Annotated in this window: 115 protein-coding genes and 1 pseudogene (1 of these 116 only partly in view); 70 read left to right on the forward strand and 46 right to left on the reverse strand. The window is 69.6% G+C overall.

Translation table 11 applies throughout. From position 1 onward, the window contains the following. Positions 1–798 carry the 5' portion of an MFS transporter gene (locus ACWDSJ_RS14465; RefSeq protein WP_450032184.1) on the reverse strand. 702 nt of this gene lie to the left of the window's left edge, so the window shows 798 of its 1500 coding nt (coding positions 1–798); it begins with the start codon at positions 796–798; its stop codon lies off the left edge, out of view. A 75-nt stretch (positions 799–873) separates the two neighbouring features. Here ACWDSJ_RS14465 and ACWDSJ_RS14470 point away from each other — a divergent pair, with 75 nt between their 5' ends. Both ACWDSJ_RS14470 and ACWDSJ_RS14475 read left to right on the forward strand, forming a co-directional pair. Further along, the gene (locus ACWDSJ_RS14470) at positions 874–1317 is read left to right on the forward strand and encodes a MarR family winged helix-turn-helix transcriptional regulator (RefSeq protein ID WP_387367093.1); all 444 of its coding nucleotides are present in this window, start codon (positions 874–876) and stop codon (positions 1315–1317) included. Between the two features lie 68 nt (positions 1318–1385). Continuing rightward, complete coding sequence (locus ACWDSJ_RS14475; protein ID WP_450032187.1) at positions 1386–2180, forward strand: VOC family protein; 795 nt, start codon at positions 1386–1388, stop codon at positions 2178–2180. A gap of 7 nt (positions 2181–2187) precedes the next feature. Here the strand turns inward: ACWDSJ_RS14475 and ACWDSJ_RS14480 are convergent, their stop codons facing one another. The 3 genes from ACWDSJ_RS14480 to ACWDSJ_RS14490 form a co-directional block, all read right to left on the reverse strand. After that, positions 2188–2739: a DinB family protein gene (locus tag ACWDSJ_RS14480; RefSeq protein WP_450032189.1), complete on the reverse strand. Its 552-nt coding sequence runs from the start codon at positions 2737–2739 to the stop codon at positions 2188–2190. A gap of 97 nt (positions 2740–2836) precedes the next feature. Next, positions 2837–4363, reverse strand: coding sequence for a glycerol-3-phosphate dehydrogenase/oxidase (locus ACWDSJ_RS14485; RefSeq protein ID WP_450032191.1), 1527 nt, complete (start codon positions 4361–4363; stop codon positions 2837–2839). A 130-nt stretch (positions 4364–4493) separates the two neighbouring features. Further along, complete coding sequence (locus ACWDSJ_RS14490; RefSeq protein ID WP_387367081.1) at positions 4494–5084, reverse strand: TetR/AcrR family transcriptional regulator; 591 nt, start codon at positions 5082–5084, stop codon at positions 4494–4496. 113 nt (positions 5085–5197) lie between these two features. On the opposite strand from ACWDSJ_RS14490, the gene ACWDSJ_RS14495 reads away from it, so the two are divergent. From ACWDSJ_RS14495 to proB, 11 genes are all read left to right on the forward strand, one after another. Beyond that, the gene (locus ACWDSJ_RS14495) at positions 5198–6775 is read left to right on the forward strand and encodes an FAD-binding oxidoreductase (RefSeq protein ID WP_450032499.1); all 1578 of its coding nucleotides are present in this window, start codon (positions 5198–5200) and stop codon (positions 6773–6775) included. After that, entirely contained in the window at positions 6772–7761 is a 990-nt protein-coding gene (locus ACWDSJ_RS14500) for a diacylglycerol kinase family protein (protein WP_450032194.1), read from the forward strand. Before ACWDSJ_RS14495 ends, ACWDSJ_RS14500 begins: the two co-directional genes overlap by 4 nt. 205 nt (positions 7762–7966) lie before the next feature. After that, positions 7967–10660, forward strand: a complete 2694-nt coding sequence (locus ACWDSJ_RS14505; protein ID WP_450032195.1) for a valine--tRNA ligase — start codon at positions 7967–7969, stop codon at positions 10658–10660. Positions 10661–10728: 68 nt separating this feature from the next. Then, positions 10729–12102: a bifunctional tetrahydrofolate synthase/dihydrofolate synthase gene (gene folC / locus ACWDSJ_RS14510; protein WP_450032501.1), complete on the forward strand. Its 1374-nt coding sequence runs from the start codon at positions 10729–10731 to the stop codon at positions 12100–12102. Further along, on the forward strand, positions 12099–12500 hold the full coding sequence (locus ACWDSJ_RS14515) for a DUF4233 domain-containing protein (protein WP_450032197.1): 402 nt from the start codon (positions 12099–12101) through the stop codon (positions 12498–12500). The genes folC and ACWDSJ_RS14515 overlap by 4 nt, the downstream gene beginning before the upstream one ends. Positions 12501–12547: 47 nt before the next feature. Continuing rightward, a complete protein-coding gene (gene ndk / locus ACWDSJ_RS14520) occupies positions 12548–12964 on the forward strand; it encodes a nucleoside-diphosphate kinase (protein WP_387367069.1) in 417 nt (138 codons plus the stop codon). 480 nt (positions 12965–13444) lie between these two features. Continuing rightward, positions 13445–17236 (forward strand): translation initiation factor IF-2 N-terminal domain-containing protein, encoded by a 3792-nt coding sequence (locus ACWDSJ_RS14525; protein WP_450032198.1) that lies wholly within the window; start codon positions 13445–13447, stop codon positions 17234–17236. Between the two features lie 261 nt (positions 17237–17497). Next, a complete protein-coding gene (gene rplU, locus ACWDSJ_RS14530; protein WP_067593338.1) occupies positions 17498–17809 on the forward strand; it encodes a 50S ribosomal protein L21 in 312 nt (103 codons plus the stop codon). 47 nt (positions 17810–17856) lie between these two features. Beyond that, positions 17857–18123: a 50S ribosomal protein L27 gene (gene rpmA, locus ACWDSJ_RS14535; RefSeq protein ID WP_387367061.1), complete on the forward strand. Its 267-nt coding sequence runs from the start codon at positions 17857–17859 to the stop codon at positions 18121–18123. Positions 18124–18381: 258 nt separating this feature from the next. Continuing rightward, on the forward strand, positions 18382–19842 hold the full coding sequence (gene obgE / locus ACWDSJ_RS14540) for a GTPase ObgE (protein ID WP_450032201.1): 1461 nt from the start codon (positions 18382–18384) through the stop codon (positions 19840–19842). A gap of 35 nt (positions 19843–19877) precedes the next feature. Then, entirely contained in the window at positions 19878–20978 is a 1101-nt protein-coding gene (gene proB / locus ACWDSJ_RS14545) for a glutamate 5-kinase (protein ID WP_450032503.1), read from the forward strand. Here proB and ACWDSJ_RS14550 read toward each other — a convergent pair whose 3' ends face one another. The 5 genes from ACWDSJ_RS14550 to ACWDSJ_RS14570 all read right to left on the reverse strand — a co-directional run bounded on the left by ACWDSJ_RS14550 (position 20979) and on the right by ACWDSJ_RS14570 (position 24333). Continuing rightward, positions 20979–21533 carry an SRPBCC family protein gene (locus tag ACWDSJ_RS14550; RefSeq protein ID WP_450032203.1) on the reverse strand — a complete coding sequence of 185 codons (555 nt, stop codon included), beginning with the start codon at positions 21531–21533 and terminating at the stop codon, positions 20979–20981. Then, the gene (locus ACWDSJ_RS14555) at positions 21530–21847 is read right to left on the reverse strand and encodes an ArsR/SmtB family transcription factor (RefSeq protein ID WP_387367049.1); all 318 of its coding nucleotides are present in this window, start codon (positions 21845–21847) and stop codon (positions 21530–21532) included. The genes ACWDSJ_RS14550 and ACWDSJ_RS14555 overlap by 4 nt, the downstream gene beginning before the upstream one ends. Positions 21848–21898: 51 nt before the next feature. Beyond that, on the reverse strand, positions 21899–23161 hold the full coding sequence (locus tag ACWDSJ_RS14560; RefSeq protein WP_450032206.1) for a hypothetical protein: 1263 nt from the start codon (positions 23159–23161) through the stop codon (positions 21899–21901). Continuing rightward, positions 23158–23532 (reverse strand): hypothetical protein, encoded by a 375-nt coding sequence (locus ACWDSJ_RS14565; RefSeq protein WP_387367043.1) that lies wholly within the window; start codon positions 23530–23532, stop codon positions 23158–23160. The genes ACWDSJ_RS14560 and ACWDSJ_RS14565 overlap by 4 nt, the downstream gene beginning before the upstream one ends. 96 nt (positions 23533–23628) lie before the next feature. Next, positions 23629–24333: an ESX secretion-associated protein EspG gene (locus tag ACWDSJ_RS14570; RefSeq protein ID WP_450032208.1), complete on the reverse strand. Its 705-nt coding sequence runs from the start codon at positions 24331–24333 to the stop codon at positions 23629–23631. 298 nt (positions 24334–24631) lie between these two features. On the opposite strand from ACWDSJ_RS14570, the gene ACWDSJ_RS14575 reads away from it, so the two are divergent. After that, positions 24632–25063 carry a DUF4254 domain-containing protein gene (locus ACWDSJ_RS14575; protein ID WP_450032210.1) on the forward strand — a complete coding sequence of 144 codons (432 nt, stop codon included), beginning with the start codon at positions 24632–24634 and terminating at the stop codon, positions 25061–25063. 14 nt (positions 25064–25077) lie between these two features. Here the strand turns inward: ACWDSJ_RS14575 and ACWDSJ_RS14580 are convergent, their stop codons facing one another. Both ACWDSJ_RS14580 and ACWDSJ_RS14585 read right to left on the reverse strand, forming a co-directional pair. Further along, positions 25078–25437: a hypothetical protein gene (locus ACWDSJ_RS14580; protein WP_387367034.1), complete on the reverse strand. Its 360-nt coding sequence runs from the start codon at positions 25435–25437 to the stop codon at positions 25078–25080. A 107-nt stretch (positions 25438–25544) separates the two neighbouring features. After that, positions 25545–26237, reverse strand: coding sequence for a GAF and ANTAR domain-containing protein (locus ACWDSJ_RS14585; RefSeq protein ID WP_450032212.1), 693 nt, complete (start codon positions 26235–26237; stop codon positions 25545–25547). A gap of 182 nt (positions 26238–26419) precedes the next feature. Here ACWDSJ_RS14585 and ACWDSJ_RS14590 point away from each other — a divergent pair, with 182 nt between their 5' ends. After that, positions 26420–26872: a pyridoxamine 5'-phosphate oxidase family protein gene (locus ACWDSJ_RS14590; protein ID WP_450032214.1), complete on the forward strand. Its 453-nt coding sequence runs from the start codon at positions 26420–26422 to the stop codon at positions 26870–26872. 8 nt (positions 26873–26880) lie between these two features. Here ACWDSJ_RS14590 and ACWDSJ_RS14595 read toward each other — a convergent pair whose 3' ends face one another. Continuing rightward, the gene (locus ACWDSJ_RS14595; protein WP_450032216.1) at positions 26881–27816 is read right to left on the reverse strand and encodes a D-isomer specific 2-hydroxyacid dehydrogenase family protein; all 936 of its coding nucleotides are present in this window, start codon (positions 27814–27816) and stop codon (positions 26881–26883) included. After that, positions 27813–28784: a non-homologous end-joining DNA ligase gene (ligD, locus tag ACWDSJ_RS14600; RefSeq protein ID WP_450032218.1), complete on the reverse strand. Its 972-nt coding sequence runs from the start codon at positions 28782–28784 to the stop codon at positions 27813–27815. The genes ACWDSJ_RS14595 and ligD overlap by 4 nt, the downstream gene beginning before the upstream one ends. A gap of 101 nt (positions 28785–28885) precedes the next feature. On the opposite strand from ligD, the gene ACWDSJ_RS14605 reads away from it, so the two are divergent. After that, positions 28886–29569, forward strand: coding sequence for an alpha/beta hydrolase (locus ACWDSJ_RS14605; protein ID WP_450032220.1), 684 nt, complete (start codon positions 28886–28888; stop codon positions 29567–29569). Between the two features lie 146 nt (positions 29570–29715). After that, positions 29716–31173: a metallophosphoesterase gene (locus ACWDSJ_RS14610; protein WP_450032222.1), complete on the forward strand. Its 1458-nt coding sequence runs from the start codon at positions 29716–29718 to the stop codon at positions 31171–31173. On the opposite strand, the gene ACWDSJ_RS14615 is transcribed toward ACWDSJ_RS14610, so the two are convergent. Further along, complete coding sequence (locus tag ACWDSJ_RS14615) at positions 31170–32237, reverse strand: FAD-dependent monooxygenase (protein ID WP_450032224.1); 1068 nt, start codon at positions 32235–32237, stop codon at positions 31170–31172. The genes ACWDSJ_RS14610 and ACWDSJ_RS14615 overlap by 4 nt on opposite strands. An 83-nt stretch (positions 32238–32320) precedes the next feature. On the opposite strand from ACWDSJ_RS14615, the gene ACWDSJ_RS14620 reads away from it, so the two are divergent. From ACWDSJ_RS14620 to ACWDSJ_RS14630, 3 genes are read left to right on the forward strand one after another with little or no spacing between them, the layout of a single operon-like run. Next, the gene (locus ACWDSJ_RS14620; RefSeq protein ID WP_387367010.1) at positions 32321–32812 is read left to right on the forward strand and encodes a TetR/AcrR family transcriptional regulator; all 492 of its coding nucleotides are present in this window, start codon (positions 32321–32323) and stop codon (positions 32810–32812) included. Between the two features lie 38 nt (positions 32813–32850). Further along, positions 32851–33117, forward strand: coding sequence for a PaaI family thioesterase (locus ACWDSJ_RS14625; RefSeq protein WP_450032226.1), 267 nt, complete (start codon positions 32851–32853; stop codon positions 33115–33117). Next, positions 33114–33887, forward strand: coding sequence for an SDR family oxidoreductase (locus ACWDSJ_RS14630; protein ID WP_450032228.1), 774 nt, complete (start codon positions 33114–33116; stop codon positions 33885–33887). The genes ACWDSJ_RS14625 and ACWDSJ_RS14630 overlap by 4 nt, the downstream gene beginning before the upstream one ends. Before the next feature lie 13 nt (positions 33888–33900). Here ACWDSJ_RS14630 and ACWDSJ_RS14635 read toward each other — a convergent pair whose 3' ends face one another. Beyond that, a complete protein-coding gene (locus ACWDSJ_RS14635) occupies positions 33901–34530 on the reverse strand; it encodes a TetR/AcrR family transcriptional regulator (protein ID WP_450032230.1) in 630 nt (209 codons plus the stop codon). Positions 34531–34615: 85 nt separating this feature from the next. Between ACWDSJ_RS14635 and ACWDSJ_RS14640 the strand changes: the two genes are divergently transcribed. Continuing rightward, on the forward strand, positions 34616–35608 hold the full coding sequence (locus ACWDSJ_RS14640) for an NAD-dependent epimerase/dehydratase family protein (protein ID WP_450032232.1): 993 nt from the start codon (positions 34616–34618) through the stop codon (positions 35606–35608). Between the two features lie 20 nt (positions 35609–35628). Here the strand turns inward: ACWDSJ_RS14640 and ACWDSJ_RS14645 are convergent, their stop codons facing one another. Then, positions 35629–36273, reverse strand: coding sequence for a class I SAM-dependent methyltransferase (locus ACWDSJ_RS14645; RefSeq protein ID WP_387366995.1), 645 nt, complete (start codon positions 36271–36273; stop codon positions 35629–35631). 26 nt (positions 36274–36299) lie between these two features. Between ACWDSJ_RS14645 and ACWDSJ_RS14650 the strand changes: the two genes are divergently transcribed. Then, the gene (locus ACWDSJ_RS14650) at positions 36300–36683 is read left to right on the forward strand and encodes an HIT family protein (protein ID WP_450032234.1); all 384 of its coding nucleotides are present in this window, start codon (positions 36300–36302) and stop codon (positions 36681–36683) included. Positions 36684–36797: 114 nt separating this feature from the next. On the opposite strand, the gene ACWDSJ_RS14655 is transcribed toward ACWDSJ_RS14650, so the two are convergent. Further along, positions 36798–37253, reverse strand: a complete 456-nt coding sequence (locus ACWDSJ_RS14655; protein ID WP_387366986.1) for an Lrp/AsnC family transcriptional regulator — start codon at positions 37251–37253, stop codon at positions 36798–36800. Between the two features lie 111 nt (positions 37254–37364). Here ACWDSJ_RS14655 and ACWDSJ_RS14660 point away from each other — a divergent pair, with 111 nt between their 5' ends. Further along, positions 37365–37841, forward strand: coding sequence for a DUF2000 domain-containing protein (locus ACWDSJ_RS14660; RefSeq protein ID WP_387366983.1), 477 nt, complete (start codon positions 37365–37367; stop codon positions 37839–37841). 8 nt (positions 37842–37849) lie between these two features. On the opposite strand, the gene ACWDSJ_RS14665 is transcribed toward ACWDSJ_RS14660, so the two are convergent. Then, positions 37850–38296: a pyridoxamine 5'-phosphate oxidase family protein gene (locus ACWDSJ_RS14665; RefSeq protein WP_450032235.1), complete on the reverse strand. Its 447-nt coding sequence runs from the start codon at positions 38294–38296 to the stop codon at positions 37850–37852. Between the two features lie 65 nt (positions 38297–38361). Between ACWDSJ_RS14665 and ACWDSJ_RS14670 the strand changes: the two genes are divergently transcribed. The 8 genes from ACWDSJ_RS14670 (at position 38362) to ACWDSJ_RS14705 (ending at position 42672) form a co-directional block, all read left to right on the forward strand. Further along, on the forward strand, positions 38362–38691 hold the full coding sequence (locus tag ACWDSJ_RS14670; protein ID WP_450032237.1) for a WXG100 family type VII secretion target: 330 nt from the start codon (positions 38362–38364) through the stop codon (positions 38689–38691). Continuing rightward, the gene (locus tag ACWDSJ_RS14675; protein WP_450032239.1) at positions 38688–38993 is read left to right on the forward strand and encodes a WXG100 family type VII secretion target; all 306 of its coding nucleotides are present in this window, start codon (positions 38688–38690) and stop codon (positions 38991–38993) included. Before ACWDSJ_RS14670 ends, ACWDSJ_RS14675 begins: the two co-directional genes overlap by 4 nt. After that, positions 38990–40330, forward strand: a complete 1341-nt coding sequence (locus ACWDSJ_RS14680) for a hypothetical protein (RefSeq protein ID WP_450032240.1) — start codon at positions 38990–38992, stop codon at positions 40328–40330. Before ACWDSJ_RS14675 ends, ACWDSJ_RS14680 begins: the two co-directional genes overlap by 4 nt. Then, on the forward strand, positions 40327–40635 hold the full coding sequence (locus tag ACWDSJ_RS14685; RefSeq protein WP_450032242.1) for a hypothetical protein: 309 nt from the start codon (positions 40327–40329) through the stop codon (positions 40633–40635). Before ACWDSJ_RS14680 ends, ACWDSJ_RS14685 begins: the two co-directional genes overlap by 4 nt. 62 nt (positions 40636–40697) lie before the next feature. Next, positions 40698–41114 carry a contact-dependent growth inhibition system immunity protein gene (locus ACWDSJ_RS14690; protein WP_450032244.1) on the forward strand — a complete coding sequence of 139 codons (417 nt, stop codon included), beginning with the start codon at positions 40698–40700 and terminating at the stop codon, positions 41112–41114. Then, a complete protein-coding gene (locus ACWDSJ_RS14695; RefSeq protein WP_450032246.1) occupies positions 41114–41485 on the forward strand; it encodes a hypothetical protein in 372 nt (123 codons plus the stop codon). The genes ACWDSJ_RS14690 and ACWDSJ_RS14695 overlap by 1 nt, the downstream gene beginning before the upstream one ends. Next, entirely contained in the window at positions 41472–41933 is a 462-nt protein-coding gene (locus tag ACWDSJ_RS14700; protein ID WP_450032248.1) for a hypothetical protein, read from the forward strand. Before ACWDSJ_RS14695 ends, ACWDSJ_RS14700 begins: the two co-directional genes overlap by 14 nt. 232 nt (positions 41934–42165) lie before the next feature. Beyond that, positions 42166–42672, forward strand: coding sequence for a pentapeptide repeat-containing protein (locus ACWDSJ_RS14705; protein WP_450032250.1), 507 nt, complete (start codon positions 42166–42168; stop codon positions 42670–42672). A 45-nt stretch (positions 42673–42717) separates the two neighbouring features. Here ACWDSJ_RS14705 and ACWDSJ_RS14710 read toward each other — a convergent pair whose 3' ends face one another. After that, on the reverse strand, positions 42718–43086 hold the full coding sequence (locus ACWDSJ_RS14710) for a VOC family protein (protein ID WP_450032252.1): 369 nt from the start codon (positions 43084–43086) through the stop codon (positions 42718–42720). Positions 43087–43148: 62 nt separating this feature from the next. Between ACWDSJ_RS14710 and ACWDSJ_RS14715 the strand changes: the two genes are divergently transcribed. Beyond that, positions 43149–43601 carry a MarR family winged helix-turn-helix transcriptional regulator gene (locus tag ACWDSJ_RS14715; RefSeq protein WP_450032254.1) on the forward strand — a complete coding sequence of 151 codons (453 nt, stop codon included), beginning with the start codon at positions 43149–43151 and terminating at the stop codon, positions 43599–43601. A gap of 78 nt (positions 43602–43679) precedes the next feature. Here ACWDSJ_RS14715 and ACWDSJ_RS14720 read toward each other — a convergent pair whose 3' ends face one another. After that, positions 43680–45770, reverse strand: coding sequence for a RecQ family ATP-dependent DNA helicase (locus tag ACWDSJ_RS14720; RefSeq protein ID WP_450032256.1), 2091 nt, complete (start codon positions 45768–45770; stop codon positions 43680–43682). A gap of 410 nt (positions 45771–46180) precedes the next feature. After that, the gene (locus tag ACWDSJ_RS14725; protein WP_450032258.1) at positions 46181–47047 is read right to left on the reverse strand and encodes an alpha/beta fold hydrolase; all 867 of its coding nucleotides are present in this window, start codon (positions 47045–47047) and stop codon (positions 46181–46183) included. A 120-nt stretch (positions 47048–47167) separates the two neighbouring features. Here ACWDSJ_RS14725 and ACWDSJ_RS14730 point away from each other — a divergent pair, with 120 nt between their 5' ends. After that, positions 47168–47650 (forward strand): hypothetical protein, encoded by a 483-nt coding sequence (locus ACWDSJ_RS14730; protein ID WP_387366942.1) that lies wholly within the window; start codon positions 47168–47170, stop codon positions 47648–47650. On the opposite strand, the gene ACWDSJ_RS14735 is transcribed toward ACWDSJ_RS14730, so the two are convergent. Further along, positions 47604–48830 carry an FAD-dependent monooxygenase gene (locus ACWDSJ_RS14735; RefSeq protein ID WP_450032260.1) on the reverse strand — a complete coding sequence of 409 codons (1227 nt, stop codon included), beginning with the start codon at positions 48828–48830 and terminating at the stop codon, positions 47604–47606. The two genes, ACWDSJ_RS14730 and ACWDSJ_RS14735, sit on opposite strands and share 47 nt — an antisense overlap. A gap of 109 nt (positions 48831–48939) precedes the next feature. Here ACWDSJ_RS14735 and ACWDSJ_RS14740 point away from each other — a divergent pair, with 109 nt between their 5' ends. Further along, positions 48940–49416, forward strand: coding sequence for a MarR family transcriptional regulator (locus ACWDSJ_RS14740; RefSeq protein WP_450032262.1), 477 nt, complete (start codon positions 48940–48942; stop codon positions 49414–49416). Positions 49417–49611: 195 nt separating this feature from the next. Here ACWDSJ_RS14740 and ACWDSJ_RS14745 read toward each other — a convergent pair whose 3' ends face one another. Next, complete coding sequence (locus ACWDSJ_RS14745) at positions 49612–50442, reverse strand: endo alpha-1,4 polygalactosaminidase (protein ID WP_450032264.1); 831 nt, start codon at positions 50440–50442, stop codon at positions 49612–49614. Between the two features lie 74 nt (positions 50443–50516). Between ACWDSJ_RS14745 and ACWDSJ_RS14750 the strand changes: the two genes are divergently transcribed. Then, the gene (locus tag ACWDSJ_RS14750; RefSeq protein ID WP_450032266.1) at positions 50517–52076 is read left to right on the forward strand and encodes an esterase-like activity of phytase family protein; all 1560 of its coding nucleotides are present in this window, start codon (positions 50517–50519) and stop codon (positions 52074–52076) included. Here the strand turns inward: ACWDSJ_RS14750 and ACWDSJ_RS14755 are convergent, their stop codons facing one another. Continuing rightward, entirely contained in the window at positions 52077–52265 is a 189-nt protein-coding gene (locus ACWDSJ_RS14755; RefSeq protein ID WP_450032268.1) for a hypothetical protein, read from the reverse strand. Positions 52266–52295: 30 nt separating this feature from the next. Here ACWDSJ_RS14755 and ACWDSJ_RS14760 point away from each other — a divergent pair. Next, positions 52296–52649 (forward strand): annotated as a pseudogene (locus tag ACWDSJ_RS14760) (thioredoxin domain-containing protein); the annotation flags it as partial. Positions 52650–52726: 77 nt separating this feature from the next. Here ACWDSJ_RS14760 and ACWDSJ_RS14765 read toward each other — a convergent pair. Next, entirely contained in the window at positions 52727–54121 is a 1395-nt protein-coding gene (locus tag ACWDSJ_RS14765; RefSeq protein ID WP_387366924.1) for an MFS transporter, read from the reverse strand. A 71-nt stretch (positions 54122–54192) separates the two neighbouring features. Between ACWDSJ_RS14765 and ACWDSJ_RS14770 the strand changes: the two genes are divergently transcribed. Then, positions 54193–55185 carry a GlxA family transcriptional regulator gene (locus tag ACWDSJ_RS14770; RefSeq protein ID WP_450032270.1) on the forward strand — a complete coding sequence of 331 codons (993 nt, stop codon included), beginning with the start codon at positions 54193–54195 and terminating at the stop codon, positions 55183–55185. 13 nt (positions 55186–55198) lie between these two features. Here ACWDSJ_RS14770 and ACWDSJ_RS14775 read toward each other — a convergent pair whose 3' ends face one another. After that, positions 55199–55957: a maleylpyruvate isomerase family mycothiol-dependent enzyme gene (locus ACWDSJ_RS14775; protein ID WP_450032272.1), complete on the reverse strand. Its 759-nt coding sequence runs from the start codon at positions 55955–55957 to the stop codon at positions 55199–55201. Positions 55958–56125: 168 nt separating this feature from the next. On the opposite strand from ACWDSJ_RS14775, the gene ACWDSJ_RS14780 reads away from it, so the two are divergent. After that, positions 56126–57133 carry a glycoside hydrolase family 172 protein gene (locus ACWDSJ_RS14780; RefSeq protein WP_450032274.1) on the forward strand — a complete coding sequence of 336 codons (1008 nt, stop codon included), beginning with the start codon at positions 56126–56128 and terminating at the stop codon, positions 57131–57133. Here ACWDSJ_RS14780 and ACWDSJ_RS14785 read toward each other — a convergent pair. Further along, entirely contained in the window at positions 57109–59496 is a 2388-nt protein-coding gene (locus ACWDSJ_RS14785; protein WP_450032276.1) for a LuxR C-terminal-related transcriptional regulator, read from the reverse strand. The genes ACWDSJ_RS14780 and ACWDSJ_RS14785 overlap by 25 nt on opposite strands. An 86-nt stretch (positions 59497–59582) precedes the next feature. Between ACWDSJ_RS14785 and ACWDSJ_RS14790 the strand changes: the two genes are divergently transcribed. From ACWDSJ_RS14790 to ACWDSJ_RS14805, 4 genes are all read left to right on the forward strand, one after another. After that, the gene (locus ACWDSJ_RS14790; protein ID WP_450032278.1) at positions 59583–60494 is read left to right on the forward strand and encodes an LLM class F420-dependent oxidoreductase; all 912 of its coding nucleotides are present in this window, start codon (positions 59583–59585) and stop codon (positions 60492–60494) included. A gap of 5 nt (positions 60495–60499) precedes the next feature. Beyond that, the gene (locus ACWDSJ_RS14795; RefSeq protein WP_450032280.1) at positions 60500–60931 is read left to right on the forward strand and encodes an MmcQ/YjbR family DNA-binding protein; all 432 of its coding nucleotides are present in this window, start codon (positions 60500–60502) and stop codon (positions 60929–60931) included. A gap of 356 nt (positions 60932–61287) precedes the next feature. Continuing rightward, a complete protein-coding gene (locus ACWDSJ_RS14800; protein ID WP_450032282.1) occupies positions 61288–61950 on the forward strand; it encodes a class I SAM-dependent methyltransferase in 663 nt (220 codons plus the stop codon). 128 nt (positions 61951–62078) lie between these two features. Then, positions 62079–63530: an ArnT family glycosyltransferase gene (locus ACWDSJ_RS14805; protein ID WP_450032284.1), complete on the forward strand. Its 1452-nt coding sequence runs from the start codon at positions 62079–62081 to the stop codon at positions 63528–63530. 110 nt (positions 63531–63640) lie between these two features. On the opposite strand, the gene ACWDSJ_RS14810 is transcribed toward ACWDSJ_RS14805, so the two are convergent. Together ACWDSJ_RS14810 and ACWDSJ_RS14815 are read right to left on the reverse strand one after the other, a co-directional pair. Then, positions 63641–64414 carry an IclR family transcriptional regulator gene (locus tag ACWDSJ_RS14810; protein ID WP_450032285.1) on the reverse strand — a complete coding sequence of 258 codons (774 nt, stop codon included), beginning with the start codon at positions 64412–64414 and terminating at the stop codon, positions 63641–63643. A 75-nt stretch (positions 64415–64489) separates the two neighbouring features. Next, a complete protein-coding gene (locus ACWDSJ_RS14815; protein WP_450032287.1) occupies positions 64490–66160 on the reverse strand; it encodes a nitroreductase family deazaflavin-dependent oxidoreductase in 1671 nt (556 codons plus the stop codon). Between the two features lie 121 nt (positions 66161–66281). Here ACWDSJ_RS14815 and ACWDSJ_RS14820 point away from each other — a divergent pair, with 121 nt between their 5' ends. Further along, on the forward strand, positions 66282–66848 hold the full coding sequence (locus ACWDSJ_RS14820; protein ID WP_387368717.1) for a TetR/AcrR family transcriptional regulator: 567 nt from the start codon (positions 66282–66284) through the stop codon (positions 66846–66848). A 238-nt stretch (positions 66849–67086) separates the two neighbouring features. Beyond that, positions 67087–67884, forward strand: a complete 798-nt coding sequence (locus ACWDSJ_RS14825; RefSeq protein ID WP_450032289.1) for an NAD(P)H-binding protein — start codon at positions 67087–67089, stop codon at positions 67882–67884. Here ACWDSJ_RS14825 and ACWDSJ_RS14830 read toward each other — a convergent pair. Continuing rightward, on the reverse strand, positions 67872–68732 hold the full coding sequence (locus ACWDSJ_RS14830) for a ribokinase (protein ID WP_450032291.1): 861 nt from the start codon (positions 68730–68732) through the stop codon (positions 67872–67874). The genes ACWDSJ_RS14825 and ACWDSJ_RS14830 overlap by 13 nt on opposite strands. Positions 68733–68765: 33 nt before the next feature. Here ACWDSJ_RS14830 and ACWDSJ_RS14835 point away from each other — a divergent pair, with 33 nt between their 5' ends. The 10 genes from ACWDSJ_RS14835 (at position 68766) to ACWDSJ_RS14880 (ending at position 76795) form a co-directional block, all read left to right on the forward strand. Then, on the forward strand, positions 68766–69104 hold the full coding sequence (locus ACWDSJ_RS14835; RefSeq protein WP_450032293.1) for a hypothetical protein: 339 nt from the start codon (positions 68766–68768) through the stop codon (positions 69102–69104). 190 nt (positions 69105–69294) lie between these two features. Continuing rightward, entirely contained in the window at positions 69295–70563 is a 1269-nt protein-coding gene (locus ACWDSJ_RS14840) for a glutamate-5-semialdehyde dehydrogenase (RefSeq protein ID WP_450032295.1), read from the forward strand. Positions 70564–70817: 254 nt separating this feature from the next. After that, positions 70818–71693 (forward strand): AAA family ATPase, encoded by an 876-nt coding sequence (locus tag ACWDSJ_RS14845; RefSeq protein ID WP_387368727.1) that lies wholly within the window; start codon positions 70818–70820, stop codon positions 71691–71693. A gap of 31 nt (positions 71694–71724) precedes the next feature. Beyond that, on the forward strand, positions 71725–73170 hold the full coding sequence (locus ACWDSJ_RS14850) for a vWA domain-containing protein (RefSeq protein ID WP_450032505.1): 1446 nt from the start codon (positions 71725–71727) through the stop codon (positions 73168–73170). Between the two features lie 9 nt (positions 73171–73179). Beyond that, positions 73180–73512 carry an MmcQ/YjbR family DNA-binding protein gene (locus ACWDSJ_RS14855; protein ID WP_387368729.1) on the forward strand — a complete coding sequence of 111 codons (333 nt, stop codon included), beginning with the start codon at positions 73180–73182 and terminating at the stop codon, positions 73510–73512. 32 nt (positions 73513–73544) lie between these two features. Then, entirely contained in the window at positions 73545–74192 is a 648-nt protein-coding gene (gene nadD / locus ACWDSJ_RS14860) for a nicotinate-nucleotide adenylyltransferase (protein ID WP_387368731.1), read from the forward strand. After that, a complete protein-coding gene (gene rsfS / locus ACWDSJ_RS14865) occupies positions 74189–74575 on the forward strand; it encodes a ribosome silencing factor (protein ID WP_450032298.1) in 387 nt (128 codons plus the stop codon). Before nadD ends, rsfS begins: the two co-directional genes overlap by 4 nt. 29 nt (positions 74576–74604) lie before the next feature. Further along, positions 74605–75231 carry a histidine phosphatase family protein gene (locus ACWDSJ_RS14870; protein ID WP_387369016.1) on the forward strand — a complete coding sequence of 209 codons (627 nt, stop codon included), beginning with the start codon at positions 74605–74607 and terminating at the stop codon, positions 75229–75231. Further along, positions 75221–75949 (forward strand): diglucosylglycerate octanoyltransferase, encoded by a 729-nt coding sequence (gene octT, locus ACWDSJ_RS14875; RefSeq protein ID WP_450032300.1) that lies wholly within the window; start codon positions 75221–75223, stop codon positions 75947–75949. Before ACWDSJ_RS14870 ends, octT begins: the two co-directional genes overlap by 11 nt. A gap of 3 nt (positions 75950–75952) precedes the next feature. Beyond that, a complete protein-coding gene (locus ACWDSJ_RS14880; protein ID WP_450032302.1) occupies positions 75953–76795 on the forward strand; it encodes a DegV family protein in 843 nt (280 codons plus the stop codon). Here ACWDSJ_RS14880 and ACWDSJ_RS14885 read toward each other — a convergent pair whose 3' ends face one another. Further along, complete coding sequence (locus ACWDSJ_RS14885) at positions 76796–78007, reverse strand: pyridoxal phosphate-dependent aminotransferase (RefSeq protein WP_450032304.1); 1212 nt, start codon at positions 78005–78007, stop codon at positions 76796–76798. 92 nt (positions 78008–78099) lie between these two features. On the opposite strand from ACWDSJ_RS14885, the gene ACWDSJ_RS14890 reads away from it, so the two are divergent. The 6 genes from ACWDSJ_RS14890 to holA all read left to right on the forward strand — a co-directional run bounded on the left by ACWDSJ_RS14890 (position 78100) and on the right by holA (position 83825). Continuing rightward, positions 78100–78702 carry a winged helix-turn-helix transcriptional regulator gene (locus ACWDSJ_RS14890; RefSeq protein WP_450032306.1) on the forward strand — a complete coding sequence of 201 codons (603 nt, stop codon included), beginning with the start codon at positions 78100–78102 and terminating at the stop codon, positions 78700–78702. A gap of 102 nt (positions 78703–78804) precedes the next feature. Further along, positions 78805–79725 (forward strand): helix-hairpin-helix domain-containing protein, encoded by a 921-nt coding sequence (locus ACWDSJ_RS14895; RefSeq protein ID WP_450032308.1) that lies wholly within the window; start codon positions 78805–78807, stop codon positions 79723–79725. After that, positions 79722–81251, forward strand: coding sequence for a ComEC/Rec2 family competence protein (locus ACWDSJ_RS14900; protein ID WP_450032310.1), 1530 nt, complete (start codon positions 79722–79724; stop codon positions 81249–81251). Before ACWDSJ_RS14895 ends, ACWDSJ_RS14900 begins: the two co-directional genes overlap by 4 nt. A 35-nt stretch (positions 81252–81286) precedes the next feature. Further along, a complete protein-coding gene (locus ACWDSJ_RS14905) occupies positions 81287–82072 on the forward strand; it encodes an alpha/beta fold hydrolase (RefSeq protein WP_450032312.1) in 786 nt (261 codons plus the stop codon). Continuing rightward, a complete protein-coding gene (locus ACWDSJ_RS14910; RefSeq protein ID WP_450032314.1) occupies positions 82069–82854 on the forward strand; it encodes a MerR family transcriptional regulator in 786 nt (261 codons plus the stop codon). The genes ACWDSJ_RS14905 and ACWDSJ_RS14910 overlap by 4 nt, the downstream gene beginning before the upstream one ends. Further along, complete coding sequence (gene holA / locus ACWDSJ_RS14915; RefSeq protein ID WP_387368751.1) at positions 82851–83825, forward strand: DNA polymerase III subunit delta; 975 nt, start codon at positions 82851–82853, stop codon at positions 83823–83825. The genes ACWDSJ_RS14910 and holA overlap by 4 nt, the downstream gene beginning before the upstream one ends. A 9-nt stretch (positions 83826–83834) precedes the next feature. Here holA and ACWDSJ_RS14920 read toward each other — a convergent pair whose 3' ends face one another. The 3 genes from ACWDSJ_RS14920 to ACWDSJ_RS14930 all read right to left on the reverse strand — a co-directional run bounded on the left by ACWDSJ_RS14920 (position 83835) and on the right by ACWDSJ_RS14930 (position 85464). Further along, entirely contained in the window at positions 83835–84257 is a 423-nt protein-coding gene (locus ACWDSJ_RS14920; RefSeq protein WP_450032316.1) for a hypothetical protein, read from the reverse strand. Between the two features lie 218 nt (positions 84258–84475). Beyond that, positions 84476–84793, reverse strand: coding sequence for a DUF222 domain-containing protein (locus ACWDSJ_RS14925; protein ID WP_450032318.1), 318 nt, complete (start codon positions 84791–84793; stop codon positions 84476–84478). A 314-nt stretch (positions 84794–85107) separates the two neighbouring features. After that, positions 85108–85464 carry a bleomycin resistance protein gene (locus tag ACWDSJ_RS14930; RefSeq protein WP_450032320.1) on the reverse strand — a complete coding sequence of 119 codons (357 nt, stop codon included), beginning with the start codon at positions 85462–85464 and terminating at the stop codon, positions 85108–85110. A gap of 453 nt (positions 85465–85917) precedes the next feature. On the opposite strand from ACWDSJ_RS14930, the gene ACWDSJ_RS14935 reads away from it, so the two are divergent. Next, on the forward strand, positions 85918–88107 hold the full coding sequence (locus ACWDSJ_RS14935; RefSeq protein ID WP_450032322.1) for a DUF4328 domain-containing protein: 2190 nt from the start codon (positions 85918–85920) through the stop codon (positions 88105–88107). Positions 88108–88480: 373 nt separating this feature from the next. Here ACWDSJ_RS14935 and ACWDSJ_RS14940 read toward each other — a convergent pair whose 3' ends face one another. From ACWDSJ_RS14940 to ACWDSJ_RS14950, 3 genes are all read right to left on the reverse strand, one after another. Next, entirely contained in the window at positions 88481–88903 is a 423-nt protein-coding gene (locus ACWDSJ_RS14940) for an Hsp20/alpha crystallin family protein (RefSeq protein WP_387368763.1), read from the reverse strand. Between the two features lie 109 nt (positions 88904–89012). Next, complete coding sequence (locus tag ACWDSJ_RS14945; protein ID WP_450032325.1) at positions 89013–89363, reverse strand: STAS domain-containing protein; 351 nt, start codon at positions 89361–89363, stop codon at positions 89013–89015. Between the two features lie 241 nt (positions 89364–89604). After that, positions 89605–90084, reverse strand: coding sequence for a MarR family winged helix-turn-helix transcriptional regulator (locus ACWDSJ_RS14950; RefSeq protein WP_450032327.1), 480 nt, complete (start codon positions 90082–90084; stop codon positions 89605–89607). Between the two features lie 138 nt (positions 90085–90222). On the opposite strand from ACWDSJ_RS14950, the gene ACWDSJ_RS14955 reads away from it, so the two are divergent. Continuing rightward, a complete protein-coding gene (locus ACWDSJ_RS14955) occupies positions 90223–91404 on the forward strand; it encodes a PP2C family protein-serine/threonine phosphatase (RefSeq protein ID WP_450032328.1) in 1182 nt (393 codons plus the stop codon). An 11-nt stretch (positions 91405–91415) separates the two neighbouring features. Here ACWDSJ_RS14955 and ACWDSJ_RS14960 read toward each other — a convergent pair whose 3' ends face one another. After that, positions 91416–91991, reverse strand: a complete 576-nt coding sequence (locus tag ACWDSJ_RS14960) for a CGNR zinc finger domain-containing protein (RefSeq protein ID WP_450032330.1) — start codon at positions 91989–91991, stop codon at positions 91416–91418. Positions 91992–92085: 94 nt separating this feature from the next. Between ACWDSJ_RS14960 and ACWDSJ_RS14965 the strand changes: the two genes are divergently transcribed. Further along, positions 92086–93267, forward strand: coding sequence for an epoxide hydrolase family protein (locus ACWDSJ_RS14965; RefSeq protein ID WP_450032332.1), 1182 nt, complete (start codon positions 92086–92088; stop codon positions 93265–93267). Between the two features lie 51 nt (positions 93268–93318). Here the strand turns inward: ACWDSJ_RS14965 and ACWDSJ_RS14970 are convergent, their stop codons facing one another. From ACWDSJ_RS14970 to ACWDSJ_RS14990, 5 genes are all read right to left on the reverse strand, one after another. After that, entirely contained in the window at positions 93319–94731 is a 1413-nt protein-coding gene (locus ACWDSJ_RS14970) for an FAD-binding oxidoreductase (protein WP_450032334.1), read from the reverse strand. Between the two features lie 302 nt (positions 94732–95033). Continuing rightward, entirely contained in the window at positions 95034–95339 is a 306-nt protein-coding gene (locus tag ACWDSJ_RS14975; protein WP_450032336.1) for a putative quinol monooxygenase, read from the reverse strand. Positions 95340–95389: 50 nt separating this feature from the next. Then, positions 95390–96073 (reverse strand): LmeA family phospholipid-binding protein, encoded by a 684-nt coding sequence (locus ACWDSJ_RS14980; protein ID WP_450032338.1) that lies wholly within the window; start codon positions 96071–96073, stop codon positions 95390–95392. A 293-nt stretch (positions 96074–96366) separates the two neighbouring features. Beyond that, a complete protein-coding gene (locus ACWDSJ_RS14985) occupies positions 96367–97347 on the reverse strand; it encodes an alpha/beta fold hydrolase (protein WP_450032340.1) in 981 nt (326 codons plus the stop codon). A 288-nt stretch (positions 97348–97635) separates the two neighbouring features. Continuing rightward, positions 97636–98784 (reverse strand): Cmx/CmrA family chloramphenicol efflux MFS transporter, encoded by a 1149-nt coding sequence (locus ACWDSJ_RS14990; protein WP_450032342.1) that lies wholly within the window; start codon positions 98782–98784, stop codon positions 97636–97638. A 277-nt stretch (positions 98785–99061) separates the two neighbouring features. Here ACWDSJ_RS14990 and ACWDSJ_RS14995 point away from each other — a divergent pair, with 277 nt between their 5' ends. Continuing rightward, positions 99062–99523 (forward strand): hypothetical protein, encoded by a 462-nt coding sequence (locus ACWDSJ_RS14995; RefSeq protein WP_387368787.1) that lies wholly within the window; start codon positions 99062–99064, stop codon positions 99521–99523. Between the two features lie 82 nt (positions 99524–99605). Here the strand turns inward: ACWDSJ_RS14995 and rpsT are convergent, their stop codons facing one another. After that, positions 99606–99869, reverse strand: coding sequence for a 30S ribosomal protein S20 (gene rpsT / locus ACWDSJ_RS15000; RefSeq protein ID WP_450032344.1), 264 nt, complete (start codon positions 99867–99869; stop codon positions 99606–99608). 137 nt (positions 99870–100006) lie between these two features. Continuing rightward, positions 100007–100546, reverse strand: coding sequence for a type II toxin-antitoxin system PemK/MazF family toxin (locus ACWDSJ_RS15005; RefSeq protein WP_387368791.1), 540 nt, complete (start codon positions 100544–100546; stop codon positions 100007–100009). Positions 100547–100692: 146 nt separating this feature from the next. Here ACWDSJ_RS15005 and lepA point away from each other — a divergent pair, with 146 nt between their 5' ends. The 4 genes from lepA to ACWDSJ_RS15025 all read left to right on the forward strand — a co-directional run bounded on the left by lepA (position 100693) and on the right by ACWDSJ_RS15025 (position 106988). Further along, positions 100693–102540, forward strand: coding sequence for a translation elongation factor 4 (gene lepA / locus ACWDSJ_RS15010; protein ID WP_450032347.1), 1848 nt, complete (start codon positions 100693–100695; stop codon positions 102538–102540). Between the two features lie 212 nt (positions 102541–102752). Continuing rightward, the gene (locus ACWDSJ_RS15015) at positions 102753–104882 is read left to right on the forward strand and encodes a hypothetical protein (protein WP_450032349.1); all 2130 of its coding nucleotides are present in this window, start codon (positions 102753–102755) and stop codon (positions 104880–104882) included. Continuing rightward, positions 104879–106672, forward strand: a complete 1794-nt coding sequence (locus ACWDSJ_RS15020) for a P-loop NTPase family protein (RefSeq protein WP_387368797.1) — start codon at positions 104879–104881, stop codon at positions 106670–106672. The genes ACWDSJ_RS15015 and ACWDSJ_RS15020 overlap by 4 nt, the downstream gene beginning before the upstream one ends. A gap of 61 nt (positions 106673–106733) precedes the next feature. Continuing rightward, on the forward strand, positions 106734–106988 hold the full coding sequence (locus ACWDSJ_RS15025) for a hypothetical protein (protein ID WP_450032351.1): 255 nt from the start codon (positions 106734–106736) through the stop codon (positions 106986–106988). 61 nt (positions 106989–107049) lie between these two features. Here the strand turns inward: ACWDSJ_RS15025 and ACWDSJ_RS15030 are convergent, their stop codons facing one another. Next, positions 107050–109092, reverse strand: a complete 2043-nt coding sequence (locus ACWDSJ_RS15030; RefSeq protein WP_450032353.1) for a glycoside hydrolase family 15 protein — start codon at positions 109090–109092, stop codon at positions 107050–107052. Between the two features lie 84 nt (positions 109093–109176). Here ACWDSJ_RS15030 and ACWDSJ_RS15035 point away from each other — a divergent pair, with 84 nt between their 5' ends. Next, positions 109177–109413, forward strand: a complete 237-nt coding sequence (locus ACWDSJ_RS15035; RefSeq protein WP_387368803.1) for a hypothetical protein — start codon at positions 109177–109179, stop codon at positions 109411–109413. 146 nt (positions 109414–109559) lie between these two features. Continuing rightward, a complete protein-coding gene (locus ACWDSJ_RS15040; protein WP_387368805.1) occupies positions 109560–109823 on the forward strand; it encodes a hypothetical protein in 264 nt (87 codons plus the stop codon). The last annotated feature ends 112 nt before the right edge of the window (positions 109824–109935 follow it).

Genomic DNA, 109935 nt, shown 5'->3' on the forward strand with positions numbered 1-109935 from the left:
GAACATGGCGAGGTCCACCAGCGGCGCGGCCACCCGGCGTTCGATGAGCACCCACGCCACCGCGAACACCACCGCCGCGGCGAAGCAGCCCAGCGTCGCCGCCGAGGTCCAGCCCCACTCGTGACCCTGCGAGATCGGCAGCAACAGCAGGACGAGGAATCCGCCCAGCGCCGCCGCGCCCGGCAGGTCCACGCTGCCCGGATGCCGGGTCCCCGTCGCCGGGACGGCCACCGCGGCCGCGACGAGCGCCAGCACCGACAGCCCGGCCGTGAACCAGAACACCACGTGATAGTCCGGATGCGCGCCCTTGGTCAGCAGGCCGGTGGTCACCAGGCCGAGCCCGCCGCCGAAGCCGAGCGTGCCGCTCACGATCGCCATCGCGTGATGCAGCCGGGCGGCCGGGACCTGTTCGCGCAGCATGGCCAGCGCGAGCGGGAAGATCGCGGTCGCCACGCCCTGCAACGTGCGGCCCACCAGCAGCGTCCCCAGCGAATTCGCCAGCGCCGACACGACCGAACCGATCGCCGCCACCACCAGCACGACCAGCAGCGTGGGCTTCTTGCCGTACAGATCCCCGACGCGCCCGAGCAGCGGCGTGCACACCGCCGCGGACAGCAGCGTCGCCGTGGTCACCCAGCTCACCGAGGTGGTCGAGACGCCCAGATCGGTGGCGATGAGCCCGAGGATCGGCACGGCCTGGGTCTGCATGACCGTCACGATCATCGCCGCGAAGGCCAGGACGCCGGTCAGCAGCGAACCCTTCGATTCGGCCACGAGCACCTCCAGATGCTTGAACATAGATAAGTTTGAAGTCCTCAAGCATCTAAGGCTTCAAAGATCGTCGATGTCAATCGTGGAGGTAGGATCGCGACTATGAGCCCGGCCACAAGCCGAAGCGCGCTGTCATTGCTGATCGCGCGCTTCGTCACCGCGTACATGCACGACTTCCTCACCGCGGCCGAGGAACACGGGCTCACGCTGACGCAGGCCAAGCTGTTGCTGGCGTTGAACGAGCCGCCGGGGGAGCTGCCCATGCGGGCGCTGGCCGCGCAGCTGGCGTGCGACCCGTCGAATCTGACCGGGGTGGCCGACCGCATGGAGACGCGGGGGCTGGTGCGCCGCACGGTGAATCCGTCGGATCGGCGGGTGAAGTATCTGGCCCCCACCGACGAGGGCCGCGAGCTGGCCGACCGGATCCGGGCCGCGCAGGTGCGGACCTACAAGGCGCTGGCCGAACTCACCGGGGACGAGGAGGCGCTGCTGGAGGGGATGCTCGACCGGCTGGTGCCGAAACTCGAGGCGCGCGACGACCACTGAGGCGATGAATTCCGGGCGCGCGGGCCGTCGGAGTAGGTGAGCAACATCCCCTCCCGAGAGGAGTCGTCATGACCTACACCTTCAGGCCCGGAGATCCGTGCTGGGTCGAGCTTTTCACCCCCGACGCCGAGCGGGCCGTCGAGTTCTACGGTGAGCTGTTCGGCTGGACGGCCGATATCGCCGAAGAGTTCGGCGGGTACATCACCTTCCGCAAGGACGGCAACGCCGTGGCCGGGGGGATGCGCAACGACGGCTCCGACGGCGCGCCGAACCAGTGGACGGTCTACCTGGCCGCGCCCGACGCCAAGGCCATCGCCGACGCCGCGCCCGACCACGGCGGTCGGGTTCTGTACGAGCCCATGCCCGTCGGTGACCTGGGCACCATGGCCGTGCTGGCCGATCCGAGCGGTGCGAGCGTCGGCGTGTGGCAGGGCGGGGTGCACCCCGGGTTCGGCAGCTTCGGCGTGGCCACGGGCGGCGTGTGGAGCGACCACGTCGACTACCCGACCTGGTTCGAGCTGCACACCCACGACTACGACCGGGCGCTGAGCTTCTACCGCGAGACGTTCGGCTGGCAGGACCCGTTCACCGTCTCGGACTCGCCCGAATTCCGTTACACCACAATCCATTCCGAGTCGCCCATGCTCGGCGGCGTGATGGACGCGACGCCCTACGAACCCGCGGGCTCGCCCAGCGGCTGGAAGATCTACTTCGGCGCCGAGGATGTCGACGCGGCGGCGAAGAGGGTGGTGGAACTCGGTGGCTCGATCGAGATGGAGCCGCAGAACTCCCCGTACGGGCGGCTGGCCGCGGTGGTCGATCCGTCCGGCGTCCGCTTCAGCCTCGGCGGTAACCCCCGCTGAGTCGATCTCAGAGCCCGACGGCCCCGTCGATCCGTTCCCGCAGCAGGTCGGCGTGGCCGTTGTGGCGCGCGTACTCCTCGATCATGTGCGCCAGCACCCAGCGCAAGGAGACCGGGCCCAGCCACGAATCCTCGCCTGTCACATCGAGATTCGCGGCTCGATCGGTGAACTCCTCGGCGAAGGCGACCTCCGCGCGCCAGGCTCGCCAGGCGGCGTCGGCGGTGTCCGGGGTGGCGTCGTCGAAGTCGGCGTCGGGCCGGTCGGGGGTCGAGAAGTGCGGCGGGGCCGGTTCACCGGCGAGCACCCGCCGGAACCAGCGGCGTTCGATATCGGCGAGGTGCCGGACGAGGCCGAGCAGCGACAGCGCCGAGGGCGGTACCGAGCGGAGTGCCGAATTCTCGTGCAGCCCTTCACATTTCAGCACCAGCGTCTGTCGTTGACCGGCGAGGATCTCGGTGAGCACCTGCCGCTCGTCACCGGTGGTGTGGCGCCGGGTGCGGGGGTCGGCCGCCTCGGGCACGAACATCTCGACGCGGCGCGCGGGTGCCGGATCGGTCACGGGGCCGCTCCTTTCTCGGGGCCTCCCGAGCCTACGGGCCTTCCGGTCTCGCCGCGAAGTCGACCATCGGCCACCCAGCGCCGCTTTCGGACGCGGGTCAGCGGGCCTCGGCGAGCGCGGCTTCCGCGGCGGGGAGGGCGGCGGCTCGGTCCTCGGCGACGAGGCCCAGGCGGGTGCGGCGGTCGAGGAGGTCGGCGGGGTCGAGGGCGAGTTCGTGTGCGACGGCGTAGGCGAATTCGGCGCGGAGGACGTCGAGGCCGGGAGCGACGGGTTCGGCGAGGGCGGGGTCGCGGCGGGCGAGGTCCATGACGATCGTGGCCTCGCTGCCGTAGCGCTCCACCAGCAGCGGTGGGGCGGGCACGCGGTCGCGGGCCGCGCCGGATACTGCCCCCACCAACGGGATTCGCGCGGTGCGGCAGGGGCCTGCGGTCAGCCGGGCCTGGGTCACGGCGGCGTCCACGGCGTCCTCGGCCATCCGGCGGTAGGTGGTGAGTTTGCCGCCGACGATGGTGAGGGGCGCGCCCGGGGCGCGCAGGACGGCGTGTTCGCGGGAGATGTCGGCGGTGCTTTCGTCGGCGGTGCGCAGCAGCGGGCGCAGGCCCGCGAACCGGCCGCGGATATCGTTGCGGCGCAGGGGTTCTCGGAGGACCGTGTTGACGGTGTCGAGCAGGAAATCGATCTCGGCGTCGGTCGGTTCGGGTTCGTCGGGCACCGGGCCCGGCGCGTCCTCGTCGGTCAGGCCCAGGTAGACCCGCCCGTGTGCGGCGGGGAAGGCGAACACGAAACGGCTGGTGCTGCCGGGAATCGGGACGGTCAGCGAGGCCGATAACCCGCCAAACGCCGCCGCGTCGAAGACCAGATGCGTTCCGCGGCTGGGCCGCAACGAGATTCGCGGATCCACCTGATCCGCCCACACCCCCGCGGCGTTGATCACGATCCGGGCGCGGACCTCGAGGGTCTCCCCGGACACCGTGTCCCGCAACACCGCCGAATTCTCCGTCACCCGGGTCGCCTCCACCCGGGTGAGCACGCTCGCCCCGTGCGCCGCCGCCGTCCGCCCGATCGCCACCACCAGCCGCGCGTCGTCGGTGAGCTGCCCGTCCCACGCCACCAATCCGCCCCGCAACCCCGCTCGCCGCAGAGTCGGCGCCATCCGCACCGCCTCGGCCGCCGCCACCCGCCGCGACCGCGGCAACACCCCCGCCGACGTCCCCGCGCTGCGCCGCAACACATCCCCCGCCGCGAACCCCGCCCGCACCAGAACCCGCTGCGCCCCACCGACATTAGGCAACAACGGCACCACCTGCGGAATCGACCGCGTCAAATGCGGCGCCGTCCGCGCCAACAACACATCCCGCTCGATCGCGCTCTCCCGAGCGATCCCCACCCCACCACTCGCCAGATACCGCAACCCCCCGTGCACCAGCTTCGAACTCCACCGACTGGTCCCGAACCCCAAATCCCGCCGCTCCACCAATACGGTCCGCAACCCCCGCGCAGCCGCGTCCAACGCCACCCCCACCCCGGTAACCCCACCCCCCACCACGAGCACATCCACAACCCCCCCGTCCCCCAACCCCCGCAACTCCCGCCCCCGCCGCTCCGCATTCAACACCGCATCCATGACCACTCCCATCCAAATCCCGACGATTACCCGCTCACCAACCCCAAGTCGCACCCTTTATTCGGATCCGCACCCGTTGTAAGGCCCTGTAAGGGGTGCGGATTCGAACAAAGGGTGCGGCTGGGGTCGTTTACGTGGGGTGGAGGTAGCCGTCGAGGGCGTGGGTGAGTTCGGTGTCGAGGGTGGGGGCGTCGAGGAAGGGGGCGACGGTGGTGGCGGATTGGACGGCCGACTGGGCTATGAGGAGGAGCATGGTGGCCATCTGGTCGGGGTCGCCGGGGCGGATGCTGCCGTCGCGGTGGCCCTCTCGGATGAGGGCGGCGAACAGCAGGATCAGTTCGCGTTGGTTGCGGCCCAGGCGGCCGAAGACGTAGGTGAGCATCAGGTCGGTGTCGGTGCGGAAGATCTTGGCGAACAACGGGTTCGAGCGCAGCGCGCCCGCGCCGCGGACCACGCCGTCGACCAGGCGGGTGCGGGCGGGGCCCGTGACGGGGATGGTGCGGCCGACGATGCTCCGCATCTCCCGCACGAGCAGGTCCGCGATCAGGACCCCGGTGTCGGGCCAGCGGCGGTAGACCGTCGGACGGCTCACGCCCGCGCGGCGCGCGACCTCCGTGAGAGTCGTTCTGCGCACGCCGAATTCGGCCACGCAGGCGCGGGCCGCGTCGAGAATCGCCACGTCCGTGGCGGACAGATCCTCCGGCGGTTCACTCGCGGTCATCGCACACCTCTCGTTACTGCTTGACATTCTATGTCAGACTGTAACGCATGACCGAGACGAGTGTGCCGGGTTCTTCCCATCCGATACCGGGCGAGTCGCCCGAACCTCCGAGTATGGTGTGGAACGCCTGGGGCATTCCGTCCGGACATGCGCCGCTGCCGGAGCAGATCCGCGCGTTGCTGGCGCAGGTGTTCGGGGTGTCCGGTGAGCCGGTGGCCCGTCGCGATGAGGGCGACGTGCCGCTCCGCGACTCCGCGTTGACGGCGGAGCGGCTGGCGGAGCTGTCCTCGGTGGTCGGTGCGGACCATGTGTCGATCGACCACCGGGACCGGCTGTTGCACGCGGGCGGCAAGAGCACCCTCGACCTGTTGCGCCGCCGCGCGGACGGTCCGCAGGACGCCCCCGACGCCGTCGTCTTCCCCGCCGATCACGACGAGGTGCTGGCCGTGCTGGCCCGCTGCGCCGCCGCGCGAATCGCGGTGGTGCCCTTCGGCGGTGGCACCAGCGTGGTCGGCGGCGTCGATCCGGCGCGCGGCGAATTCGAGGCGGTCGTCGCGGTGGATCTGCGGCGGTTGGACACGCTCGTCGATGTTGATCCGGTCAGCCACACCGCCACACTCGGCGCGGGGCTCACGGGTCCGCGGGCCGAGGCGCTGCTGGGCGCGCACGGGCTGTCGCTGGGCCACTTCCCGCAGAGTTTCGAATTCGCCAGCATCGGCGGGTTCGCGGCCACCCGCTCGTCGGGGCAGGCGTCGGCGGGCTACGGCCGCTTCGACGACATGATCCAGCGGCTGCGCGTGGCCACCCCGAGCGGCACGGTCGAGCTCGGCCGCGCCCCGGCCTCGGCCGCCGGACCGGATCTGCGCGAGCTGTTCGCCGGATCGGAGGGCACGCTCGGCATCGTCACGGAGGTGACGCTGCGCGTGCATCCGATCCCGGAAACCGTTGCCTACCAAGCGTGGTCGTTCCCGGACTTCGCCACCGGTGCGGCCGCGCTCCGGACCGTGGTGCAGACCGGCGCCGCCCCGACCGTGCTGCGCCTGTCCGACGAGGCCGAGACCGGACTCAACCTGGCCCGGGCCGGTGACATCGGCGGCGCGCCCGTCACCGGGTGCCTGGCCGTCACCACCTTCGAGGGCACCGCGGCGCACGTGCGGGCGCGCGCCGCGGAGGCGGGCGAACTGCTGGCCGCCGCCGGGGGCGCCGCGCTGGGCGAGCAGCCCGCCCGCGACTGGGAACACGGCCGCTTCCGCGCCCCGTATCTGCGCGACGCGCTGCTCGACGTCGGAATCCTGTGCGAGACACTGGAAACCGCGACGAACTGGTCGAATCTGAGCGCGCTCAAGGCGGCGGTCACCACCGCGCTCACCGAAAGCCTCACGGCGCAGGGCACACCCGCGCTGGTGATGTGCCACATCTCGCACACCTATCCCACCGGCGCCTCGCTGTACTTCACCGTCGTCGCCAAGCAGGCCGACGATCCCCTCGACCAGTGGCTGCGTGCCAAACGCGCCGCGAGCGAGGCCATCCTCGCCGGCGGCGGCACGATCACCCACCACCACGCCGTCGGGGCGGACCACCGTCCCTGGCTCGGCGCGGAGATCGGCGAGATCGGCGTCCGTGTGCTGCGCGCGGTGAAACAGGCGATCGACCCCGTCGGAATCCTCAACCCTGGGAAGCTGATCCCGTGAGCGTGCGATCGGTCCTGCTGGTGACCAACCCCCTGTCCGGCCACGGCAAGGGCCTCACCGCCGCCGCCCCGGCGCGCGCCCGCCTCACCGAGCGCGGCATCCGGGTCACCGAGGTCCGCGGCGCCACCGCGGCGGAATCCACCTCCCTCATCCGCGCCGCCCTCACCGGCGACGACCCGCCCGACGCCGTGGCCTGCGCGGGCGGCGACGGCCTGATCTGCATCACCCTGCAAGCCCTCGCGGACAGCGGGGTCCCCCTCGGCCTGATCCCCGGCGGCACCGGCAACGATCTCGCCCGCGAACTCGGCATCCCCGACCACGACCCGATCGCCGCCGCCGACATCATCGCCGCGGGCCGCACCCGCCCCATCGACCTCGGCCTGATCGAGCCCGGGCCGCGGCCCGAAACCCGACCGTCCCTCGGAACCGGGCGGGGGGAGGCGCGCGAGCCGGAATTCGGCGGGGACCCCCTCCCCGAACCGCTGCGCTTCGCGACGGTCGCGGGCACCGGGTTCGACGCGCGAGTCACCTTGCGCGCCAACAGGATGCGGTACCCGAAGGGGCCGTTGCGGTACACCCTGGCGGCGGTCGCCGAACTCGCCGGTGGGCTCGCGGTGCCCTATCGCATCGAATTGGCCGGGGCCACAGGGCAATCGGAGATCGTGGAGACCGACGCGATCATGGTGGCGGTGGGCAATACGCACAGCTACGGCGGGGGAATGATGATCTGCCCGGACGCGGTGATCGACGACGGGCTGCTCGAGGTGAGCGTGATCGGGGCGATGTCGCGGCTGGAGATGATGCGGCTGCTCCCGGCGCTGTCGGCGGGGAAAAGGGTCGATCATCCCGCACTGCGGCAGTATCGGGCGGCGGCGGTGACGCTGCGCGCGCCGGGAGCGCCCGCGACCGCCGACGGCGAACCGGCGGGGCGGTTGCCCGCTACGTTCCGCGCGCTTCCGGCCGCCCAGCACATCCTCGTACCGTGATCGGTTGTGGCCGGTCCCAACGACAACCGCGTGCAAACACTCACCCAGACAACGGATTCGGGCAAAACCTGAGAATTCCATATGGATTCTTCGGCCGCGCGCGGATCGGCGGTAACCTGAACATGTGAGCGGGGTTTTCGGTGTCCCTCATCCGCCGAAAACCCCGCTCTTCGGGTCCTCACCCCCTCTTCCTTAGAATCGCACGGTGACCAGCACAGCCCCTGAGAACTCACGTAATCGTGCCGATGCCCTCCCCAAGAGCTGGAACCCCGGCGAGGTAGAGGGCCAGCTGTACGAGCGCTGGGTAGCCGCTGGTTACTTCGCGGCCGACGCCACCAGCGACAAGCCGCCCTACTCGATCGTGCTGCCCCCGCCCAATGTGACCGGCAGCCTGCACATGGGCCACGCGCTCGACCACACCCTCATGGACAGCCTCACCCGCCGCAAGCGCATGCAGGGCTACGAGGTGCTGTGGCTGCCCGGCATGGACCACGCGGGCATCGCCACCCAGACGGTCGTGGAGAAGCAGCTCGCCGTCGACGGCAAGACCAAGGAGGACTTCGGCCGCGAGCTGTTCATCGAGAAGGTCTGGGACTGGAAGCGCGAGTCCGGCGGCCAGATCCAGGGCCAGATGCGTCGCCTCGGCGACGGCGTGGACTGGAGCCGCGACCGCTTCACCATGGACGACGGCCTGTCCCGCGCGGTGCAGACCATCTTCAAGCGGCTCTACGAGGCGGGGCTCATCTACCGCGCCGAACGCCTGGTGAACTGGTCGCCGGTGCTGAAGACCGGCATCTCCGATCTCGAGGTCGACTACAAGGACGTCGAGGGCGAACTCGTCTCGCTGCGCTACGGCTCGCTGAACGACGACGAACCGCACGTGATCGTCGCCACCACCCGCGTGGAGACCATGCTCGGCGACACCGCGGTCGCCGTGCATCCCGACGATCCCCGGTACAAGGATCTGATCGGCACCACCCTCCATCACCCGATCACCGGGCGTCAGATCCCGATCGTCGCCGACGACTACGTCGACCCCGAATTCGGCACCGGCGCGGTCAAGATCACCCCCGCGCACGACCCCAACGACTTCGAACTCGGCCTGCGCCACGGCCTGCCGATGCCGACGATCATGGACGAGAGCGGCCGGATCACCGGCACCGGAACCGAATTCGACGGCATGGACCGGTTCGAGGCGCGGGTCAAGGTGCGCGAGCGCCTGGCCGCCGAGGGCCGCGTGGTCGCCGAGAAGCGGCCCTACGTGCACAGCGTCGGCCACTCCGAGCGCAGCGGCGAACCGATCGAGCCGCGGCTGTCGATGCAGTGGTGGGTCAAGGTCGACGCGCTGGCCCGGGCCGCGGGCGACGCGGTTCGCAACGGCGACACCGTGATTCACCCCCCGAGCCTGGAACCGCGCTGGTTCGCCTGGGTCGACAACATGCACGACTGGTGCATCTCGCGGCAGCTGTGGTGGGGCCATCGCATCCCGATCTGGTACGGGCCGGAGGGCGAGGTCGTCTGCGTCGGACCCGACGAGCGGGCGCCCGAGGGGTATGTGCAGGACCCGGACGTGCTCGACACCTGGTTCTCCTCGGGGCTGTGGCCGTTCTCGACCATGGGCTGGCCCGACTCCACCACCGAACTGTCCAAGTTCTATCCGACCAGCGTGCTCGTCACCGGCTACGACATCCTGTTCTTCTGGGTGGCGCGGATGATGATGTTCGGCACGTTCGTCGCCGAGGACACCGCGCTGACCGCGGGCAAGCCCGCCGGGCAGAAGCAGGTGCCGTTCCGGGATGTGTTCCTGCACGGGCTGATTCGCGACGAGCACGGCCGCAAGATGTCCAAATCGCGCGGCAACGGCATCGACCCGCTGGACTGGATCGACGAATTCGGCGCGGACGCAACGCGTTTCACGCTCGCCCGCGGCGCGCAGCCCGGCGGTGACCTGTCGGTGGGCCCGTCGCACGTGCAGGCGTCGCGCAACTTCGTCACCAAGCTGTTCAACGCCACCAAATTCGCCCTGCTCAACGGCGCGGAGCCCGGTGCGGTCGGCGACCGCGCGGAACTCACCGACGCCGACCGCTGGATCCTCGACCGCCTCGACGAGGTGCGCGGCGAGGTGGACGCGGCGTTCGACCGGTACGAATTCGGCAAGGCGTGCGAGGCGCTGTACCACTTCGCCTGGGACGAATTGTGCGACTGGTACCTGGAATTGGCGAAGGTGCAGTTCGCCGAGTCCGAGGCGCGCGCCGAGCGCACCCGCCGGGTGCTGGGCAGCGTGCTGGATTCGGTGCTGCGCCTGCTGCATCCGGTGATCCCGTTCGTCACCGAATCGCTGTGGCTGGCGCTCACCGGCGGCGAGTCGATCGTCGTCTCGGCGTGGCCGCAGGCGAGCGGGGTGCCCGCCGACGCCACCGCGGCCCGCCGCATCGCCGACGCGCAGCGGCTCATCACCGAGATCCGCCGCTTCCGCAGCGATCAGGGCCTGACCGACAAGCAGAAGGTGGCCGCGAAACTGATCGGCATCGAGGCCGCCGACCTGTCCGGGTTGTCCGCGGAGATCGCGAGCCTGGCCCGGCTGACCGAACCCGGTCCCGACTTCTCGGCGACCGCCTCGGTGGAGGTGCGGCTGTCCGAGCGAACCGTCACCGTGGCGCTCGACACCTCGGGCGCGGTCGACCTGGACGCCGAGCGCCGCCGCCTCGAGAAGGATCTCGCCGCCGCGCGGAAGGAATTGGCCGGTACCACAGCCAAACTCGGCAACGAGGCGTTCCTCGCCAAGGCGCCCGACGATGTGGTGGCCAAGATCCGCACCCGTAAACAGGTCGCCGAATCCGAGGTCGAGCGCATCGGCGCCCGGCTCGAGGAGATCGCGCGGATGGCGGACAAGCAGTGAGCGAGGAGCCGCAGCACGGCAGCGCCGAACGGTTGCACTCCGGGCCGTCGCCGGTCGAACTCGCCGAGATGGCGCTGGTCGAGGCCGAACTCGACCAGCGCTGGCCGGAAACCAAGATCGAACCGTCGCTGGCCCGCATCGCCGCGCTGATGGATGTGCTGGGTTCCCCGCAACAGGGCTACCCGGCCATCCACATCGCCGGAACCAACGGCAAGACCTCGGTCGCCCGCATGATCGACGCGCTGCTGACCGCCCTGCACCGGCGCACGGGTCGCGTCACCAGCCCGCATCTGCAACTGGCCACCGAGCGCATCGCGATCGACAACGCGCCCATCGCGCCCGGCCGGTACGTGGAGGTCTACCGCGAACTGCTGCCCTACATCGAGATGATCGACCAGCAGTCCGAGGCCGCGGGCGGTCCGCGGATGAGCAAGTTCGAGGTGCTCACCGGCATGGCGTACGCGGCCTTCGCCGAGGCGCCCGTGGACGTGGCGGTGGTCGAGACCGGACTCGGCGGGACCTGGGACGCGACCAATGTGATCGACGGTCAGGTCGCGGTCATCACCCCGATCGGCTTGGACCACACCGACTATCTCGGCCCCGATCTCACCTCGATCGCGGGGGAGAAGGCGGGCATCATCAAGAAGGCTCCCGCCGACGCGCTCGTGCCCCGCGACACGGTCGCGATCATCGGACAGCAGGAGCCCGAGGCGATGGAGGTGCTGCTGCGCCGCGCGGTCGAGACGGATTCGGCTGTGGCGCGGGCCAATTCGGAGTTCCGGCTGGTGTCGCGGCGGATCGCGGTCGGCGGGCAGGTGCTCGAGATCCAGGGGCTGGGCGGGGTCTACGACGAGATCTTCCTGCCGCTGCACGGCGAGCATCAGGCCCAGAACGCCGCGCTCGCGCTGGCCGCGGTGGAGGCGTTCTTCGGGGCGGGCGCGCAGAAGCAGCTCGACATCGACGCCGTGCGCGCCGGATTCGCGAACGCGATCAGTCCCGGCCGGATGGAACGGATGCGCAGCGCGCCGACGATCTTCATCGACGCCGCGCACAACCCGGCCGGGGCGCGGGCGCTGGCCGCCACGCTCGCCGACGAATTCGACTTCCGCAAGCTGGTCGGGGTGGTCGCGGTGCTGGGCGACAAGGATGTGGCGGGGATCCTCGAGGCGCTCGAGCCGGTGTTCGAGGAGATCGTGGTGACCACCAACGGTTCGCCGCGGGCCATGGACGTCGACGATCTCGCGAATCTGGCCGTGCAGCGGTTCGGCGACGAACGCGTCGTCACGGCCGCGACCCTGCCCGACGCCGTCGAGACGGCCATCGCCATCGCCGAGGAGGCGGGCGACACCGGGGAGCCGGTGTCGGGGGCGGGCATCGTCATCACCGGATCGGTCGTGACCGCGGGCGCGGCGCGCTCGCTGTTCGGAAAGGACCCCGCATGAGCGCACAGCCCGTTCCGCCCCCGGCCACCGATCCCTGGAAGGGCCTGCGCGGGGTGATGGCCGGGGCGCTGGTGCTCGAGGCCATCACCGTGCTGCTCGCGCTGCCGGTCGTCGGCGCGGTCGGCGGCGGGTTGAGCTGGTGGTCGGTGCTGTATCTGGTCGGCGTCGCCGCGCTCATGATCGTCGGGGCCGGGATGCAGCGGCGGCCGTGGGCGATGGGGCTGAATTGGGGTGTGCAGGCGCTGGTCCTGCTCGGCGGGTTCATCCACCTGTCGATCGCGGTGATCGGCGTGGTGTTCGTGGCGGTGTGGGCGTTCATCCTCGTGCTGCGCTCGGACGTCAAACGCCGCATGGACCAGGGTCTGCTGCCCAGTCAGCGCGTCCAGAAGGAGACCTGAGCGTTCCGGTTCGGTTTCCGGCGTGTGCGACGGTTAGAGTTGCGCGCGTGACTGAGCAGACGTTGGTACTCATCAAGCCGGACGGGGTCGCCCGGAACCTGATTGGTGAGATCATCACCCGCATCGAGCGCAAGGGCCTGAGGTTCGCGGCGTTGGAGCTGAAGCAGGTGCCGCAGGAGCTCGCGGCGGCCCACTACGCCGAGCACGCCGAGAAGCCGTTCTACGGTTCGCTGATCGAGTTCATCACCTCCGGCCCGGTCGTCGCGGCCGTGCTCGAGGGTCCGCGCGCGGTCGCCGCGTTCCGTCAGATCGCGGGCGGCACCGATCCCGTCGAGAAGGCCGTGCCCGGGAGCATTCGCGGTGATTACGCCCTCGAGACCCAGTTCAACCTCGTCCACGGCTCCGACTCGCCCGAGTCCGCCAAGCGGGAGATCGCCCTCTGGTTCCCGGATTTCTCCCAGTAACGACAGTCTCGTCCGGACCGCCGATGAGCGTCGGTGGCGAACGCGCGCCCGTACATATGGGATACTGGCCTTGGAAGTGATCGACGCCCGCCGTTTGCGGCAGGCGACGGACGCATCCGATGGCACCGCGGTTCGACGCCGATCATCGCTGCCCCGGACGGTTACCAAGACTCGGCTGTTCGGCGGCACGCTGGATGAGCGCTCGAATCAGGTGTTGAAGCCAACAGCCAGGCGCCGCGTGACCAGTTAGCCCGACCGACGAACGACAACCGGCCACGCGGGGCGAGACCACTGACCTCGCGCCCTCAGGGGCGTGGGGCGAAGACAGTGCCCCCGCGTCGGCCGCGTCACACTCGTTCGAATGGGACGCGCCCGGGGGCCCGAGGAGATTTCGTGGCCGATCAAGAGCCGCAGGAAACGTCGCAGAGTAATGGTGAACACGCTTCGAACGAGGCGATACGGGCAGGGGAGGCGGCGCAGTTGCCCGAACGTATCCGGGTCCACGCGCTGGCGAAGCTGCTGGGCACCACGAGCAAGCGCATCCTGGCCCACCTGACCGAACTGGGCGCCGAGGCGCGCAGTCCGCAATCGAGCCTGGACCGTACCGTCGCCGAATCCGTGCGCGATGCGCTCGGCCCGGCCGACCCAGCGCAAACCGGTGCCCCGCAAGCCGAGTCCACGCAGACAGAAACCACACCGTCCGAGAGCGCGGCGGCCCCCCCGCCCGCATCCCCCGAGCCCGCCGCGGCCGAGGACCCGGGAAGCCCGAGTGCGCGGCCCGAATCCGCGCAGGCCCAGGTCGAGGAGGCCCGGCCCGACAACGCGCAGGCCGAGAGCGCGCAGCCTGAGAAGGCGCAGGCCGAGAGCGCTCAGCCTGAGAGCGCGCGGACCGCGGGCGCGCAGCCTGAGAACGCGCGGGCCGAGAGTGCTCAGCCCGAGAAGGCTCGGGCCGAGAATGCTCAGTCTGAGAAGGCTCGGGCCGAGAATGCTCAGCCTGAGAAGGCGCAGGCCGAGAGCACCCAGCCCGAGGGCACCCAGGCCGAGAACGCCCAGGCCGAGTCGACCCGCGCCCGGACCGCGCAGCCCGCGTTCGCCCAGGCCCGGCCCGAATCGGCTCCCGAGCGCGCGGAGCAGACCGAACCTCCGGCCCGGAGTGCGCAGCCGGAGTTCACCCGGAGCGCCCCGCAGCCCGAGGCCGAATCCCGCCCGGCGACAGGGGGGCAATCCGAGTCCTCCCGCACGTCCTCGTTGTTCACCAGCCCGTTCCACGCTCCGGCCGCGCCCCCGGAACCCGTCGTGTTCGAGCCCCCGGCCGTCGTCGCGGCCCCGCTGTTCCTGCCGCCCGACGCCACCCGGGCCGAGGAGATCCGGCGCAGGCTGCGGGCCGAGCGCGAGGCCAAGGTCGAGGACGACACGCCGCGCGCCGAGGAGCAGGCCCCCGAGGCACGAACCCCGGAACGGAAGCAGGACAAGCCCGCCGAACCGGCCGCCGAGGACACCGACTCCGATTCGGACTGGGACGACGATCAGGAGCACGGCTCCGACGAGCGCGGCGACGAGGGCAACCGGTCCCGTCGCCGTCGCCGCGGCCGCCGGGGACGCGGACGCGGCCGGGGCGAGCAGCACTCCGACGCCGACGACAACGACTCCGACGACACCGACGAGCAGGGCACGGCCGAGGACTCCTCCGACGCCGACAACGAATCCGCCGAGCAGCGTTCGGAGTCCGACGACTCCGACGACGGCGACGACTCGTCGCTGCCCGACGGCTCGACCCGCCGTCGCCGTCGCCGTCGCCGCCGCAAGGCCGGTGAGGACGGCGACACCGACTCCTCCTCCGACGACGATCCGCCGAACACGGTCGTGCACGAGCGCGAACCGCGCAACAAGCGCCGTGCCGTCGACGAGGTGCAGGGCATCACGGGTTCCACCCGGCTCGAGGCCAAGCGCCAGCGCCGCCGCGACGGTCGCGAGGCCGGTCGCCGCCGCCCGCCGATCCTGACCGAATCGGAGTTCCTGGCCCGCCGCGAGGCCGTCGACCGCGTGATGGTCGTGCGCGAGAAGACCTTCCCTGAGCACCCGAGCGCCACCATCCAGGTCGCCGTGCTCGAGGACAACATCCTCGTCGAGCACTTCGTGACCAGCACCGGCCAGGCGTCCATGGTCGGCAACGTCTACCTCGGCAAGGTGCAGAACGTGCTGCCGAGCATGGAGGCCGCGTTCGTCGACATCGGCCGCGGCCGCAACGGCGTGCTGTACGCGGGCGAGGTCAACTGGGAGGCCGCCGGGCTCGGCGGCAAGGAGCGCAAGATCGAGCAGGCGCTCAAGCCCGGTGACACCGTCCTCGTGCAGGTCAGCAAGGATCCGGTGGGCCACAAGGGCGCTCGCCTGACCACCCAGATCAGCCTCGCGGGCCGCTTCCTGGTCTACGTGCCCGGCGGCACCTCGACCGGCATCAGCCGCAAGCTGCCCGACACCGAGCGCAAGCGCCTCAAGGAGATCCTGCGCGACATCGTCCCGCAGGACGCCGGGGTGATCATCCGCACCGCGTCGGAGGGCGTGAGCGAGACCGAGCTGGCCCGCGACGTCGAGCGCCTCCAGGCCACCTGGAAGACCATCGAGGACCAGTCCAAGAACGGCTCGAACGCCCCCAAGACCCTCTACGAGGAGCCCGACCTGCTGGTCAAGGTCATCCGTGACCTGTTCAACGAGGACTTCTCCAAGCTGGTCATCGAGGGCGAACGGGCCTGGACGACCGTCGAGAACTACATCCGCACGGTCGCGCCGGACCTGCTGACCCGCATCGAGCGCTACGACGGCGGCAATGTCGACGTCTTCGGCAGCTTCCGCATCGACGAGCAGCTGGCCAAGGCCCTCGACCGCAAGGTGTGGCTGCCCTCGGGCGGCACCCTGGTCATCGACCGCACCGAGGCCATGACCGTCATCGACGTCAACACCGGCAAGTTCACCGGGGCAGGCGGCAGCAACCTCGAGGAGACGGTCACCCGCAACAACCTGGAGGCGGCCGAGGAGATCGTGCGCCAGCTCCGGCTGCGCGATATCGGCGGCATGATCGTGGTCGACTTCATCGATATGGTGCTGGAGTCCAACCGGGATCTGGTGCTGCGCAGGCTGACCGAATGCCTGGGCCGCGACCGCACCCGGCACCAGGTCTCCGAGGTCACCTCGCTGGGTCTGGTGCAGATGACCCGCAAGAAGCTGGGCACCGGCCTGGTGGAGGCGTTCTCGACCACCTGCGAGCACTGCCACGGCCGCGGCATCGTCGTGCACAACTACCCCGTCGAGACCGCGCCCGCCGAGGAGGGCGCGGGCCGTCGCGAGGGTCGCCGTCGCCGCAAGGAGAAGGAGAAGGCGGTCGTCGCGCCCGCCGCTCCCGCCCCGCAGCCGGTGCCCGAGCTGACCGAGGAGGAGGCCGCGGCCAAGCGCGCGCATCCGGTCGCCCTGGCCATGGCCGCCCATCAGGCCGAGGAGGCGGCCGCCGCGGCCGCCGCCGAATCCGAGGTCGCCGCGGTGGCGGCCGAGGCGGTCGCGGACGCGGTCGCCGAACAGCTCGCCGGGGACGTCGAGGTCGTCTCGGAAGGCGGTGCGGCACACGAAGATTCGGCCGCCGAGCAGATCCGCCCGACCGGGCGGGGCGGTCGCGCCGCCCGCGCGGCCCGCCGGGCCCTGCGCCGGGAGTCCCGCGCGGAGGCGGTGGCCGTCGAGAACGCCTCGCGGACAACGGATTCCGAGGGTCGCGACGAAACCGTCGCCGCGAGTTCGGATTCTGCGAGCGAGCCGACCGGCCGGGTCGCCCCCGACGCCGAGCCGTCTCGGTCGGAGCGCGAATCCCGTTCGGCCGCGGTCGAATCCGGTCACGCCGACTCGGCGGCCGGAAGCGCGCGTCGCGAGCCCGCGGTCAACGGCGCTGCCGAATCCGTGGGCGAGCATCGCGATGCCGAACAGACCGTGGCCGCCGCGGTGGCCGAGGCCCGCGCGGCCACCCATGTCGCCACGCCGGATCCGCACACCCCGGCCGCGGGCGAGCGGGCGGCCGAGACCGCCCGGCGCGGACGCCGTCGCGTGGCCCGCACGGCCGCGGCCCCGAGCGCCGACAGCTCGGGCGCGGTGTTCGTGCTCGGCAGCGACGATCGGGAGCAGGGCCCGAGCTTCTCGCTCGACGAACTGGCCCCCGCCGAGGTGACGCCGCGGCAGCGGCCTCGCCGCCGGTCCGCCGGACGGGCCGCGGGCGCGCCGGAACAGAACGACTGAACGGTTCGCGTTCCGGTGCCCCGTCGACGAGTTCGGCGGGGCACCGGCCGTTTCGGGGCCGGTTTGGTTCCCGAGCGGGCTCTCCTGTAATCTTGGACAGTCGCTGCCCGGTGGCAGCAGTCTGCTGCGCACGCCATGCGCCACCAGGCGCCGAGGCGGCGGTATTACCAGACCACTTGCGGCGGTTTCCGGTGTGAACCGGCAGGCGCGCCGCGCGAAGCCAAGTGCCGAGCACTAGTAGAGAAAGAGGGCAGCCGACCGATGGCAACGTACGCGATCGTCAAGACCGGCGGAAAGCAGTACAAGGTCGCGGTCGGTGACCTGGTGAAGGTCGAGAAGCTCGAGGGTGAGCCGGGCACGGCCGTGTCGCTGGAGCCGGTGTTGGTCGTCGACGGCGCCACGCTGACCACCGACAAGGACGCGCTGGCCAAGGTTTCGGTGTCCGCCGAGGTGGTCGATCAGACCAAGGGCCCGAAGATCCGCATCCACAAGTTCAAGAACAAGACCGGCTACCACAAGCGTCAGGGCCACCGTCAGAAGCTGACCGTCCTGAAGGTCACCGGCATCAAGTAAGCGACTACGGGGTCCCCGCACCCCCTGGTACGAGGAGTTCAACAGCTATGGCACATAAGAAGGGTGCGTCCAGCTCCCGTAACGGTCGCGATTCGAACGCGCAGCGGCTCGGCGTCAAGCGCTTCGGCGGCCAGGTCGTCAAGGCCGGCGAGATCCTGGTTCGCCAGCGCGGCACCCACTTCCACCCCGGCGTGAACGTCGGCCGTGGCGGCGACGACACGCTGTTCGCCCTCGCGGCGGGCGCGGTCGAGTTCGGCACCAAGCGGGGCCGCAAGACCGTCAACATCGTGGTCCCGGAGCCGGCGCAGGCCTGAGCCGCGCCGGAGCCGTCCGACACACTTCGAAGCGGGTCAGGGTGACAGACACCCTGGCCCGTTTTCCTGTTCCCAGCCGACCTGGCCCGCTGCTCCTGTTCCCACCCGACCTCGCCCCGCTGCCCGTTCCACCCGCGGATTCCAGCCGACCTGGCCCGCTGCCCTGTTCCACCCGCGGGCTCCAGCCGACCTGACCCGCTGTCCCTGTTCCACGCCTGTTCCCAGGCCGACCTTTCGAGAAGGAGGATGATCAAAGACATGTCCAAATTCATCGATCGCGTCGTGCTGCACGTCCGGGCGGGCAAGGGCGGTCACGGATGTGCTTCGGTGCATCGGGAGAAGTACAAGCCGCTCGGCGGCCCCGACGGGGGCAACGGCGGCAACGGCGGGGACGTGATCCTCGAGGTCGACCCCAATGTGCACACCCTGCTGGACTTCCACTTCCACCCGCACGCCCGCGCGGGCAACGGCAAACCCGGTGAGGGCGGCAACCGCGAGGGGAAGAACGGCGGCGAACTGCTGCTGAAGGTGCCCGACGGGACCGTGGTCATGAGCCCCGACGGCGAGCTGCTCGCCGATCTCGTCGGCGCCGGAACACGTTTTGTGGCCGCGCGCGGCGGACGCGGCGGCCTCGGCAACGCGGCGCTGGTCTCGCGCGCCCGCAAGGCCCCCGGCTTCGCGCTGCTCGGCGAGGAGGGCGAGGAACGCGACCTCGTGCTCGAGCTCAAATCCGTCGCCGACGTCGGCCTGGTCGGATTCCCCTCGGCCGGGAAGTCGTCGCTGGTGTCGGTGCTCTCGGCCGCCAAACCCAAGATCGCCGACTATCCCTTCACCACGCTCGTGCCCAACCTCGGCGTGGTCTCCAGCGGCGACACCACCTTCACCGTCGCCGACGTGCCCGGCTTGATCCCCGGCGCGAGCGAGGGCCGCGGCCTCGGACTGGACTTCCTGCGGCACCTCGAGCGTTGCGCGGTCCTCGCGCACGTGATCGATTGTGCCACACTGGAACCCGGCCGCGATCCGGTCTCCGACGTGGACGCCCTCGAGGCGGAACTCGCCGCCTATCGGCCCGCGCTGGCCGCGGACGCGAGCCTCGGCGATCTGGCCGAGCGTCCGCGCGTGGTCATCCTCAACAAGGTCGACATCCCCGACGCCGACGAACTCGCCGACATGGTGACCCCCGAGTTCACCGCACGCGGCTGGCCGGTCTTCAAGATCTCGGCGGTGTCGCGGGAAGGCTTGCGCCCGTTGGCCTTCGCGCTCGCCGACCTGGTGCGCGAGTACCGCGAGGCGCATCCGAAGGCCGCCCCGCGCCGACCGGTCATCCGGCCCGTCGCCGCGGGCGAGAGCGGTTTCACCGTCGTCCCCGATCCGGAGGTCGAGGGCGGTTTCATCGTGCACGGCACCCGGCCCGAGCGCTGGGTGCGGCAGACCCAGTTCGACAACGACGAGGCCGTGGGGTATCTGGCCGATCGCCTGGCCCGCCTCGGCGTCGAGGACGAGCTGGTGCGCCAGGGCGCGGAACCCGGCGCGTCGGTCACCATCGGCGATGTGAGCTTCGAGTGGGAGCCGCAGATCGCGGCGGGCGTGGACATGGTCATGACCGGGCGCGGCACCGATCCCCGGCTGGATCAGACCGGCCGCATCTCCGCCGCCGAACGCAAGCACGCCTCGCGGGTGCGCCGCGGCCTGCTCTCCGATGAGGAACAGGATGAGTGAATTCCGGTATGACGCAGGTTGATTCGGGACGCGAGCTGAGCGCGGCGCGGCAGGCCGTGGCGTCGGCGCGCAGCGTGGTGGTCAAGATCGGATCGTCGGCGCTGACGAGTCTGCAAGGGGGACTGGACACCTCGCGTCTGGATCGGCTCGCCGACGCGGTCGAGGCGCGCATGCGGGCGGGTTCGGATGTGGTGGTGGTGTCCTCGGGCGCCATCGCCGCGGGTATCGCGCCGCTCAAATTGTCCTCGCGCCCAAAGGATCTGGCGACCAAGCAGGCCGCCGCCAGCGTCGGTCAGCTCGCCCTGGCGCACGCGTGGGGTACCTCGTTCGCCCGCTACGACCGCGTGGTCGGCCAGGTGCTGCTGAGCGCCGACGACTTCTCCCGCCGCGAACACCACCGCAACGCCCAGCGCACCCTGGACCGGCTGCGCGCCCTGCACGCGGTGGCCGTGGTCAACGAGAACGACACCATCGCCACCGAGGAGATCCGCTTCGGCGACAACGACCGGCTCGCGGCCCTGGTCGCGCATCTGGTCGGGGCGGACGCGCTGGTGTTGCTGTCGGATGTGGACGGGCTCTACGACGGCGATCCGCGCAAGGGGTCGGCGAACTTCATTCCCGAGGTCCGCGGCAGCGCCGATCTCGACGGCGTGATCGCGGGCAGCGGCGGCGCGCTCGGCACCGGCGGCATGGCCTCCAAACTGTCGGCCGCGCGGCTGGCCGCGGACGCGGGCGTGCCGGTGCTGCTGGCCGCCGCCTCCGACGCCGCGGCCGCCCTGTCCGGCGCGACCGTCGGCACCGCCTTCGCCGCGCGGCCGGTTCGCCTGTCCGCCCGGAAGTTCTGGGTGCGGCACGCCGCCGACAGCCGCGGCGCGATCCATCTGGACGAGGGCGCGGTGCGGGCGGTGGCGCAGTGCCGTCGCTCGCTGCTCGCGGCCGGAATCACCGCTGTGCGTGGGCGTTTCCACGGCGGCGACGTGGTGGATCTGGTCGCACCCGACGGCCGGACGGTCGCGCGTGGGGTCGTCGAGTACGACAGCGGCGAACTCGAGACGATGATGGGCCGCTCCACCACCGAACTTCCGGAAGGTATGCGCCGCGCGGTGATTCACGCGGACGATCTGGTCAAGGTGTGATCAGTCGCCCAGCGGCGGCTGGATCGGCTCGAGGCCGAGTTCGTCGGAGTACGCGCGGTTGAGGTCCGGCCAGCCGTGCTTCATGGCGTCCGCCCCGACGATCGGACCGATCGGCGTGCCCGCGAGCAACAGCGCGGCCACGTCGAGGCACAGATGCCAGCCCGCGGCCAGCATGGCGGCCCGATCGCGTTCGGGCAGATGGTGGGTGAGGCGCAGGCGGGTGCCGTCCGGGGTTTCGGTGAGTTCCCACGTCAATGCGTCACCGCCCCAGGTGTATTCGAGCAGATGTGGTGGTTCGACGCGCGAGATCTCGCCCGGCAGTTCAGTTTTCGTGTCGCCGTCGATCATGATCAGGGTGACCGGGCCGGTCGAGGTGAGTGGCCGGTCGGCGGTGTAGGGGGCCCACTCGCGCAGTTCGTCCGGTTCGGTGAGGGCCGACCAGACCGTCTCCGGTCGGTGCGCGAAGTCGCGGGTGAAGATCAGCGACCAGCGTCCGTCGTCGTCGACGAGTTCAACCGGATGCAGGGGAGTGGGGCGGTAGGGGCGGGTGCTCATGCGGGGGGTTCCTTTCTGTCCAGGTGTCGCCCGAGGGCGTCGAGGTGGTGTCGCCACAACCGCAGGTAGGGCGACAGCCATCCGTCCAGTTCCTCGAAGGGTCCGGGCGCGAGCCGATACACCCGGCGCTGGGCCGCCACCTCCACGGTGACGAATCCCGCGTCGCGCAACACCTTCAGATGTTTCGATACGGTCGGCTGCGGCAGTTCCAATCCGTCGACGAGTTCGCCCACCGTCGCCGCTCCCACCCGCAGGCGCTCCAGGATCCGCCTGCGCTGCGGTTCGGCCACCACGGTGAACACATCGGCTGCCACCCCGCTAATATACCTCGAGAGGTATATACGTGTGAAGGCATACACCCTGGCTCATCGCCCGGGCGGAATCACCCCGGGCTGATCGGGCGCCGACGGCGTGGTCGACTGATCCGGAATCGGCCCGGTGACACCCGGCTGCCCACCCTGATCCGACAGCGGCGGCCCCTCGGGCGGCGGAGGAGCCGGAGGGGGCGGAGGCGGCGGCGCCGGGGTGTGGGTCTGCGGCGGCGGTGGCGGCGGCACCGGAACGGTCGTCGGTGGCGGCGGGGGCGCCTCCGAGGTGGCGGGCGGCGGCGTACTCGGCTGTGGCGCAGGCGTTTCCGGAGCCGGTGGGGGAGCGCTCGGCTGAGGTGCCGGGGACTGCGGCGCGGGTGGCGGCGGAGTATCCGGCGTAGTCGGTTGCGGCGCAGGCACTTCCGGTGTGGTCGGCTGCGGCGCGGGAGTGCTCGGCGTACTCGATTGCGGCGTGGGTGTATCCGGAGTCGTTTGCGGCCCAGGCGAGCTTGGTTGTGGCGCAGGGGTTTCCGGAGTCGGCTGCGGTGGGGGCGTCTGCGGCGTACTCGACTGCGGAGCCGGGCTCTGGGGCGTGGACGGGTGCGGCGCGGGCGAATTCGGCGCCTGCTCCGGCGTATCGGGGACCGACGGCCGTGGCGTGGACCCGTTGGGCGACTGATCCTGCGGCGGCAGCGGCGTCTTCCGCGGCGCGTGCGGTCCGGGCGCGGACGGGTGCGGCGCGGCGGGGCCGGGCAGCGCGGGCGGGACGGGCAGGGCCGGAATCCCGCTTCCCGCGGCCGAATAGGACGGCTTGTAGATCATGTTCATCGCCATCAGCGCCTCTTGCCGGACCGCCTCCTCGGCCACGCGCGCGTCGATGACGTGCGCCGCCTCCAGCGCCCGCGCGATCGCCCCGACCGGACCCGCGTCACCCGGCGGCACCACGGCCAGCTTCACGGCCTCCGCCGCGGCGGCCACCGCCCCGAGCCGCGCCCCCACCTCGCCCAGGACGGCGGCCAGTTCGTCGACCGATTCGGCGAGGCTGCGCGTGCTGGCGGCGGCCGCGTCGGCGGCCGCCCCCTGCCAGCCCGCCGAATCCGCGATCCGATCCGCGTTGCCCCGCGCCAGGTGGATCGAGGCCGCCAGCCGCGTCGCCCCCTCCGCCCACACCGCCGCGGTCTGCGTGATCGCGGCCGCGTCGATCTGCTGGGTACCGGCGTAGATCTGCTCGTGCGTCAGGGACTCGAAATGCTCCATGGCGCTGATGTATTCGGGATCCGTCGGTCGCGGCGCGGGACCGTACCGGAACTCCGCGGTCATCGCGGCACCCTCGGCTCGACCGCCCGCAGCGCGGCGGCGTGCGCGGCGTCGGCCTCCTCGTACAGTCCGGCGCTGAGCAGGAACGCCTCCTTCATCCGGTACGCGGCCGCGATGTACTGGTCCAGCAACGCCGCGGCGTCGCGCGCCTTGCGCCCGAACCCGGCCTGCAACTGCCGCGCCGAGAAGAAACCCCCGAACCCGTGCGGCTCCGCCACCGACTCCAGCCGCTGTTGTAGATACCGAAACCCCTCGGCCTGCTGGTCGTAGAGTTCGGCGCAGCGCCGCGCCGCGGCCGGATCGAACCGCACGGTACCGCTCTGAGCGGCCTGCAGGAACCGAGCGATGTCGGCCTGGCTCGTCTCGATCGTCATGCCTACCCCTGAGATCCGCGGTCGGTAGTGACTCAGCCTAATCGGTCGACCATGCCCGGTCAGTACGTCTTGCCGGTATCCAGGGGGTGAAATACCTCAGTGCGGGATGCGCTTCTGCAAATGCGACGCGATCTGCTGCGGCGAGGCCGGGACGACGTGCACGTTGTCCCCCGCCCGGATGAGGTAGCGGCCGTCGCCCGCCACATCGATCCACGTGTAGTAGACCGCGGGCGGCGGATCGTCGCGATCGAGCCGCGGTTCGATGCGGATGTGTCCCTCCGCGGTGTGCGGCCGCACCAGCAGCCGCCGGATCCGCGGCGCCAGCGGTCCGGTGGCGACCACGGTCTCCTCGTCGCGCACCGCCTCCGCGGGGGCCGTGCGGGCGGGTTCGCGGCCGGGCGGGGTGTCGGGCAGCAGGGCGGCGATGCGCGCCCCCAGCTTGGTGCTGTGCCCGATCGAAATATGCACCTGCCCACCGAAATCGGGCGAACGTCCCGGCTCCTGCACCGCGAGCACCGCGTGGTCGTACACGGCCGCGCCGAGCACCCGGATCTCGGTGCCGGGGCTGTGCCCGCCGCCGATGGCGATGACCCTGGTGTGCGGTTCGGCGAGGATCCGCAGACACGCGGACAGATCCGGATCCGACCGCAACGGTATGCGCGCCTGGAGATCCCGGCGCAGCGAGGCCGCCTCGTCCTCGGTGCGCGGCGACTCCAGCACGCGAATCGGGAACGGGTGCCGATCGAGATCGGTCTCGCGCCAGATGTGCGCGAACTCGTCCGGTGTGAAAGACCAACTCACGCCGACAAACACCCTTCACGCGACCGTCCCGAACCTGAACGTAGCGTAGCGGGGTACCGAGCGGTCGGCCAGACGACGGAACAACCCGGCCGCTGAGTCATCGGAAGGCCAGAGAAAGGGCAGTGGCAGGGCCGGGCGAAGCGCGCATCCTTGAATTGCACCCGGTGCCGCAGAAGATGTCCCCTTCGCAGATTGCGGTGCGCCGGATCCGGTGCGGTCCGCCCTTGCCGCACCGGGCTCGCGGTCCGGCGCCCGTGTGCGGTACCGGGTGCGCCCCACCGCCTTGGAGGTACCCGAAATGTCCACCCCACCCGATTGGCACGAGTTGCTGGCGGCGTTCTGCGGGCACATCGGCGACCGGCCCGAGGACCACCCGGTCACCCGGTGGGCCCGGTCCCTGGCCGAACTCCATCTGGCGCGGCGCGAGCAGCCCCTGCACGCGGCCGAAATCGATTGCCGCAGAAACGAACTGGTCGCCCTCATCGACGACTGGGTCGGCGCCAACACCACCCGCCGCCCCCGCGCCCAGTCCCTCGGCGCGATGATCGACGCCATGGCCGCCGCCCAGGTCCGCGCCATCCACCTCCTCCGCCACACCGACTCCGTCACCGACGCGCGCGTGCACGCCGCCTGGTATCTCCTCGCCTCGCTCGCCGACGCCTGGACCGATCAGGTGGAGCTGGTCTTCAACATCCGCCCCCCGGTCTCCCGCACGGCCCGCTGGGCCTGAGCGCGCGGCAGCGATCAGCCGCGGCGACGGCGGCGCGGACCGCGTCCGCTCGGCACGGGCCGAATCGCCGCGCGGGGGGCCGGATCTCGCGAGACCGCGAGGTCGAGCATGACCAGCCCCGCCTCGCGGATCAGCGCGTCCAGATCGTCGAGCACCCCGACGACCCGGTCGCTGGCGACGCGTATCTGCTCGGGGGTGGTGACGTCGCCCTCGAAAACGGCTCGCACGGAATGCAATTGCAGTCCGATGTCGAACAGGTGGCGCACGAGCCGGTCGTGCGCCTCGGGAATGGTCGACGGCACCCCGACCGGCACGATGTCGTCCCCGAACGCGGGAGCGACGGGCTCGGCGGCGGACGCGGGATCGGCGGACATGGTGACCTTCCTACGTCGAGGGCAGGTCCCCAGCCGCGCTACAGGACTCGGGGAGTGACGAGTGGAAGTGTAAACCCCGGAGGTGACCGAATGGGATACCCACCTGGTCAGGAATTACGCCTCATCCTTCTCGGGCGCGTCGGCAGGTTGAAATGCGGTGGGGTCGGGTCGGCCCCGGTGAGCCCGCGGATGATCCCCGCCGCCACCGTCACGAGTTTGACGTTGTCGCGCTGCGACGCGATCCGCAGCACTTCGAACGCCGCGTCCCGATCGCAACGCCGTTGCGCCATAACGATTCCCAGCGCCTGATCGATGATCGATCGCGACGCCAGCGCCGCCCGCAACTGGGTGGTCAGCTCCGCCTGCCGCGCGCTGTCGATCGCCGCGGTGAGCAGCACCGCGGTGTGCGCGGCGGTGAGCAGAACGGCCTGCATGGCCGCCGCGCCGAAGTTATCCGGTTCGGGGGAGTAGAGATTGAGCGTCCCGACGGCCACCGCGTCCACGAGCAGCGGCTGCGAGTGCACCGAGCGGATGCCCTGTGCCAGCATCCGCGCCGGATACGTTCCCCACCGCGTCTCGGTCGCCAGATCGGTGATCGTCACGGCCGTCCCGGTGTGCAGCGCCTCGAGACACGGGCCGAGCCCCTGCTCGCGTTGCAGCTCGTCGATGAGCGTCGCGTGCGGGCCGGTGGACGCGACGGTGAGGGCATCCCCGTTGCGCCGCAGCGTGATCGCGACCATCGGATGGCCGGGCAGCATTCCGGCGGTGATGTCCGCGATCTCGCGCAGCGAACCTTCCACGTCCCGGGTCGCCAGGACGACCGCGGTGAGCTCCGACAGCCCGACCGCGAATTCGTCGAGTGGAAAGGGTTCTTGGGGTATGCGAACCTTTCTAGCATCGTTTTGTTTGGTCAGCGGCGATTCGGGGAACGTGGATATGACCGGATGCCCTCCGGGGCGCGACGATCGGGGCAGACAGGGTAATGACCAGCCGAGCAGACGATCACCCACGATGTATCCGTCCGCCGAGCTCAACCCAGCAGGTCCCGCGGGATCTGTCGACGGCCGAGGCGATGCGCCTGCTCGGTCAGGTTCGGGTGGGCCGCATCGTCTACTCGCGGTATGCCCTGCCGACGATCCGCCCGGTGAACCACATGGTCGACGAGGAGAGCCTCATCGTCCACGTGCCGCGCGGCGCCACCCTCGCCGTCGACCGTCAGGTCGTGGCCTACGAGGCCGACGCGATCGATGAGCGGACCCGGCGCGGCTGGTGCGTGATCGTGACCGGCACCGCCGAACCCCTCACCGATCCCGCGGAGATCGACCGGTACCGAACCCTGTTGGGCGCGTGGCTGCCCGGCCCGCGCGATCAGATGGTGCGCATCGAGCCCGACATCATCACCGGCGTCGAATACGTCGACCCCGAACCGTCGTAGCCGGTTGCTCAGTATCCGGCCGCCACATCGATGCGGGCGTTCAACTCCCGTCCCGCCACGAAGCGCGAGACATTGTCGGCGACGTGCTCGGCGAAGGCGACGGTGCGCAGCCGCGGCGGATTCGAATCATGGGGCGTCACAATGGCATTCGGCAGCTCCCACAGCGGGTGCCCGTCGGGCAACGGCTCCGGTTCGGTCACGTCGAGCCCGGCCCCGCCGATGACGCCCGCCCGCAGCGCGGCGACGAGCGCGTCGGTGTCGATCAGGCCGCCGCGCGCGATATTGATCACCCAGGACGTCGGTTTCAGTTGGGCGAGTTCGTGCGCGCCGACCAGATGCCGCGTGGCGGGTGTCGCGGGCGCGGCCACCACGACGTGGTCGGTGCGCGACCAGACCTCCGGAAGCCGATGCGCCGGAACGGTTTCCACGACGGCGGGATGGGAGATCGCGCGGCCCGACCGGTTCACCGCGAGCACCCGCGCGCCCAGCGGCGCGAGCAACTCGATCAGCTCCCGCCCGATGCCGCCCGCCCCGACGACGGCGACGGTCGCCCCGCGCAGCGTGCCGACATGCGGGAAGAACTCGCGCTGCCGCCAGCTCCGCGCCCGCAGATGTTCGGGCAGGTACCGCACCCCGGCCAGCAGCAACGCCAGCGCGTGCTCGGCGACGCTGCGCGCGAAAGCCCCTGCCGCCGAGGTGAACACCACGCCGGGATGCCGGTCGAAGACGCCGCTGTCGAACCAGTCCTCCACCCCCGCGGAGAACAACTGCACCCAGGCCACGCCCTCGGGCAGCCGCTCGGGAAAGCCCGCCGGGCCGCCGTCCCAGATCAGCGCGCGGGCCCGCCCCAGCTCCGACACCGTCGCGCCGCCGTCGGTGATCGCCCGCGCGAGGAGTTCGGAGGGTTCGGGGCCCAGCGCGATGCGGACCGGCTCCGCCGTCATTCCCGATCTCCCTGTTCCTCGTCCAGATCCACCTCGACATTGTCCCGGTCGGCCCAGTCCAGCAGGGGCGCGATGTCGAACACGGCGTCGTCGATGCCCGCGTGCAGGTCGCCGAGTTCGGCGTAGCGGGCGGGCACCGTGGCGATGGTGAAGTCGCGCGGGTCGATCTCGGGGATCTCGTCCCAGCCGACCGGGGTGGACACGGTCGCGGTCGGATTGCCGCGCACCGAGTACGCGGCGGCGATGGTGTGGTCGCGGGCATTCTGGTTGTAGTCGACGAACAGCAGGTGCGGATCGCGGTCGCGCCGCCACCAGGTGGTCGTCACGTCGTCGGGCGCGCGGCGTTCCACCTCGCGGGCGAAGGCCAGCGCCGCGCGGCGCACGTCCTGGAACCCGTACTCCGGCGCGATCCGCACGTAGACGTGTAAACCCTTGCCGCCGGACGTCTTCGGGAATCCGACCGCCCCGAGTTCGGCGAGCACCTCCCGGGCGACACCGGCGACCCGGCGCACCCGCGACCAGGGGCAGTCGGGCATCGGATCGAGATCGATGCGCCACTCGTCGGGCCGCTCGGTGTCGAACCGCCGCGAGTTCCACGGATGGAACTCCACCGTCGACATCTGCACCGCCCAGATCACATCGGCCAGCTCCCGCACGCACAGCTCGTCGGCGTGGCGGCCGTACCGCGGGAAGTACACCCGCACCGTCGGAATCCAGTCCGGCGCGCCCGCGGGCAGCCGCTTCTGATGCACCTTCCCGCCCGGCAACCCCTTCGGGAACCGATGCAACATGCACGGCCGATCCCGCAGCGCGTTCACGATCCCGTCGCCCACGCTCAGGTAGTACTGCACCAGGTCGAGCTTGGTCGCCCCGATCTCGGGAAAGTACACCCGATCGGGATTCGACACCCGCACCGTGCGCTCGCCGACGCTCAATTCGACGGCTGGCGCCGCGTTCTTGCTGGCCACCCGTCCGACCCTAGCGACTCCACGAGCACCGGTCACGCATCCCGGGACCGCCGCCGCCCGGTGAACTCGTCTCGGGCCGGTGCGCGCGGCAGACTGTGGGAGTGCTGCGACGGGACGAATACGACATCCACCGACCGGACGATGCGACCGGCGAGCTGCCGGGGGTGGTCTTCCTGCACGGCCCCGCGCCGATTCCGCTGCGCGACTCCCCGCTGCTGGCCGCCTACGCGCGCCTGGCCGGTGCGCGCGGCTGCGCCGGTGTGGTGCTGGACCTCCGCTATCGGGGGGTGGAGAATTGGCCGCCGGGCACGATCTGGCCGCCGCACGCCGACTGGCTGGGCACCGCCGAGTGGGTGGCCGAGGTCGTGGATCGGGTTAGGGCCGAGGATGGAATCGACCCGAATCGCATTGCGGTGTGGGCCTTTTCGGGCGCGGGTATGCTCACCGGTGGGTGGTTGGCCGACTCACCCGCCTGGTTGCGCTGTCTCGCCTTGACCTATCCGGTGCTGGCCGATCAGACTCCCGGGTCGAGCACGCCCGCGCCCTGTGATCGACTGCGTCCGGGCCGCCCGATCGTCCTGACCCGCGTCGGCCGCGAACGCCCCGAGTACCAGGCGACCGTCGATCGCCTGCTCGTGCGGGCCGAAGAGGTCGGCGCCGACGTGACGGTGATCGATGTGCCCGAGGGGGAGCACGGTTTCGACGCCGCCGTGCCGTCATTGGCGGAGTGCGCCCCGGTACTGTCGGCCTTCGACGAGGTCGTGAAGCACCTGCGGGACACCTGATTCCGTCCGCGACCGAGGAGTGCGAATGCTCCGTGAACCGCGGTTGACCGGCAGGCGGGCGAATTCGGCGAACCGGCAGCCAACCGACCGGTCCAGCTCGAGCGCAGTTCACTGATCGGCACGCTTGTGCCAATAGCGTTTCGGTGGTGGGACACCAGGAGTTCTCCCGTCGGACCATGCTCACCGCGCTCGCCGCGGCCGCCGTCTTCCCCGCCGACGGCATCGCCACCGTTGCGTCCCAATCCCTTTCGCTGACCGCCCGCGATCTGGAGCTGATCTCGGTCACCGACACCTCGGTGGCGGTGGCCTGGTCCACCCTCGCGGCCGATCCGTTCGGGCTGTGGCGTCCGGTCGCGGCGGACACCGAACTCGCTCTGGGACCGTCGGATTCGTCGCGCCCGCTGCCCGTCGTGCACGCCGACGCCACCCCGACCGCCTTCCACTACGTGGAGGTGACCGGTCTCGAGCCCGGCAGGCGCTACCGGATCGAGGCCCGCTCCCGCGGCGAGCGGGCCACCGCGGGCCTGACGCCGCGCTTCTGGAACAGCGATCAACGCCACGAGTTCACCACGCTCACCCCGCCGCCCGGCCGGTTGCTGCGCACCCTCGCCCTCGCCAACGACGTGCACTACGGCGAGGAGGTCAGCGGCGAGATCCTGCCCGTGCTGCCGACCGGGGTGCGGCAGGAACGCGGACAGCCCGCCTATCCGGTGGCGATGCTCGACGCCCTGCTCACCGATGTGCGCGAACCGGATCGCGCCGTCGACCACCTGGTGCTCGCGGGCGATCTCACCAGCGCGGGCACCCCGCGCGAGTGCCGGGCGATCCGCGCGCGCCTCGACGCGTGGGGCACACTCGGCCGAGATGTGCTGGTGTGCAGGGGAAATCACGACCGCCCCCGGATCGGCCCGGAATGGCAGGCGGGTCCGCGGCTGCCCGGCACCGCCTATCACGACTGCTGGGGGCAGCAGTTCCTGCCGCGCCAGCGGCTGTCCACCCATCAGCTGGGCGGGCTGCGGATCGTCGGCCTGGACACCACCGATCTCGAGGGCGCGGGCGGCGGCATCGACGCCGATCAGATGTCGCGGTTGCGTGCGGTGCTCCGCGACGAACCCGACCGTCCCACACTGGTTTTCGGTCATCACCCGGTGACCCGGCAGTCGGGAACGACCAATCTCGGCGGTCCCGGTTTCGTGCTGAACCGGCACGACGCGGCCACCCTGCACAAGCTCTACGCGCGCACACCCGGCGTGTTCCTGCATCACAGCGGTCACACCCATCGCAATCGACGCACCCGGCCCGACATCGACATTCCGGTGGAGTTCCTGGAGGTGGCCTCGGTCAAGGAGTATCCGGCCGGATACAGCCTGCTGCGGCTGTACGAGGGCGGGTACATGGTGACGTTCCGAACCAGCCGAGCCGCCGCGGCCCGGCGCTGGAGCGCTCGCACCCGAACCCAGATGTTCGGCCTGCAAGCCGGTTACAGCATGGGCTCGCTCGCCGACCGCAATCACGTCGTACTGCGCGACCTGACCGGTATCGAGCCGATCGCGGCACCGCGTTCGGCCGCCACGGCCCGAATGCGCACCGCCGCACAGCATTAGGGAGTCGGCTGGGTCGCGCCGCCGAACATGGCCGCGGCCTCGTAACCCTTGGCCTGGTTGTCCTCGACGTAGGGCCGCAACTCGGCTTCGTATGCGGCGAAGGCCGTTTCGTGATCGCCCGCCGTCCGCAGGGCCCGCGCCAGGGTCGAGGCGCCGACGAGGGCCTGGCTGGTGCCCATACCGCTGGTGGGCGCGGCGCAGTATCCGGCGTCACCGACGAGCGCGATCCGGCCCCGGGACCAGCGATCCAGACGCACCTGACAGGACGAGGCGAAGTAGAAGTCGTCGGCCTCGCTCATCGCGGTGAGCAGCCGGGGGATTTCCCAACCCTGTCCCGCGAACGCGGCCCGCACGGCCCCTTCCTGCTCCGCGCGGTCGCGCCGATCGAGCTCCGGCGACGCGGTGGCGAAGGACAGGCTCACCGTGAGCCGATCGGGATCGCCCGCGCTGAACAGATACACCGCCGAACCGTCGCCGGGCCGCAGCAGACCCTGGTGGTCGAGTCCGAGGTGATTGGCCGTGGTGAATCCGGCCCCCGACATTCCCAAGTGCCGCAACGGGTTCGGTTGCGGACCGAACGCCAGCCGTCGGATGGTGGAATGCACGCCGTCCGCGCCGAACACGAGGTCGAATTCCGCGGTGCCGCCGTGCTCGAACTCCACCGTCACCCCGTCGCCGTGGTCGCGCAGCGCGGTCACGGTGTCGCCGAAGACGTAACGCACCTCGGCACAGGTGATTTCGTGCAGTATCCGGGTGAGCGCGGATTTGGGCACCTCCAGATCGCCCGCGAACGCCGCCGCGGGCAGTTGCCCGGCCTCGGTGCCGTCCGCGTTCACCAGCGTGGTGCCCCGCATCGCGGTGTCCGCCTGGCGAATTCGCTCCGCGATGCCCAGCTCGGCGAGCGCGTCGAAGGCCGCGCCCCGGAAGTCCACCGCGTAGCCGCTGTCGCGGATCGTCGGGGCCCGCTCGACCACCGTCACGTCGTATCCGTCGCGATGCAGGACGTGGGCGAGGGCGGGTCCGGCAACGCTCGCCCCCGAGATCAGAACCTTCGGCTTCGTCATGACCGGAACCGTATCGCGGCCTTATCCATTCGGTCAATCCATTTGGATAAACCAATTGGTTAAGGCTGCGGTATGCTCGCGACATGGGAAATCGGGAAGATCTGCTGGCGGGGGCGAAGCGGTGCCTCATCGAACGCGGCTGGGCGCGCACCACGGTCCGCGACATCGCCGCGGCCGCGGGGGTCAATCACGCCGCGATCGGCTACCACTTCGGTTCGCGCGACGCGCTGCTCACCCAGGCCCTCGTCGAGGCGGTCGACGAACTGGGCGAGGAACTGGCCGACCGCGGCCTCGCCGACGACCCGACCCGGGGCTGGCAGGCCCTGATCGACACCTTCACCACGCATCGCGCCCTGTGGGTCGCCCAACTCGAGGCCGTCGTCCAGGCCGAACGCTCGCCGGAGATCCGCGAACACCTCGCCCGCGGCCAACGCGAGGCCCGCGCCGGACTCGGCGGCTCGATACCCCTGGCCCTGCTGACCGGACTGATGATGCAGTGGCTGGTCGACCCCGGCCACGCCCCCTCCGGCGACGACGTCGTCACCGAACTGCGCGCCCTGACCGCGTCGCTCTGACCTCGCGCCCGCCGTTCTCGATCACTACTGTGTGGTCCGTGAGCGCAGTCGACGAGTTCCGCACCCGGGTCCGATCCGCCCTCGAGGTGAATCCGCAACATTCCTTGGGGGCGGAGCACGCCGTAACCCATTCCATCGCAACGCGATTGATGCGCACGGCACCGTCCGGCGACTGGGTGGACGTACGCGGCGTCCTCGCCCGCCGCGGCCGCAACCTGGCCTTCGTGACCGCCACCGCGACCCTCGAACACGACGAACCGATCGCGCACGGCCGGATCACCGAGTCGATCGGGACGATCCGATGAGCCACGCCGGACGCCGCTACGTCGTCACCGGATCCGCCTCGGGCATCGGCGCCGCCACGGCCGCCATGCTGCGCGAGCGCGGCGCGCAGGTCATCGGATGCGATCTCGACGACGCCGATATCCGCGCGGATCTGTCCACGCCCGAGGGCAGGCAGGCGCTCATCGATCGAGTGACCGGCCCGATCGATGGCGTCCTCGCCATCGCGGGCGGCGGCAGAACCCCTGCGCTGCAAACGAATTACTTCGGCACGGTCGCGACTCTGCGGGGCCTGCGTCCCCTGCTCGCCCGTGGCTCCGCGCCCCGGGCGGTGGCCGTCTCCTCGACCTCGTCGCTGGCCCCCGGCAACGACCGGGTGATCCAGGCATGTCTCGACGACGACGAACCGACCGCCGTCGACCTTCTCGCCGCCGACCCCGACGGCGGCGGCCCGACCGGCGGCTACGGCGTCGCCAAACGTGCCCTCAACCGCTGGGTCCGCCGCGCGGCCCCCACTCCCGACTGGGCGGGCGCGGGCATAGCGCTCAATATCGTCGCCCCCGGCGTCGTCGACACCCCCGCCGCCGCCTGGATCTTCGCCGACGACGACACCCGCAAGGCCGTCGAGGCCGCCGCCCCCCAACCCTTCGGCGGATTCCCGGGCCGCCCCGAGTGGATCGCCGAACTCCTCTGCTGGCTCGCGAGCCCGGACAACCGATTCGTCACGGGGCAGGTCATTTTCGCGGACGGGGGAGGAGAGGCCGCCGCGCTGGGCGATCTGCACTGGCGGTAGTGACGCGACGCGCTCAGGTGGTCTCGGCCGAGGACTCCATCAACCCCGCGAACAGATGCGTGATCCGATCGGCGAGCGTCTGCGCGTCGGTGCCGAGTTGCGTTGCGCGCTTGGTCAATTGGCCGTCCAGGGCGAGGGAGGCGACGCCGTGGGCGAGGCTCCAGAAGGCGACGGCCAGGGTGTCGGCCTGGGCCGCGGGCAGGGCACGGGAGGCGACGAGCTCCGCGATGGTGTCGGACAGGATGTCGTAGGCCGCGTCAGCGGCCTGCTGGGCGTCGGGATGCTTGTCGGGCTGGGACAGTTCGGGGCGGAACATGAGCCGGAAGTGCGCGGGCTGGTCCCAGGCGAAACGGATGTAGGCGTCGGCCATCGCGGTCAGGCGGGCGAGGGGCGTCGCGGCCGCGGCGCGGGCCGCGGCGAGGCGAGCGCCCAGCACCTCGAACCCCTGACCGGACAACGCGGCCAGCAGCGCGGACCGATCGGCGAAATGGTGATACGGCGCGCCCGGACTGACCCCGGCCTCGCGCGCCACCCGGCGCAGGCTCACCGCCGCCAGCCCCTCGGTCTCGATGAGCCGCAGCGCGACGCGCAGCAACTCCTCGCGCAGCGCGCCGTGGTGATAGCGATCCTTCGTCGACGGCATGTGCAGAGCGTACGGGGTTGACACCGGGCGAACTCCTGATCTATACAGTGATTACATTCTAAACACTGCTTAGATCGGAGTTGTCATGCCGGATCGTGTTCTGGTGACCGGTGTTTCGGGATTTCTGGCCGGGCACGTCGTCGCCGAGCTGCGGGACCACGGCTATCGGGTGCGCGGCACCGTCCGCCGGGCGACGCCGGAACTCGCGGCGCACCTGGGCGATGTCGAATTGGTGACCGCCGACCTCGCCGCCGACGACGGCTGGGCCGAGGCGGTCGCGGGCTGCCGCTTCGTCGTGCACACCGCCAGCCCGTTCCCCATGGCCGAGCCCGACCACGAGGACGAGCTGATCCGTCCCGCCGTCGACGGCACGCTGCGGGTGCTGCGGGCGGCGGCCGCGGCGGGCGTCGAACGGGTGGTGCTGACCTCCTCCCTGGCCGCGATCGCGGTGGGCCACGCCGATCGGGAGTGCACCGAAGCGGATTGGTCGGACCTGTCGGCCTGCCGTGCCTACGACAAGAGCAAGACCCTCGCCGAGCGCGCGGCATGGGAATTCGCCCGGAGCACAGCGGGTTTCGAACTGGCGGTCATCAATCCCGGCATGATCGTCGGCCCGGTGTTGCGGGCGGCGGTCGGCACGTCGGCCGGGGCGATCCGAGCGATTCTGGCCAAGGAGATGCCGGGCATACCGCCGATCAGCTTCGCCCCGGTCGACGTCCGCGACGCGGCGGCGGCGCACCGGCTGGCGATGGAGGTCCCCGAGGCGGCGGGCAATCGGTACATCTGTGCGGGACAACCGGTCTCGATGCCCGAGATGGCCCGAATGCTCGCCACCCGATACCGCGTGCCGACCCGTACCCTTCCCGCACCGTTGCTGCGGGTCGCCGGTCTCTTCGACGGCACGGCCCGCGCGGCGACCCGTTTCCTCGGCCGCACCGAGCGGGTGAGCGCGGCCAAGGCACGCGCGGAACTCGGCTGGAGTACGCGCCCGGTGGCGGAGAGCGTGCTCGATACGGCGGAGAGCCTCATCCGTTTCGGCCTGGTGGCCGATCCGGGCCGCCCGCGCTCGGCGGCGTGAGTGTCGGCTCGCGAGGCCGGTTACGGCTTGTCGTACACCAACGAATACCGCCAGAACAATCGCCGCCGTATCCGCGCCCCCGGCAGCAACTCCGCCGCCCGGTCTCGGATCTCGGCGAGCGTTTCGCCGGGAGACGCTGTGGGAGCGGCCATTTCGATCGGCGGCGTATCCGTCCCCCGCGGCCGCGCCCGCCATCCGACGAACATATTGACCGGCACGGCCACCGCCCCCACCACCAGGTCCGCCGCGCTAGCCTCCCGATAACACCCGACGACCACCAGCCGCCCACCCGGATTCAGACATCCCCGCAGGGCCCGCAGGCTGGCATCCAAGGGCAGATGATGCAGACTGGCCACCAGAGTGATGGCATCCCATTGCCCCTCCACCGCGCCCGGTTCGAACCTCGCCCGCTCGATCACCACTGACGCATCCCCGGCGAACCGCCTCGCGGCGACCTCCGCCATGGCGGCATCGGCCTCCATCCCCGTCACCGACGCGACGCGCCCCCGCAGCCGCTCTATGAGATTCCCTGTCCCACAACCAATATCGAGAACACTCCGCGCCCGGGAAGCTATCACCTGCTCCACCACCCAGGCCCCGTAGAAGTCGTTGTGACTCCACGGGTGCCGCTGGTTGAATCGCTCGATAGAGGAGAGCAAGCCCATCCGGCCCAGGATAGCGAGGATCACCGATGGAACGAATCCCGTTCGACCTCACCGCCTACGAGCGCCGCGTGCGCTCCGGCCCCTGCTTCGTCTGCGCGATCGTCGCCGGTACCCACAACTCCGACCTCGAGCAGGTCATCGCGGAGGATGACGAGAACATCGCCTTTCTGGTTCGCTATCCGACCCTGATCGGCCATAGCCTGGTCGCGCCGAAACAGCACCGCGAGCATGTGGTCCGCGACCTGGATCCCCAGCAGTACCACCGCCTGACCGATCTGGTCTATCGAGTGGCCCGAGCCGTTGAGGCCGTCCTTCCCACCGAGCGCATGTACCTGCTGAGCCTCGGCAGCCAGCAGGGCAACTCGCATCTGCACTGGCATGTCGCCCCGCTGCCCCCGAACGTGCCGTAGCGCGAGCAGCAGTTCCATGCCCTCATGTCCGAAAACGGCGTCATCCCATGGGAACTCGACGACGCCATCCGATTGGCCGATCGGCTCCGTGCCGCGCTTGCCGACTGAGTGCGGTCAGGATGCGGGAGCGATGCGGGTGTTGCGGATGTGCTCGAAGACGATCGAGGTGCGGACGTCGGCGACCTCGGGGCGTTCGGTCAGGCGGTCGATGACGAAGGCGTAGAGGCTGGCGTTGTCCGGGACGGCGACGTGCAGGATGAAGTCCTCGGTGCCGGTGGTCACGTACAGGCCGATGACGTCCGGCAGCGTCGTGACCCAGTTGCGGAAGCCTTCGATACGCGGGCGCGACGGCGGCCGCACCCGCACGGCGATCAGCGCCTGCACCGGACGGCCGATCGCGGGCAGGTCCAGATCGAGAATCGCACCCCGGATGACGCCGCGTCCGCGCAGGGCCCGGGTGCGATCGAGCGCCGTCGTCGGCGAAACCCCCACGGCCGCGGCCACATCCCGATTGGTCTTCCGTGCATCCGACTGCAATTCGGCCAGAATCGCCTTATCAAGTTCGTCCATGCGCCCCGAATCCCTCTCTCTGCCGATACAAGTACGGATCTCCTGGAACATCATCGTACGAGTACCTAGCCTGTTCGTGAATCACGGAACGAATGAACAGGAGATGCGAGCATGTCCGAATCCTCGCAGGCCATCGGCTTCGCCCCCGAGGAGATCGACCCGACCACCTCGACCCGGGCCGCCCGCCTGAAATGGGTCGTCGTGGTCGACGAGACCCTACCCGCGGGCCGCGCGGTGAACGCCGCCGTCTGCACCGCCGCCGCGACCACCGCGCGGGTGACCGGCCTGCTGGCCGAGGACGCGATCGACGCCGACGGCCAGCCCCACCCGGCGATCCCGTGGATCGGCTGCTCGATCCTCGCCGCGAACCCGGAAACACTGCGCCGGATCAGGGACAAGGCGGCCAGCTCGCCCGCCTGCTTCGTCGCGGACATGCCCACCATCGCCCAGCAGATCCGCGTCTACGCCGACTATCTCGAGTCGATGAAGGAGATTCGGGGCGAGGACATGGAGTACCTCGCGGTGAGCATCGTCGGCCCCCGCAATCGCGTCGACAAGATCGTGGGGCGGCTCCCGTTGCTGCCGTAGATGATTAGCTATTCGCGCTCCACGCGACGCAAACCGCTTGCCGGAGTCCACCATTCGACGACGAGCAATGTCGCCGCCTCGTCGAGATGCGTCAACACGACCTCCCCGATCTCGGCCCGAAAGGAATCACCGTCGGCCCCTTCCCCGACGAGCACGGCCCGCCCGGATATCTTGGCCTCCCCGGGCCACCGAGCCTCGTCCCCCTCCACGGGATCGACTGTCGCACTGTGCAATCCGAACCGCGGATCGCGCCGCAGATCGAAACCCTTGCGCGCCCTCGGCATCGACCCGAAAGTGAGTTCCCCGTCGACGAACGCGGCCTCGATCCCCGAGATCCGCGGCGACCCGTCGGCCCGAACCGTGGCGATCGTCTTGTGCCGGTGCGCGTCGAACAACGTCCGAACGCGCCGAGCGAACTCGGGAACCGCGTGCTCCACGTCTTTCCAGGAAGTCATGGGGAGATGATGCCGCGCTCGCTCGATCCTGGACACCCTCGGCACGCGGCCGTTATCGTCGGTCCATGACCGCAGGGGGGTCGCCGGAGCCCGGCAAGATCACCGTCGTACCCGACGACGTGCAGGACGTCGGCCAGTACGTCTACACCATCGCCGACACGCTGAGACAGGCCCTCGACGCCGCCGCCCGCGAGGTCTCGACGCTGCTGGAATCGGACTGGACCGGCGACGCGGCCGACGAATTCCGCACCGGCTGGGACGAAACCCGCGACGGCGGAACCCAATTGATGCAGGCGCTGTCCGCGCTGGCCGAGAAGCTCGGCGTGACCGCCGAGAACTACCGCAAGTCGGACACCGACAGCGCGACCGCCCTCGGCAGCCTGGACATGTCATGAACTCCGAATTCACCGTGAATCTCGAACAACTCGACCGAATCGTGTCGAGGTTGAGCGGGCTGTCGGGTTTCGTACGAGATCATCTCGACGAGCTGGACCGGCGGGTAGCCGCGCTGCACAGCGGCAGTTGGGAATCCGCCGCCGCGACGGCCTACGCCGAGGCGCATCGCGAATGGGTGTCCGCCGCAAGGGAATTCGCCGAAGGCGTAGCGGCAATGAGCGACGTCGCGGCTCGGGCGCACGGCCGCTACTCCCGTGCCGTAGAGGTGAATCGGCGGATGCTCCAATCGGGCCAGGCATGAGGGTCGACTGGCAGGTCTACTACGACGCGGCCAAGCGATGTCAGGATTTGGCCGAGGAGCTACGGCGCGCCGACAAGCCGGTGCATGACGCGGTCAAGGGTGAATGCGCGGGGATGGCGGGGGATGCGCCGGGGTGTCGGGAGTGGGGGGTGGCGTATGACGACGCGGCGCGGAAGACGATGCAGGCGTGTTCGAGTCTGGCGAACGCGCTCACGAATTACGGGGCTGTGTTGTATGCGATGGGGTTTCATTATGGGGAGGCGAACAACAACAAACCTCCCGTGCCCAATGTCGCCCAGGTCGGCGAGTATCAGGTCGTCATTCCGACTTCCGTGCACGACAACGGGATCGGCTTCACGAACCATGGTGGTCTCAAGGAGTATATCGACCAGGTGATCGCCCGTGTCCTCGCCACATTCGGCAAGCTCCCGAACGGCGACAAGGACAAGCTCGACAAGGCGCACAGGGTCTGGGACACCTTCGGCACTCACCCCACGATCACCGGCGCCGCCGCACAGATCGCCGCCATCTCCGCCCTGTTCGACGGCTTGGACGACCCCACGAACCGTCAACTAATCCAGGACCATTTCGCCACCCTGAAGACGAGCGCGGAAACCATTGCCACAGCCGGACAATCGATGGCCGCCCCGATCAAGAACTACCACGAGGCCACGGTCTCACTCGGCTCCGACACCTCTCGATCCATCAACAACCTCGAACTGACCCTCGGCGTAGCGGCGGTCCTCGGCGGCGCAATCGCACTGTTCAGCCTGGGCACGTCGATCGCCCCGGCCGCAGCCGTTGTGGGGGAGGAGGTGGCGTCAACCGTCGCGGCGATTCAGACCGCTTATCAAGAGAGTCAGATGGTCCGGGTGCTGGGCATGGCCGCCCTGGCTGCGACGGCTGTGGGGACGATTACCGCGTTCACCGGGGTGCCGTCGGTCGATCTGGACAAGGTGGCCAAGGATCTCGCCGCGATCATCGCGATGAAGGCAGCCATTCACGGAGAGGGCGGTCAGGACGGCGCGGAGAAACATGAACTTCCCAACGTTCGTGATCCGAAAACCTTCGATCCGCAGTCGCTCACCGGTAAGAGTGCGCAGGAAATCGCCAACGGCATTCCTTCGGACTGGGAGGAAGCTCCGAGCAAGAGCGGGGGCGGAACCGTATATCGAGACCCGAACAACTTCGGTCGGCAGATTCGCATCATGCCCGGCTACACCGAGGGTAACCGTCCGGACCCGCTCACCCACGGCCCGTATGCTGAGGTTTCGCAGAACGGGACGAATACGAAAGTCCCGTTGCAAGGCAACCCCACCCTGGGAGGACCGCGATGAGTCAAACCGCCGACGAGTGGTTGCTTCAAGAGGCGACGGACCACCTAGCCATGGATGCTGTGGGTGTCTATGAGCTTCTGTGGCTTGTCAGAGGTTCGAACTTCGACTTGGACGATGACCTCGCGAAAGCACTTGCTCGCCGAACGGTTCGGCGATTGCTCTCGCAAGGGAACGCGAAGCTGCTCTATCTGAGATGGCCGACCAATGAGGTCGTGGACGCAGATCCAGAAGGAGTCGACCTGGATTCGGATTCCGTTTTCGAGCCTGGTCCCGGCGGAATTTACCTTGCGTTGGTTGAAGATTAGTCCTTGCCAGGATGAGAGCGAGGACATTCCAATCAGACCGTGGAGCAGATCGATGGCAAAATATGGCCGGAGCTGGCGGCCGACGAGACGCGCCTGATGAAGACGGTGCACAAGCGCAAGCCGATCTTTTCAGCGCCGAGTATCTTCGAATATTGTTGGGGCAGAACGAAGTCACAGCCGTCCTGTTGCCGCTTGTACTCACTGTGCTTGAACGGAATCCTCTTGCCGAGGGTGATTACTACCCTGGGGATCTACTCACCACTACCGTCCGGATACCGGCCGAGATGTGGAAGGCCGGTGCCAAAGCCCCGGTGCGGCTTCATGCAGTGATCGATTCGTTGTTGCGGCGGAATGATTTGGAGATTTACTTCCCGCAAGACGACGAGATCTGGGGCAACATCGAGAATCTGAAAGACGCGGGCGTATGTCGGATATTGATGCCCAAACGAAACGACTCACGACCTCAGGGATTGGCATAATGGGCTATTATCAGTTGTTCTTAAAATCCGATAAGCCCGAAAAGTTGGTGGTCCAGGATTTGGAATCAGCTTTAGAGATAGATTTCAGCGCTGTCGATCCAATCGCTAGATGGCCGTCCTACGGCGGTCGTTCAGAGACGTTTGTCGTTGAGTTGGAGTTCGGCCACGATATCGAAGACGACAAGGGAATTCCTTTCGAATCTCATTCGATCGTTGTCACCGTTCGAGATCTGAACTCCGACGACGATCGCGGTCGGAAGACTGCAATAAGTATTCTTCGGCGTTTGCATGATTATCCCGATTATGACGCTCTGCTGGTACATGACCTCCAAGAACTGATTGTCGCAGAAGAAAATCATGACGCAGATTGATGCTCGCGCGAAGCGTTACTTTTCGGAAGACGAAATCGCGGAGATTCGCGCACATTCAATTTCGTTGGAGTCCGGGGACGTACGCGACGCGATTCGCTTGGCGGATTCGTGGGCAGCGCACGTCGAGAAGATCGATAGCGACAGATCCCTGCCCTGGTCCGATAGGTCGGTGTGGAATGAGTACGATTTCTGTGCGGCGTTGACGATCCGAGATTATGTGAAGAAGTCGGTCGATGCTCTTCCTCCAGTGCTGGCGGTGAAGATGGAAGATTATATTTCGGAAGCAGACGACCGCTTCACGTCGATCACTGTCGAAGATTCGGGTCGCCGAATTACGGCTGTCGCCAAGGTGGCTAGGAGTGAACGGGATTGGTGGTGGTTTCGATTTCCCGACTCCGGGCCGGTACTAAGAGATTTGGCCCGCTGGGATCATTTCGAAGATGAATAGCATTCTTGAACCACTTGCCCGATGGGTCCGCGAATCACGTTGGGCCGGGATACAAGGCGGCCTCTACCGCGGGAGGACCGGTCGGGAGGCGACGCTTCGCCCGTAAGCCCAACGTCTCTTCAGCGGCGAGAACGTCCCGGTCGCTCCTGACACGATCTCGCCGGGCCGCCGCATCCAGCTTCAGGAGCCGATCGCAAAGATCCACAACGGCAGGGAAAGTGATTTGGGGGCGATGACCACGACCTACGGCCGCACACGTTCCGCGCTCCGGCGTTGGCCCGCCAATGTACGTGCTCGAGCGGCCCTGGAGACCTATTTCGACAGCCTTCCCGCTGATCCCGCTGCCGAGCGGACCACCGTCTCCCTCTTGAATGGATGGGCGCTCGACTTCAGGGGCGCGGACCTGTCCGGCCTCGACCTGCTCGGCGCAGAACTCAGCGAAGCGAATTTGAGCGGAGTGCGGGTGGCGGCTGTCGACCTGTACACGGCCTGGTTGTCCGACGCTACTCTCGATGACGCTGATCTGACCGGGTCCGACCTGCGGAAGGTGCAAGGGCGAGGCTGCCGAGCTCCCCGAGCCGTGTTCCGTGACGCTGATATGCAGCGAGCGGAGTTCGACGCGTCGAACTTTCAGGAGGCGATTCGAACTACCACGTGGGTTGAAGTCAACGCGAAACACCTTGCGATCGCGGGTTCCGACGACCGCTTGCAGTGGGTGACGCGAGGTTTCTCCTCTTGATGTGGCCGTCGAACGAAACCTCGATGAGGGGCAAGAAGGTGTGGATCAAGCCCGGTCGTGCAGCGTGATCCGGTACCCATCCGGATCGGCGAAGGTGAATGTCCGCCCGAACGGGCCATCGATGGGCGCCGAGACGATGGTGTGGCCGTCGGCGGCGAGGGCGTCGTGGATGGCTTGGACGTTTGTGGCGTGGAGCCAGATGGCTGTGCCGATGTCGGGGTGGGCGGCGGAGGTGAGGTCGGTGCCGGGGACGGGCTCGCGGAGGGCGAAGGCGATCGGCTTCGTGTCGAAGACGACGGCGTGGGGTGGGCCGGACTGGGAGCGGACGAGGCCGAGGTACTGCTCGTAGAACGCTTGGGAGGCGGCGAGGTCGCTGGCCTGGAGGGAGATGAAGTCGGGGCCGGTGGCTGGCATGGGATGCTCCTTCGGTTTGTGTCAGGTTTCTGACATGGCTCAGGCTATGTCAGAATGCTGACATGAGTCAAGACGGTGTGGACCTGGAGTCTTCGCTGGGGTATCTGCTGAAGGAGGCGTCCAGTGCGCTTCGGGTGGCGATGGAGGAGGTGTTGCGGCCGCTCGGGATGAGCGTGACGCACTACGCCTGCCTCGAGCTGCTGGCGCAGCGGCCGGGGCTGTCGAACTCCGAGCTCGCGCGGGGCGCGTTCGTGACTCGGCAGACGATGAACGTGCTGCTTCAGGCTCTGGAACGGGACGGGTACGTGACCAGGCCCGCGGCGCCGCCCGTCGGAAAGGCGCTTCCCACGCGGCTCACGCCGCGCGGACGACGGAGTCTGGAGAAGGCGTCGGCGGCGGTCCGGTCGGTCGAGGTCAGGATGCTGGCGGGTCTGAGCGAAGGGGAGCGGGCGGACGCATTTCGTGTCTTGCACAAGATGATTCGTTCACTGCGTGAGGGCGACGGCGAGGTGTAGGCCCTGTGCGGCGCATGCACGGAGTGAGTACGGCCGATCGATACTTCAAGCGTCGGCCGAACGGATAGCCTCCCGAGGTCACGTCGGCGTCGCCAGAGCGAAAGGCAAAACCGCTGGCGCACCGGCCTTTCGGAGGGTGTGGGCGGCGAGCGTCAGCGTCCACCCCGTCTCGGTGAGGGCGTCCACCAACAGGACGGGCGCGTCGAGATCGGGAAGAACCGGGGGTTCCCAATAGTCGTAGAGGGCGGCTACGCGGTGCGCCGAGTTGGCCTGCGATACCGGTGCTCGATCGGGCCGGGGGTGGAGCGTGCCCAAGTGTTGCAGGCGGCCGACTTTGGCGAGACGCACCGCCAGATCGTCGACCAACTGCGGATGAGTGGCCGAGTGCATCGCCATGACAGAGGTAGGTCGTCGAGCCCAATCCCATTCGCGCAGAACGGCTATGCAGGCGTCGAAGACCTGATCGGGCACCGGTCCGTCCGGCGAATCGAGCAGAGCGCGTAGGCGTTGACCCCAACCCAGATCGCTGAGGCGGCCGAGCACCCGACCGGTCTCGGGTCCGTCGGATATCTTGCCGGACAATGGGATTCCCAGCTTGGCCATGCCCGTCGGCCACTGGCGGCGGGGTGACAGGTCGATGCCCGGCCGGTCGAGGCGGGCGCGGATGGTGGACAGGTCGGACTCGTCGACCGTGATGTCGAGGCGGACTCCGGTGCAGTTGTCGCAGCGGCCGCACCCTTCTCCCGTGAGGCCCGGGTCGTCGAGCTGGCGGCGGAGAAAGTTCATACGGCATTCGGACGTGGTCTGGTAGTCGAGCATCGCCTGCTGCTCGGCTTCGCGAGCGGACGCCAGCCGTTCGTAGCGTTCGGCGTCGTAATGCCAAGGCTCGCCGGTGGAGAGCCAACCGCCCCGCACCCGGCGGACGGCGCCGTCCACGTCGAGAACCTTCAACACCATCTCCAGGCGAGAGCGGTTGAGTTCCACCAGAGGTTCGAGGGCGACCGTGGACAGCGGGCGGTCGTGATCGAGCGCGTCGAGCACCGAGCGGACGGCGGATTCGCGGGGGAAGGCGATCGAGGCGAAGTAGCTCCAGATGCGGCGATCCTCGGGGCCGGGGAGGAGGACGACCTCGGCCCGGTCCGTGCCTCGCCCGGCGCGGCCGACCTGCTGGTAGTAGGCGATGGGCGAGGAGGGGGCGCCGACGTGGATGACGAAGCCGAGGTCGGGTTTGTCGAAGCCCATGCCGAGGGCGGAGGTGGCGACGAGGGCTTTGACCTCGTTGGCGAGCAGGGCCGACTCCAATGCCTCGCGTTCGGCCGGATCGGTCTGGCCGGTGTACGCGGCGACCGTATGGCCATGGGAGGCAAGGACATCCGCGAGGTCGTGGGCGGCGGCGACGGTGAGGGTGTAGATGATGCCGGAGCCGGGGAGGTCGTGCAGGTGGCGGCTGAGCCAGGCGGTGCGCTGGACGGCGTCGTCGATGCGCAGGACCGACATGTGCAGGGATTCCCGGTCCAAGGTGCCGCGCAGGACGAGGGCGTTGTCCCGGCCGAGGCCGACCTGGGCGGCGACGTCGGCGACCACGCGGTCGTTGGCGGTGGCGGTGGTGGCGAGGACGGGGATGTCGCTGCCGAGGTCGGCGATGAGGGTGCGGATGCGCCGGTAGTCGGGGCGGAAGTCGTGGCCCCAGTCGGACACGCAGTGCGCCTCGTCGATGACTACCAGGCCCGCGTCGGCGGCGAGTTTGGGCAGCACCGAGTCGCGGAAGTCGGGGTTGTTGAGCCGTTCGGGGCTGACCAGCAGGACGTCGACCTCGCCCGCGGCGACGCGCGCGTGGATCTCGTCCCATTCGGTGACATTGCCCGAATTGATCGTCGCCGCAACAACTCCCGCGCGTTGCGCGGCGGCGACCTGGTTGCGCATGAGGGCGAGCAGCGGGGACACGATGACCGTCGGGCCGCGTCCCTGCGCGCGCAGGAGTTTGGCGGAGATGAAGTACACCGCGGACTTGCCCCAGCCGGTGCGCTGGACGACCAGGGCGCGGCGGCGGTGGACGACCAGGGCCTCGATGGCGGTCCATTGGTCATCCCGCAGCCGCGCTTGCGGGCCTGCCAATTCGCGCAGGAGCGCTTCGGCGGATTCACGCAGGTCGGTAGTCATGGAGCCCATCGTGCCGCACGGGTCCGACATGTCGCCAGGGGCATCTCCAGCCGCACCCTTTATTCGAATCCGCACCCTTTATGTGGCCCTGAAAGGGGTGCGGATCCGAATAAAGGGTGCGACTGTGTTACCGTGCTTGGGGGGTTGGGTGCCTTTGGGGGTGTTGCCGAGCGGGGGGATTGTGCGCCTGGTTTGGGGGCCGAGTGGGGAACCGTTGGAGGATTCTCTGGTCTATGACGAGAACCTCTGTGGTGCAATGTATTCGACGATCCAGACGAGGTTCCGCGATCATAGCGAGGCGTACGCGAAGCTGGTCGATTCCGCATTGAGCCCGGAAGATAGTAGGCGTTTGTTGCGGGATACGGCGCGCGGATACGAGCGGCGAGGACCGGTTATCCGCACGGACGAAGCGAGTTCGGCTAGCCTGTCTCTGCGGCCAATGTCACCAACCGTTCCCGCACCAAATCCGGCCGTTCCTCCGCTATGAAATGCCCACTCCCGGAGACGTATTCAACCGTATAATCGTCGGCCCGAGCGGTCTCGGCGGAAGCCAGGGCGGGGTGAATAGCCCCGTCCTCCTTCCCGAACAACGCCCGGATCGGAACGGTCGCCCGCGGCGTAGCGGTCCGCGCTTGCGCCGGAACCTCACGCAACAGAAACGTGCGATACGTATCGGTAGCGGCACGGGCGACCACCGGATCCCGGAAACGGTCCGCGTAGACGCCCACAACCTCAGCCGTGAACTCCGTGTGATCCTTCACCCCGCCCCGAAACAGCCAGCGCAGGAACGGCGTTCGCTGATGCAGCGGCATGCCGAGGGTCGCGACCAGCGGCTGGTACAGCAGGAAGCGCCACAGATGTGGCGCGAGGGTGCGCGGGGTTTGCCAGGGATGGGCCATGTTCAGCGGCATGAAACCGTCGAAGCGCTCGGGGGCTTGGGTGATCATCAGGAAGCCGATGTACCCGCCCCAGTCGTGTCCGACCAGCAGCGTCCGCTCGATGCCCAGCTCGTCCAGCAGCGCCAGGATGTCGGCGGCCACCTCGGCCTTGGACCAGCGGTGCGGCGGGGGACCGGACCAGCCGTAGCCGGGCAGGTCGGGGGCGATGATGCGCAGACCGGGAGGCGGATCGGCGAGCAGGTGACGGTAGGCGTAGTGATGTTGTGGCCAGCCGTGCAGGACGACGACGGGTCGCGCGTCGGCCGGACCCGCCTCCGTGACATGGAAGCGCACGTCACGGGCGGTGACATACGATCTGCGCACGCCGTCGATGGCCGGAGGGGTCATGGGCCGATGCTAACCGTGCGGTAACGACAAGGCTCGCCACGCGGAACGATTTCCGTCGCCGGTCGGACAATTTTCCGACCGTGGCATGACAATGTATGGGCCGAGACGAGAGGACGGGCGATGCCGAACAAGTTCGAATCACCCGCGGGGTGGTCCCCGCCCGGAGCCGAATTCCAGAACCGAGGCATCAGCGGCGGCGGTGTCGTGGGCATCGTGATCGCCCTGATCCTGACGCCGATCGGTATCGCGTTGGCCGCCAAGGGCGGTGCCGACATCCGGTACTGGGTCATCGTCGGGCACGTCACCGATCGGTGGACGGCCGCCCTGGAGGTCATCTGCGGATCGCTGCTGCTGATGCTCGTCGCGGCGCTGGCGACCTTCATCCCGTCGGCGACGATCATCTCCAGCCTCGTGTGGGGCATCTTCCCCGGCTTCCTGCACATCCTGTTCCCCGAGGACGCCTTCCGGCTCATCACGGATCTGCCGCTGATCAACTCCGCGATGCAGGTGGCGCTGCACGCCTGGGTGACCAACGGGTTCGCGCTGATCTCCGGATTCATGCTGCTGGGTGCGGGTTTCGTGGGAGTGCTACGCCGGAACTGACGCGATGGTCGTAGAGCCAATCCAGATGTTGGACACCGGCTTCGGCGGCGCGCCGTAGGAAGAACGGGGTCAGTAGCCGGACGACGAGGCGGCCCGGTCCGCTGGTGGCCTTGTCGCCGCTGGTCTCCGCGCCGTAGCGGACCACCCGCTCGACCCGGTCGCGGCGGCGTCGCTCGAATTGCGCCAGGGCCGTGGGGATCTCGGGAATGTCGCGCAGGCAGTACGCGAGGGTGACCGCGTCCTCGACGGCCATCGACACGCCCTGACCGGAGGAGGAGGCGACCGCGTGCGCGGCGTCGCCGATCACGATCATGGCGTCGTTGTGCCAGGTGGGGACGGTGGGGAGGTCGTATTGGTTGAAGGCGGGCACGAAGGTGTCGTCGGGTGTCGCGGCGACGATGCGGGCGGCGGGGGAGCGGTCGGCGGCGAGTCGGCGCAGTAGTTCGGTGCGGGTCCGGTGCGGGTTCTGCCTCGGAATCTCTTGGGCGCTGGCGACATTCGCGAACCACCAGATCTCACCGTCCGGCGCGACGAGGTAGCCGAAGAACGCCTTCCTGCCGAAGATCATGGTGTAGCCGCCGGGCTCGAGGCCCAGCTCGCGGTGGACGGCGGGGTCGGTGACGAAGCCGCCGACGCCGTAGATGCCGAGGAAGTGCGCCTTCGGTGCGCTGGGATCGATGATTTCCCTGGTGCGCGAACGGATTCCGTCTGCGCCGACGAGCAGGTCGGCGGTGCGGCGCGTGCCGTCTGCGAAGGTCGCGGTGACCCGGCCGTCGGCGGCGATGGAGGCGTCGAGCAGCCGTTTGCCGAATTCGAAACGCACACCGCGTCGTTGGGCCTCGTCGGTGAGCACGCGGTACAGGTCGCGGCGTTTGACGCTGTGGGTGATCGTGCCGTCGGGCAGGGTGCCGCCGATGGGGAGGTCGGCGATGTGCCTGCCGGAGCTGGTGCGGAACGACAGCGTGCCCGTGGGATGGCCCGCCGCCATGACGGCCTCGTGTGCGTCGAGTTGGGCCAGCGCGGACAGTCCGTTGACGGCGACGGTGAGGTACGCGCCGATCTGTGCGGCGGACGCGTTTTCGTACGCCTCGCAGACGATCGGCTCCCAGCCCGCGCGCTGTAGGGCCATCGCGGTCACGGGTCCGGCGATGCCGCCGCCGATGATCAGGGCTTGTCTCATGGGTGTCTCTCTCCGGAGGGCGGGGAAGGCGGGTATCTTGATATTCAAGATATATTTAGTTTGACGATCGAGTTGCTTGATTGTCAAGAGATATGCGGAGGTGCGGGTCGTGCCCAAGGAAAGCGCGGACGAGCTACGGGAGCTGGCGGGCCGGGAGTCGCAGGCCATGCAGGCGGCGGTCGACGCCGTCGACGAGGCCGCGGCGCGCGTGCTCGGCGTCAACCGCACCGATCTGCGCTGCCTCGAGATCCTGATCCGCGACCCGGCCACCCCCGGCCGCCTCGCCACCGAACTGAACCTCACCAGCGGCAGCGTCACCACGATGCTGGACCGCCTCGCCAAACTCGACTACATCGCCCGCACCCCGGACCCCGACGACCGCCGCAAAACCCTGATCACCATCACCGAGCGGGCCCGCGAAACCGCTTGGCGCATATACGGCCCCATCGCCGAGGAGGGCGCACGCGAACTGGCCGACTTCACGCCCGCCCAACTGCGCACGGTCCTCGAGTACCTCCGGCGCAGTCGCGAACTCCAAGAACGACATCGGGCTCGAATCGAGCAGTTGCCCAAGCGGAAGCGGTGAGGCGCGTCGGGGAGTCCTCGGCTCACGGCCCTGGGGGCCGTGAGCCGAGGAACAAGGGAGGGGCCCGCCCGAGGAACAAGGGAGGGGCCCGCCCGAGGGACGAGGGAGGGGCCCGCCCGAGGAACAAGGGAGGGGCCCGCCCGAGGGACGAGGGTGGGCAGGTCCGGCAAGGACGCCCGGGGTCGGTGACGCGGGTCAGCAGGTTCGGCGGAGGTATCCGGGGTGGCCCAGTGGCACGACGTCGCGATCGCGCTGGACGATGCTGATGTGGTCGCGGTGGCTGGAGCAGGCGGTGGTTAGGCCCTCGGGGGTGTATTCGATGTCGATCACGTTGTCGGCGAAGGCATTCGCGTAGGTGTCGCATTCCTCGGTGTCGCCGCATTCCTCGACGACGGCGAAGTCTAGGCCGTTGCGGGTGTGGGCGTCGGCGAGTTCGGCGGTGTTCTTCTGGGCGGCGGCGAGGCCGCGCTCGTGGGCGTGGGCGGACAGCAGGCGGATGTAGGTCTGGGCCTGGTCGGGGGTGAGCAGGGACCTCGAGCGGGTGTAGCTGTCGTAGTTGTCGAGTTCGACGGCCTGGTAGTGGGCGGCGGCGCACTGGTCGATCCAGGCGTTCACCGTCGCGGCGGCGCGTCGCCGTTTGTCTTCGGTGCGCAGGTCGAGCAGGGCCTCGTGCCAATCCTCGTCGATCACGGGCTCACCGTTCGCGTCTCGCAACAGCAGGTCCGGCTCCCATTCCCGCTCGGCCCCGGGCTGAGCCTGGAAGGCGTTGAGATAGCAGATGTTGTAGACGCCCTCGACCGGCGATTCGGTATGCGCACGGGACACGACGCGCACGTCCGGCGCTGGCGGGTAGGGGCCGCCGATCTGGTAGTCGAACGCGGCGGCTCGTGGCGGCAGGGGGACATTCGCGGAAGGCGCCGAGCCACAGGCCGACACGAGGACGAGCAACGCGGCGGCGCCGATGTTCCGGGCGGAAGGGCGACCCTTGCCGACGGCTGCTCTCCGAACTCGGCCGCGAATGCGCATCCGCGAGCATAACCAATGCGAGGTGTTCACGTACCGGTCGATCGGACGTCGCCTGGTCGCGATAGACAGCGCATGTGAAAGCTCAGCGTCGTATCGGTGTGTTCGTCCTCGCCGCGGCCGTGGCCGTGGCTACCGCGTGTTCGTCGGGGGACGGGGACGCGAATTTGCAGGCCCACAAGGACAAACCGCTGGTCATCGGGTTGGACGCGCTGCTGGCCAAGGCGGGCGGGAGCGCGGCGGTGACCGTGGGCAAGCCCCAGCACGGCACGATCGAGCGCCGGGGGGATGGGTCGTTGCTGTATACCCCGGCCCCGGGCTACACCGGCGACGACACCCTGACCGTCACCACCACCGACGCCGTGCGGCTCTACACCACCGACATCCCGGCGCTGGGACAGTTCGGCGGAATCACCGTGCAGGGCAGCGGATTCGGATCGGCGTTCACGCCCGTCCCGGGCTCGACGGACGAGTTCTACGGTCTCACCGACCGCGGACCCAATGTCGACGGGCCGAACAAGAACGAGAAGCTCTCGCCCACACCGGATTTCGTGCCGAAGATCGGCAAGTTCAAGCTCACCGGGACCAAGGCCGAGCTCGAATCCACCCTCGAGCTGAAGAACCGGGCGGGCGTGGCGTTCAACGGCGGCGTCGACACGACCGCCAGTACCGGCGAGACGATCCGCGACCTGAACGGCGTCGTGCTCGCGCCGACCGATCACGGCCTGGACCCCGAGGGCCTGGTGGCGCTCGCGGACGGGACGTTCTGGGTCAGCGACGAATACGGCCCGTTCCTGGTCCACTTCGACGCCACCGGCAAGGAGATCGAGCGTCTCGCGCCGGGCAACGGTCTGCCGCAGGAACTCTCGTTGCGCACACCGAACCAGGGCATGGAGGGACTGACCCTCACCCCCGACGGGAAGACGCTGGTCGGGGTGATCCAGAGCGGTTTGCAGGCGCCCGGTGCGGGTTCGGCACGGGAGGTGCCCATGACCCGCATCGTCACCGTCGGCCTCGGTGACAAGGCGGTCCACGAGTACGTGTATCCGCTCGAGGATCCCAAGAGCCAGCTCGCGGTCTCCGAGATCACCGCCATCGGGCCGAGCACCTTCCTCGTCGACGAACGCGACGGCAAGCTCGCCCCCAAAGCGAACAAGAAGCTGTGGACCATCGACCTGTCGGGCGCGACCGATGTCGGCCCGCAGGCGAATGTGCCCGGCGCGCAATACGATCCGAGGCTCGGGCTGCTGATCGACGGCAAGCCGCTCGAGGTGTACGTGGGCGCGGTGTCCACCGCCGACGGCGTGGCCGCGCTGCGACGCGCGCAGATCACTCCGGTCGCCAAGAAGTCGAATCTGGATCTGGCCGGGCTGGTCGCCGGTCTCGCGCCCGACGGCACCTTCTTCGGGCACGACAAGATCGAGGGCGTGGCCACCCGTGACGGCGGGAAGACGCTCTACATCTCCAACGACAGCGACTTCGGTCTGGGCGGGTCGACCGGTGACCAGCCGCCGTTCGGGTTGAAGGCCAAGACGCTGCCCAACGGGACCCAGGACACCGGCGAGATCCTCGAGGTCGACACCACCAGACTGCCCGCGCGGACCACGACGGCCACGGTCACCATCACCGTGCGCTGATCAGGAATAGTCGCGGAAGGTCATGACGAAGCCGACCAGGCCGATCACGACCAACGCGATGTAACCGAGCACACGCAGCGGCGGGTTCGGCAGGTGCTGGACGCCGAACCCGCCGAGCATGGCCACCAGCAACATCAGTACCCCGTAGAACGGGGTGCGCCGCGGATGCCGACCCATACGCCGGGTCATACCCGATCCATTCGTGGAAGAATCCGAATCATGCCCACGCAGGCCTTGACCCAGCAGACCTTCGAGCGGACGGTGTCCGGCGGGCCGATCGTGCTGGTGGATTTCTGGGCGTCCTGGTGCGGATGGTGCGCCCGGTTCGCCCCGGTCTACCAGGAGTCGTCGACCCTGCATCCCGAGATCGTGCACGCCACCGTCGACACCGAGGCGGAACCGGCGCTGGCCGCCGCCGCCCAGATCACCAGCCTGCCGACGTTGCAGGCGTATCGCGAAGGGCTACTGGTCCATTCGGCCGTCGGTTTCCAGACCGCCGCGCAGCTCGAGGACATCGTCCAGCAGGTCATGTGGCTGGATATGGACGCCGTGCGCCGCGAACTGGCCGACAGGATCCCGGGGTATGTGGAGGCCGCCGCGCCCACCGGCGGCCCGGTCCCCGCGGCCGGGCTCGCCGCCGGTCCCAGTCCCTACGGCTGGCCGGGCCTGCGGGCGCGATAGGCCCAGCCCGCCACCGCCGCCAGCGCACCCGCCGCCACCACATACGCCCAGCCCAGGCGATACTCCGCCAGGCCCGGCACGGTGACGCGCGCGAGGATCGCGGTCAGCACGGCCACGCCGAGCGCCGAACTGGTCTGGCGGGCCATCATCAACATGCCCGAGCCCAGCGACAGCTGTTCCGGAGGCAGCAGGGCCGACGCGCCGAACAGCGGGGGTTGCAGGAACGAGGTACTCACTCCGGCCAGCAGGGCGCCCGGGAGGAAGACGACGAGATAGCCACTCCCGCTGCCGGACAACAGGATCCACCACAGCGCGCCCGCCGCGATGGTCAGCCCGCCCAGCGCCGCCGAGGCGCGCGCGCCGATGCGCCGCACCACCCGGCCCGACAGCGGCGAGGACAGCAGGCACGCGGTGCCGATCGGCGCGATGGCCAGGCTCGCCCGCACCTGCGAGTAGTGCCACTGCTGGGTGAGGAACAGCGTCGCCTCGAGGATCAGCGCGGCGAAGGCCAGGTAGTAGCAGAACACGCCGAGCGTGGCGACGCGAAACATGCGGTGCCGCAGGATCTTCGGACTCACCACCGGGTCGGGGTGGCGGCGGATGTGCCAGGCGAACGCGAGGCCGAGCAGCACGGCCGCGGCGAGGCACGCGACGGTGGCCGCCGAGGTGTAGCCCCAGTCGGAACCCTGGACGAAGACGGTGGTCAGCGCGGCGGTGGCGGCGAGCAGGACGGTCGCGCCGACCAGGTCGAGCGCCCGCCCGGCGTGCCGGGGGACGGCGGGCAGGACCCGCGCCCCGAAGGCGAACGCCGCGACCGTGAACGGGATGTTGAGCAGGAAGATCCACCACCACCCGATCGGGAGCAGCAGCCCGCCGATCACCGGGCCGCTGGCCGCGCCCGCCGCCGCGATCGCCGTCCAGATCCCCATCACCGTCGGATGATCGCGAATGTCGAAGGCGGGCAACACCAATCCGAGCCCGGTCGGCACGAGCAGCGCCGCGGCCGCCGCCTGGAGCACCCGAGCCGCGATGAGCGCCAACAGGTTCGGGGCCAGGCCGCACGCGAGCGAGGCGACCCCGAACAGCGCGATGCCGATCAGGAAACCGCGCTTGCGCCCGGTGTCGTCGGCGAGCCGCCCGGCCGGGACCAGCAGGGCCGCCATCACGATGGTGTAGGCGTTCAGCACCCAGGTCACCTCGCCCGCGGAGGCGGCACCGAAGGCGGAGCGCAGGGTGGGGAAGGCGGCGGTGACCGCGAACAGGTCGAGAATCGCCAGGTACTGGGCGATTCCGGCGACCGCGAGCACTCGCCAGGGGCGGGATGTGGAGACGAGGGGCGGGGCTGCCGTGGCGGAAATGGTCATACCCGAAACTATTCAGCCGCGGTCGCGCCGGATCGAGTGGCAGATTTGCCATGATGCGCTAGATTTCAGACATGAGTGATCGACATCCGGGGACGCTCGCGGTGGCCGTGGCGCCGGGGCAGCCGCTGTTCGAGGTGGCCATCCCGTATCAGGTGTTCGCCGAGGCGCCGCCCGGGATCGAGGCGTCGACCTGGTACGACTTCCGGCTCTGCGGTCCGCGCGGTACCCGGCACGCCACCATGCGCGACCCCTTCGTGACGCTCACCGACTACGACTACGACGATCTGGTCGCCGCCGACACGGTGATCGTTCCCGCCACCCCCGATGTGCGCAGGGACCCGCCCGCGGACCTGGTGGAGGCGGTGCGCGCGGCCTACGAGGCGGGGGCGCGGGTGGCCGCCCTGTGTTCGGGCGCGTTCGTGCTCGCCGCGGCCGGGCTGCTGGCGGGACGGCGGATGACGACGCACTGGAAGCATGTGGGCGCCCTGCGGGAGCGGTATCCCGGGATGGATCTCGATCCCAAGGTGCTCTACATCGATGACGGCCGCATTCTCACCAGCGCGGGCACGATGGCCGGAATGGACCTGTGCCTGCACATCATTCGCAAGGACCTCGGCTCACGAGCGGCCAACGCCACGGCCCGATCCCTGGTCGTGCCGCCGCACCGCGCGGGTGGTCAGGCGCAGTACGTCCAATCCGCGGTGCCCGCCGACCCCGCCGACCCCGGCCTGGCCGCCACCCTCGCCTGGGCCCTCGATCGCCTCGCCGAACCGCTCACCGTCGGCGATCTGGCGCGCCGCGCGGGCATGAGCGAGCGCACCCTCGCCCGCCGCTTCCACGCCGAACTCGGCGCCACCCCGCTGCGCTGGCTGCTCACTCAACGCATCCTCCTGGCCCGAGAGTTGTTGGAGAGCACCGACATTCCGGTCGACGCGGTGGCCCAGCGCTGCGGTCTCGGCACCGCGGCCAACCTGCGCGCGCACTTCGGGCGCGAGGTGGGAATCGCGCCGAGCGAGTACCGGCGGTCGCATCGGTCGGGTCGGCACGAGGTGGTCACCGGCTGAGGCGTTGTGGCGCTCAGAATTTCGTGCGGTCGAGCCAGGTGGTGAGGACGTCGCGGTCGCCGGTGACCTGTACGCGGGGTTCCTCCGGGGGGAGTCGGCGCAGCATGACCAGATAGAGGTCCGCGGCGGTGGCCTCGACGCCGGTGGTGGTGGGCGCGGTGTCGTCGTCCCATTCGATGGTGTTGCCCGCCTTGCGGATTCGCCAGTGGTCGGCGTCGTCGCTGGCGTGCAGGGTCAGGGACCGTCCGTCGTCGAGCGGGGGTTCGCCGGTGGGGAAGCGCACGGCCATCAGGCCGAGGAGTTCGGAGATGCCGTCGGCGGCCAGGGCGGGATCGAGGTCGATCTCGCGGTTCAGGGCCAGCAGGGCGTCGCAGCGGTGGGCGGTGGCCTCGTGGAGGAGGCGGCGGATCCACCATTCGCTCGGCCGGACCTGTCGCAGCGTCGTCCAGACCGGGACCTCGGGGCCGGTGGCGTCCACCGCCTCGATCAGAACGCGGGCGCCGTCGCGCAGCCACGCGACGGCCTCGGCCACATCGTGGGGCCGGCGGCCGTCGGGAACCTGTGCGAAATCGAGGGATTCGGTGGTCTGGGCGGCGATCATGGCGGCGGCCCAGCGGTGCGCGCCCCCGACGTGCGCGACCAGATTGGCCAGGGTCCAGTCGGGGCAGGTGGGGATCGCGGTTTCCGGGTCGGCGTCGGCGTACAGCTCCGCCAGACGGTCGGTCTCGTCGAGCAGTGCCGCGCGCACGACCTTGGTGTCGAGAGAAGTCACGACGGGAACGCTAGTCACCCGCCCCGCCGCCGACCACCCGGCTCCGCTCCTTCTCGGAAAACGCTGTCGCGGAACGGATCCAGCATTCTTTCAGCAACCGTTCGGGCCGCGAATGTGTCCGCGCCGCGCATTCGTCCTCGAGTGCGCGGATGTCGTGTCAAAATCCGGATGGTGCACGAGATATGGCGGCTCGATCAGGCCCGGACCCGATCCATCGGGCCGGAGAATCCGACGGGGGCACCGGGCGGGGGCGGGCGCGCGCTCGTGGGCAGCGGGGCCGACGCGGCCCGGGATCTCGGGATCGGGTGGCGGGTGTCGCCGACGGTGCCGGTGGCGGGTGGGGCGACGGTGGTGCTCGCGAATATCGCCGGGCCGGGGGTGATTCGGCAGCTGTGGCTCGGGGTGGAGCCCGCGGCGCTGGCGGCGTTGTGGTTGCGGGTGTACTGGGACGGAGACGCGGAGGCCGCGATCGACGTGCCCGCGGGGGCGTTCTTCTGCAACACGGGCGCGGAAACGGCCGCGGTGAATTCGGAGATGGTGGTCGTCGCGCCGACCGGCGGCCTGAACAGCTACTGGCCCATGCCTTTTCGGTCGCGTGCGCGGATCGAGGTGAGCAACACCGGGGACCGGACCGTGCCGGTGGGGTATCAGGTGACCTATCTCGAACAGGAGGTGCCGCGCGAGGCCGGATATCTGCACGCACGGTGGCGACGCGCGAATCCGCTGGGCCGCCCGGCGGTGCACACGGTGCTCGACGACGTGCCCGGCCCGGGACGGTTCGTCGGCACGTACCTGACCATCGCGCCGAACGCGCCGGGTCGGTGGGGCGAGGGCGCGGTCAAATTCTATTTCGACGGCGACACCGAATTTCCCACGATCTGCGGCACCGGAACCGCCGACTACTTCGGCGGGCACGGCGAACTCGCCACCGGCGGCCCGTATTCGACGCCGTATCTGGGTGTCGTGCGGGCCGACGACCGGTTCGGGATGTATCGCTGGCACGTGCGCGACCCGATCTGTTTCCAGCGCAGTATGCGAGTCACGGTGCAGGCGTTGGGCCGTCGCGCCGACGACCGCTATCTCCCGCTCGAGCAGGCGGATATCGCCACCGTGGGACTGTGGTACCAGCATCGCGCGGTGCTCGGGCGGCGTCATCCGGGATCGAGCAGGCCGTGATCGCGCGCCCAGCCCGCGAGCTGGGTGCGTGAGCTGAAACCGAGCTTGGTCCGAATGTGCTCCACGTGCGCCTCGGCCGTGCGTACCGAGATCACCAGTTCGGCGGCGATGCGTTTGTTGCTGTGGCCTATCGCGACCAGACGGGCGACATCTTTTTCGCGCGGGGTGAGCACGTCGAGAGGGTTGGAACGTGAGCGGCCGCCGGGTTCGTGCCCCATCGTCGTGGGTTCGGTTGCGCCGCTTTCGCTTCGGCCCAGCCTACGAGGGGTGGTCGCGGGTTCGATTGTGCCGCTGTCTCGATCTCGCACCTGCTCGGTTGCCTGGAGTTCGGCCGCATCGCCGCGGTCTCGACCGAGCGCGTACTCGATGGCGGCGGTCAGTGGCAGTGCCGAGCCGCTGTCGTAGGCAACGCGAAAACGACTCTCGCCCAATGCCTCCCGTACGCCGGTGCGCACCTTCTCGCCGACCGCGCCGATGATCGCGTCCGCCAGCCGCACCGTGGAGCGTTGCAAGGTTTCGGCCGCGCCCATCAGCCGGGCCGCGCGTTCCGGGTCGCCGCGGGCGGCGTCGGTCCACGCCATGCCCTCGAAGGCCGTGGCCAGCCACACGCAGCGGTCGAACAGTGCCAGCGTTTCGATGGCGTCCGCCATGTAGTTCGCGGCGGTGTCGTGCTCGCCGCGCCGCCAATGGTCGAGTCCGACCGCCCACAGCGCCAGCCCGCCCAGCAGGTGCGAACCGTCGCGTCGCGTGCCCGCCAGGAAACGTCGCGCCATGTCGGTGGCGCGGTCGTCGGCCAGGACGGTCGCGCAGATGAAACCGAATGCGAGACTGTCCATTTCGACCGTGGGCCGGCCGCACTCGCGGGCCAGGGCGACGGCCTGCTCCGCGTGCGCCAGCGCGCCGGCGGGATCGTCGTCGGCGAAGGCGATGAGCGCGGTGCCCAGCCGGGTTTCGGCGAGAATGTCCTCGGCACCCAATTCCGCTGCCAGCGCGACACTCTCACGCATCCACCGGCCCGCCGCCGCGCGATCGGACAGCAGCGCGGCCAGCGATCCGGCCGAGGACAGGCCGCGGGCGCGTTCCGGGGTGGGTTCGGGGCAGCGGGCCAGCGCGTCGGTCAGCCAGCGGTACCCCTCGGACAGGAAGCGGTAGTGCTCCCAGTACGGGCGCAGCGCGGTGGCGGTGTCGAGCGCCAGCGACGGCGCGTCGGTGAGGGAGAAGCGCAGGGCGGCACGGAGATTCGCGTGTTCGCGGCTCAACTCGCCGAACCAGATGACATCCTCCGCGCCCTGATACGCCCGCTGCCCGCGCAGCGCCAGGGCGCGGTAGTGATCGCGGTGGCGGGCGCGGACCGCGGTCTCGTCGCCGTGCTCGGCCAGCCGCTCGTGACCGAACTGCCGGATCGGTTCCAGCATGGCGTATCTCGCGTCCCGGCCCTCGTACCGCAGGGTGAGCACCGACTTGTCGACCAACCCGGCCAGGGTGTCGAGCATCGGCCCGTCGATCGCGCACACCGCCTCGGCCGCCTCGAGGTCGAAACCGCCCGCGAACACCGAAAGCTGTTGCCACAAGCGCTGTTCCGATGCCGAGCACAGTTCGTAGCTCCAGCGGATCGCGCCCTCGATGGTCTGCTGCCGCTCCGGCGCGGTGCGGGGTCCGGCGCGCAGCAGGCCCATGATGTCGTCGAGGCGGGCGAGGATCTGGTCGGGGGTGAGGACGCGGAAGCGCAGGGCCGTCAGTTCCAGGGCGAGCGGAATGCCGTCGACGCGGCGGCAGATCGCGGTCAGCGTCGCCGGGTCGGCGGCGGGATCGAAATGCGGGTTGGCGGCGGTGGCCCGCTCCGTGAGCAGCCGCAGGGCGTCGCTGTCGGGGGTGGCGGCGGACAGCGGCGGCACCGGCATGACCTGTTCGCCGGGCACGGCCAGCACCTCGCGACTGGTCGCCAGCACCCGCAGCCGCGCGGTCGAGGCGACGAGGCGTTCGACGAGTTCCGCGGTCGCCGCGATGAGGTGCTCGCAGTTGTCGAGGATCAGCAGCAGGCGGCGCTCGGCGAGGAATTCGGTGAGCCGCAGCAGCGGTGCGGTGGTGTCGTCGCGCAGGCGCAGCGCCTCGGCCACGGCGAGGGTCACCAGCTCGGGATCGCGGACATCGGCCAGTTCCACCAGCCACACGCCGTCGGGGAACGAGCGGGCGACCGCCGCGCCCACCTGCCGCGACAGCCTGGTCTTTCCCACGCCGCCGGGACCGAGCAGGGTCAGCACGCGGGTCGCGCCGAGTAACCGGCGGGCGGTGGCCAGTTCGTCGCGGCGGCCGATGAAGCTGGTGACCTCGGCGGGGAGGTTCCCGGTGACACGCCGCGCCATGCTGGATAACACTATCGTCGGGAGGCGAGGCGGACGGTAGAAGTCGTCCGCCCGATTTTCCGCCGTCAACGAGGAGGCACCCCGCCGTGCGCATCGGCATCATGCTCGACCCACCGAACGGATCGGACGCGCTGCTCCGGTTGACCGATGATCTGCGGCAGGCCGCCGATGAGGGGTTCGCCTCGGCGTGGGTGACCCACATCTTCGGCCTCGACGCGCTGACCGCCCTGGCCGTGGCCGGGAGCCGGGTGCCCGGCATCGAACTGGGGACCGGTGTGGTGCCGACCTATCCGCGGCATCCGGGCGCGCTCGCGCAGCAGGCCCGGACCACGGCGCTGGCCGTCGGGCCGGAGCGGTTGACGCTGGGAATCGGGTTGTCGCACAAGATCGTCATCGAGAACATGTACGGCCTCGACTTCTCCCGGCCCGCCCGGCACATGAACGAGTACCTCTCGGTGCTTCTCCCGCTGCTGGAGGGCAAGCCGGTCTCCTACACCGGCGAGACACTGAGCGCGAACCTGAACATGGACGTGCCCAACGAGGGCCGGATCCCGGTGCTGATGGCCGCGATGGGTCCGCACATGCTGCGACTGGCCGCCCGGCGCACCGACGGCACCGTGCTGTGGATGACCGGGCCGGTGACCATTCGCTCGCATGTCGCGCCGCTGCTCACCGAGGCCGCGGCCGAGGCGGGACGGCCCGCGCCGCGGGTGGTGTGCCCGCTGCCGGTGTGCGTCACCGACGATGTGGACGGGGCGCGGCAGCGGGCCGCCAAGACGTTCAAGGTGTACGGGACGTTGCCGTCGTATCGGGCGATGATGGACCGGGAGGGCGTCGAGGGTCCGGCGGATCTGGCGATCATCGGCAGCGAGGACCAGGTGGCGGCGCGCATTCACGAGGTGATCGCCTCGGGCGCAACCGAATTCGTGGGCGTGCTGTTCACCCGTGGTGAGTCGGCCGCCCGCACCCGCGCGCTGCTCGCCGGATTGGCGGACTGAGTCCGATGGCGCGGCGCGCTCGGATCGAGGACGTGCACGACCTGGCCGCGGGGATGCCGCATGTCACCGTCGAGCACGGGCCGAAGGGCAATGCGATCTACCAGGTCGGTCGCAAGTCGTTCGTCTTCTTCCGTACGCCGCGCCCCGACGCCGCCGACCCGGTGACGGGCGAGCGGTACGACGACGTGATCATCTTCTGGGTTCCCTCCGAGTCGGACAAGCTGGCATTGGTCCAGGACCCGGACTCCCCGTTCTTCACCACCCCGCATTTCGAGGGCCATCTGTCGGTGTTGGTGCGCGGGGCGCACATCGGGCAGCTCGACGTCGACGAGCTGCGGGAGATCATCCAGGACGCCTGGCTCTCCCGAGCCTCGGCGGCTCGCGCGCGCCGGTTTCTTGACCTCGAGCGCGCTCGAGGTAACAGAGTGGAGTCGTAACTCCTCGGGTACGGGTCGGAGCCGTGGCGCTCGGGGCGGGACGGTACTGCTTTGGTGCCTGAGTGGGTCCGGGGTTCTCCGGGCGCGGAGGGCAGCGGGATCGCTCGGTATCGGGTGGAGCCGTGGCGCTTCGGGTTCGGAGGGCCGCGGTACTGCTCGGATATCGAGTGGCGCCGGGCTTTTCGGACGTGGAGGGCAGCGGCGCTTCGGGTCCGGAGGGGCCGCGGTACTGCTCGGGTGTTGAGTGAGTCCGGGGCTCTTCGGGTGCGGGGGGAATCGGACTGCTGGGCGGTCCGTGACTTCCTCGCTACGGGGCCGAGTCGTGGGTCGAGGGTCGAGCGATGAGAGGTTGGGTCATGACGCAGAGCGTGGAGATGTGGAATACCGCGTACGACGATGATGTCGCGCCGTGGGTGATCGGGGCGCCGCAGGACGCGATCGTGGAACTCGAACGGGCGGGGGCGATTTCGGGGCGGGTGCTGGATCCGGGGTGCGGGGCGGGGGAGCACACGATTCTGCTCGCGCGGCTGGGGTACGACGTGTTGGGGGTGGATCTCTCGCCGAGCGCGGTCGAGTACGCGCGGCGGAACGCGGCCGAGAAGGGCGTGCCCGCGGCGCGGTTCGAGGTGGCCGACGCGCTGCGGATCGGGGCGGATCCGGAGTACGCGGGGCGGTTCGGGGTGTTCGACACGATCGTGGACAGCGCGTTGTTCCACATCTTCGGAGAGGACGCCGAGAATCGTGCGGCCTATGTGCGGAGTCTGCGCGTGTTGTTGCGGCCGGGCGGGACGTTGCATCTGCTGGCGTTGTCGGATGTGGAGCCGGGGTTCGGGCCGCGGATCGGGGAGGCCGTGATTCGCGAATCCTTCGGTGCGGGTTGGGTTGTCGAGGAGGTGCGGCCGTCGCGGTACACGGGGCGGGTGACCTCCGTGGTGGCCGACAATGTCGACGGGGTCGAGGTCGACGCCGAGGGCATGGTGCGGGCCGCGGCGTGGTTGGCGCGGATTCGGCGGGTCTAGCGGGTCGTTCTCGAGGATGAGACGCGGATGCGACTTCGGTCGCATCCGGTCGCGTCGCCGGGGTGGATGCGCGGATCGCGGCGGGCGGGCAGCATGGATCGGCCAGCTCGAGCGAGGGAGGCCCCGCAATGCCCGTGTCCGAGGAGATCGCCGCGACCACGCCGGAGGCGCCCGCGTTCGCGACCCGGGCCGTTCTCGCGGTCGCGGGGGTGGTCGGCATCGCTCACCTGGCGTGTTCGATTCCGCGCGGGTACTGGTTCGACGAGGCGTACATGCTCGCGATCGGGCGGTACCACCTGGCGTGGGGGTCGGCGGACCAGCCGCCGTTGACCCCGGCCCTGGCGGGCGTACTGGGTTGGCTCGCACCGGATTCGGTCGTGGTGTTGCGGCTGCCCGCGGTGCTCGCGACGGCGGCGGCCGTGGTGGTGGCCGCGTTGATCGCCCGGGAGTTCGGCGGGGATCGGCGGGCTCAGATCCTGACCGCGGCGGCGCAGGGGACCGCGCTGTGGGTGACGTTGATGGGGCATTGGCTCACGCCGTACACGCTCGAGCCGGTGCAGTGGCTGGTGTTGTTCTGGTTGGTGGTTCGGTGGGTTCGGGTGCGGGACGATCGGTTGCTGCTTGTGCTCGGGGTCGTCGTCGGGGTGGCGGCCGAGACCAAGTTTCAGGTGCTGTTGCTGTGCGTGGTGCTGGCGGGGGCGGTTCTGGTGTGCGGGCCGCGAGAGTTGTTGCGGCGGAGGATGTTCTGGGGTGGGGTCGCGCTCGCGCTGCTGATCGCGTTGCCGACATTGGTGTGGCAGGCGCGTAACGGGTGGCCGCAGTTGCGGATGGGGGCGGTGGTGGCCGGGGAGGCTGCGGCGTTGTACGGCGGGCGGGCCGGGGTGGCGGTGACATTGATCCTCACGGCGGGGATCGCGGGAACGGTACTGGCGCTGTACGGGTTGTGGCGGCTGTTGCGGGTCGCCGAGTTGCGGGACTATCGGTTTCTCGGTGTGACGGCCGTGGTGTTGTACGTGTTCTTCGTCGTCACGGTCGGTCGGCCCTACTACCTCAACGGGATTCACGGGGTGCTGATCGCGGCGGGGGCGTTGGGCTTGCAGCGGCGTCGCGAGACGGGCGGTCGTTTGGGCTGGGTCGCGTGGCCCGCGTACGCGCTCTCCACTCTCGCGGCCGCGGGCCTGCTGGTGGCATCGCTCGGCGCCGCGAAACCCGATGCGCCCCAGGAAATCGCCAGCCGCACCGCCGCCGCCTACCACGCCCTGCCGCCGGACCAACAGGCCACGACGGTGGTGATGGGCGAGTCCTACATCATCGCCGCCTACGGCGACGTCTACCGCCGCACCTACGACCTCCCCCCGCTCTACAGCACCAACCGCAGCTACGGCTACTTCCCGCCCCCACCCGAATCCGCCCACGACGTCCTCTACGTCGGCAAGAACCCCGACGAACTACGCCCCCACTTCGCCTCGTGCACAACCCTTTACGACGCCGGAACCGACCAACACGGCTTCCTCTGCCACACCCGCCAAGAGCCCTGGGACCTCCTCTGGCCCCGCCTACGCCACCTCGACGTATCCTGACCAACCCCAGCCGCACCCCTTATTCGGATCCGCACCCGCTTCATAGCCCTACAAGGGGTGCGGATCCGAATAAAGGGTGCGGCTGGGTTGCCGGGCCTTTGGGGGAGTGGTCAGCGCCAGGGGGTGCGGTGGGGGGTCAGGGTGCGGGTGGCTTCGTGGGAGAACTCCAGGAGGATTCGGGTGAGGCGGGGGAGGTTGAGGGTGTCGGGGCGGGTGGAGAGGGAGAGGGCGGCGGGGGGTGTGCCGCGGGGGTGGATGGGGGCGGCGGCGCAGGTTATGCCGAGGACGGCTTCTTCTCGGGCGGTGGCTATGCCTTGGCGTTGGCGGATTCGGGCCAGTTCGCGGTGGAGGGGGGCGGGGTCGGCGATGGTGTGGGGGGTGAGGCGGGGGAGGCGGGTGTGGAAGGCGGCCTCGGTGATGTCGGGGTCGAGTGCGGCGAGCATGGCCTTGCCGAGAGCCGTTGCGTGGGCGGGCATTCGGCCGCCGAGGCGGGTGGGGAGGGCGGCGGAGAAGCGGCCGCCCGCCTTGTCGAGGTACACCACGTCGCGGCCGTCGAGGACCGCCAGGTGGCCGACGAGGCCGGTGCGCTGACACAGCTCGTGCAGCAGCGGACCGACGGCGTCGCGGATCTCGTTGTGATCGGCGGTGAGACCGCCCAGCTCCAGGGCGCGCAGGCCCAGGCGGTAGCCGCCGGAGGTGTGGGTGAGCCAGCGCAGGCGGATCATCTGGTCGAGGATGCGATGCACCGTCGAGCGCGGCAGGCCCGTCCGGTCGACGAGTTCGAGCAGCGTCAGGGTGGGGGTGGCGGCGTCGAACGCGTCGAGGATCAGCGTCATCCGCTCGATCATCGACACCGGCCGCGCGGCCAGCGCGGTGACGGTCATGGGTACCTCCGTGGGCGCATCCGTCGGGTCACCCCTCACCCTGCTCCGCACCGGCCCCGTACCGAATCCGTGGAATTACCTATCTGTGAAGGTGACCCGCACCGACACCGGCGTCGTCTGCAAGGCCGCGAAGCTCGCCGCCGTGAACGCCGCGAGGCGCGGATGCGGAGCGAACGCCTTCGCCCGCGCCACCACATCGTCGTCGGGGCGCAGCTCGGCGCGGCCGGTACGCCACCGATCCCCTTGGCGCAGCCGCACTTCCGGATTCGCGCGCACATTGTTGCCCCAGCCCGAACGCATCCCGTGCTGGCAGATCAGCCACGCGCCGTCGGCGTCGAACAGCGCCGACACGTTCACCCGGCGCGGCTGTCCCGACTTGCGGCCGATCGTCTCGAGTTCGGCGGCGAAGTCGGACCGCACGCCGATCCGATCCAGGACGCGGAACAGCGGATTGGCGAAATACCGGCCCACCGCGCGTTCGACGGCGAACTTGCGCGCCTGCCGCTCGCCGCCGGTGTGACCGCGTTTGGGCCGCACGCTGTCGAAACCGTTGCGGCGCACCATGCTCACCGCCGTGCGCCACGGCGACCGTCCCGGATCGGGATCGAGCCCCGCACCGAGCCGATGCAGCTGATCGGTGTGCCATTGCAGATCCACCGCGCCGTCGAGCGCCTTCAGCCCCCGCGAATTGCCGCGCAGGCCGAGCGTGATCGCGGGCGGGCGCAGCGCGTCGACACCGCCGCTGAGGAGATCGCTTGCGGCGCTGGTGAATACGGCCGACGGGCGACCGAGCCCGATGACGTCGCAGGCGTCCGATTCCACCGCCTCGGCCATCGCCGACCGGGTCCGGAACCCGCCGGTCACCGCCAACGGAACGGTGGTCGCGGTGCGCCGCACGGTCTCGGCGTAGTCGAGGAAGTACGCCTCGCGGGCGCGCGTGCTCGCCGAGCGGCCCATCATCGCCGGGGATTCGTAACTGCCGCCGCTGATCTCGATGAGGTCCAGCCGTTCGGCCGCCAGCAGTTCGATCACGTCGCGCGACTCGTCCTCGGTGAGGCCGCCGCGCTGGAAATCGGCGGAGTTCAGTTTGATGGCGACCGCGAATCCCGGGCTCACGGCCGCGCGAATGGCGCGCGCCACCTCGAGCACGAACCGCGACCGGCGCGACGTGTCGCCGCCCCACGCGTCGGTGCGCCGGTTGGTCAGCGGGGAGAGGAACTGCGAGACCAGGTAGCCGTGCGCGCCGTGGATCTGCACGCCGTCGAAGCCCGCTGCCTCCGTCACCCGGGCGGCGGTGGCGAAACGGGTGACGAGATCGAGGATTTCGGGCTCGGTCAGCTCGCGGGGGGTGGGCATACCGGGGATGTCGAGCGCCACCGCCGACGGCGCGACCGGGCGGCGGCGCGAGGCCAGCGGATTCGCTTGCCGCCCAGGGTGATTGAGCTGCACCCACACCGGGGTGCCGCCGTCCTTGGCGGCCTTGGCCCAGCGGGTGAGCCCGTCGAGGTGCCGCTCGTCCTCGATCGCGACATTGCCGGGCTCGCCGAGCTGGGTGCGGTCGATCATGACGTTGCCGGTGACGACGAGGCCGAAACCGCCTGCGCCCCAACGACGGAACAGGCGTTCCAGCCGTTCGTCGGGCCCGTGGTCCGCGGTGCCGAGACCCTCGCTCAGGGCGGCCTTCATGAGGCGGTTCGGCAGCACCTGCCCGCAGGGAAGGGTGAGCGGATCGGTCAGCGTGGCCATGGTCGTGCTCCTTCCGTCCGGTCCCGGGTAGACCGATTGGTTTAGCGTGACGGTAGTACACCGATCGGTCTACGGCAAGGTAGGCTGGGCGGACGGACAGCGCGCAGGAAGGGGTCGCGACATGGGAGCCCGGGATCGTCTCATCGACAGCGCCGTGGAACTGCTGGGCCGCCACGGGGTCGCGGGGACGGGCATCGCTCAGCTGCTCGAGCACAGTGGCATCTCGCGCCGCTCGGTGTACCTGAACTTCCCCGGCGGCAAATCGGAGCTGGTCACCGAGGCCACGCGGGTCGCGGGCCGGGCCTACAGCGCGCTCATCCGCACGGCCGTCGCGGGCGCGGATCTGGCCAGTTGCCTGGCGTCGTTCCCGTCGATCTGGAGCGAGATGCTGGTGTCGAGCGATTTCACCGCGGGCTGTCCGATCGTGTCCGCGGCACTGGGCCGTTCGGAGGCCCCCGCGGCGGCCGACGCGGCGGGGGAGGCGTTCACCGAGTGGGAGACCATCGTCGCCGAGCGGCTGCGCGCCGAACGCGTGGACGCGGAGACCGCGCGCTCACTGGCCACCACCATCGTCGCCGCGGTCGAGGGAGCGGTGGTGATGGCCCTGGCGACGCGCTCGGTGACGCCCCTCGAGCGTGTCGGCGCCCAACTGTCGGCGCTGGTGGCCCAGCACACCCGAGCGGCCTGACCGCGCCGCTGTCCCATATTCGCATCGGCTCGGTCGAATTCTGTTGCCGGCCCGGCTTACTCATGCGGCCGTGAGCGCGGGTGTTGCTGCGCCCGGACGCGCCGTGAACGCGGGTGGTTTCGGTTCGCTCGGATACCGTAGACGCGACTCGCGCGGATTTGTCAATAGCGTTCGGGCGCAATATGTTTCGGGAGATATCCATGTGCGCTTCGGGGGTGGGGCGGGTAGTTTGGCGGGCATGACGATTCTGGTTACCGGGGCCACCGGGAACATCGGGCGGAAGGTTGTGGATCATCTCCTCGCGGCGGGGGCGGATGATGTTCGGGCGCTGTCGAATCGGCCCGAGCGGGCCGGGTTGCCGTCGGGGGTGGAGGTCGTGCGTGGCTTCCTCGGGCGGGTGGAGACGCTGCCCGCCGCGTTCGAGGGGGTGGATCGGATGTATCTCGCGCCGTATCTGCCGACCGTCGAGGAGGTGGTCGATCTGGCGCGGCGGGCGGGGGTCGGGCACCTCGTGGATCTGTCGGGGGACGCGCATTGGGTGCCGATCGCGCGGGCGGTGGAGAAGTCGGGGGTGGATTACACCCATCTGTCGGCGGGGGAATTCGCCGACAACAGTGTGATGTGGGCCGAGCAGATTCGGGAAGGGCAAGTGCGGGAGGCGTATCCAGAGGCGGCGAACGCGCCCGTCGCCATGGACGATATCGCGCGGGTGGCCGCCGCCGTGCTCACCCAGGACGGGCACGCGGGAGCCACCTATACGCTGACGGGACCGGACACCATTACGCGGGCGGAGCGGATTCGTGAGCTGGGGCGCGCGCTCGGCCGCGAGATCCCCGTGGTCACCGTGAGCGAGGCGGAGGCGGTGGCCGTGCTGGCGCCGGCGATGGGGGAGGAGTTCGCGCGGTGGTACGTGGAGGGCCTCGCCGCCTCCATCGATGATCCGCAGCGGCCGACCACGACCATCGCCGATCTCACCGGTCGGCCCGCCACCACCTTCGCGGAATGGGCCAGGGCCAACGTCGATCAGTTCCGCTGAGCCAGCAGGCGTTCGATCTCCTCGGCATCCGGAATCGACGCGCTGGCACCGAGTTTCGTGGTCGCCAGCGCGCCCGCGGCGCACGCCCAAGCCAGCGCGGCCCGGGGACCCTCGTGCCAGTGCGCGGCCAGGGCGCCGGTGAAGGTGTCGCCCGCGCCGGTGGTGTCGACGACCTCGACGGCGACGCCGGGATCGTCGAATTCGCCCTCGGGTCCCCGGTACCGCGCGCCCGCGCCGCCGCGGGTGGTGACGACGTGCGGCACGGGATCGAGCGCCGAACCCAGTCGCCGGGCCTCGCCCTCGTTCACCACGGCGATGTCGACGGCCTGCCACAGTTCCGGTGGAAGATCCTGCGCGGGTGAGGGATTCAGCACCACGGTCGTGCCGTGAGCGCGGGCGTGGCGGGCCGCGGCTAGCACCGTCTGGACGGGAATCTCCAACTGGCACAACAGCAGATCCGCGGCGGCGATCGTGGCGAGATCGGGCTCGGACAGCTCGGTCATGCGGGCGTTGGCGCCGCCCACCACGATGATGGTGTTCTCGCCGGAGGCGTCCACGACGATGGTGGCGACGCCGCTGGGCCCCGCGACGGTCCGCAATCGGGCCGTCCCCACCCGCGCGTCGTCGAGCGCGGTCCGCAGTTCGGCCGCGAACAGATCGTCTCCCACCGCCCCCACGAAATCGACCTCCGCGCCCGCCCGCCGCGCGGCGATCGCCTGATTGGACCCCTTGCCGCCGGGCACCGTCTCGAACCCGCTGCCCAGAACGGTCTCCCTGGGCTCGGGCCGTCGCGCGGTCGTCGTCACCAGATCCAGATTGATACTGCCCACCACCGCGATGCGCGCCATAATCGCACCGTAGTCGCCGAAGGGGACATCGCGATGACAGACACCGATCCGCACATCCATGTCGACCGCAAGGTCGTGGCGGCCGGGGCCGACGTGCGCAACGCCATGGTCTCGGTACTCGGATTCGCCCCCGACACGCCCGGTGCGGTCACCACGGGATGCGGTGTGCGCGCGGCGTTCTCGATGACCTCGGCGCGGCCGGAGAAGGTGACGTGTCTGCCCTGCCGAGAATTCGCCGCGGCGGCGTATCGGCGGCTGGCCGATCAGGTCGAGCGGGCCGCGCGGATGCCGGGGGTGAACATCACCGCGACCGATGCCGCGACCGCCGCGACGCGATTGCGGGAGATCGCCGCGCGATTCGCCACCACCTGATGATCTTGATGTCGGCTTTAGCCCGGCCGGCTGAGCACCTCGAGATGGTGGGATGTACCTCGCCGTGGACCGGATCGCCGTCGGTTTGCGGCGGGAGGTGGGCCTCGGGGTCGCGCGGCGGTGCGCACACCTCGATGGCCTTGTGGTTCTCTGTCCAGCCCCTTTCCCGCCTCGGGATATCCTGTGTCCCATGACTGCCCCCACTGCCACCGAACTGGACGACGTCCGGGCGGCGGTGCACGATGCCGCGCGCCGCGCTCGGGTGGCGTCGCGGACGCTCGCCCAGCTGACCACCGCGGAGAAGGACACCGTGCTGCACGCGGCGGCCGACGCGCTGCTCGCCGCCAAGGATCGGGTGCTCGCCGCCAATGCCGAGGACATCGAGACCGCGCGCGCCGCGGGCACGGCCGATTCGCTGCTCGATCGCCTGCGGCTGACCGAGGCCCGGATCGACGGCATCGCCTCGGGGTTGCGTCAGGTCGCGGGGCTGCCGGATCCGGTGGGTGATGTGGTGCGCGGGTCGACGCTGCCGAACGGGCTCGAGATCCGGCAGGTGCGGGTGCCGCTGGGTGTGGTCGGGATGGTGTACGAGGCGCGGCCCAATGTCACCGTGGACGCGTTCGGGCTGGCGTTGAAGTCGGGGAACGCGGCGCTGCTGCGCGGGTCGTCCTCGGCCGCCCGGTCCAATGCCGCGCTGGTCGAGGTGCTGCGCGAAGCCCTTGCGGCGCAAGGCGTTCCGCGGGACGCGGTGCAGCTGCTGCCCAGCGCGGACCGGTCCAGCGTGACCCATCTGATCCAGGCGCGCGGTCTGGTGGACGTGGTGATCCCGCGCGGCGGCGCGGGCCTGATCAACGCGGTCGTGCGCGACGCGCAGGTGCCGACCATCGAGACCGGCACCGGCAACTGCCACGTCTACGTGCACGCCGCCGCCGATCTGGATATGGCCGAGTCGATCCTGGTCAACGCCAAGACCCGCCGCCCGAGCGTGTGCAACACCGCCGAGACCGTGCTGATCGACAAGGCCGTCGCCGAGGTCGCGGTGCCCCGGCTGATCGGCGCGCTCGAGGGCGCGGGCGTCACCGTGCACGGCGATCTGCCCGGCCTGGTCCCGGCGACCGACGAGGACTGGGCCGACGAGTACCTGTCGCTCGACATCGCTCTGAAGGTGGTCGACGACCTCGACGCCGCCGTCGAGCACATCAACCATTGGGGCACCGGCCACACCGAGGCCATCGTCACCGCCGACCTGCGCGCGGCCCGCGAGTTCACCAACCGTGTCGACGCCGCCGCCGTCATGGTCAACGCCTCCACCGCCTTCACCGACGGCGAACAGTTCGGCTTCGGCGCGGAGATCGGCATCTCCACCCAGAAACTCCACGCTCGCGGCCCGATGGGTTTGCCGGAACTCACCTCGACCAAATGGATCGTCTGGGGCGACGGCCAAATCCGGGCTGTGTGAATGGCGCCGCCTCCGGCGTCGCGTGTTCGCGGCTCCGAGGCTCGCCGTTCAGCGGCCGAGACTCGCGCTGCGCGCATGCGCTTCGGCCCCTGAACGGCGAGCCAGCCGCGAACGTCGCTCGTAAGAATCGCTCCCGGCGTGAGTTGTGGCGAGGGGGCGCTCGGGTATTCAGGGGTGGGCCGGGTGTGTAACGTCGGACGCGGACGTTTTACGGCGCATATCCGCGTGTGCCGGGACCGAGGAGGACCGCACCAGTGCAGACCGCAGTGCACGAGCCGATCTTCGCGTCGGTCGACGATGTGATCGAGCGGCTTGCCACGACCGGCTATCTGGCCGACAAGGCGACCGCGACCTCGGTGTTCCTGGCGGATCGGCTCGGCAAGCCGCTGTTGATCGAGGGGCCCGCGGGTGTCGGCAAGACCGAGTTGGCGCGGGCTGTCGGGCAGGCGACCGGCGCCGAGTTGGTGCGCTTGCAGTGCTACGAGGGGATCGATGAGGCGCGGGCGCTCTACGAGTGGAACCACGCCAAGCAGATCCTGCGCATCCAGGCGTCGAGCGAGAACGGTTGGGCCGAAACGAAGGCCGACGTGTTCAGCGAGGAGTTCCTGCTGTCGCGGCCGCTGCTGACCGCGATCCGGCGCACCGACCCGACCGTGCTGCTCATCGACGAGGCCGACAAGGCCGATGTCGAGATCGAGGGCCTCATGCTCGAGGTGCTCTCCGACTTCGCCGTCACCGTCCCCGAACTGGGCACCATCGCCGCGGTCCGCCGCCCGTTCACGGTCCTCACCTCCAACGCGACCCGCGAACTGTCCGAGGCGCTCAAGCGACGCTGCCTGTACCTGCACATCGACTTCCCCGACGAGGAACTCGAGCGCCGCATCCTCGCCAGCCGCGTCCCCGAACTGAAGCCCGCGGTCGCCGCGCAACTGGTCCGGGTCGTGCACGTGCTGCGCGGGATGCAGTTGAAGAAGCTGCCGTCGGTGGCCGAATCCATCGACTGGGGTCGCACGCTGCTGGCGCTGGGCCTGAAGGATCTCGACGACAAGACCGTGCGCGCCACCCTCGGCGTGATTCTCAAACACCAGAGCGACCATCAGCGCGCGCTGGCCGAGCTGAAGCTGGCGTGAGGTGAGCAGGCGCACCCCGGCCCGCGCGTTGATCTCCTCGGCGCTGCGCGGCCGGGAGGACGGCCCGGAGGAGCCGAACGCGCTTGCGCCGCACGGTTTCCCGGGGCACCTCGTCGGATTCGTCGACGCCCTGCGCGCCCGCGGCATCCCGGTCGGTCCGTCGGAGACCGTCGACGCCGGGCAGGTCCTCACCGTGCTGGATCTGATGGATCGGGAGATGCTGCGCGAGGGCTTGGCCTGCGCGCTGGTCCGCCGATCCACCCAGCGCGCCACCTTCGACGGCCTGTTCGACCTGTGGTTCCCCGCCGCGCTCGGCCAGCGGGCCGCCGCGCAGGAGGTGGAGATCCCGCGTCGGGCCGACGGCGAGGTCGACATCTTCGAACTGCGGAAGATGTTGGCGGAGTTGCTGTCCGCCGACCCGTCGGGAGAGCGGACCCGCGAACTCCAGGCGTTGGCGGCGCAGATGGTCGAGCAGATGGGCCAGTACCAGTCCGCCAACGGCCCGTCGTTCTCGGCGTATCAGACGCTCAAGGAACTTCAGCCCGAACTGCTGATCAGCAAGATTCTCGCGGGATTGGCCGCGGGCGGCGACAATTCGGATTTCGACACCGAGGTTGCGCGGCGCGCCGCCCGGCAGCGGGTGCGCGATTTCCGCGGCACGGTCGAGGCCGAGACCCGCCGCCGCGTCGCCGAACGCATCGGCCGCGAACGCGTCGCCACCTACGGCGTGCAACGCCAGGCCGAGGACGCGGACTTCCTGCGCATCTCCGAGAGCGAACTGGCCGAATTGCGCCGGGGCAGTCAGCGTTTGGCCCGGGTGCTGGCGGCCCGGCTGGCCGCGCGCCGCCGCCGCGCCCGCCGCGGCGAGATCGACCTGCGCAAGACGCTGCGCAAATCCATGTCCACCGGCGGCGTCCCGATCAAGCTCGCCGCGCGCAAGCCCCGGCCCACGCGTCCGGATCTGGTGCTGCTGTGCGACATCTCGGGTTCGGTGGCCGGATTCTCCAGTTTCACCATGATGCTGGTGAACTCGCTGCGCGAACAGTTCTCGCGGGTGCGGATCTTCGCGTTCGTGGACCGCGTCGATGAGGTTACCCACCTGTTCGACCAGGTGACGCCGCTGGATCGGGTGACCCGGCGGATCTTCACCGAGACCAGGGTCGTCGGCATCGAGGGCCACTCCGACTACGGCACCGCGCTGCGCATGTTCGCCGAGGACTACCCGGAGGCGGTCACCAGCCGCACCTCCCTGCTGGTGCTCGGCGACGCCCGCACCAACTACCGCGATCCGGCCCTGGACACGCTGCGCGAACTCGCCGGGGTGGCCAAACACGCCTACTGGCTCAATCCGGAGGCCGAAAAGATGTGGGGCACAGGCGATTCCGCGGCCCGCCGCTACGCCGAGATCGTCGAGATGCACGAATGCCGTTCGGCGCGGCAGCTGACCGCCGTCGTGAGCCGGTTGCTCCCCGTGTAGGAGGTGGCGATGGATCTCATGCCCTACTGCCTGACCAAACCCGGCGCGTACCAGGACGAGCCGTGGGAGGGCGATGTGGTCGCCAAGGTCGGCGACAAGATCTTCGCGTTCGTCGGGGCGGAGTCGGTGACGCTGAAATGCGGGCGCACTCGCGAGGAGGCCGACGAACTCGTGCGCGTGTACCCCGACGACGTGACGGCCTCGGCCTACATCGGCCGCTACGGCTGGAACACCATCCGGCTCGGCGGCGCGGTCCCGCTCGACGAACTGCGCGAGCTCATCGATATCTCCTACGACGCGATCGTGGCGAAGCTGCCGAAATCCAAGCGGCCCGCGCTCTGACGACCGCTCACCGCTCGCTAGGCTCACCGTTCGTGCAGGAAACAGGTCGGCGCAAGCTGGGTGTGATGGGCGGGACGTTCGACCCGATCCATCACGGGCATCTGGTGGCCGCCAGCGAGGTCGCCAATCGGTTCGCCCTGGACGAGGTGATCTTCGTCCCGACCGGGGAGCCATGGCAGAAGTCCCGTCGCCAGGTCAGCGCGGCGGAGGACCGGTATCTGATGACGGTCATCGCGACCGCCTCCAATCCGAGCTTCTCGGTGAGCCGGGTCGACATCGACCGGGGTAAGGAGACCTACACCGTCGACACCCTGCGCGACCTGCAGAAGCTGTATCCGGACGCGGACCTGTACTTCATCACCGGAGCGGACGCGCTGGCCAACATCCTGACATGGCAGGATTGGGCCGAACTGTTCGAGCTGGCGAGGTTCGTCGGCGTGAGCCGTCCGGGGTACGACCTGAACGTCGACCATCTCGCCGAGCATCTGCGCGACAGCCCGGCCGACGCGGTGACCGTCATCGAGATTCCGGCGCTGGCCATCTCGTCGAGCGAGTGCCGTCGGCGCGCCGCCGAGGGGCGGCCGGTGTGGTATCTCGTCCCGGACGGGGTCGTGCAGTACATATCGAAGCGGCATTTGTACGTGCCGAACGGGAACGGGAAGGTGACGGAAACAGCATGACTGCATCCGCCGAAGCGGTCGACATGGCGCAGATCGCCGCGCGCGCGGCCGACGAGAAGCTGGCCTCCGACGTGGTGGTGCTGGACGTGTCCGAGCAGTTGGTGATCACCGACTGCTTCGTGATCGCCTCGGCCCCCAATGAGCGGCAGGTCAACGCGATCGTCGACAGCGTCGAGGAGAAGTTGCGCGAGGCCGGGCACAAGCCGGTGCGCCGGGAGGGCACCCGCGAGGGCCGGTGGGTGCTGTTGGACTACGTCGAGGTCGTGGTGCACATCCAGCACAGCGACGAGCGCAATTTCTATGCGCTGGAACGACTCTGGAAGGACTGCCCGCAGATCCCGGTGCCGGGTCTGGGCGACCCCCGGACCGGGGACGCCGAGTGAACAGACACGCCGGCGTGCGCCGCCTGATCATGTTGCGGCACGGGCAGACCGAGTGGAACGCCGCCGACCGCATGCAGGGCCAGATCGACACCGACCTCAGCGAACTGGGCCGCCGTCAGGCCAAGGACGCGGCGCGCGAACTGGTTTCGCACGAGGCGATCGCGATCCTGTCCTCGGATCTGCGGCGCGCCCTCGACACCGCGACGGCGCTGGCCGACCACACCGACCTCGACGTGGTGCCCGATCCGCGGCTGCGCGAGACCAGCCTCGGCGTCTGGGAGGGCCTGACGCACATCGAGGTCGACGCGCAGTACCCGGGCGCGCGGCAGCAGTGGCGGCTGGATCCGACCTACACCCCGCCCGGCGGGGAGAGCAAGCTCGAGGTGGGCGCGCGGGCGCTGCCGGTGGTGCGCGAACTGTTCGCCGAGCGCGCCGACTGGCCCGGCCGTACCATCATCCTGGTCGCGCACGGCGGGTTGATCGCGGCGCTGACCGCGGCTCTGCTGGATCTGCCGGAGAAGAACTGGCCGGTGCTGGGCGGGCTGGCCAACACCAGTTGGGTGCAGCTGAGCAGTCACGGTCCGAGCATCGAACAGCCCGGGTGGCGGCTCGATGTGTGGAACGCGGCGGCGAAGGTAGCACCCGATGTCCTCTGAGAACAGCGACGAACCGCGGCCCGTACTGCTGGTGATCGCCGATTCGCTGGCGTACTTCGGGCCCCGGGGCGGTCTGCCCGCGAACGATCCGCGGATCTGGCCGAATCTGGTGGGCGCGGAACTGGATTGGGATGTGGAACTGGTCGCCCGCATCGGCTGGACCTGTCGCGACGCCTACTGGGCGCTGATCGGCGATCCCCGGGTGTGGGCGGCCGTGCCGCGCGCGGGCGCGGTGGTGTTCGCGACCGGCGGCATGGACAGCCTGCCGTCGCCGCTACCGACCGCGCTGCGCGAACTGATCCGGTATCTGCGGCCCCCGCTGCTGCGGCGCGCGGTGCGGACCGGATACCAGTGGCTGCAACCGCGGTTGTCGAAACTGGGCCGGCCGGTGGCCCTTCCGCCGCGGGTGAGCGTCGACTACCTGGAGCAGTGCCGCGACGCCCTCGCCCAGTTGCGGCCGGATCTGCCCGTGGTCGCCGTGCTGCCCTCGGTGCACGACTGCGCGGCGTACGGCCGGGTGCACGCCGGGCGGGAACCGGCGGTGCGGGCGCTGTCCGACTGGTCGGCGAAAACCGGTGTGCCGCTGGTGGATCTGGGCGAGGCGGTGCGCGACAACATCTTCTCCGGCGACGCGAATCCGGACGGCATCCATTGGGGGTGGGAGGGCCACACCGCGGTCGCGCGGGCCATGGTGAAGGTCGTCTCGGAGGTGCGCTAGCACATGGCCGTCGTGGTTGTGACCGATTCCGCCGCGAGCCTGCCCGCCGGACCGGTCGCGGAACTGGGCATCGAGGTGGTGCCGCTGCACGTGCTCGTCGACGATCGCGCGCTGCGCGAGGGCGTGGACACCTGCGAGATCGACTACACCTCCGCCACCGTCAGCACCTCGGCGGCCTCGCCGGGGGAACTGCGCGAGGTCTACGAGCGGGCGTTGGAACGCAGCGGCGGCGACGGTGTGGTGGCCGTGCACATCTCCCGGCAGCTGTCGGCCACCTGGGAGGCGGGCCGTCAGGCGATCCACGATCTGGACGCGAGCCAGCATGTGCGCCTGGTGGATTCGCTCAGCGCGGGGCTGGGTACGGGTCTGCCTGTGCTGGCCGCCGCTCGTCGCGCGGCCGCGGGCGCGCCGCTCGAGGGCGTCTACGACACGGCCGTGACCGCCGCGAACCGGGGGCGCGCCTTCATCGTCGTGAATCGGACCGAGCAGTTGCGCCGCGGCGGCCGGCTGAGCACGGCGGCCGCCTTCTTCGGCACCGAACTGGTCACCAAGCCCATCCTCCGGATCGCCGACGGCCGACTGGAATTGCACGAGAAGGCCCGTACCCGCAGCAAGGCGTTCGCGAAACTGGTGGCCGCCGCGGTGGACGCGGCGGGCGCGGACGGCGCCGCGATCGCCGTGCAGCACCTGGCCGCCCCCGAGGCCGCCGCCACCCTCGCCGGTCAGCTCGAGAACCTCGTCCCCGGCCTCCGCGAGGTGATCATCGCCGAATTCGGGCCCACCCTCGCGGTGCATCTGGGGCCGGGCGCGGTGGGCGTGGTGGTGGTGCCGGGCGGGTGCGGCTAGTCACTGCCGGTAGGTCGCCAGGAAGCGGCCGATGCGTTCGATGATCGCCTCCAGATCGTCGGCGTGCGGGAGGGTCAGGATCCGGAAGTGGTCGGGGCGTGGCCAATTGAAGCCGGTGCCCTGCACGATGTGGATCTTCTCCTGCAACAGCAGGTCCAGCACGAAGCGCTCGTCGTCGTGGATCGGGTACATGTCCAGATCGATGCGCGGGAAGGCGTAGAGCGCGCCCTTCGGCCGCACGCACGAGACGCCGGGGATCGCGGTGAGCGCCTCCCACGCGCGATCCCGCTGCTCACGCAGCCGACCGCCGGGCAGGACGAGATCCTGGATGCTCTGATAGCCGCCGAGCGCGGCCTGAATCGCCTGCTGCGCGGGCACATTCGCGCACAGCCGCAACCCGGCCAGCATGGTCAGGCCCTCCAGGTAGTTCGCCGCGTGCTGCGTCGGGCCCGACACCACCAGCCAGCCCGAGCGGAAACCCGCGCAGCGGTAGGACTTCGACAGGCCCGAGAAGGTGAGGCAGAGCAGATCCGGGGCGAGGGCGGCGGTGGCGGTGTGCGGGAGGTCGTCGTAGCGGATCTTGTCGTAGATCTCGTCGGAGAAGACCACCAGGTTGTGCCGTCGCGCGATCTCGAGCAGTTGACGCAACACCTCCGGCGGATAGACCGCGCCCGTCGGATTGTTCGGGTTGATGATCACCAGCGCGCGGGTGCGGTCGGTGATCTTGGCCTCGATATCGGCGAGATCGGGGTACCAGTCCGACTCCTCGTCGCACAGGTAGTGCACCGGACGGCCGCCGTTGAGCGTGGTCGAGGCGGTCCAGAGCGGAAAGTCCGGGGCGGGGACGAGGACCTCGTCGCCGTTCTCCAGCAGCGCCGTCATCGCCATCATGATCAACTCGGAGACGCCGTTGCCGAGGAAGACCTCCTCGACGTCCACGTCGTCGACCCCCAGGGTCTGGTAGTACTGCACGACCGCGCGCCGGGCCGACAGCAATCCCTTGGACGTGCAGTAACCGCTCGAGCCCGGCAGATTGCGGACGATGTCCTGGAGGATCTCCGGCGGCGCCTCGAAGCCGAACAGCAGCGGGTTGCCGGTGTTGAGTTTCACCACGTGGTGGCCCTCGGCCTCCAGCCGCGCGGCGTGCTCCGCCACCGGGCCGCGGATCTCGTACGACACTCCCGCCAGCTTGCTGGACTGCTTGACCTGCATGGACGTCCCTTCTCGATGCGGTTGCCGCACACTCTACTTGGAATCTCAAAGTATGCACTTGGATTTTCCAAGCGGCCCGCTACAGTGGGATCGTGCCACGCCGAAGCTACGACCACTACTGCCCCGTGAGCCGCGCCCTCGACCTCGTCGGCGACCGCTGGAGCCTGCTGGTGGTGCGCGAATTGTGTTCGGGCCCACGCCGTTACAGCGACCTGTTCGCCGACCTGCCTGGCATCAGCACCGATATGCTCGCCGCCCGCCTCAAGGACCTCGAACGCGACGGCATCCTGACCCGACGCCGGGTCGGGCCGCGGGCGTCGACGGCGTTGTACGAGCTGACGGCGGCCGGGCTGGGGCTGCGTCCGGTGCTGGAGGCGCTGTCGGCCTGGGGGACAACGCTTCTCGGGGAGCGGCGGGCGACCGACGCCGTGCGCGCGCACTGGTTCGCGTTGCCGTTGGGGCGGCTCATCGCCGAGCGGATCGGCCGGGGCACGGCGACGGTGCGGATCGGGGACACCGTCTTCCACGTGATCAGCGACGAGTCCGGGGTGGTGCATCGCGACGGTCCGGCGGAGGCGGCGGATGTGGTGCTGGATCTCGACCTGTCCGCCGCGACGGCGGTGGTGAACGGGAGCCGCACGCTGGAGGCCGCGCTACCCGAGGTGACCTGGCCGAATCGGGTTGCGGTGGACTGAGTTCGGGCTCGGTTGTCCACAGCCGAAAAGTTGTCCACAGGTTTGTCGAAAGCCCAGGTCGGCCGCCGAGTGACGCGGCGGCATCGGCCTAGCGTGTCGGACATGGCACGAGACGACGAGCGGGTGCGAGAGCGATTGGGTGCGCTCGAGAACGGGCGCGCGAGCCGGGGCGGCGGCTGGGATCAGGACGAGTTCGATCCCGGCCCCGACGACCGGTACGACGACGAGTACGTGGCGGAGCCGCGCACTCCGCAGTGGTTGAGCGAACCCTCCGGCGGCGTGTCGGTGTGGCACGAGCGGCTGGTGCCGGAGCGGTTCCGGGGGACGCGCTGGGATCCGGGGCGGCGCGGGGTGCTGGTGCTCGCGGCGATCGGGGTGTTCGCGCTGGTGCTGGCGGCCGCGGCCGTGCAGCGGGAAAAACCTGTGCCGCACGCGGTTCCGCCGTTGCCGACGGTGCGCGTGGCGGCGAGCCCGTCGATCCTGGCGGCGGAGACGACGGTGGAGGCGACCCCGACCGGTGTCGTGCCCGCCGCGAAACCGGTCGAACCGACGGCGGGCGGCCGGGCCGGTGAACTGGTGGTCAGTGTGGTCGGCATGGTCGAGCGACCCGGGCTGCTGCATCTGCCGTCGGGGGCGCGCGTCGCCGACGCGGTGTCGGCCGCGATCGCCCGGGACGGCGCGGATCTGTCGACGCTCAATCTGGCCCGGCGGCTCGGCGACGGCGATCAGGTCGTGGTGGGCGCGCACGGAACCGATTCGGGCGCACCGCGACTCGGCAGCGCGATCATCGTGGCGGGGCAACCGGCGGGACCGTCGTCCGCGAGTCCGCAGGCGAAGGTGAACCTGAACACGGCCACCGAGGCCGAACTGGACACGCTGCCGGGAATCGGACCGACGACCGCGCGGGCCATCCTCACCTGGCGCGGCGAGCACGGGCGGTTCAGCAGTCTCGATCAACTCGCCGAGGTGCCGGGCATCGGTCCCGCGCGGTCGGCTCGGATCCTTCCGTTGGTGACGCTGTGAACGGGGCGGTGGGCCGGGAGCCGATCTCCGTTCCGCAGCCGCTGGATCTGAGGTTGCTGCCGACGGCCGCGGTGGGCTGGGCGGGGGTGGCGGGGACGATTCTGCTGGGTTGGCGGTTCGGGGTGGTGCTCGCCGGGGCGTTCGGTCTCGCGGGAATCGGGTTGTCCTGGTTGCTGTTCCGGAATCGGCCGCGGGGCGCCCGAACGGCGGTGGCGGCGTTGGTGGCGGCGCTGCTCGCCGGGGCCGGATTCGCCGGGGCGGCGGCGTGGCAGGAGCACGAGGTCGCCGGGCATCCGCTGGCGCGGCTCGCGGCCGGGACGACGGTCACGGCGGAGGTGGTGCCGACGGGTGATCCGAAGCCGTTGCGCACCAAGGCCTTCGGTGGGCGGCAGTGGCTGGTGCAGGTGGGATTGCGGGAGTATCGGCGCGGGTCGGAGGTCATGCGGGTGGGTGGGGCGGTGCTCGTGGTGGGATCCGGGGAGTCGTGGTCGACGGTGCTGCCCGGCCAGCCCCTGCGGTTCCGGGCCCGGGTCGATCGGGCGTGGCGGCGGGATCTGACGGTGGCGGTGTTGCGGGCGCAGGGCACGCCGGTGGCGGTCGGCGCGGCGCCGTGGTGGCAGCGGGCGGCCGGATCGGTGCGGGAGCGTCTCACCGAGGCCGCGGCGCGGGCGCTGGCCCCGGACGCGGCGGGGCTGCTGCCCGGCATGGTCGACGGGGACGTGTCGCGGCTGCCCGACGAGGTGTACGAGAACTTCCGGGCGACCGATCTGGCGCATCTGATCGCGGTATCGGGGACGAATGTGTCGATCGTGCTTGCGGCCGTGCTGGTTTCGGCGCGCGCGTGCACGGTGGATCTGCGCGCCGCGGTGGCGCTGGCGGCGGTGGCGCTGGTGGCGTTCGTCGTTCTCGCGCGGCCGTCCCCGTCGGTGCTGCGGGCGGCGGCCATGGGCGGCATAGCCATCGTGGCCCTGGTGACCGGGCGGCGAAGACAGGCGTTCCCGGCGCTGTGCGCGGCGGTGATCGGGTTGCTCGCGTACTCGCCCCGGCTCTCGCTCGACGTCGGGTTCGCGCTGTCGGTCTCGGCCACCGCGGGTCTCGTCCTGGTGGCTCCGGACTGGGCGCACCGACTGCGAGAGCGCGGGTGGCCGCGGGTGGTGGCCGAGGCGTTCGCGGTCGCGACGGCCGCGTTCCTGCTCACCGCACCCGTCATCGTCGGACTGACCGGTCATCTCGCGCCCACGGCGATCCTGGCCAACGTTCTGGCCGAACCGGTGGTCGCGCCCATCACCGTGCTGGGCGCGGTGGCCGCGGTGGTGGCCTGCGTGTGGATGCCCGCGGCGGTGTTCCTGCTCGAGCTGACGGGTCCGCTCCTGCGCTGGCTTCTCACGGTCGCCGAAGAGGGTGCCGCGCTGAGCGTCTCCGTTCCGCTGCCCACCGGGATGACGGGCGGGGTGATCACCGCGGTGGCGGTGACCCTCGTCGTCGGAGTCCTGCACCGATCGAAACCGGGCAGGAGACCGGGTTGACCTTGACGCAGGGGCAAGCCCGCAGCATGGTCGGTATGACCGCGACACAGCCTTCGCCATCGAGTTTCACCGTTCGCCACGACGGGGTGACCATCCCGGTGTTCCGTGGCGGCCGCGGGCGGCCCCTGGTGCTGTGCCCCGGATTGCTCTCGACCCGGGCGGAATACGAGGAGTTGATCGAACTACTGCGAGAGGATTTCGATGTGCTCAGCTTCGACCTGCGTGGTCACGGCGCATCCTCGGCGGGCGACCGGTATTCCTTCGAGGCGTTTCTCGGCGATTTCGCCGCCGTGATGGCCGATTCGGGACTTGTCGGGGCGGCGTCACCGCCGGTGCTTGTCGGGCATTCGCTCGGGGCGGACCTGATCGTGCACTACGCCGCCGAGCATCCCCAGGCGGCCGCGGAGATCGTCGTCATCGATGGAGCCGACCCCGTACCCGAGCCGTTCCTCACCGGCAGCACCCTGCCGGAGTTTCGGGCCCTGATCGAAAGCCTCACTCGGGAGCCGGAATTCGGGCGGCGGGTGGCACTGACCGCACGGGACATTCTCGATCTCGATATCGAGATCGATGCGGTCCGATCCCGCATCCTCGACCGTTATCGCCGGATCGAGGTTCCCATCACCATGATCATGTCGACGTCCATGGCCGGGAACGGCACCGACGAGCGGACGACGCGATGGAACGCCAACTGGCGCACCGGCGTCGAGCGACTCGTCCGCGAACTGCCCCGCATTCGCACGCATTGGGTCGAGGCCGGGCACGCGCTCGTCACGACGCATGCCGAAAGCGTCGCCCGCATCATCCGGAGCCGCCGATGATGACCATCGGCGAACTCGCCGCGCACGCGGGGGTGACCACGCGCACGATCCGGTACTACCACGCGAAAGGTCTGCTGCCCGAGCCGATCCGGGACGATTCCGGCTACCGCCGATACGCCCCGGCCACCCTGATCGACCTGATCAGGATTCGGACGCTCGCCGAGGCCGGGGTGCCACTCGCCCGCGTGCGGGAACTGCTGGTGGCCTCCGAACCGGAGTTCGCCGCGGCGGTCGCCGACATCGACGCGCGGCTGCGGGCCGAGATCCGCGAGCGGGAACGGCATCGGGCGCGTATCGCGCGGCTCACCGCCGGTGAGGGCCTGGTGCTGCCCGCGGAGGTGGTCGAATTCCTCGACCGGCTCCGGGCGCTCGGCGTCGACGAACGGATCGTCCGGGTGGAACGCGACGGGTGGATCCCGCTGGTCACCCGTTCGCCCGAGATGATCCCGAAGTGGATCGCGCGCAAGCGGATTCAGCTGGACGATCCGCCGCTGGTCGAGTTCTACCTCACCTTGGGGCGGGCATTGGACCAGACCGACGACCGGGAGCTGGTTCGATTGGCCGACACGATGGCGGCCTACCTCGAGCGGCTGGCCGGCGAACACGGCGAAGACGACCTCGGCGCGGATCTCGAGCCCGCCCTCGCGGCGTTGCTGGACGGGCTCGCGTTCGAGGTCGCGCCGTCGGCTCGGCGGCTCGCCGAACTCCTGACCGAACGCGGCTGGACCGGCTGGACCGATGTCGGGCGCTGTCGGACCCGGCCCGTAGGATCGGCGCCGTGACCGAACGTCCCGCACCCGTACATCTCGTGCTCGGTGAGGAAGAGCTGCTCATCGAGCGCGCGGTCGCCGCGATCGTCGCCCAGGCCCGATCCCACGCGTCCGACCCGGACGCGCTGCCGGTCGACCGCCTGCGCGCGGGCGACGCCAGCACCCCCGAACTGGCCGAGCTGCTCAGCCCCTCCCTGTTCGCCGAGGACCGGGTCATCGTGCTGGAGTCGGCGGCCGAGGCGGGTAAGGACGCGGTCTCGGTCATCACCGCCGCCGCCACCGATCCGCCCGACGGGGTGGTGCTGATCATCCAGCACTCCGGCGGTGGCCGCGCCAAGGCGCTGGCCCCGGCCCTCCAGAAGCTCGGCGCCGTCTCCCACGACTGCGCCAAGATCACCAAGGCCGCCGAGCGAGTCGAGTTCGTGCGCAACGAGTTTCGCGCCGCGGGCCTGCGCGTTCCGGGCGAGGTGGTGCAGACGGTCCTCGAGGCGGTCGGCTCCGACCTCCGCGAACTGGCCGCCGCCTGCTCCCAGCTCGCCGCCGACACCGGCGGCAAGGTGGACGTCGCCGCCGTCCGCCGCTACTACTCGGGCAAGGCCGAGGTGACCGGATTCGACGTCGCCGACCTGGCCGTCTCCGGCGACCGCCCCGCCGCCATGGAAGCCCTCCGCTGGGCCACCGACCGCGGCGTCCCCGCGGTCCTGCTGGCCGACGCCCTGGCCGACTCGGTCCACACCATCGCCCGGGTGGGTTCGGCGGGCCGAGGCGACCCGTTCAAACTCGCCCCCCAACTCGGCATGCCGCCCTGGAAGGTCAAGAAGGCCCAGTCCCAGGCCCGCGGCTGGACGGCCGCCACCATCGGCACCGCGCTCCAAGTGGTGGCCGCCCTCAACGCCGACGTCAAAGGCGGCGCCGCGGACACGAACTACGCTCTGGAACACGCGCTTTCGCGAATCCTGGACCTACACGCCGCCCAGCGGTAGGTGCCCGCGTCATCCCACTGTGTCCATATCCGACGCGAGCCACAGCCCGTCGACGTTCTGCTCGGTCACGACCATATCGGTTGTGCTCGACTGCGGCTGCCCGCTTTCCTGCGATGTCACGACCTGCTCGGCGGTCACCCGAACCCGCACGCTCACACCGGAATCCGACTCGACGTCGCACACCACCTTGCCCGCCTCGGCATGCACCTGCCGGGCGATCAGCAGTTGCGCGAGCGTGGCCTGCGACCGGCTCAACCTTTCCCGCAACTCACCGGTGGTCAGTGCGAGCACTCGCGCGTTGTAGCCGTCCACATCCCGATAGTCGTAACTCGACAGGTTCCGCGCGAATTCACACGCCGCGTCCCGAGCCCCATCGCTGTTCGAATCCGCGGACGCGGTCCCGCCCCCGACCGCACCGAACACAGCGCCCACCGCAACAATCATGACCGACAAGGCTTTTCGCATCCCGAGATCCTCCCACAAGAACCGTCTCAGGATCCGCTTCGGCCTTCCCGTAGTCCGGTCGAGGGCTGTCGCGCACCGCGTAGCTGCGTTGGTTCGGTCGGGATTCGACTGTGCCGCTGACGGACGCTGTTCGGCGTGCGGAGCGGTGAGGGCCTGATGGACGATGGATGAGTTCGAGATCAGGCTCAGCTCACCGCTGTCAGTGCCCGCCACGGCTTTCGGGTACGCGAGCGGGGCCGTGGCGCGGCGCATTCGATGCGCCGACGCGCCTCGGAGGCGGTGATCCGCAGCAGATCGCTCAACAGCTCGGCCGTGTCCCGGTAGCCGGTGTCGGCGGCGAGGCCGCGGCGTTCGGCCTCGGCGACGGCCGCGATCATGGCGGCGCCGAGGCGGCGGCGGTGGCGTTCGGTTTCGACGAGAGTGCGCAGCAGGTCGACATCGGCGAGGTCCGACCAGCTGCGTGCCGGAGAGTCCGGGGCCAGTGCAGTCGAAGGTGTCTTCACGCGGAGCAGTGTAGCCGATGATCGAACGCGTGTTCGATGAATAGGGCTTCCAGCGCGTCGAACTTTCCGGCAGGGTTGCTCGGTTTGTGCTCCGAGCACAAGATCAGGAAGGGAGCCGGTCCGCGGCGAGGTCACGGCGGTTGACGATTCGGGTCGAGGACAAGGTGCGGGTGGTGTTGTCGGTGCTGGCCGGGGAGGCCCTGAGAGCGGCAGAGGGAGTGCCGGTTTCGAGGTTCGCTCGACTGGCTGGTATTCCCGCAGGCACGTATTGGAGACGGCAGTCCAGATCTTCGTCATGGACAGTCCGCTGATGGTCACCCGTCCTCGGTGAGCGGCTGGCTAAAGATCAACAAGTGCCCATCGGGTGTCCGTACGTTGAAGTCGCGCATCCCGTAGGGCCGGTCAGCCAGTGGCTCGACGATGTCGGCGCCGCGGGCGCGCAGCTCGTCGTGCCAGGAATCGACATCGTCCATGACAATCACCACCCTGGCCGGGCCGACGCTGCTTTCGGCGGATAGGTGGAACTCGGCGGTGTCGCGGATCACGGCCGCGTAGCTAGGTGGGGTCTCCCAGGTGAATATGGTGTCGAATCCGAGCACGTCCGTGAAGTACGACCGCGCTGCCTGCACATCTCGGCACGGCAGCACGGGAACCGCCACCCGCATGACCATTCCGTCACCTTAGCCGACTTTGGTTCGAGATCGCTGATCTTGGGTAGGGTGCTGGCTGTCAGCGGTTCCTCTCGGTGGTAAGGGGAAGCTCTGCACGTTCACGGTAGGGCCTGCAGGGGCGGGCCGTGCGGTGAACGGAATTCCGTACCGATCGTGAGATGTGTTGCGCCACAAGATCACATTCCACATGCGCGCCTCAGCGAGAATGCGCGCTCATCGGCATTACAGCGCGGTCGATCCATCGCTGGCGTAAACCTCATTACCAGCGAGATCCTGCCAGGATCTCGACGCAAGACATCGGCTCGGGTGTGTTGCGCTCGCGCAATGCGGCGTCGGCGGATGCGCCGGTTCTCTTGCGGCAGAGCCGATGTCGATGGCTGCCGCTGGCCGAGGTCGATCTCGGTCCCCCGATTCGATCGGCTACTGTGACCGTGGAGTGGGAGGAATCGGGTCATGTCGGCAGGGTCGAACGTGGGGGTTGTGCGCGGTGGGGGGCGGATTCGTCCTCTGCGGGCGCAGGGGATCTCGGTGCTGGTTCTCATTGCCGGGGGCATCGTCATGCAGTGCGTCGGTGCGATTCTCGACTGGACGACACTGGCCGACCTCGAGCGAAGCTGGGAGCAACTGGATCAGTCGGACAAGCAGTGGCGGTCCGACGGCTGGGTGTACTACATCGGGCTCGCGCTGCTCGTAGCCGCGGGGATCGTATTCCTGATGTGGTTGTGGCGTGCGCGTCGGAATGCGGAGTCGTTGTCCGCGACGCGGCATCGGCTTTCGATCGGCTGGGTGATCGGTGCCTGGTTCTGCCCGGTGGTCAACTTCTGGTTTCCGTACCTGATCGTGGCCGATGTGGTGCGCGCGAGTGCCCCTCGACCGTCGGATGAGCAATCGCGCCCTCGCCTTGTTATCGCGTGGTGGCTGTCGGTGCTCGTCTGCTCGGTGCTCAGCGTCGTGACGCTGATAATGAGCCTGCCGACGGTAAGAACGCAAACCACCGGTGGATATCTGGTACTCGGGACCGCCCCGGTGGGAGGGTTCGGTCTGATCGTGGCGGAGCTGATCCGGGTCGCGGGACTGACGGTTGCGGCAATCCTGTTGGGAGCGATCATCTTCCGGGTGCAACGGTGGCAGGATATCCGCGCGACGCAGCATCTCGGCGATGGCATCGACAAACTCTCGTATCTCCCTGCGACAGCGCGGCAATCGAGTGCGATGGTGGGGAGCTTCGCGGCCTCGCAACCACTGCCCGGTACCACCGCCGCCCCGGCGACGCTGCCGATGCGGGCGACCGACCCGGCGGTGATCGGACCGTACACGCTCATCGGCCGACTCGGCTCCGACGCCAACGCAGAGGTCTATCTGGGCCGTGGCGACGACGGCGCGATGGTTGTCATCCGGATTGTGCGCCCCGAGTCGACCACCGGCGGTCGCGATGAACTCGCCCGGGTATTCGCCGCCGCGCGGGCCGTGCGGAGCCCCTTCGTCGCGGCGGTACTCGACGCTGACGCCGAGGCCGAGCCGCCGTGGATAGCGACCGAATACCTCGCCGGTCGGTCGCTGCACGATCTGGTGGACGAACACGGACCGTTACCGCCAGCGATGGTGGCGGACATCGCTTTCGGGATCGCGCGCGCGTTGTCCGCGATCCACGATGCGGGCCTGACGCATGGTGGGGTGACCCCGAAATCGGTGATCATGACCGAAACCGGTCCCCGCACAGCCGCTTTCGGCGCGGTGCCCGCGCATCCCGAGCTGTCGGCGTTCAGTTCACCCGAACAACTCGCCGCCGAACCGGTCACGCCCGCATCCGATGTGTTCTCGCTGGGCAGCGTGCTGGCATACGGTCTCACCGGTCGTCCTCCGTTCGGCGACAGCGACCCGGCGACGCGACTGCATCGGGTACGAACTCAGCCGCCCGATCTCATCGGAATACCCGAGAGCAGGCTCGGTTTCATCATTACCGGTTGCCTCGATCTCCGCCCCGGGGCACGCCTGACGACGACACAGATACTCGGGCAACTCGAGGCCGCACGACCGCAGCAACCGATACCGGCATCGCCGCAACCGGCATACGCCCCGGGGTCCGGCGCACCCCGGGGCGGACACGGCCGCGCCGTCGCCATTGGCGCTTCCCTGGCCGTCATACTGATCATCGCTGTCGGCGTGTGGGTCGGCCGCCTCATCGAAACCGATCGGACCACAGCCGCGGACACGCGGACCTCCGCACAATCCGCCACGGGGCAGTTTGGGCCGTGGGGCAAGGTGCAGTGGATCGCGGACGTGTTCCCATACCTCCTTCCCACGACGCCAGCGGCGCAGAACGGGTACCGGGGTATCGGAGGATGCGATGCCAATCCGAGCGGTTATCTCACGTGCCACAACACCACCGATCCCAGGCGACCGGACTTCACCATCACCTGCAGCCACACCGAGGAATTCACCGATCAACGTTTGAAGCTCGTCGGCAAACAGCAGCGCGGAAAGGAAACACTCCTTTTCTGGGACAGGCACCTCAAAGACGGGGACACCGGTCTCATAATCAGTTTCGAAGACTCGCCGCGCAGTCGATGCCGGATCGAATCCAGATTCCTGACCGGTTCGCAGGCTGACGATATCGATTGGTGGCGATCCGCGTCACTGTAGCCGTTGTAAGACCCGGGAAGCGCCTTCGATCCGATGTGGCCTAGCTCCTCGGCCGCCGCTGCCGACCCAACTGATATCCCACCCGGTAGCCGTCTCGGTAGCCGCGGTGTGAATCCGGCTCGGCGGTTCGGGGAGTGGGGTTCGAGGACCGCCGCGGAGCGCGTCGCAGAAGCCGTCGCTGTGGCCGTCGCGGTAGTCGTCCGAGGTCATATCGGCTCACCTCCGCTGGCCGGAGTGACGGGCTCGGTATCGAGACATGCTGTGGGAGAGGCTGATTGGGGTGGGCCCGGGTTTCGGGCCCACCCGCGGGCGAGGGCCGCGCGCAGGATGCGGTCCACCTCCGCGAACAACCACTCCGGATCGGGTTCGCGGATCAGGCGTTGATGGCCTGCCGCTCCTGGTCGAGCCGGGTGACCTCGATCTTGCGGGGCTTGGCCTGCTCCGCCACCGGGATGGTCAGGCGCAGCACCCCGTCGCGGTAGTCCGCGCGGATCGCGTCCGTGTCCAGGTTCTCCCCCAGGAACAGCCTGCGGGTGAACACGCCGCGAGGGCGTTCGGCGGCGAACATCGAGCGCTGTGGGTCCAGCGCCGGGCGTTCGGCGCGCACGGTCACCACATTGCGTTCGACATCGAGTTCCAGTGAGTCCGGGGCGATTCCGGGCAGATCGAGTTCCGCCACGAACTCGTCCCCCTCGCGCCAGGCGTCCAGCGGCATCGCCGCCGGGCGAGCCGGGGTACCGAACAACTGCTGCGTCAGGCGATCCAGATCGCGGAAGGGATCGGTACGCATCAACATGGTCACCACCTCCGGTTCAGTCCACAATCTGCTGATGGAGATTCATATAATCTGTGCTTGCGGGCACAGATATTTTTTAGCACTCTTCGGTGCCGAGTGCAAGGTCCGCTTACACGAAGCCCGCCAGTTCGAGCAGCCGGCGCGCGGGGCGGCTCGGGGACGGGATGAGCAGTTTGTGATCGGTCGGGGCGAGCCGGGCGGTGAGCTGGACCACCAGGCGCAGTGCCACACAGCCGAAGAAGGTGACCTCGCCGAGGTCGAGGACGATATCGGTCGGCGGCAGCAGCGCGAGTTCTCGATAAGCGGCGCTCAGCTGGGGTTCGGTGGTCATGTCGATCTCGCCGCGCATCACCACCCGCGGCAGAGGTTCCTGGAGGAAGCAGCGGACCTCGCCCGGCTGGGGGTCCCAGTCTCGCCGCGGCGGCGCGGTGATCACCGGGATGGCGTCGGATGAACTCACGATCGACCTCGCCTCCACGGACCGCCTCGGCGGCAGTCCACGTAATAATTGTCGCACGACAAATGTCGAGAAGCGAGAGCGGGCGGCGGAACGGTTGCCTGGTCGGGCGTGTCGCCGTGAACGCCGAGAAGGGCCTGGCCGAGAGGAGTGTGTGGGATGGGAGGGCATGGCGGAGTCGTCTCGCGAAACGCCTTGCCGGACTTATCGATTGCCGCGCGGAAACGTTCCCTGGACGGGCGGCTCAGGCGCGGCGCTGCTGCTGATCGTCGGCGCTGCGCTCGGCGCTGGCATTGAACTCCGCCAAGCCCGTGAGCAGCGCCTCCCGTCCCGCGCCGCTCATGCCCTGGAGAATTCGGGCCAGTTCCCGCCGTCTGGTGTCGCTGACCTCGTTGAGCAGCCGCTGGCCGTCCCGGGTCAGGGCGAGCATCACCTCGCGGCGGTTGGCCGGACTCGCGGTGCGGGCGAGCAGGCCCGCGGCCTGGAGTCGATCGCACAGCCGGCTCGCGGAGGACGGCATGGCCTCCAACTCGACGGCCAGCCCGTTGAGGTTGATCTGCCCATGCTGTTGCATGATGGTGAGGGCCTGGAGTTGCGAGGGGGACACCCGCGTGCCCACGGCCTGTTGCGCTCGGCCCCACAACACGACCAGTCGCGCCGCCGCCTGTTCGATGGCCGCGGCGAGCTCGGCCCCGGATCGGTCCGGCCGTCGCGCACTGCTCATGCCCACTACTGTGACAGCTCCGACGCTCTGGCGACAGCCCGCACGCGGTACCGTCGTCCGACATGTGTCACGCGACAATGGTCGCGATCGACCACAACCCACGTAGCCCCCGGGGGCTCGCCGACTCTCGGAGGCCCGATGACCAGCCATGACGCCCCGCTCGGGCACCTCGAACAGACCCTGCGCGCCAGCGCTCCGCACGCGCTGCTCGACGTCGTCCGCGCCTCGCTGCGCGACGAGTTCGCGGCGAAGTCGGTGGATCTGCTGCTGGCCGACTACCGGTTGTCGATGCTGCAACCGGTCACCGAGCTGCCGCACACCGCCACCCCGCTGCCGGTCCGGACCACGACCGCAGGGCGGGCGTTCACCGCGCAGCAGGTGCTGCTCGAGCCCGGTCCGGCCGCCGAGGGTGTGGTGATCTACCTGCCGGTGGCCGTGCGCGGCGATCGGCTGGGGATTCTGCGGGTCCAGTTGCCCGCCGCCCCGACGGCCGCCGAGCATCACGCGCTCGCCGGGCTGGCCACCATGCTCGGGCACGAACTGATCGTGGCCGAACGCGACACCGATCTGTATCTCCAGGCGCGGCGGCGCGAACGGCTCAGTCTCGCCGCGGAGATGCAGTGGCAACTGCTGCCGGGGCGCGGCTGCTCCCGCGCGGAATACGCCCTGGGCGGCCAGCTCGAACCGGCCTACACGATCGGCGGGGACAACTTCGACTGGAGCACGTCGGCGGACCACCTGACGGTCACGGTCTCCAATGGCATGGGCCAGGGCATCGAGGCCGCGCTACTGACCAATCTGGCGATCAGCGCGTTGCGCAACGCGCGGCGGGCTGGGCTGGACATCGCGGATCAGGCGTCGCTCGCGGATCAGGCCGTGTACGCGCAGTACGGGGGAAGTCGGCACGTCGCGACGCTGTTGATGCGTTTCGAGGTCGCCACCGGGCGGGTGGGGGTGATCGATGCGGGCTCGCCGCGGGCGCTGCGGTTGCGCGACGGGGCGGTCGAGCTGATCGAGTTCGAGGCGCAACTGCCGTTGGGGATGTTCGACGGGACCGATTACCACGAGCAGACGTTTCAGGTGGAGCCCGGGGACCGGCTGGTGATCGTCAGCGACGGTGTGCACACCGCGCAGGCGCCGACCGGGATCGAGTACGGGATCACCAATCTCGACCTCGCGATACTCGCGTCCAGCAATCTGCCCGCCTCCGAGGCCGCGCGGGCCATCATCACCGCGTTGCTGGATTATCACGAGGGCACCGATCTGCTCGACGACGCGGTCGTGGTCTGTATCGACTGGACCAATCCTCGCCGCGAGTGAGCTGGTAGCGGTTAGTTTGCCGCCCTTGGGTTTTCGCGCTGGTTGGCGTGAAATCTGGCCTTCTTCTGGCGGTTTCCGCAGGTGTTCATGTCGCACCATTTGCGGGTGCGGCTCTGGCTGGTGTCGAAGAACGCGGCCCGGCAGGTCGGGGAGGCGCACAGGGCGAGTTTTCCGTCGCGTTCGCCCGCGATGATGGCGATGGCGTCGGCGGCGATCACGCCGAGGGCGTCGGGTACGGCGGACGAGCGGTTGAGGCGCCATCGGCGTGTGCCGTCCGGGGTGAGGACGGCGGTGGCCCGGCTTCGGGCGCTGCGATCATTGATGACTTCGAGAGCGGATTCGGGGAGGGGTTCGCGGAGCGCGGCGGCGGTCGCGGCTTCGTGAATGGATTCCCGCAATTCCCAGGCGGTTTCGAGTTGAGCGGACGTGCAGGACTCGACGGCGAGGTCGTTGATCGCCAGCCAGTCGACGAGGCGTCGGGGGGTGGGGATGCGTTCCACCGGGGTGCCGTAGCGCTCCGACAGGGTTCCCGTGAAGCTGGTCGCCAGGATATTGCCCAGGCGGAATTCCGGGAGTCTGACGCGCATAGAACCAGCTTAGCAGGTTGCCGGGATTCGGTGGCGCGTGTTAGAACCGTCTAAGACGGTTCTTGATTCGTTGGACGACGACCAGGAGTTCCCAATGCCCGCACACCATCGGAACAACGACGTCGACGTGTTCGAAGCCCACGTAACGGATCACGAACTCGATGATCTCCGTGCTCGATTGGCGGCGGCGCGGCTGCCGGAAGCCGAGACGGTCCGGGGCGCGGAGCCCGGTCCTCGCCGATGGGATCAGGGCGTTCCGCTCGCCGACCTCCGCGAGGTCGTGGAGTACTGGCGTACCGAATACGACTGGCGATCGTTAGAGGCGCGGCTCGCGCGAATCGGCCAGTACCGCACCACAATCGACGATCTGGCAATTCACTTCCTGCATCGCCGATCGCCGCGCGCGGATGCCACTCCGCTGATCATGACGCACGGCTGGCCGGGGAGCATTGCCGAATTCGTGGATGTCGTAGAGGAATTGGCGGATCCGAAAGACGCTGGCGCGCCCGCGTTCCACGTTGTCGCCCCGTCGTTGCCGGGTTTCGGCTACAGCGGCAAACCGGCGACGACCGGCTGGGGCATCGAAAAGATCGCCGCCGCATGGGTGGAACTCATGGCGCGGCTCGGCTATCACGAGTTCGTCGCGCACGGCGGCGACTGGGGAGGCGTGATCACGACGGTGCTCGGCGGCCGATTCCCGGAACAGGTCCTCGGCATCCACACCACCACCGCACAGGCCCCGCCCGGCTTGCCGACCGACGGGCTCACCCCCGCCGAGCGCGCCTGGGCGGAGGAAACCCGCGACTTCTGGCGCTACCGCGCGGCATACGCGAAACAACAGGCGACCCGCCCGCAAACCATCGGCTATGCGCTCGTCGACTCACCGGTCGGCCTGCTCGCCTGGATTCTCGACAAGTTCGCCGAGTGGTCGGACACGAACGACAGCCCCTTCGAAACCATCTCCAGGGACAGAATTCTCGACGACGTCACTTTGTACTGGCTGACCCGCTCCGGAGCATCCGCGGCCCGGATCTACTACGAAAGCCACCTCGCCCTCGACCCCGAACTCCGAGTCGACGTGCCGTCTGCCATCACCGTCTATCCGCGCGATACCGAGAAATGCCCGCAGCCGTGGGCGCGGGAGCGGTACCGGCGCATTGTTCGGTGGCGGGAGGCGGAGAGCGGGGGACATTTCCCGTCGTTGGAGGTTCCGGGGTATTTCGTGGAGGATCTACGGGAGGGCCTCGCGGCGGTGCTGGGTGCCGACAAGAGTTGAATTCGGTTGGCAGCGGCCGTGTTTCCTGACGACGTAGGGTCTTTGGGTTTGTTACCTTTCAAGTCCCCACCGTAGACGGCGGTCTGGGTCGAAGGTGCGGATCGATGTTTGGACTCGGGGGCTGTTGGGGCCGAAGCAGCGGTCGAGGGTGTCTGTGGGTTCGACGTGGTTGAGGTAGGCGCCTGCGGAGTGGGGGGTCAGGGTTTGGTTCGCGGTGTGGATCCAGGATTCGGCTTCGGTGGGGGAGTGGGGGTCTTGGACGATCCACTCCAGGGCGGCGGCGTGGGAGCGCCAGGGGAAAGCTGTTGCAGGGGAGGAGGTTTCGGTGATGGCGCCGTCGAGGGGTTCGATCAGGACGACGCCGGAGGAGCCGGTGCGGGCGCGGGCGGCGATGAGGTCGACGATGGCGTCGGCGATGGTGGGGGAGAGGGTGGGGAGGATGTCGGATCCGGCGACGCGGGTGGCGCCCGGGGCGGGTTTGTCGCGGGCGATGTCGGTGATCGCGTCGAGGTGCGGGAGGGTGCGCTGTTCTTGGGCGGTGGGGGTGGTGGTCGCGTCGATCAGTGCCGCCGTCGTTTCGGGTCCGGAGCCCGCGGGGCAGACCATCAGGATCTGGCAGTGGATGCCGTCGGCGGCGCGGAGGTCGACTCGGGCGTAGACGGCGCGGTCGGCGGTGGGTTGCCAGCGGGCCCAGCCGGTGAGGACCTGCGCCGCCTTTTCGCCCGGGAAGGTCAGGCGCACAATGTCTTTCGCCGTGGCGGGGATGGTTTGGTAGGTGAGTTCGGTGACGATGCCGCAGGCGCCGCCCGCGCCGCGGAGCGCCCAGAAGAGGTCCGGGGCCTCGGTCGCGGAGGCGCGGGCGGTGGTTCCGTCGGGCAGGACGAGGTCGGCGGCGACGAGGCGGTCGCAGGTCATGCCGTATCGGCGCGAGTCGACGCCGAGGCCGCCGCCGACGGTGAGGCCGACGAGGCCGACGCCGGGGCAGGTGCCGATCGGGAGCGCCCGGCCGGACTTCGCCAATTCCTGTTGTGCGGCAAGGGAAATGGTTCCGGCGCCGACGGTCACGAGGTCGCCGTGGACGGTGATCCGGTCGAGTCGGCGCAGATCGACGATGAGGGCGTCGTTGGTCGCGGAGGCGCCGACGAACGAGTGACCGCCCGCGCGAGCCGCTATCGGCAGGCCGTGTTCGCGCGCGAAGGCCGCGGCGGTGCGGACATCCTCCGGTGCGGCCGCTTGGACCACTCCGGCCGGGGTGTTGCCGTTGAAACGGGCGTCTACCAGCGTTTTCGCGGGACCGTATGTGGGGTCGCCGGGCAGCACGAGCGCGCCTCGCAGGCGGCCCCGCAACGCGTCCCACGCGTCCGCGTCCACGGTCGCCCCCGCCGTTGCGCGCGCGAGTGTCCCGGCCACCGCGAGTCCGCTCGCGCCCAGGATCAACCCGCGACGCGACATCGATGAAGCCATCACACTCCCTCTCGAACGAATACGACGATGAGAACGAATGAGCTTGTCGTGCAGGAGAATCCGATATGTCCGAGCGGCGTGGTGCGGGGTCATGACCCCTGACGCGTGAGTTGCTCGCAGCGAAGATAGCCGAATCGCTGGTGGAAAGCCAATGTGCGGGATTCGGAGACGATGGCCAATGGCTCGTCCGCGTGTACATGGCTAGGGGCCGACTGCGGAAATAGGCGAATGGTGCAGTGCGAGAAGGAAATTCGACGTATCGGAGGCCCGGGCCGAGTGCTCGGGCCACCGAGTGGATCTGGTTAGAGCGCGCCCTTTTCCGGGTCGCCCGCCGGTACGGCTTCGAGGATCTGGACGTCCAGCGGGGCGGCGACCAGATCTTTGAGGCTCTCGTTCATGGCCTTGATGCTGGGGGCGCCGCCGTGCGCGCCGAGAGCGGCCATGTCGCGCCACTTCTCGACGAAGACGAAGCGGTCCTTGCCCTTGTGCAGGGCGTAGCGTTCGCAGCCGTCCTCGTTGTGGACCTCGGGGATGAGGCGGGTGAGGACCTCGGCTACCTCGTCGAACTTATCGGGCTTCGGGGTAATGGTGGCAACGATCACAGGCACGGGGCGAGGGTACCAGTTGGTCTGTGCGGGTGGGTTCGGTCGCGCGTCGGTCAGGACAGGTCGGAGAAGTGGGCGTTGTTCGCCACGGCGGTGACGTGGACGCCGTCCGGGCCGGGTTGGATCGCGGTCAGGTGCGCGCCCAGCGGCAACTGCTGGAGGGGGACCGTGAAGGTGAGCCATTGGCGGAGCAGGTCGAGGGAGACCTCGGGTCCACCGGCCTCGGCCTGGATGGAGACCGGGGTGACCTCGAAGCCGGTGGGGGTGGGGGCCACGGTGACGTCCATGGTGCCGGGGACCTGGACGCCCTCGATGGTGAAGGTGCCGGTCACTCGTAAACCCTTGGGACCCTTGGTGATCGACCGGACTCCGGTCGGGGCGTATTTAACGATGACGTCGTAGGGGACCAGGGCCGTGGCGGTGGCCTTCTCGGCGACCAGGTTCGAGGTGCGTTGGTGGATCAGGTCGTTCAGGGGTGCGGTGACGTCGGTGAGGGTGATGTCGAGGTCGTGGACGGTGATGTCCTTGTCCGACCAGTCGCCCACCCGGATCCCGATTTCCCGATAGTGCCCGTCGAGGGCCTGGGTGAGGAAGGGGAAACCCGTGATGTCCACGCGCGGCTGCTGGGCCAGATGGTTCTCCTCGGCGACGCGGCGGCCGATCTCGTGCTGAGCCAGCACGACCGCCACCCGGTCACCCACGAACAACGCGATCACCACCAGGACGATCGTTGCCACTAGTCCACGCATACGCTCACCCGCTCGGCCATCCCACCATCATGCGGGTCATGGGGGTTCGGTGGGGGAGTGGGGGACCGAGGGGAAAGCGAGTGACGAGGCACACACCTTCGCGAGCGGAATAGATCCTCCCGCACCCTCGTTGACCACCTTGCCGACGTCGGGACAGCCCCGGGCCGCACCCCTTTTTGTCGTTACGTACGACCACTCGCCGAGAGGCGCTTGTTGGGCGTCGGTGTTGTCGAGCGAGCGCCGCCAGGTTCCGAGCCTGGCGGCGTTCGTCGTTTCGGGGGTCAGTCGGTGAGGAAGCGTTGGAGTTCCGCCGTGACGAATTCGGGGTTCTCCTCGACGAGCCAGTGGCCCGCGTGCGGGACATCGGTCGCGCGGACGATATTGGTCAGGCGCGGGGAGATGGTGCCGCGGATCGCGTCGAGTTGGCCCTGGGCGGTCAGGAGCAGGGTCGGGACGGGGGTGGGGGCGGCGGCGAGGGTGTCGCGGACGTCCTGGTCGAGGGCTCGGTAGAGCTCGAAACCGGCGGTGAGGGTTTGGGGGCGGGAGTAGGTGCGGGCGAACTCATCGATGTCGCCGGGGGTGAAGGGGGAGCGGTCGGAGGTGCCGCCGAACGCGGTGCCGCCGAAGGAGACCTGGGGGTAGAACAGGGTCAGGTAGTCGCGGACGTGGTCGCCGACGAGGGTTTCGGGGACTCGGCGCTGGGAGTGAAAGGCTATGTGCCAGCTCAGGTTTCGATAGGCGGCGGGGTCGATCGCGGGCCCGGGGAGCGGGAGGTCGAGGTAGCCGAGGCGGGCGGTGTCGGCGGGGAACCGGGTGGCGTACTCGTAGGCGACCGCCGCGCCGAAGTCGTGACCCACCACGCTGGCGTCGTGCACGCCGAGGCGGTCGCCGACGAGGGCGTGCACGTAACGGGCGAGGGTGGCCTTGTCGTAACCGGTCGGGGTGCCGGTGCTGTCGCCGAGGCCGGGCAGGTCGACGGCGTAGACGGTGTGGTTCTCGGCGAGGGCGGGCATGATCGGCCACCAGCCGTACCAGGTCTGCGGCCAGCCGTGCAGCAGCACGACCGGGCTGCCGTGGCCGCCGGTCACGTAGTGCATACGGACACCGTCGATTTCGGCGAACTCGTGCCGGAACGCGCGGGCGAACGCGGGATCGTCGTGGGTCGCGGCGGCGTAGGGGGCGACCGCGGTGGTCGTCGAGCAGGCCGTGCCGACCGTCGTGAGCAGGACGGCGAGGACGACGGCGGCGAGGGACCGGCGCATCGGAGACTCCTTCTGTCGGAGCGCCCAGTGTCGCCAGCGGGCTGCCGGATCGGCACACGAATTTGCCGTTCCGGCAAGCTCGGTCCGTGATGAGGCGCACATCCGTCCCTCCGGAATAGATCCCCGCCCACCCTCGTTGACCACCTTGCCGACGTCGGGACAGCCCCGGGCCGCACCCCTTTTCAGTCGTTACGTACGACCACTCGCCGAGAGGCGCTTGTTGGGCGTCGGTGTTTTCGGAGAGCGCCGCCAGGTTCGAAGCCTGGCGGCGTTCGTCATGTGCGGGGGCTATGCCTCGCGGGTATGCCAGTCGTGCCCCGCCGCAACGACTCCCGCCAGCGCCGTGCAGGCCGCGCTGGCCCACCACGCGGTGATCGGACGGCCGGTGTGGTCGACGAGCGGACCGGCGAGCATCGGGCCGAGGACCGCGCCGATATTGAAGGCCGTGGTGGCCAGGGCGCCGGCGATGTGCGGGGCGGAGGGGGAGGCGGCGGCGACGATCGTCGCGATCAGCGTCGACCCGACTCCGAACGCGAGCGCACCCGACAGGGCCGCCATCGCCAGCACACCACCCAGGGTCGCGGCGACCGCGGCCGCCAGCAGCCACACACCCGTGAGCACGATCGCGCCGCCGACGATGATCGCGCGCCGGTGCCGATCCCCGTACCGCCCGGCCAGCGTCACGCCTGCGAACGAACCGAGGCCGAACAGAGCCAGCGCGACCGGAACCCACCGCACCCCGCCCGGAAGGCCGGACGCGATCGTGCCGAGATAGGTGAAGGCCGCGAAAGTGCCCGCGTTGACCAGACATCCGGCCGCGACGGCGACACCGACGCCGCGATCACCGACCACCAGCCATTCCCGCCATCTCGGGCCGGGATCCGCCGCGTCGCCGAGCCGATCGAGCAGCGCCCACAGCGGCACGAGCACCGCGAGCCCGACGAGCGCGACCGCCCAGAACGCCGAGCGCCAGCCCTGGACCTGACCCAGCGCGGTCCCCGCCGGAACCCCGACGACACATGCCACGGTCACCCCGGCCACCACCACCGAGGTCGCGCGCCCGATCCGCTCCGGACCGACCAGCGCGGGCAGCGCCGCGAGCGCCACCGCCAGGAATCCGGCGTTCGCCACGGCCGCGATCACCCGAACCACCAGCAGGACCGCGAAACTCGTTGCGACAGCGCCGATCACGTGCGCAACGCAGAACGCCCCCAGAAAAGCCGCCGCCGACAGCCGGACCGGTACCCGGCCCGCCGCCACCGCCATCAGCGGCGCGCCCACCACCATTCCGGCGGCGAACAGCGAGGTCAGCAACCCCGCGCTGCCCAGCGAGACGCCGAGGTCCGCCGCGATCGGTCCGAGCAACCCGGACACCATGAATTCCGATGTGCCCTGCGCGAAGACCGCGACAGCGAGCACGTACACCACCTTGGGCATGACGAGAGAACTCCCGGATCGAAGTGTAGGAACGTCGTCCGGCGTTGGGAGACAGGCGAATTCACCGATCGCGAAAACCGGTGCGGCACAGGCTCACAACGCCGCCCGGCCGGTGGGCCGGGCGGCTATCCTCTGGACGCCTCCGGGGAATTCACGCTCCCAGCGTAACTTCGGCGCCTCGTGCCCCCGGTTCTGGGGGCGAAACAATCCCGGGCGGAAGGACGACTGACCTATCGTTCGTGTTTCCGAGAGGAACTTTCGATATCGAGGAGGATTCATGCAGTCATTCGCAGTGCGGGCGGCGGGCGCCCTGGCCGCGGCCGCGATCGCTCCCGTTCTGTTCGCCACCGCCGCGCACGCCGACGACGGCACCGTCTACTTCGCCGACGGGAGCATCAACTGCTCGATCACCAGCGACGGCACGGTCGGATGCGATTTCGCCTATCCGCAGCGGTTGTCGTACAAGATCAGCGAGAACGTCTACACCCCGGCCATTCCGGCGACCCAGGTCGTCATCGACATCCCCTGGCTGCCCGCCCACCCGGGCTTCGGCGGTTCGCACACTCTGCCGGGCGGCAACCCGGCGCTCAGCGATGTGAAGACCGGTGCGGGGACGTGGGGTCCGTACATCGACTACGCGGGCGCGCACTGCGAGGCGGGTTTCCACGGCAGCTTCAGCTGCTCGTCGAAGGGGCACGACTGGTGGGTCTACAGCGGTAACCTCACCGCGTCGCTCTGATCGCGGAGACGACAAAAGCCGCCGTGGTCGTCCAGTGCCACGGCGGCGTCGTTACGTTCGGGGGGCGGTAGCGCCCGCGGGCTCAGCCCAGCTTGTTGAAGGCCAGCGCGAGCGCCGACTTCTTGTTGGCGGCCTGGTTGGCGTGGATGACGCCCTTGGAGGCGGCCTTGTCCAGGTCGCGGCCCGCGGCGCGCAGGAGGTCGAGGGCCTTGTCCTTCTCGCCCGCCTCTGCGGCCTCGCGGAACTTGCGGATGGAGGTGCGCAGCGCGGACTTCACCGACTGGTTGCGCTGGCGCGCCGCCTCGTTGGTACGGATCCGCTTCATCTGGGACTTGATGTTGGCCACGCGTGTTTCCTCTGATTCCTGTCGTCAGTTGGGGTCATGCCTCGGAAGTCTGGGGGCGCACTATCCAGCGATAGCGCCGCGCCGACGATCGAGATTACCAGGGACCGGGGTCCCGGGCGAAATCGCCCTGGTCGGGGTCAGTACCAGTGATAGTCGGCGCACAGCCGATGCGCGACCAGATCGAAGGTCTTGCGCGGCAGGATCGCGCCCTCGCGGCGGATGCCCGCCTCGGGCACGTCGAGCACCCGATCCAGCCGCACCCAGCTCGGGCGGCCCTCGTAATCCCAAGGGCCCGTGCCGATTCCGATCCAGTTGCCGTCGTCGGCGCGCAACGGGTTCGACGAGAGCATGAGCCCGAGCAGGGTCTTGCGCTCGCGCCCGACCACCAGGACGGGCCGGTCCTTGCCGTTGCTCGGGTCCTCCTCGTACGGCACCCACGTCCACACGATCTCGCCCGGATCGGCGCGACCATCGAGGTGCGGGCAGTACACGACCTGCCGCGCGCGCAGATGGGTGGGCATCGGCGTCGACGCCGACGGCCGGACCGCGATCTTGCGCGGCCGCCGTCCCAACGCGCGATCCACCAGTTTGGGCGCCTGCTGCCGAACGATCCTCGGCCCCTGATCCTTGGCGATCGCCCCCAACTGCTTGCCCAGAGAGCTCCACGTGCCCGCCATGATTCGGAGCATAACGGCGGGCGGGCCCGTTCTCATCCGCGCGGCGAGCCCGGGTTCCCCGCTGCGAGGCAGTACCGGTGGACGGGGGTGTCCGAAGTTCATGGGACGATGGGCGGCAGTCCATCGAGCACCTGTGAGGGAGTGGAGTGCCCAGCTTCGCGGATACGACGTTCACCGATCCGTCCCGGATCCGGAACTTCTGCATCATCGCGCACATCGACCACGGCAAGTCGACCCTGGCCGATCGGATGCTGCAACTCACCGGGGTGGTCGAGGAGCGGCAGATGCGCGCGCAGTACCTGGACCGGATGGATATCGAGCGGGAACGCGGTATCACGATCAAGGCCCAGAACGTGCGGTTGCCGTGGGCCGTCGACGGCACCGACTACGTCATGCACCTGATCGACACCCCGGGCCACGTCGACTTCACCTACGAGGTGTCGCGGGCGCTCGAGGCGTGCGAGGGCGCGGTGCTGCTGGTCGACGCCGCGCAGGGCATCGAGGCGCAGACGCTGGCGAATCTGTATCTGGCGCTGGACAAGGACCTCACCGTCATCCCGGTGATGAACAAGATCGATCTGCCCGCCGCCGATCCGGATCGCTACGCCGCCGAACTCGCCCACATCGTGGGCTGCGAGCCGGAGGAGGTGCTGCGCGTCTCGGGCAAGACCGGGGTCGGGGTGCCCGAACTGCTCGACGCGGTCATCCGCCAGGTGCCGCCGCCGCAGGGCGCGGCCGAGGCGCCCGCGCGGGCGATGATCTTCGATTCGGTCTACGACACCTATCGCGGCGTGGTCACCTACGTGCGCGTGGTCGACGGCAAGCTCACCCCGCGGCAGAAGATCAAGATGATGTCGACCGGGGCCACCCACGAACTGCTCGAGATCGGAATCGTCTCGCCGGAGCCGAAACCCACGCAGGGGCTGGGCGTGGGCGAGGTGGGCTACCTCATCACCGGCGTGAAGGACGTGCGGCAGTCCAAGGTGGGTGACACCGTCACCACCGCGCGCGACGGGGCGACCGAACCGCTGACCGGCTATCGCGAACCGCATCCGATGGTCTACTCCGGCCTGTATCCGGTGGACGGCTCGGACTATCCGGATCTGCGCGACGCCCTGGACAAATTGCAGCTCAACGACGCCGCGCTCACCTACGACCCGGAGACCTCGGTGGCGCTGGGCTTCGGCTTCCGCTGCGGGTTCCTGGGCCTGCTGCACATGGAGATCACCCGCGAGCGGCTGCAACGCGAATTCGATCTGGACCTGATCTCCACCGCGCCCAACGTGGTCTACCGGGTGGTCATGGAGGACGGGACCGAGCACGTGGTGACCAATCCCTCGTACTGGCCCGAGGGCAAGGTGCGTCGCGTGTACGAGCCGATCGTGAAGTGCACCATCATCGCGCCCAGCGAGTTCATCGGCTCGATCATGGAACTGTGCCAGTCCCGCCGCGGCGAACTCGGCGGCATGGACTACCTGTCGGAGACCCGCGTCGAACTGCGCTACACGCTGCCGATGGCCGAGATCATCTTCGACTTCTTCGACTCGCTGAAGTCGCGCACCCGCGGCTACGCCAGCCTGGACTACGAGGAGGCCGGGGAGCAGGAGGCCGATCTGGTCAAGGTCGACATCCTGTTGCAGGGCGAGGCCGTGGACGCGTTCTCCGCGATCGTGCACAAGGATTCGGCGCAGGCGTACGGGCGCAAGATGACCGAGAAGCTCAAGGAGCTCATCCCCCGCCAGCAGTTCGAGGTGCCGATCCAGGCGGCCGTGGGGTCGAAGGTCATCGCGCGCGAGAACATTCGCGCGATCCGCAAGGACGTGCTCGCCAAGTGCTACGGCGGCGACATCAGCCGCAAGCGCAAGCTGCTCGAGAAGCAGAAGGAGGGCAAGAAGCGGATGAAGACGATCGGCCGGGTCGACGTGCCGCAGGAGGCCTTCGTCGCCGCGCTGTCCAACGAGGCGTCCGCGGACAAGGCCAAGGAGAAACGCTAGGCAACTTGTGCAGGTGACCGGTTGGGTCTGCCGGGTGATTCTGGGTCTTCTGTAACGTTTCGAGCGCTGGCAGGGTTGTACAGCGTGAAGAGTCCCAGAAACTCCTTACCTGGATGATGTGACAGGTGGGTTTTCCGGAACATATGGTGTACCTGATCTTTTTCGTATGACCCGTTCGGTCCGGATACCGAGCACCTGAGAGCGGAGCTTGTATGACGCGTGACCTGCCCTTCGACGACGACGATTCGGGCGCGGGCGATCACGCGGGGGAAACCGCGTATCGCGTCGCGAACGGCGTCGCGCGGGTGGCCCGGGCAGGCGCATACGTGACGGGTGGCGCACTCGTCGCGTCCAATGGCAGCCCGGCCCCGTCCCACGAATCGCACGACAGCAGCCACTTCGCGGGCTGGGCGATCAACGACCCGCACCCCGACGCGCCCAGCCCGGTGATGTCCTACCCGGACCCCGCGCCGAATTCGGTACCGCCGCAACTGGGTTCGCACGGGCCCACGTCCGTCGCCGCCCCGCTGCCCGCCGCGCAGCCGCTGCCGCCGCGATCGGGCGGCTTCGGCCTGCCCGAACTCGACGGCACCGTGGGTGCGGGCGCGCCGAGCATGCATCTGCCGCCCAGCGGCACCGAGAACTACGACCCGAACGCGGGCGAGGGCGTGCCGGGCATCGGCGGCCTGCCGACCCTGGACGATTCGACCGGCTCGAACGCGCCGTTCGGCCTGCCGGGTAGCGAGCACGGTTCGTCCGGGTTCGGACTGCCCAGCCTGCCCACCCATCCCGCGCACGGGTCCGCCGAATCGGGATTGCCGGGCGCGGACGGACATTCGACCGCGCTGCCGCTGAACCACGGCCTCGGGCTGCCCGGCACCAACGGCCTGTCGCTGCCCGGGATGAACGGGCTCGGCGCGGGCGGCTTCGGCCTGCCCGACGCGGCCGGACAGCCCGAGCACGCCTTCCACGGCGTCGGCGGCGGCAATCCGGGCGTATTCCTCGGCACCGAGGTGAAGGTCGACGCGCACGTCGGCCTCGACGGAATCTGGGTGACCACCGAGGCGAAGGTCGATTTCGCGGTCGGCGACGTGGGCGATCAGCTGGACGACTACTCGCACTGGCTGGGGTCGGGGGTGAATCACCTTCCCACGGGCGGTGATTCGCAGGGCCACGGTTCGACGGGATCGCATTCACAGCTGGGCGCGCAGTCCGGTCCGCAGGCCGCGACCTCCGGCGCGCCCGCGTTCGCCGCGCCCGCGGGTACGCCCGCGACGCCGGGCGCGTTCCCGCCGGTCAGCGGGGCTCCGGGGGTTCCGGTGCTCGCCGCCGCGCCCGCCGCGCCCGCGGTCGTCTCGGCTCCGGTCACGAATGTCGCTGTGCCGCAAGCGATCACGGCCCCGCCCGCGCCGCCGATGGTGCAGCCGGTGGCCGCGACGCCGTTGCAGACCGGGCCGCATGCCGCCGAGGCCGGGGCGAGTCCGATCGCGACCGTGCTGCCGACCCATGTGGCGCCCCTGGTGGCGGTGCCCGCGGTCGCGCACGCCGACACCGGATCGACGATCACGACGACGCCGGGCGGCCACGCGGGCCGCACCGCCACCGGGGAGCCGACGACCACCGGCAGGACGCCGACCTCGCCGACCGACGCCGACAAGTCGAGCACGGTCCCGCACGTCAGCGTGCCGCCCACCGTGCTCACCAAGCCGGGGGACGCGACCACCACGCGACCGGGCGACTCGACCACCGGGCACACCGGCGGAACCACCACGCGCCCCGGCGATTCCGGCACGACGCAGCCGGGCGGCAGCACCACCCACACCGGCGGCGCCACGACGCGGCCCGGCGACGCCACCGACGACGACCCGAGCGGTCCGACCGGCACCACGGGCGGCGGTTCGGATTCGACGCGAACGCCGACCACCACCCACGATTCGGACGGTGGTACGACGGGGCACGGCGCCGACCCCACCGGCACGCACGGTTCCACCCCGTCGGCGGACAACACCGCGCCGACCACCGCGAATCACGGCACGGCCCCGACCACCCAGCAACCGCAGCCGACCATCCGGCCGGACGGGGGCGAGACGGGCGGTACGGGAACCCATGTGGCCCCGGTCGATCCGCATCCAGGCGCGGTCGTGCCCACCAATCAGGTTCCGGTGAAACCGGTTTCGCACGTGGTCGACACCTACGACCACACCCCGTGGACCGGCGATCACGGCGGCCTGCTGGTGGCCTCGGGCGGTGACCTGTCCACCCAGCTGATGCCCGACACGACCTACGCCGAACTGCATCACCCGGTGCTCCACCCGGTCGCCGACCTACACATGACGCTGTGACGGGAACGACGGAACTGGACACTGGCACCGCCAAGCATCCGGACGCGATGGCGCCCCTGCTCGGGCTGCTCGACGAGCTGCTCGGGCAGACGCGCGCGTCCGGCCGCGCGGATCTGACCGCGCGCCTGGTGATGTCGCGCGCGCGGGTCGCCGATCCGCGGGTGCGGCTGGTGGTCGTGGGTGAACCCAAGAACGGGATGAGCACCCTGGTCAACGGTCTGGTCGGAATGACGGTGAGCCCCACCGAAACTCCCGTCGGCGTGCCGGTCATCGCCGAGTACGGACCCGAACCGGCCGCCACGCTGGTCCGCGCCACGGTCGCCGGGCGCACCGAACGACTGCCCATCGACCCGCACGAGCCGGGCTCGGCGCTGGCCGCCGAGGGCGTGATCCGCGCCGAGTTCGCCGCGCCCAGTCCGCTGCTGGCCGAGGGCTTCGTGGTGATGGACGCCCCCGGCGCCCCCGCCGACACCTCCACCACCTGGTCGCTGATCGCCGCCGCCGACGCCGTGCTCTACGTCTGCGAGGCCGCGGTGGAGTACGGCCCCGAGCAGATCGCGCAGCTGCAACGCATCCAGCAGGTGTGCCCGACGGTCATCTGCGTGCTCAACAAGATCGACCGGTTCCCGCACTGGGCCCAGGTGCAGCAGCGCAACCGGACCCTGCTCGACAACGCCGGACTCGGTTTCGCGGTCGCCCCGATCTCGGCCGAGATGTACCTCCAGGCCGGACACGACCGCCGCCGCGATCTGGAATCCGGTGTGCCGCAACTGATCGACCACATCCGCGACTACGTGCTGGGCCGCGCCGACTCGGTGGCCCGCGAGGCCGCGGTCCGCGATATCCGGATGATCACCGACCATCTGGCGCTGGCCCTGCGCAGCGAGGCCGAGACCCTGCGCGATCCGCGCCGCTACGGTGAGATCACCGATCGGCTGCGGATGCTGCGCGCCGAGGCCGACGATCTGCGTCAGCGTTCGGCCAACTGGCAGGTCACCCTCGCCGACGGCTGCGCCGAACTGATGGCCGATATCGAACACGACCTGCGCCACCGGCTGCGCAGCCTGATTCGCGACGCGGAGAACGAGATCTCGAAGCAGGATCCGGCCCGCAAATGGGCCGAGTTCGGCGCGGATCTGGACGCGCGGATCTGCGAGGCGGTCGAGGAGAACTTCGTCATCGCGCACTACCGTTCGGTGGAGTTGGCCGAGCAGGTGGGCAACAAGTTCGGCACCGACCGCGACGTGCCGATGCCGGATCTGCGGCTGGAGAAGCCCGGCGAGGTGCTCGAGCCGGTCGCCTCGCTGGAACCGCTGGGCAGCGCGAAAGTCGGTGTGATACAACCGGTTCTGAACGTGATGCGCGGCGGCTACGGCGGTCTGCTGATGGTCGGCGTGCTGCTGGCGAGCGTGGCGGGGCTGCCGCCGGTGAACTGGTACTCGGGTACGGCCGCGATCCTGCTCGGCGCGTACGCGCTGTGGGAGGACCGCAAGCTGCGCCGGGAGAAGCGCCAGGCCGAGGCCAAGGTGGCGGTCGCGCGGCTGATGGACGACGTGATCTTCCAGGTGGGCAAGGAATCCCGCAATCGGCTGCGCGCGGTGCAGCGGACGCTGCGCGACCACTTCACCACGCTGGCCAACCAGACGTTGCGCTCGGTCGACGAATCCCTGCGCGCGGCCGAGGAGGCCGCGGCCGTGCACTCCCCGGAGGGCCGCAACCGCCGCCTCACCGATATCGAGTCCACGCTGGTGTCGCTGCGCGACCTGCGCGAGCGGGCCGACGCGATCTGAGCTGCCCGCGCGCGGCGGGTGCGGTAAGTTACGCCGAAACCCGATTCGCGGAGGAAGTATTTTGCGTACCACACTGCTCGCCGGGCTGCCGGTCGGTCTGTTGCTCGGTTCGGCCGTCGCGTTCGCCGCCCCCGCGGCCGAGGCCGCGCCCCGGGCGCCGCTGAACTACACCTGCACCGCCAAGACATGGGACGGCCAGGATCTCGCGCCCGTCACCGTGCAGGCCCGCAACGGGGTCAACCAGGCCCGCCTGCGTGCCCGCCCGGAGTGGCGGGGGCAGGCCGACTTCGAGACCATCGCCTGCACCCCGAGCTGACTCCGTCCCGCTCTCAGTGTGCCCCGGTCGGGCTTCCCGGGGCCTAGGGCAAGGCTCCTGCTCAGGCCCGGTGGGCCGGGTGGAAGTCGCCGGAGGACACCGACTGCTCGGCCCGGATCACGTGGGTGAGGGCGTTGATCAGGGCCAGATGGGTGAACGCCTGCGGATAGTTGCCCAGGTGCCGCCCGGTCCGCGGATCGAGTTCCTCGGCGAACAGCTCCAGCGGGCTGGCGTAGCCGAGCAGCCGCTCGCACAGCCGCCGGGCGCGGGAGACCTCGCCGATCTCGACGAGTGCGGACACCAGCCAGAACGAGCAGATCGTGAAAGTGCCCTCCGCGCCGGACAATCCGTCGTCGGTGGTCTCGGTGCGGTAGCGCAGCACCAGGCCGTGATCGGTGAGCTCGTCGGCGATGGCCAGCACGGTGTCGCGCACCCGGGCGTCGGTCGCGGGCAGGAAGCGGACCAGCGGGATCAGCAGCAGCGACGCGTCGAGGGTGTCGCCGCCGTAGGTCTGGGTGAACACGCCCTTGTCGTTGACGCCGTGCTCGAGGACGTCGGCGTGGATCTCCTCGGCGATGTCGGACCACTTCTTGGCGAAGTCGAGTTCGCCGTGCATCTCGGCCAGTTTCGCGCCGCGATCCAGCGCCACCCAGCAGAAGATCTTCGACGAGGTGAAGTGCTGGGGTTCCCCGCGCACCTCCCAGATGCCGCGATCGGGTTCGCGCCAGTTGTCGATCGCGCCCTGCACGGCCTGTTCGAGCATGGGCCACAACGTCTCCGGGACCTGCTGCCGCGACTTCACGTGCAGGTACACCGAATCCAGCAGCACGCCCCAGACGTCGTGCTGCTGCTGGTTGTAGGCGCCGTTGCCGATGCGCACCGGGCGCGCGCCGTCGTAGCCGTAGAGGTGGTTCAGCTCGGCCTCGGTGATCTCGCGTTCGCCGCCGACGCCGTAGAGCACCTGCAACGGCAGCGGATCGCCGTCGCCGTCGGTGGCGACGTCGTGCAGGAACGCGAAGAAGTCGTCGGCCTCGCGGTTCATCCCGAGCGTGTACAGCCCCCACAGCGCGAAACTGGAATCGCGCACCCAGGAGTAGCGGTAGTCCCAGTTGCGTTCGCCCCCAGGGGTTTCCGGCAGTGAGGTGGTCGCCGCCGCGAGCAGCGCCCCGGTCGGCGCGTAGGTCAGGCCCTTGAGGGTGAGGGCGCTGCGCTGGAGGTACCCGCGCCAGGGATGGTCCGGGAACTTGCCGAGCGTGATCCACTGCCGCCAACATTCGGTGGTCTGCCACATCTTCTGCGCGGCCTCGGCGAAATTGCGCGGCGGCGGCAGCACCGACCACGACAGCGCCACGAACACCTCGTCGCCCTCGCGCATCCGGCTGCGGGCGCGCGCCTCCCGGCCCTCGAGGCCGAGCCGCAGATCGGTGGTGAGAATCAGGTTGTCGCACGGCAATTCGCCCTCGCAGCGCGCGGTGGCCTGCTCGTAGACCTCGCCGGTGTACTCCCAGGTGGCCGCGGCGCGGTGATAGTCGAAGGCGGGTTCGCAGCTGACCTCGAGTTCGACCACGCCGCTCACGCACTTCACCGTCCGCAACAGCAGATGTTCGGCGTCCCAGTCCATCGGGGTGCGGCGGTAGGTGCGGCTGCGCTTGTCGTTGTTGTGCCACGGGCCCAGCACCAGCGCGTCGCGCACGATCAGCCAGCCGGTATCGGTCTGCCAGGTGGTCTCGAGGATCATGCCGCCGGGCAGGTAGCGCCGCGCGGCGGGCACGTTCACCCCGTAGGGCCCGACCCGGAAGTGGCCCGCGCTGCGATCGAGCATCGCGGCGAACACACTGGGGGAGTCGGGGCGCGGCAGGCACATCCACTCCACCGCGCCGTTGCGGGCGATGAGGCAGTTGACCTCGCAGTCGGACAGGAAGGCGTAGTCATCGATGGGCGGGAAGATGGATTTGTGGGTGGTGCCCAGATGCGCCGGGACGAAGCCGCCCGCGAGATCGATGTCGGGGATGTCGGCGAGCGCGTCGCGGCGCACCGGGATGATCTCCGCGTCGAGGTCGGGGTCGAGGGGTTCGTCGCTGATCGGTTCATCGAAGGACGCCATGTCCCAATCATGGGTGCCTCGGGCGAGCGCGTCCACAGCGACCGGGCCGGTTCCCCCGAGCGCCGCGGCTACTAGGCTGGGGGCGTGCAACACATCGCTGGGTGGTGGGACGGCTTCGAACTGTGGGTCGCCGGGCTGCCGTTCGTGCCGCAGTTCGCCGTGGTCCTGGTCGGGATGGTCCCGGTGAGCTTCGCCCTCGCGTATCTGCTCGATCGCGGGCTGCGCGTGGCGCTGCGGGCCCTCGGGCGCGACCGGGCCGTCGTCGCCGAACCCCGTCCGGACGCGCCGCGGCCGGTGCGTCGGGAAAAGGAGCCGGTCTGATGCCGCGCTCGCGGGTGCAGCTCGCGCTGATCGCCCTGCTCGTACTCGTCGTCGTGGCCTGGTTGCTCACCCGCTGACCGCCCGAACGCCGCCCTTCGGCGCACGGGCCACCCCCGATGTCGCCCCGGTTCGGTACTGTGCACCCCATGCCAACCGATGAGGATTTCGCGGGACTCGAACAGCTGCTGGAGTCCGACGAACTCGAAGAGAGCCCTCGCCTGATCGCCACCCACTACGCCTCTCCGGAGGAGGCGATCGAGATGGTCCGGGCCGCCCAGCTGCTCGGCCTCGGGGTGCGCCTGCACAACCGGCTGCGGGTGGACGAGGACGGGGAGGACGGCGAGGAGACCGCCTCGGAGGAGTGGATCCTCGATTTGCTGGAGAGTCCGCCCGAGGTCGACGAGGACTAGACCGCCCCGGTTCATCAGCACCCTCGACGAGGCCCCCGGCATGCCGCGGGGCCTCCTGTCGCTTCCCCCGGGAGGGCGCCCCCGGATCCGCTTCACCTCCGTCGTTTCCATT

It is taken from the genome of Nocardia sp. NPDC003482 (genome assembly GCF_053588115.1).

Coding starts and splice junctions, on each gene's coding strand:
- ACWDSJ_RS14840 (WP_450032295.1), top strand. CDS start 69,295: ATGACTGCCCCCACTGCCACCGAACTGGACGACGTCCGGGCGGCGGTG.
- ACWDSJ_RS14770 (WP_450032270.1), top strand. CDS start 54,193: ATGAGTGATCGACATCCGGGGACGCTCGCGGTGGCCGTGGCGCCGGGG.
- ACWDSJ_RS14735 (WP_450032260.1), bottom strand. CDS start 48,830: ATGAGACAAGCCCTGATCATCGGCGGCGGCATCGCCGGACCCGTGACC.
- ACWDSJ_RS14565 (WP_387367043.1), bottom strand. CDS start 23,532: ATGACGATCGAGACGAGCCAGGCCGACATCGCTCGGTTCCTGCAGGCC.
- octT (WP_450032300.1), top strand. CDS start 75,221: ATGTCCTCTGAGAACAGCGACGAACCGCGGCCCGTACTGCTGGTGATC.
- ACWDSJ_RS14810 (WP_450032285.1), bottom strand. CDS start 64,414: ATGACCGTCACCGCGCTGGCCGCGCGGCCGGTGTCGATGATCGAGCGG.
- ACWDSJ_RS14960 (WP_450032330.1), bottom strand. CDS start 91,991: ATGCGCGTCAGACTCCCGGAATTCCGCCTGGGCAATATCCTGGCGACC.
- ACWDSJ_RS14995 (WP_387368787.1), top strand. CDS start 99,062: ATGCAGTCATTCGCAGTGCGGGCGGCGGGCGCCCTGGCCGCGGCCGCG.
- ACWDSJ_RS14805 (WP_450032284.1), top strand. CDS start 62,079: ATGCCCGTGTCCGAGGAGATCGCCGCGACCACGCCGGAGGCGCCCGCG.
- ACWDSJ_RS14635 (WP_450032230.1), bottom strand. CDS start 34,530: ATGCCGTCGACGAAGGATCGCTATCACCACGGCGCGCTGCGCGAGGAG.
- rplU (WP_067593338.1), top strand. CDS start 17,498: ATGGCAACGTACGCGATCGTCAAGACCGGCGGAAAGCAGTACAAGGTC.
- ACWDSJ_RS14550 (WP_450032203.1), bottom strand. CDS start 21,533: ATGAGCACCCGCCCCTACCGCCCCACTCCCCTGCATCCGGTTGAACTC.
- ACWDSJ_RS14870 (WP_387369016.1), top strand. CDS start 74,605: ATGTTGCGGCACGGGCAGACCGAGTGGAACGCCGCCGACCGCATGCAG.
- ACWDSJ_RS14990 (WP_450032342.1), bottom strand. CDS start 98,784: ATGCCCAAGGTGGTGTACGTGCTCGCTGTCGCGGTCTTCGCGCAGGGC.
- ACWDSJ_RS14885 (WP_450032304.1), bottom strand. CDS start 78,007: ATGCAGGTCAAGCAGTCCAGCAAGCTGGCGGGAGTGTCGTACGAGATC.
- ACWDSJ_RS14895 (WP_450032308.1), top strand. CDS start 78,805: ATGGCACGAGACGACGAGCGGGTGCGAGAGCGATTGGGTGCGCTCGAG.
- ACWDSJ_RS14725 (WP_450032258.1), bottom strand. CDS start 47,047: ATGACCCCTCCGGCCATCGACGGCGTGCGCAGATCGTATGTCACCGCC.
- folC (WP_450032501.1), top strand. CDS start 10,729: ATGGCGCTGGTCGAGGCCGAACTCGACCAGCGCTGGCCGGAAACCAAG.
- ACWDSJ_RS14580 (WP_387367034.1), bottom strand. CDS start 25,437: ATGTCCGCCGATCCCGCGTCCGCCGCCGAGCCCGTCGCTCCCGCGTTC.
- ACWDSJ_RS14710 (WP_450032252.1), bottom strand. CDS start 43,086: ATGCCAGCCACCGGCCCCGACTTCATCTCCCTCCAGGCCAGCGACCTC.
- ACWDSJ_RS14800 (WP_450032282.1), top strand. CDS start 61,288: ATGACGCAGAGCGTGGAGATGTGGAATACCGCGTACGACGATGATGTC.
- ACWDSJ_RS14785 (WP_450032276.1), bottom strand. CDS start 59,496: ATGGCGCGGCGTGTCACCGGGAACCTCCCCGCCGAGGTCACCAGCTTC.
- ACWDSJ_RS14780 (WP_450032274.1), top strand. CDS start 56,126: ATGGTGCACGAGATATGGCGGCTCGATCAGGCCCGGACCCGATCCATC.
- ACWDSJ_RS14910 (WP_450032314.1), top strand. CDS start 82,069: ATGATGACCATCGGCGAACTCGCCGCGCACGCGGGGGTGACCACGCGC.
- ACWDSJ_RS14935 (WP_450032322.1), top strand. CDS start 85,918: ATGTCGGCAGGGTCGAACGTGGGGGTTGTGCGCGGTGGGGGGCGGATT.
- ACWDSJ_RS14700 (WP_450032248.1), top strand. CDS start 41,472: ATGACGCAGATTGATGCTCGCGCGAAGCGTTACTTTTCGGAAGACGAA.
- ACWDSJ_RS14965 (WP_450032332.1), top strand. CDS start 92,086: ATGCCCGCACACCATCGGAACAACGACGTCGACGTGTTCGAAGCCCAC.
- ACWDSJ_RS14970 (WP_450032334.1), bottom strand. CDS start 94,731: ATGGCTTCATCGATGTCGCGTCGCGGGTTGATCCTGGGCGCGAGCGGA.
- ACWDSJ_RS14930 (WP_450032320.1), bottom strand. CDS start 85,464: ATGGTCATGCGGGTGGCGGTTCCCGTGCTGCCGTGCCGAGATGTGCAG.
- ACWDSJ_RS14615 (WP_450032224.1), bottom strand. CDS start 32,237: ATGACGAAGCCGAAGGTTCTGATCTCGGGGGCGAGCGTTGCCGGACCC.
- ACWDSJ_RS14645 (WP_387366995.1), bottom strand. CDS start 36,273: ATGGGCTTGCTCTCCTCTATCGAGCGATTCAACCAGCGGCACCCGTGG.
- rsfS (WP_450032298.1), top strand. CDS start 74,189: ATGACTGCATCCGCCGAAGCGGTCGACATGGCGCAGATCGCCGCGCGC.
- ACWDSJ_RS14495 (WP_450032499.1), top strand. CDS start 5,198: ATGGTGTGGAACGCCTGGGGCATTCCGTCCGGACATGCGCCGCTGCCG.
- ACWDSJ_RS14515 (WP_450032197.1), top strand. CDS start 12,099: ATGAGCGCACAGCCCGTTCCGCCCCCGGCCACCGATCCCTGGAAGGGC.
- ACWDSJ_RS14685 (WP_450032242.1), top strand. CDS start 40,327: ATGAGTCAAACCGCCGACGAGTGGTTGCTTCAAGAGGCGACGGACCAC.
- ACWDSJ_RS14680 (WP_450032240.1), top strand. CDS start 38,990: ATGAGGGTCGACTGGCAGGTCTACTACGACGCGGCCAAGCGATGTCAG.
- ACWDSJ_RS14795 (WP_450032280.1), top strand. CDS start 60,500: ATGGCGCGGCGCGCTCGGATCGAGGACGTGCACGACCTGGCCGCGGGG.
- ACWDSJ_RS14705 (WP_450032250.1), top strand. CDS start 42,166: ATGACCACGACCTACGGCCGCACACGTTCCGCGCTCCGGCGTTGGCCC.
- ACWDSJ_RS14815 (WP_450032287.1), bottom strand. CDS start 66,160: ATGGCCACGCTGACCGATCCGCTCACCCTTCCCTGCGGGCAGGTGCTG.
- ACWDSJ_RS14485 (WP_450032191.1), bottom strand. CDS start 4,363: ATGGATGCGGTGTTGAATGCGGAGCGGCGGGGGCGGGAGTTGCGGGGG.
- ACWDSJ_RS14490 (WP_387367081.1), bottom strand. CDS start 5,084: ATGACCGCGAGTGAACCGCCGGAGGATCTGTCCGCCACGGACGTGGCG.
- ACWDSJ_RS14955 (WP_450032328.1), top strand. CDS start 90,223: ATGACCAGCCATGACGCCCCGCTCGGGCACCTCGAACAGACCCTGCGC.
- ACWDSJ_RS15030 (WP_450032353.1), bottom strand. CDS start 109,092: ATGGCGTCCTTCGATGAACCGATCAGCGACGAACCCCTCGACCCCGAC.
- ACWDSJ_RS14730 (WP_387366942.1), top strand. CDS start 47,168: ATGCCGAACAAGTTCGAATCACCCGCGGGGTGGTCCCCGCCCGGAGCC.
- ACWDSJ_RS14950 (WP_450032327.1), bottom strand. CDS start 90,084: ATGAGCAGTGCGCGACGGCCGGACCGATCCGGGGCCGAGCTCGCCGCG.
- ACWDSJ_RS14825 (WP_450032289.1), top strand. CDS start 67,087: ATGACGATTCTGGTTACCGGGGCCACCGGGAACATCGGGCGGAAGGTT.
- ACWDSJ_RS15040 (WP_387368805.1), top strand. CDS start 109,560: ATGCCAACCGATGAGGATTTCGCGGGACTCGAACAGCTGCTGGAGTCC.
- ACWDSJ_RS14820 (WP_387368717.1), top strand. CDS start 66,282: ATGGGAGCCCGGGATCGTCTCATCGACAGCGCCGTGGAACTGCTGGGC.
- ACWDSJ_RS14940 (WP_387368763.1), bottom strand. CDS start 88,903: ATGTTGATGCGTACCGATCCCTTCCGCGATCTGGATCGCCTGACGCAG.
- ACWDSJ_RS14575 (WP_450032210.1), top strand. CDS start 24,632: ATGTCCACCCCACCCGATTGGCACGAGTTGCTGGCGGCGTTCTGCGGG.
- ACWDSJ_RS14835 (WP_450032293.1), top strand. CDS start 68,766: ATGACAGACACCGATCCGCACATCCATGTCGACCGCAAGGTCGTGGCG.
- ACWDSJ_RS14765 (WP_387366924.1), bottom strand. CDS start 54,121: ATGACCATTTCCGCCACGGCAGCCCCGCCCCTCGTCTCCACATCCCGC.
- ACWDSJ_RS14855 (WP_387368729.1), top strand. CDS start 73,180: ATGGATCTCATGCCCTACTGCCTGACCAAACCCGGCGCGTACCAGGAC.
- obgE (WP_450032201.1), top strand. CDS start 18,382: ATGTCCAAATTCATCGATCGCGTCGTGCTGCACGTCCGGGCGGGCAAG.
- ACWDSJ_RS14560 (WP_450032206.1), bottom strand. CDS start 23,161: ATGACCGCGGAGTTCCGGTACGGTCCCGCGCCGCGACCGACGGATCCC.
- ACWDSJ_RS14630 (WP_450032228.1), top strand. CDS start 33,114: ATGAGCCACGCCGGACGCCGCTACGTCGTCACCGGATCCGCCTCGGGC.
- ACWDSJ_RS14650 (WP_450032234.1), top strand. CDS start 36,300: ATGGAACGAATCCCGTTCGACCTCACCGCCTACGAGCGCCGCGTGCGC.
- ACWDSJ_RS14670 (WP_450032237.1), top strand. CDS start 38,362: ATGACCGCAGGGGGGTCGCCGGAGCCCGGCAAGATCACCGTCGTACCC.
- ACWDSJ_RS14620 (WP_387367010.1), top strand. CDS start 32,321: ATGGGAAATCGGGAAGATCTGCTGGCGGGGGCGAAGCGGTGCCTCATC.
- ACWDSJ_RS14830 (WP_450032291.1), bottom strand. CDS start 68,732: ATGGCGCGCATCGCGGTGGTGGGCAGTATCAATCTGGATCTGGTGACG.
- ACWDSJ_RS14720 (WP_450032256.1), bottom strand. CDS start 45,770: ATGGGCTCCATGACTACCGACCTGCGTGAATCCGCCGAAGCGCTCCTG.
- ACWDSJ_RS14660 (WP_387366983.1), top strand. CDS start 37,365: ATGTCCGAATCCTCGCAGGCCATCGGCTTCGCCCCCGAGGAGATCGAC.
- ACWDSJ_RS14715 (WP_450032254.1), top strand. CDS start 43,149: ATGAGTCAAGACGGTGTGGACCTGGAGTCTTCGCTGGGGTATCTGCTG.
- rpmA (WP_387367061.1), top strand. CDS start 17,857: ATGGCACATAAGAAGGGTGCGTCCAGCTCCCGTAACGGTCGCGATTCG.
- ACWDSJ_RS14690 (WP_450032244.1), top strand. CDS start 40,698: ATGGCCGGAGCTGGCGGCCGACGAGACGCGCCTGATGAAGACGGTGCA.
- ACWDSJ_RS14665 (WP_450032235.1), bottom strand. CDS start 38,296: ATGACTTCCTGGAAAGACGTGGAGCACGCGGTTCCCGAGTTCGCTCGG.
- ACWDSJ_RS15005 (WP_387368791.1), bottom strand. CDS start 100,546: ATGGCGGGCACGTGGAGCTCTCTGGGCAAGCAGTTGGGGGCGATCGCC.
- ACWDSJ_RS14745 (WP_450032264.1), bottom strand. CDS start 50,442: ATGCGCATTCGCGGCCGAGTTCGGAGAGCAGCCGTCGGCAAGGGTCGC.
- ACWDSJ_RS14640 (WP_450032232.1), top strand. CDS start 34,616: ATGCCGGATCGTGTTCTGGTGACCGGTGTTTCGGGATTTCTGGCCGGG.
- ACWDSJ_RS14590 (WP_450032214.1), top strand. CDS start 26,420: ATGACCAGCCGAGCAGACGATCACCCACGATGTATCCGTCCGCCGAGC.
- ACWDSJ_RS14695 (WP_450032246.1), top strand. CDS start 41,114: ATGGGCTATTATCAGTTGTTCTTAAAATCCGATAAGCCCGAAAAGTTG.
- ACWDSJ_RS14470 (WP_387367093.1), top strand. CDS start 874: ATGAGCCCGGCCACAAGCCGAAGCGCGCTGTCATTGCTGATCGCGCGC.
- ACWDSJ_RS14675 (WP_450032239.1), top strand. CDS start 38,688: ATGAACTCCGAATTCACCGTGAATCTCGAACAACTCGACCGAATCGTG.
- ACWDSJ_RS14905 (WP_450032312.1), top strand. CDS start 81,287: ATGACCGCGACACAGCCTTCGCCATCGAGTTTCACCGTTCGCCACGAC.
- ACWDSJ_RS14755 (WP_450032268.1), bottom strand. CDS start 52,265: ATGACCCGGCGTATGGGTCGGCATCCGCGGCGCACCCCGTTCTACGGG.
- ACWDSJ_RS14475 (WP_450032187.1), top strand. CDS start 1,386: ATGACCTACACCTTCAGGCCCGGAGATCCGTGCTGGGTCGAGCTTTTC.
- ACWDSJ_RS14655 (WP_387366986.1), bottom strand. CDS start 37,253: ATGGACGAACTTGATAAGGCGATTCTGGCCGAATTGCAGTCGGATGCA.
- ACWDSJ_RS14595 (WP_450032216.1), bottom strand. CDS start 27,816: ATGACGGCGGAGCCGGTCCGCATCGCGCTGGGCCCCGAACCCTCCGAA.
- ACWDSJ_RS14880 (WP_450032302.1), top strand. CDS start 75,953: ATGGCCGTCGTGGTTGTGACCGATTCCGCCGCGAGCCTGCCCGCCGGA.
- ACWDSJ_RS14985 (WP_450032340.1), bottom strand. CDS start 97,347: ATGCGCCGGTCCCTCGCCGCCGTCGTCCTCGCCGTCCTGCTCACGACG.
- ACWDSJ_RS15015 (WP_450032349.1), top strand. CDS start 102,753: ATGACGCGTGACCTGCCCTTCGACGACGACGATTCGGGCGCGGGCGAT.